Origin of the sequence: Candidatus Clavichlamydia salmonicola (genome assembly GCF_015356765.1) — a bacterium.
In the GTDB taxonomy this organism is placed as follows: domain Bacteria; phylum Chlamydiota; class Chlamydiia; order Chlamydiales; family Chlamydiaceae; genus Clavichlamydia; species Clavichlamydia salmonicola.
Genome location: NZ_WTCQ01000001.1, coordinates 1 through 115,343, shown reverse-complemented (window position 1 = coordinate 115,343; position 115,343 = coordinate 1). Strand labels below are relative to the sequence as shown.

Genomic DNA, 115,343 nt, shown 5'->3' with positions numbered 1-115,343 from the left:
CTGAGGAATTAGCAGATAATTTTGCAAATAATCATTAGCCAAAAAAAGAAATCTACGAATTTTTACCTCATAATCATAGGTTAATAAAGGATGTTACTCTAAAATTTCTGCATGCCATTCATAAATATTATTGTCCATCTTACATTAAAATAATTTTATTTTAATTTGTTTTTAGTTTTTATCGATTAAGTAATTGGCAAAAATTAAAAGAAATAATTTAAAAGAGTAAAAAATTATTAAAGGTCTTTCTTTATATTTTTTGGAAACATAATTGACTAAAAGTAGAGAAAGCATATAAGCTTTTTCTCTCTAGATTAGTTTGATTTCAAAATTGTTCATGAATAATTCCATTGTCGATTTCCCAAAAAAAAGATTAACTCCTATAGTTCCTGATCCTGAAGATCCTTTCATAAAAGGGTTGGAGTTGGTTCAGTCCATAGAAGATAAATTGCGCTATAGCGTCGATTTTATGAGAGATTGTTTGTTTGGAGAAAATGCTCCAGATTTAAAAAATTTTCGGACTGCATCAGGCAGTTTTCTTATTATTTTTAAAACAGTTGCGCATGGAGCAGTGCGTTCGCAGTTATGGCATGAATATATAGAGTTATCTAACGAAAATCGTCGATTAAAAGAAATTACAGAGCAAGAAGTTTCATTTGCAGTAGATCAATTAGAGTTAGCTATTGCTTCTTTAGAAACAGATGTAGAAGCTTTCTTTGCTGATCAAGAATTATTTATAAAAAGAGACCCTTCGATTACATTGAATGAATTGCCAAAAGCTTTTCAAGAATCTGAAGATGAATATCGTTGGTTACATGCTCGTTTAGTTTGGTTAAATGCTTTTGTTTCTCGAATTAGTGGGTTAAGAAAAGAGCTTATCGCTATTGGGGCTCGTATTCGCATTAAAAATAAGTTTTTTCAGAGACTGTCTACTTTAGGGGATAAATTATTTCCTTTAAGAAAAGAGTTGATTAAGCAAGTTAGTGAAAAATTTGAAGCAGATGTTAAAAGTTTTGAAGCTGCTTATTTTGCAGATGAAGTTTTTAATCGCGATAATGTTAAGAAATATGTCTTCTTTTTAAGAGAAGAAATTAAAAATCTCCAAAGTGTAGCAAAGCTTTTAGTGCTTAATACACATGCTTTTTCTTCTACTAGAAAATTATTAAGTGGTTGTTGGGATCAACTTAAGGGCTTAGAAAAAGAAATTAAAAGATACAGTGCAGAGAATAAAAAAGTTTCTTCTGAAAATGTAGTTTTAGTCAAAGAACGAGCTGCTCAACTTTCAGAAAAATACCTTAAAGGAGAAATTACTCCAGATCAAGGTTTTTCAGAAGTTGATGCTATTTTGCGATGGATGAGGCAGTTAGATTTAGTATACGCAGATGTAATATCTTTAAAAGATATGCTAAGGGAAACTATAGCTCCATTTGAGCAAGCTAAAGATGATGAAGAAAATTTACGTCGAGAAAAGCGCGAAAAAATCGAGCAAGCACATGGAGAATTAGTTCAATCTTTCAAAGAAAAAATATCTACTTTGATAACTGCTATGGATAATATGACTGTTGGGGCTGTTAGAGAAGAATGGGAATCGTTGAAGAAAGGTTTTGTTTCACTTCCATCTAATAAAACTGAAAGACAAGTTATTGAGCGCTCATTGAAAGAAATTAAAGATAAAATGATTGAAAAAGAAGAAAGCAATTTATTAGCTTTATCTGATGACGATCGGGCAACTTTAGATAATCTTATTCATGTAGTAGGTCAAAGAAGAGAACGCCGTAAAGAGCTTAAAGGATTAATAGAAGAATACCGAAAAATTATCAGTGGATCAGGTTTAGATTTTGAACAAGCAATCCTGTATAATTCCAAAATAGAAGCAGAAAAAGAACTTTTAGGTAAAATGGATGAAGGTATTAAAGAGTTAGATTTGAAGATTAGTGAGATTAGAAAAAAAACTAAATAAATTTATATGGTTAACTTCCTTGTATTCTAAAGATCAATCAGGTTTTCTTGCCTTTGATTTGGATGGAACTATATTAAAGTGTAATTCTTCATTTTCTTTTTATTTTTTTGGCTTAAAGCAAGGATTTTTTCCTTGCTTATCTATTTTTGTAGCCATATTTCAACTTATAAGAAAAAAAATATTTTGTTCATATAATAGATGGTCTCAAATTACTTTTAATAAATTGTTAAAAGGATATTCAAAAAATGAATTACAAGATCTTGCGTTTCATTTTGTAGAAAAAGAGCTTCATAAATTATATTATTCTCCAGTTAAGTTAGTGCTAGATAAAGCGCTAAAAGAAAAAATTCCAGTTGTAATTCTTTCTGCTGGACCTGATTTTTTAGTAGAGGCCATTGCTAAAAAAATAGGTGTAAAAATTTTTTTTGGCACAACGTGCAGAGAAGATTCTACAGGGAAGCTAATAGCTATATCCTGTTTTATGAATGGTCAACAAAAAGCATTAGTAGTACAGCAATTTATAAAAAATGGTCAAGAATGTTTACAAGCATTTGCAGATGATATAGATGACCTTCCTTTTTTACGCTTAGCAAAAAAAGCTGTGGTAGTACAACCCAAAAGATCTCTTAAAAAAGAGGCTATGAAATGGGGTTGGAGTTTGCTTTAATGATAAATAGTTTATACTGGTATTAAAGATGAAAGATATGTCAGAAGAGCCTTTAAGGCTGATTTTTAAGATCCTGGATGATAAAAAAGCTATAAATCCTTTAGTCCTCGATGTAAGAGATCTTGAAGCATTAACTGATTTTTTTATTTTCACAGAAGGTACTGTTTTTGTTCATGTAAAAGCATTGGCCGAAGCTGTTGTAGAAGGATTAAAAAAGCATGGATTGTCACCATTGTATGTAGAGGGATTACAATCAGCAGATTGGGTTGTTATTGATTATGGCTTTATTGTAGTACATCTTTTTATTGCATCAGTTAGAAATCAGTATAAACTTGAACAATTGTGGCAGGCTGGAAAAGTTTTAAATTTAGATTCATTAGTTGCTTAATATTGGTGCGGAATATGAAAAAGCGAAGAGTAGTTGTTACTGGTATGGGAGTAGTTTCCTGTTTTGGAAATGATGTAGATGTATTTTATCAACGTCTTTTACAGGGAGACAGTGGCGTGCGTACGATGACCCATATGTCTGTATCTGATTATTCCACACGTTTTTCTGCTTTTATTGAAGATTTTAATCCAGGTGATTATATTGATAAAAAACAAGCACGTCGTATAGACCCTGTTATGGCTTATGGTATGGTTGCTGCTAAAAAAGCTCTTGAGATGTCAGGATGGCAAGGTTTAGAAACTGGCCAAGATCCATTTCGCTATGGTGTCGTTGTTGGAGTTGGTTTAGGGGGCCTTTATGTTTTAGAAAAAGGTATTCAGCAAATGGCAGAAGAAGGTGGTTTCAAACGTGTGTCTCCATTTTTTATTCCTTATTCTATTTCTAATATTACAAGTGCCTTGATTGGTATTGATGTTGGATTTATGGGGCCAAATTATTCTATTTCTACAGCTTGCGCAACAGGCAATTATTCTATTTTAGCTGCTATGCGACATATTCAAATGGGTGAAGCTGATTTAATGCTTTGTGGTGGCTCTGAGGCTGCTATTAATCATGTTGGTCTTTCAGGATTTATAGCAAATAAAGCTCTTTCCCAAAGAAATGATGACCCTAAAAAAGCTTCTCGTCCTTGGGATATAGATAGAGATGGTTTTGTCATGGGAGAAGGAGCAGGTGTGTTATGTATAGAAGAGTTAGAACATGCAAAAGCACGAGGTGCTGTTATTTTGGGAGAATTATTAGGTGGTAGTATGAGTTGCGATGCTTATCATATCACAGCTCCACGACAAGATGGTCTTGCTGTCATACATTGCATGGAACAGGCTATTAAAGAAGCAGGTGTAGATAAACGTCGTGTTAATTATGTAAATGCGCATGCTACATCAACTTCTTTGGGTGATTTATCAGAAGCTATTGCTTTAAAAACTGTTTTTGTAGGACAAGAGGATACTCTTAAAGTCAATGGGACTAAATCTTTAATAGGTCATGGATTAGGTGCGGCAGGTGGTTTAGAGGCTATAGTGACCCTTAAGGCTATTGCAGAAGGAAAAATACATCCTACTCTCAATGTTGATAATCCAATACCTGAAATGGTTTTTGATTTTATAAAAGGAGAGCCCCAATTATTAAATATAGATTTAGCTTTATCAAATTCATTTGGATTTGGAGGGCATAATGCGTCTCTTCTTATGGGAGCATTTCATGAATAAGAATCTTGCTTTGGATTAAATAAAATAATGAACATAGAAGGCATTAAGGAGTACGCAGCAGGAATTATTCCTTTGCAAAAGAATGCTGATAATGAATGGAAGGTTTTTCTTATTAAGCATCGTTATGGAGGTCATGTTGGTTTTCCAAAAGGACATGTAGAAAAGGAAGAAACATTTCAAGAAACTGCCCAAAGAGAGTTAAAAGAAGAAACTGGGTTAGAAGTTTCTTCTTTCTTGCCTATAGAGTCATTTGAAGTTTCTTATTCATTTTTTTTTAAAGGTGACTATTATCAAAAAACAGTTTGGTATTTTACTGCCATTGTTCAAGGTGAAGTAGTCTTACAAGCAGAAGAAATTAAGGATGGTACATGGTATTCTTTAGCTGATGCAGCTAAAGAAATCCATTTTCAAAGTAATAAAGACATTTGTCAAACTGTTATTAATCAGCTAAAAATTCTGCAATAGCTATTGATTAAAGCATTTTTATTGAAGAAACTTCATTAATATAATCTTGTTGTGATAGCTGAATAATTTCTAAAGCCTCTAAGCGGCCATATCTTCCTATTAATTCTATCTTTCTTTTAGAGTTATTCTTTAGATTTGCTGGGGATTCTTTGTATGAAAGAAAATAGTGTTCAATGCGTAAAAGTATGGCTTCAGGTAATTCTTCTATTTCTTGATATTGAGAATATGCAGGATCTCCTTCTACTACTCCAATAAGTTTATCATCAGCTTCATCATTATCTATAAGCCGAAAGCCTCCAAGAATTTTGATTGAAACCAAAATATCACGTTGTTGAATAGTGTTATCAGAAAGAACACAAACGTCTATAGGGTCATGGTCTCCTGAAATTCCTTCTCGATTAATTTTTTTTCCACAAAAGGCTGCAACTTGTTTTCCTGAATATGTTTTAGGAAGCATGCCATAAAGACATGGAGATGCATTAGAGTATTTTTGAGGTCTATCTACTCTTAGAATGCCTGAAGGCTTATCTATTTCAAATTTAATATTATCTCCTGTCAATATTTCTATATAACAGTTCATTGTTTTTAAATTATTATCAGATAAATGTACCCCATGCCATGGGTGTAAGCGATTTTGAAGAGTCATAGACAATGTTTCTTTGAATAAATTTATAAGAACTAATTCTAATAAGAAAAATTGTTTTTAAAAAGAAAAAAAGAGATTTTGATGGAAGGATGGCAGATCAAAAAAACAATAAATGATCTTTATAATCATTCATTGTTTGTATACTATTTCAAATAATATTAATTATTATCTTCTACAGGTAAAGAAGAGTCAGTATTTTCTGAATTTTGTAAATTTTCTAATTTAAAGAGAGGAAAATTTTGCATTTTTGGAAAATTATTTCTTAATGCCTTGAAATTAGAACATTTGCAACCAGATTTTTTTAAGTTTTTAGCCAAATGTACACCACTGAATATAGATAAGACAAATCCAGCAATAATTGTTAAGCTATAAAAAGCTAACTCTGCTGTACATAATGTATTTATAGTGTTTCCACAAACAACAAGAAATGCTGCAATTAGTAATAAAATAGATAATACTAAAGAAGAGATACAAGCAATACGGAAAAGTTTTTGCGTTGATACTCCAAAGATACTTTCTTTATTTATAGAATTTTGTATGCAGGGAGGAATTTTCATAATAAAATGCTCATATAATTTTTTGATAAAGTTTATACATAAATATGATTAAAAATCAATAAAATTAATATTAAAAAATAACAATGTTAATAAAAACAGTTACATATTTTAATTAATGGTAAAAACATAAAATATGTTTTTGAAAGATATAATTTCTAAGAATTATTCAATATGGGGGAGATAATTACTTTATTATTTAATATTGTCATTGTTATTCAAATGCTTATATTAAGCTAATTTGACTAAAAATCTTGTTCTAGGAATAATAAATTTTTATAATCCTTAAAAGAGAGCTATTTCTGTGGTTTTTTCTGATCTTTTTGCGACGGAGTTAAGTGTTCCAGGCTATGAGAGAGTTGTTCGTTTTCAATGCACTTCAGCAGGTCTTGATGCAATTATTGCAGTGCATAATACTACTTTAGGGGTAGCGTTAGGAGGAACCCGAGCTTTTCCTTTTGAATCTTTTGATGATGCTTTAAAAGATGTTTTAAGATTGTCAAAAGGTATGACTTACAAGGCTGCTTTAGCAGGTACACATACTGGTGGTGGAAAAAGTGTGATTATTCTTAAACCAGGAACTCAAGTAATAGAAGAATCTTTATTACAGGCTTTTGCAGAAGCAGTGAATCAATTTGAAGGAAGATATATTTGTGCTGAAGATGTTGGCATTGGGTTAAGAGAAGTTAATATTATAAAAAAATATACTTCATATGTAGCTGGGCTTCCAGGAAAAAGTGGAGATCCATCTATATTTACTGCACGAGGGGTTTTTCAAAGTATTCGTGCAGCAGCAACAACTTTATGGGGAAGCCCATCTTTAAATGGTAAAAAAATTGCTATACAAGGTTTAGGGCATGTTGGAATGCATTTAGCTGCATTCTTATTTTGGGAAGGTGTTGATCTCATTGTAGCAGATTTAAGAAGGGAAGTAGTAGATTTTGCTCAGCATACATATGGAGCATCTGTTGTATCCCCAGAAGAGCTTTTTGAAAAAGAATGTGATATTCTTGCTCCTTGTGCACTAGGGAGTAGTATTAATATTAAAAATATTCCTAATTTATTATGTAAAGCTGTAGTAGGTGCGGCTAATAATCAATTAGAAAATGATCAATGTGCACAATTATTAAAAGATAAAAATATTTTATATATCCCTGATTATTTATCTAATGCAGGTGGATTAATTAATGTAGCTATAGAGCTTTTACCAAATGGTTATGATCCTGTTTTTTCTCAAAAAAGGGTAAATAATTTATTTGAATCTATTAAAGATCTTTTAAACGATTCATTAGAACATGATATCTTGCCATTAGAAGCAGCTAATAAAAAAGTTAGTAAAATATTAGGTATTGAATAAAAATATCTTCACTTAGCAATGAGTATGTGAATAAAAAAGCTTCTATCTTTTTGGAGGAAGGGGGCTTTTTTGTATTTATTAAATGATAGGTTTAATAAAAAATATTATATTGATGAATGGCCTAAAGAAAATGTTGTTGCATGTAAGAGGTTAATGTTTTGCAAAGACTTGCTTCTCCTGCAATAATTCCATGAGTTCCTTTTAGAGTGTATTTATTACTGAAAGAAATAGGACTTCCAAACATATCAGAAAATACTCCTCCAGCTTCTTTAATTAAAAGAAGACCAGCTACATGATCCCAAACTTGTTCTTCACTTTTATAAAATGGAAGACGAAATAATACATCAGCATTTCCAGTAGCTACATAACCATATTTTGTTTGACTATCCTTTCTCCAAGAATTGACAGGTTGATTTTTACTAGCATATAGCATAGATGTAAAGCTTAGAAAATGATTGTGATACGTAGAAGAAAAGCGAGCTTCAGTGTAAACCAAAGGTTTATTAGCTGATATTTTATTGATATGAAGTTGCTCTTTTTTATCAGGATAGTGTGTAAAAGCAAACGAACCTTCATTTTTTTTAGCTAATAGTACGACAGATTGTTCAATATTTTGATAAATATATTTTGGACAACCTAATATTCCTAAAATAGGTTCATCATTTTCTATAAGGCTTAAAGTAACAGCTGATTCTCGTCCTGCAGCAAATCCACTTGTTCCATCTATAGGATCTGAAATCCATACTCGGGATGCTTTTTTATGATAATGAGAGCTTAATAATTCAAAAAGATTATCAGAAGAAACTGAAGGATTTATTTTATTTGCGAAAAACAAAACTTTATCGATTAATTGAGGATGAGTTTTGAGTATTGCTCCACTTTCTTCGCCTAAAAATTCATCTTCCGGAAAAATAGATAAAATTTTTTCACAAAAAGCTGCTTGGATAGCAAAATCAAATACAGTAACCAGAGATCCATCATTTTTGATAAATGTGTCAGAAAGAGAGAAAAGAGATTGTTCTTGGCTAAGGAGTAAAGTTGCCATAGAAACGAGTCTACAGCTAATTTCTTCTTCGTATTTGAGGAAAGAATGCATGCAAGAATCATAGAGCAATGATAAAAACCTTGTCAATAAAATCACTTGGCCTAGTAAAATTAAAAGAAAATCAAAAAAAAACAATCAATGAAGTATAAGTTTCTTTATATTACGCTCTCTTTTTTGCTGAAGTTACGTTATTCTGTTCGTTTACATGGCGTTAGTGAAATTTTGACAAAAAAAAAAGAAAATCCAGAAGGGATTTTATTCTTTGCTAATCATGTATCTTTGCTAGATCCTATGCTTTTTGAGATAGCTTTATGGCCAATATGTGAGCCACGACCAGCAGCATCTGATTATTTATTTCGTATAAAATATATTAATTTTTTTTTAAAAAAAGTAAGAGCTATCTCTGTTCCACAATATTCTTCGAATCCATCTTTAAATAAATCTTTAAATATTAACGCTACTTTTGATGAGATTCATCAAGGACTTCAGCAAGGCGATAATATTATTTTTTGGCCAGCAGGGCGCTTAACTTCTACTGGAATTGAGAAATTAGGAACAGCATCAGGAGCTTCTATTTTATTAAAAAAAAATCCTAATAATCCTATTCTAATACTTTGTGTTGTAGGTTTATGGGGAAGTTCTTTTTCTAAGTACCAAACAGGAAAAACTCCTTCGTTGGGAAAGCAATTAATGAATAATTTTTTAAAAATGTTAAAAAGAGGCATATTTTTTATGCCTAGACGCAAGATAGAGATCTTCTGTAAAGATATAACTAAAGAAATAAGAGAAAAAAAAGACAAAAAAGAAATAAATACATTTTTAGAGGAAACATATAATGAATTCTTTTAAAATCAATACTCATTTTTAATTGTTTAGATTTTTTAAATATTTATTACGATCTATACATTCAAAATCTTTTAACAAGATGATTTTTATGAAACAAACACATATGAATGATTCATTCACAAATGAGAAAGAATCTTTAAGGCCGGATGCATTTTTTCCAGAAGGGCATTCATTAGTAGAAAGTTTTTTCTTGGCTTGTGATCGGATGAAGCATTTTTTACTTGGAGAGGATGAATCTTCAGGAAAAGTGTCATTTCGTAAAGCTAAGATAGGTGTTTTACTCTTAGCTGATTTTGTTCGTTCAATACCAGATACGCATATTGGTATTATGTTGCCTTCTTCTGTAGCTGCGCAATTATTATCTTTAGCGATTATGCTAGCGGGGAAGATTCCTGTTCAGGTTAATTGGACGATGGGTCATAGAGATATTAATTTTTTGACTCAATTAACAGATACACAAATTGTATTTTCTTCAGAAAGGTTTTTAAAACGAAGAGAAGGTTTTAAAAGAAGCTTATGTAATTTTCATATTATAGATATGGAAAGTATTAAGAAACGATTTTCTTGTTTTCAAAAAATGAAAGCATGGTGGAGAGCGTTTAAAACACCAACTAGTATTATGGAGCTTTTTGGTTGTAGCGACTTAAGAGAATCTTCGCAGGCTATTATTTTATTTACCAGTGGTAGTGAAAGTATGCCAAAATGTGTCCCACTAACCCATGGAAATATTTTAAGCAATTTAAGGGGATGTTTTTCTGTTTTAAATACGACTGCTAAAGATATTTTATTATCTGTATTACCTCCCTTTCATGCTTTTGGTTTTTCTTTAACAGGGATGTTTCCAATACTTACTGGTCTAAGAGTGTTTTTTTATCCCAATCCATTAGATATTAGAAGTCTTTGTGAGATTATTAAAGAAAATAAAGTAAGTTTAATGGCTCTTACTCCAACTTTTTTTAGAAATTTTTTGCAAGGTGGAGAACAAGCTTTATCTTTATCTTCTGTAGAAAAAGTATTTTTAGGAGGGGAGGCAGTAACAGCAGATATTTATGATAGATGTGCTGATATTTTGCCAAAACTTGCTGTATTACAAGGGTATGGAGCAACAGAATGTTCTCCAGTTATAACTGTAGTATCTCCTAATAAACAACAAATAGGGGCAGGTGTTCCTTTACCAGGTGTATCATTGCTTATTGTAAATCATGAAACATTGTTGCCATGTAAAGAAGATGAACAAGGTTTAATTTTAGTAAAAGGCCCAAGTGTTTTTAAAGGCTATATTTTTTCTTCAACGAATGTAGTGAATCCATTTATAGAAATAAATAAAGAAAAATGGTACTCAACAGGTGATTTAGGGCAAATAGATAGTAAAACAGGTTCTTTAATTTTAGCTGGGCGCATAAAACGCTTCACTAAAATTGGAGGAGAAATGATTAGTTTATGTTCTGTAGAAGCTATTCTTCATGAAGTAGCATTAGAAAGAAAATGGACTGTAGATAGTTGTAAGACTTATTTTGTGGTAAAAGATTTATCTATAGAAGGTAAAAAAACTCGTCTATGTTTATTTTCTACAATAGATATTTCATTAAAAGAAGTTAATCATGCGCTTAAAGAGCAAGGAGTAGGAGAACTAGTTCGGTTGAGTAAATTAGAAATTATTTCTGAAATCCCATTACTAGGAATTGGTAAAATCAATTATGGAGCTCTTGTTTTTTCTACAGAAGGTTAAAGAAAAAAAATCATTATTAAAAAAAAGTAATAATAGGTTCTACATCAATAATCATTTTAACTTTTGATGAGAGGGATGTTTTTTTATGTGCTATTTTTAAAATTTTATTTAACTCTGTAAGATTCTTTGTTCTAATTAATAATTGAAATCGAAAGGCATCTTTGATTTTATAATGACCAGAAGGAACTAGTGGATGAATAATCATTTTTGTGCAGCTTGCAGCTTCAATTAATGATTGTCTAAAGCGAAAGCCTTCTTGTTGGGTTTCTAGGATATTTTTTCCAATAAAAATAATTTTTAATAGGCGGGAAAAAGGAGGGTACCCAAAGCTTTTTCTTATAGCTACCTCCTCTTCGTAAAATTTTTCATAATTTTGCATAGCAGCAAGCTTGATAACAGGATGATCAGGTAAGTGAGTTTGAATAATAACTTCACCTTTGATAATTCCTCTGCCAGCTCTTCCAGAAACTTGTGTAATTAATTGAAAGACATGTTCACTAGATCTAAAATCAGGAATATGTAATCCAGCATCTCCATTTAAAATTCCTACAAGAGTAACAGATGGAAAATGAAGCCCTTTAGCAATCATCTGAGTGCCAATTAAAACATCAGCTTTACCAGTAGAAAATTTAGAAAATAATTCTTCATAACTGCCTTTGAGTCGTGTTGTATCAGTATCTATTCTTAAAGTGCGGATTGCTGGAAAAATAGCATGTAACAAAGCCTCTACTTTTTCTGTTCCAGTTCCCTGGTAAACTAAAGCGGTTGTTTTATGGCATTGTGGGCAAATTTCAGGGGGAGGATGTTGTTTATAATCACATAGATGACAGGCTAAAATCTTTTCTCCACGATGAAATGTCATTGTAACATCACAATGAGGGCATTTAAACACATAAAGACAGTCTGTACATGAGAGGTTCGTATGGTAACCTCTTCTATTAAGTAGTAATAAAGACTGTTCTCCTTTTTGAAGCCGTTTTTGAATGCCATCAAGAAGTTGTCTAGAGAATAAGGCATATTTATTACCAGATTGTTCTCTTTCTTTGGTCATATCAATGATAGTAAGATTTTCAATAGCATGCCCAGATGTTTTTGTAGCTAATGAGGATAATTGATATTTTTTTTCTAAAGCATTAGTGTAACTTTCAATACTCGGTGTAGCACTTCCTAAAATTACAGTAGCGTTACAGATTTTTCCTCTCATGACAGCTAAGTTTCTTGCATGGTAGCAAGGGGCTTCTTCATGTTGTTTATAAGCGGAGTCATGTTCTTCATCAACAATGATAAGGCCCAGATTTTGTGCTGGACAAAATAACGCAGATCGAGCCCCAATAATAATTTTTATCTTTCCTGATGAAGCGTCTTCCCATGTTTGACGTCGTTCTCCAGCGCTTAATCGATGATGTAGAAGTGCTATCTTATTATCAAATCGTGCTTTGAATTCTCTAACAATTTGAAAAGTTAAGGAAATTTCAGGAACAAGGATGATAGCACTTTTACCTAAAAGAAGAGCTTCTTGAACAGCTTGAAGATATATTTCTGTTTTACCACTACCAGTTACTCCAAAAAGTAAATGAGTCATAAAGGTGTTAGAATGAAGGGAGGCAATAATTTTTTTATGAGCCGCAGCTTGTTCATTAGTTAATTTTTTAGATGTAGTTTTAAAAAAGCGCGCATTTAAAAAAATAGGATGTTCATAATTTTGTTTTTCAAGAAAAATAAGATTTTTTTTAATCAATGTATTAATAGTACTTTTAGATGTGCCTTCTTTTTTTAAAAGATCTTTTAAAAAGATGCCATCATTAGAATCTATTAATATTGAGAGTACTTTTGCTTGTTTAGGAAATGTTTTAGAAAGTGCTTCTGCATGATGTAAAAGATTATCTTTGGTAAGACGTGGAAAGATTTGGGCACTTTTCTTAGAAGATACGTCTAATCGTAGGCCACTTGGTAGGACGTGTCGGAGAATTTGTCCTAAAGGACATGAATAATGATCGCTCATCCATAAAATTAATGAAATTAAATCTTGAGAAAGGCGTAAGCCATTTCCAAGGATACGCTTAATAGCAATAACATTATGGACTGGGGATTCGTTTTTAATAGCTATAACTAATCCAGCACGTTTTCGTCCATTTACAGTGACTTCAACACAGGCTCCTTTTTGTACTAAAGGTATCAGTTCTTCTGGAATTCCATAATCGAGAACCTTGTTAATAAAGGTATCGACTATGACTTCTGCAAAGCAGATGAATGAATCAGTTTTAGAATGTTCCATAACGAACGTTTTAATGAAGGGTTTTTAATATACATCTGAGCTCTTTCTATAGTCAGAAAATTTATTTCTTCATGAGAAAGTTGCTCATGAAGAGATGCTTCAGGAAAAGTAGCATGAAGTTCATTTAATGGGCAAAGAACGACTGTTTCTCGAGGTAATTTTTTCTTTGCACTTGCAAAGTCAGTATAGATAAGTACTTTAGTAGGAGAGATAAGGCGAGTAATTCCTCGAGATACATTTTCAAAAAATAATTGATCTAAAGGGGATGGTGAAAGTAATAAAATATGAAATTCAAAAAAAACATGAGAGCATGAAGGGGATAAAATTTTGGAAAAGATTGGATAATCTATAAAGGTAATATTTTCACACATCATGGGGTAAAGCTGCCAATGAGTAGAGGCATTGGAAGCAGGGTTTTTATTGAAGTGCGCTTGAGGTATAGGCAAAGGAGTAACTTTTTCGCTAGTGGGTTCTTGAGGAATAAGTTCATGAGAGGGAAGTGGATTCTCAGCTTTAGAAATTTCTTGATATTTTGTTTCATGAGGTCGTTTATCTAAAATAATAGGGCGTTTCATTACTTTTTTTGAAAGATTAGGTAAAGAGGGTTCTTGCCAAAAATACAGATCCTCAATCAGATAATTTTTTATTTCTTGAACAAGGGCTTTTATTGGAGAGGCTATAGAATCATTATTTTTCATAGAGAAATTTTTTTGTTAAAAGAACCAAAATAATTCTGAAGTTTAATTGATTTTGAAGAAAAAATGAAGATCAACTATAAGCAAGGAGAAGGTAGATGGGTGCAAAGATTTTTGTATTTATTCTTGATAAAAGGATAGGAGTCGATGGTGAAAAAGAAGATTATAAGCAGTATGCTCTGTTTGGGCTACATGTGCATATTAACATCTTTTCAGCAACAAGTGTATGCGCAAGAAGAATATGCTATAGAAAAAAGTAGTATTTTTGATGGAAAGGCAGAATTGGCATGGCATTCTTATGCAGATGCTATGAAGGAAGCAGCAGCTTCTCATGTTACCAAAAAATATGTAGTTTTATTTTTTACAGGATCAGACTGGTGTGTATGGTGTAAAAAACTTGAAAAAGAATTATTTGCAGATCCTTCATTTATAGATTATGCTGCTCAAAAATTGTTAATGGTAAAGGTAGATTTTCCAGCAAAAGCAGAGACTATTAGTCCTTCACAAGCTCTTATTAATCATGGGTTAAAAACATTATATGGTATCCGTGGCTACCCAACGATGATATTTTTAGATGGTGCTGGTAATATTGTTGCTCAAGAAGGTTATTTACCAGGTGGAAGTGCAGCATATTTAGCACATTTTCAACAGAAATTAGATTAGTAAAGGAAATTAATTTAACAATGGTAGTCTACTACTATTTGTGTTTGTATTGTTTGTTACTCGATAAATCGTTATTATACATTTCATCTTTGAGATTTTTGAGTGGATATTATGTCAGATTATAGTTTTCAAGAAGATTTTCAGCTTAGAGCAAAAAAAATTGAAGAAATTCAATCAATTGGTATTAATCCATATCCACATAAATTCGACTCACCTTTGTCTATTCAAGCTATTTGTGATCTCCATGACAAAGATACATCATTAGCTAATAGTCATGCTGCATTTAATGGAGAAGGGCCCTTTTTTAGTGTTGGAGGGCGCCTTGTTCTTTTTCGTTCTATGGGAAAAAATGCATTTGCTCGGTTAACAGATGCAACAGGACAGATTCAATTGATGTTTAATCGGGAGATCTCTATCGCAGAGGGCCTTACTCCTGAATCAAATATTACTTCTTTAAAATTTTTAGAGAAAAAGGTAGATCTAGGAGATGTTTTAGGAGTGTCAGGGGTCTTGTTTAGGACTGGGACTGGAGAACTTACTCTTTTGGTACAAAAATGGAGCATTTTATGTAAGGCACTTTTATCTTTACCAGATAAGCATACTGGAATTGTTGATAAAGGTGTTCGTTATCGTAAAAGATGGTTAGATCTTATTTCTAATTCAGATGTTCAAAAAACTTTTTTTCTTCGTAGTCGAATTTTTAAATTAATTCGAGATTTTTTAGATCAAAAGCAATTTATGGAAGTTGAGACACCTATTTTACAAAATTCATATGGTGGAGCTGAGGCAGAACCTTTTATTACTCATGTTAATGCTTTAGAACAAGATATGTTTATGAGAATTTCTTTAGAAATTTCTCTAAAAAAAATATTAGTAGGTGGAGCACTACGTATTTTTGAAATAGGTAAAGTTTTTCGTAATGAAGGCATAGATCGTACTCATAATCCTGAATTTACAATGATTGAAGCTTATGCAGCTTATTGGGACTATAATGATATGATGGTCTTAGTTGAAGAACTTATTGAATTTATAGCAATTAGTTTATTTGGCACAGCTCAACTACCATATGATCATTGTCCACAAGCTCCTAATGTCATTCTTGATTTTTCTGCTCCATGGAAGCGATTAAGTATGAAAGAAGCTTTGTTAGAGTATATGAACATTGATGTAGATACTAAAAGTAATGAAGAATTACGAAAAATGTTAAGAGAAAAAACTGATCTTGAAGTTGTCAATTTTGAAAATGCTTCTAGAGGAATGTTAATCTTTTTTCTTTTTGATGAATTAGTTGAAGCATTACTTATTCAGCCTCATCATATTATTGATCATCCAAAAGAAACTACGCCTTTATGCAAATTGCATCGTTCTTCAGCTCAATTACAAGAGGGGTTAGTAGAACGTTTTGAAAGCTTTGTTGTTGGGCAAGAGCTTTGTAATGCGTATACAGAATTAAATGATCCTATGGTACAAAGAAATTTCTTAGAAGAGCAGATTAAGCTTAAAGAAGAGGTTCCTAATAAGGAAGTGCATCCATTAGATGAAGAATTTTTAGAAGCTATTTGTCAGGGAATGCCTCCAGCAGGTGGAGTTGGCATAGGTCTTGATAGGCTTGTTGCACTTTTTGCAAATGTTGCTTCTATTAAAGATGTCCTTTATTTTCCTTTACTAAAAAAGCACTCAGAATAAGAGTGCTTTTATTTAAATATTTATCATTTTTAATTAAGTTTTTTTAAAAAAGAACCATTAGGAGTATCTTCTATAATAAAACCTTTTTCAAGTAATATTAATCGCATTTCGTCTGCTTTAGACCAATCTTTTTCTTTTCTTGCTGTATTTCTAGCATCTAAAATAGTCATTAGTTCATTAGAAATTTCATTTACATGATTGAATGTTAAAATATTTAAGACTAAATTGAAGGTTTTTAGTAGATCTAAAGTATTTTGAATATCAAAAGCAGATAAACTTTGAGAGTTAATTAATGGCCGGGTGAGTTGTACTATTCCAAATAATATAGCTAATGCTTCAGATACATTAAGATCATTGGCGAGAGAAAGAGTGAATGAATCTAAAGCATCAGATAAATTTTTAGACCAACCATTATAATTTTGGTCTGCAGTTTTTTCATTTAAAGAAGTTTCTAGTGCAAAAACAAATTCATTTAAACGTTTTAAAGAATTTCGAGATGCGATCATACCTTGTTCTGAAAAGTTTAACTGAGAACGATAATGACCTTGTAAAAGCATGTAGCGGACTTCCATGCCTGTAAAATCTTTTTGAAGAAGATCTCTTAAGGTATAAAAATTACCAGCACTTTTAGACATTTTTTTCTTATCTACTAATAAGTGTTCAGAATGTACCCAAAAGCGAGAAAAACATTGGCCAGAAAGAGCTTCTGATTGAGCAATTTCATTTTCATGATGAGGAAAAATATTATCTACGCCACCAGCATGTATATCAATAGTTGGTCCTAGTATACTCATAGCCATCACAGAGCATTCTATATGCCATCCAGGTCTGCCAGGGCCAAAGGAACTTTCCCAAAAAATATTGCCATCTCTAGAAGGATTATATGCCTTCCATAAAGCGAAATCAGCAACATCATCTTTATCATATTCATCATCGAGATTGCCATTGCTTTCATTAGTAGTAGTTTCTGTATTTATATGCGCTAAACAGCCATATGATGGGCTTTTATTAATAGAAAAATAGACAGATCCAGATGCTGTTTTATAAGCAAAACCTGTTCGTATAAGTTTTTCTATAGCTTCAATCATTTGGGGGATATATTTAGTAGCATATGGATATTCGTGTGCTGGCAATAATCCCAACGTTTTAATATCTTCCATAAAGGCATCTGTGTATGGCTGAGTAAATTCTTGAACAGAGCAACCTTTTTCTACTGCTGCTTTCATAATTTTATCTTCTATATCAGTGATGTTCATCACATGAAAAGTCTGGTATCCTAAGAATTCTAACACTCGTCTCAGGATATCTTCAAAAACATAAGTACGAAAATTACCAATATGGGCAAAATTATAAACAGTTGGTCCACAAGTATACATTAAAACTTTATTAGAAGCTTCGAAGATTTCTTTTTTGCGAGTTTTTGTATTATAAAGTTTAAAAGAAATCTTTAATGAAGTGCGATTATCTTTAAGCATAGTCGTCCTTGAATAAAATTAATGTTATAAATAAAGATATAATTAGATTTAATTTTTGTTTCAAAAAAAAATCAAGCTGATTTTTCAGGAAGAGTAGAATTTTTTTTTTGATGGGTATCTCGATGCGTGCTTTTAATAGCATATTGAATATCTGCTTTAGCTTTTTCTAAAGAAAGTTTTTCGCCTTTTGGTAAACGAGGAGCCACATTAATAAAACAAAAAGGAAAGATATCTTTATACATTGAACGAAAAGCTTCCCGAACAACTCGTTTAAAATAATTCCTTTTAGTTGCTTTGCCAAACTTTTTAGAGACAGTAATGCCTAATTTATTTTGTCTAATTTTACCTGTAAGAATTGACATATGTAAAACAGATCCAGTTCGGCGAATACCATATTTTGATACTTGTCTAAAACGGTGGCTACTTAGTAATCGAGCACTTTTAGGAAAACTAAAAGATTTACTACATGAAGTCACAATCAAAGCAGTTATAAATTAATTAAAGAATGACGCTGGTGTCTGCGACGACGATTAAGGAGTTTTCTCCCATTTTTTGTCTGCATACGTTTTCTGAATCCTACAGAAGAGCGACGTTTCCTTTTACTAGGCTGATAGGTGCGTTTCACAATCCTTAAACTCCACATTTGGAATAGAGCAATTTAACAGGGAAAATAAAAAAGAACAACAGCTTTTTATTATAAAATTACAAAAAGAGAATTTAAATGCATATTTTACGCACAGGATTCTTGAAAAAAAACAAAATAGAAGGTAGCCTGTTTGATCTGAGAGCGATTTAGTTGTTGTTCCATTTTTGTTTTTTTTATTTAAGGGGTAAATAGATCATGAAGGTCAGTGCTTCGGTGAGAGCCGATCCGTCTAAAGGCGATAAATTGGTGCGAAGACAAGGTCGTCTTTATGTTATTAACAAAAAAGATCCAAATAGAAAACAGCGTCAAAAAGGCCCTGCTCGCAAAAAATAATTTTTAACAAAGAGTTTGTTCATGGCTAAAAAATCGTCCATAATAAAACAGCAAAAAAGAGAACGTCTTGTAGCTCTTGGTGCACAACGTCGCTCAGAACTAAGAGAGAGGGCGAGAAACCTTCGTATTAGTGAAGAAGAACGGGAAGCAGCGAGAGTAGCTTTGAATAAGATGAAGAGAGATACATCTCCATCGAGATTAAAAAATCGTTGTCAGCTTACAGGAAGATCAAGAGGTTTTTTAAGAAAGTTTTGTCTTTCCAGAATTTGTTTTCGTCTAATGGCTAATATGGGAGAAATTCCAGGTGTTACTAAGGCTAGCTGGTAATTAAAAAAATATAACCTTTACTTTTTTGAATTCTCAAGAATTTTTTATAGTAAGGGTTTTTTTATTTTGAATTTAAAAAAATTCTCTGCGCATTAATTTTTATTGATTAGAGTTCTGATTTTTAGGCATTTGCAGCATAACTTCAGGTGTAAAAGAAAGTTTTTTCCATACTTTCATTCCTTTTTTCCATACAAAAATATCTTTTAAATTATCTTCTTTTTGAAGAGCTTCTATTAATTCTTGTAAAGATAATGGGCCAGATTGGCTTTGGGGAGATTTGCCATAAAACCAGAGGTCATTAACATTTGGAAATTTAGGAGGGGTACTGTCACTATATTTAGTAAGAATATCTGAACAACGTTGAGGTAAATCTTGTAATTGAATTTTATATTCGTCTTTAGTAGGTAACAATATGAGAAAAAAAATCCCAATAATTCCAAAAAACATTCCTAAGATAAACCATAAAAGAACATGTCGTCTTTTTTTCGTAGCAATATAAGCAGCAGTAATTCCAAAAGTAATTTGTAAACAAAAGCTAAAAAGTAATAAAAAGAATTGACTGAATGGAGAAAGATAGGTTTGCATTATTACCCAAAGTGAGATTAGAATTGTGTTTTTATAAAAAGCACATTATTTATGTATTTTGATTTTCTTTCTATAGAAAATGAATAATAGGAGGTTGCCATGAAAGACCAAGGTGTTAAAAATTTAGATGCAAAGGAATTAGAATTTCCAGAAACTGTATTTAGTCGCGACATTGAAACCCGCGTTATTCAGGTCATTATTTTGCATTGTTTATCCAAAATTGAAGGCGTAGGATTACAAGGGGGGAACTTAATAGATGCACTATTTGGAAGAGAAGTAGAGAGAGTTAAAGGCATTTATGTTGAGCAAGATACAAAAAATCATCTTGTAAAAGTAAAAGTTGAAGTAAACATTATTTATGGTGTTGCAATTCCTGAAAAAACTGAAGAAATTCAATCTAAAATTGTAGGTGAAATTTCAGGTTTAACAGGCCTACATGTAGCAGCTGTGCATGTAGTAATTAGGGGCTTAAGTTCTCCAAGAGATAGGGAAGCTCAAAGTTCTAAGAAAATGACAGATGAGTTCTTATCTTCAGAAGATTTTCCAGAAGAATTACTCATTAAAGATGAAAGTATAGAAAATTAGGAAAAAAGACGCTTACTATCACTAAGTGTTTCTAAGTCTTTTTGAGAAAGCCCTGGAATGTTAGCCCATTCTGTAGGGCTTTTTTTAAATACTTCTTGCCAGCTACCAAAATAAGTTAGTATTTTTTTAGTTTTACTAGGACCAATGCCTTTAATTTTGATTTCAGTTTTTAGGCTTTGTTTTCGCAAGCATTTTTTTTGAAAATATAAGGCAAAGCGATGGGTTTCATCCCTTATTTTTTGTAAAAAAAATAATTCTGCGGAAGCAGGAGGTAATATCAATGGGGATGGGGCTTTATTAAAAATTTTTTCTTGGGATAACCCTTTATCATGGCGATGATTTTCTTTACAAATAGCAATAATATCAATTTGAGTCAGACCTAATTGAGTTAAAGTTTTATTTGCTATGTTCCAGTGTTGGCGACCACCATCAATAATAAGCAGGTTTGGTAAAAGAGAATCATTATCAATCATTTTAAAGCGTCGTGTGAGGCATTCAGCAAGAGCTCCATAATCATCTCCATCTGTAGCAGTACGAATTTTAAAAGTTCTATAAAATTTATTGAGAGGCGTTCCTTGAGAAAAAACTGTAATTACTCCAATAAACGCAGCTCCAGATAAGTGGGAAGCATCAAAACATTCAATACGTTCTGGATAGTTTTTAAATTTTAGCCACTCAGTTAAATTTTGTATGACTTGTTCTTCTACAAGTTTTTTAGATGAAATTTCTTCTAATTTATTTTTTGCATTAAGAAGAGCAATTTCAATAAGGCGTCGTTTTTTTCCTTTCTGAGGATAAGATAATTTAATTTGTGCATCGAATAATTTTTCTAAATAAGGGCGAGTTTCTAGGGAGCAAGGCAATAATATTTCTTTAGGAATGTCTGAAATGATTTTGTAATGTTGAAGAATAAAAGAAGAAATGATTTCAGGATCTTCTTGTGTATTTTCTAAAAATGTAAATAATTCAACATTCACTAATTTGTGTTCACGAAAAACAAGTTTACTCACTACAACAATAAGATTTTTTCTATAAATTCCTAATGCGTCAGTATGACTTACTTGAATATTTTCAATATTTTGACTTTCAGCATTTTTTTTTAAAATATTAAGATTTGCATGAAGACGTTTAGCTTTTTCAAAGAGAAGTTGTTCAATCGCTTCTTTTAATAGTTCTTGTAACTGTTTAGTTAAGGCTATATTTTTATGTTCTAATAGTAATATTGCTTGATCTAAGAGCTCTTGATATTCATTAGATGAACATTTATTTACACAAGGTGCCAGACATTTTTGTAAATCATAGAGCAGGCATGGTTTTTTCCGTCGACTGAATTCTTGGTCAGAACATTGGCGAAGAGGAAAGAAAGAATACAGTAAATTTAATGTGTGGCGTAATGTTTCTGAATTTGTGTAAGGTCCAAATACAAGATGTCCTTTTTTTTTAATAAATTGTTTAGAGCGTATTTTTTGTACAAAAGGCCATGGATGGGTAGTATCAATGGCAAGTGTAAAAAAGGTTTTATCATCTTTTAAAAGCGCATTATATTTAGGTTGATGTTTTTTAATTAAGGTATTTTCTAAAAGAAGAGCTTCTGTTTCATTGTTTACAACAATAGTTTCTACATTAGAAACATGGCTAATTAAAAATGGAATAAAGGGACGAGTATCTTTTTCAGAAGAAAAATAACTAGTTATTCTTTTTTTTAAGTTTTTAGACTTACCAATATAAAGAATATTTCCTTTCTCATCCTTCATTAGGTAAATACCTGGTTGCATAGGAGCAGAAGAGATGAATTTAGGAAGTGATTTCATATTTTTAAAATAATGTTAATTGAGACAATGGGTTAATCTCTTTTTTCATTTTAGTTTTATGCGTAGATTCTTTTTCTTGCTCGAGTTTTTTAAGAATATCTTTTGCTCGGCTGATAACAGACAAAGGAAAACCCGCAAGTTGAGCAACTTGGATGCCATAACTTTTATTTGCTCCACCAGGAAGAATTTTATAAGGGAAAGAAATAAGATTATTTTGCTCATTAACAATGGCATGAAAATTTTTCAAAGATGAAAAATTTTCTGATAAAGCTGTTAATTCCCAGTAATGTGTAGCAAATAAGGTTTTTGCTTGTTGTCCCTCTATTAGTAAAAGATGTTCTATTACAGCCCATGCAATAGCTAGTCCATCATAGGTGCCTGTGCCTCTGCCAATTTCATCTAAAATAACTAAAGACCGATCAGTAGCATTATTTAAAATATTAGCTGTTTCACTCATTTCTACCATAAAAGTAGATTGTCCACGTGAAAGATCATCACCAGAACCAATACGTGTAAAAATTCTATCAACAAGCCCTATATGCGCTGATTTTGCGGGAATAAAGGAACCTATTTGCGCCATAATGACAAGCAAGGCTGCATGTCGAATAAATGTAGATTTTCCTGCCATATTAGGACCTGTAATCAACATAATTTGATCTTGGATTCCATCGAGGTTAATATCATTAGGAATGAAATTACATTTAGCTACAGTATTTTCTACAACAGGGTGGCGTCCATTAGAGATGTTTAAAATTTTACTGTTGTCAATAGTAGGGCGGCAGTAGTTATGTTTTTTAGCAATTTCTGCAAGACTGCATAAAAAATCAACATGCGCAATAGCAGAAGCTGCTGTTAAAATATGAGATTCAAAAATTTTAATATCTTCACAAAGTTGTTTAAATAATGTGATTTCTAATACTTGTATTTGGTCTTCTGCATGAAGAATTTTATTTTCAAAAATTTTTAATTCCTCAGATATAAATCGTTCAGAATTAGTTAATGTTTGCCTTCTAACAAAAGTATCAGGCATTAAAGAACTTTGGCCTTTGGTGACTTCAATGCTATATCCAAAAACTTTATTAAAGTTAATTTTTAATGACTTAATGCCTGTAGAAAGACGGACCTTATTTTGATAATTTAATAACCATTCTTCTCCTTTTGTAATAAGAGAATATAATTCATCTAATTCTTGGTTATATCCTTTTTTAAAAATATTACCTTCACTAATTCTTACTGGAGGTTCATCTGCTAAAGCTTTGTTTAGAAGTTCTATGGGTTGTTGAATTTGTGATAATGCTAATGCATAATGATTCATTAGAAAATTATGATTAAGTGATGTTAAAAAAGGTGCGCATAACATAACTCGTTCTAAAGAAATATTTAATCCTTTTAAATCTTTTGGAGAAGCATATCCTACAGAAATTTTCATCATTAAGCGTTCAATATCATGAATTTCTTTAAGTGATTTTTTTAATCCAAGATGCGCTTCATTGAGGTAGATAAGGGTTTCAATAGCATCTTGCCTTTTTGTAATCTCACTAATAGATAAAAGAGGTTTTTTTAGACTTTCTCGCATTAACCTTCCTCCCATAGGAGTAACAGTCTGATCTAATACAGATAATAAAGAAAAACGACTATCTTGTTCTTTTTGTGATTCAATTAATTCTAAATTTCTAAACGAGATATGATCTAAAATAAGATATTCTTTACTTGATTGTGGTCGAATAGTTTTAATGTGTTGAATCGAGATGGCAAGATCTTCTTGTATATAGACTAAGAGAGCGCCCGCGGCATTAATAGCAGAAACCATCCCTTTAATGCCAAATCCTTCTAAGTGTTTAACAGAAAAATGTTTAGATAGAAAATTATAAGCAGTTTTATGATCAAAGCGCCATTCATTTTGTCGTGAAATAACAGTGTTAAAAGAAGCTTGAATTTCTGTTAATAATTTATTGTATTTGATAGCCATTTTTTCAGAGATGACTAACTCACTGGGAAAGATTTGAAATAATTCATTAAGTAGGTCTTCTTCTGATTCTACTTCCATTACATGTAGGGAGCCAGTTGTCAAATCTAGCGATGCTAGTCCAAAAAAAGAACCTACTTTATTGAGAGCAATAATAAAATTATGTTTTTTGTCAGACAAAAGGGCAGAATTAAAAATAGTCCCTGGGGTAACAAATCGAGCAATAGATCGCGTCATTATCCCTTTAGGTTCTTCAGGACCAGCAGTTTGTTCAGCGATAGCAACTTTATAGCCTTTGCCTATTAAGCGATCAATATATTGTTCGCTGGCATGCCAAGGCATACCACTCATGGGAATACCATGTCTTTGTGTTAAGGTGAGATCTAATAAAGAGGTTAATAATTGGGCATCATCATGAAAGGCTTCATAAAAGTCCCCCAAACGAAATAATAAAATGGCATCAGGAGCTTGTTTTTTACAAGCCAGCCATTGCGCCATCATTGGAGTTGTTTTCGTGTCATTTTCCAGGTCAATGACCATAATTAAAGATCCTCATTTGCTTAAAATAAGAGTATTCGCATAGATAAAGATTACTGGTTGTACTAAATATGAAGGCGAGTTTCAAGAGAAAATTTAGATTATTCTCTAAATAAAAAAAGTTATTTTAATTTGATTAGCAAGATAATAGGTACATATTTACTTTTCATTGAGGCTTCTTAAATATTATTGTAAGCTTTTGTGAAAACAATATACATAAATTTGGATCAGAATGTACGTAAAAGAAAGCCTAGAGCTGCTTAAAGATAAAATTGACATCATAGAAGTTATTTCTGAGCACATTTCTCTGAAAAGGCAAGGATCTACTTACAAGGGACTTTGTCCATTTCATGCTGAACAAACGCCATCTTTTTTAGTAAAGAGAGGAGATAATCATTATCATTGTTTTGGTTGTGGAGCTCATGGAGATGCTATAGGTTTTTTGATGAGCTATATGAACTTTTCATTTACTCAAGCTATTGAGTTTTTGGCTAGTAAATTTGAGGTTGCTGTTGAGATTTCTGATCAAGAATCAAAGGATGATAGGCGGTTATTAAAAAGTACAAACAAAAAGATAGCAGATTTTTTTCACTATTCTTTATTTCATGTTAAAGAAGGAAAGCATGCTTTAAATTATTTATACTCTAGAGGATTTAGTCCAGATTCTATTCAGAGATTTTATTTAGGGTATGTCATAGATAATGAGCTATTTTTTTCTTGTATGCATAAGTTAAAAATTTCTAATCAATTGCTTTCAAAGTTAGGTTTGTTGAGTCAAAGTGGAAAAGTATGTTTATTATCAAATCGTTTAGTTTTTCCTATAAGAGATTTTTTGGGAGGGATTGTAGGGTTTTCTGCACGTAAAATTCATGAAACTACGTTTGGAGGAAAATATGTAAATACTTCAGAGAGTGCTTTATTTAAAAAATCTTCTACATTTTTTGGTTTTGATATGTGTCGACGACGTATGGCTAAAGAAAGAGTAGCTATTATTGTAGAAGGTCAACTTGATTGTATACGTTTGATTGAAGCAGGACTTAATTTAGTTGTGGCTCCATTAGGTACCGCTTGTGGAGAATTACACATTAAAGAATTAGAAAAAATTGGTATTTCTTCAGTTTATCTTTTAATGGATGCTGATGAAGCAGGTAAAAAAGCATCTTTAAAAATTGGAGATCTATGTCAAAGCGCAGGCATGGATGTACATATAGGTAATTTACCATTAGGACATGATCCAGATTCATTTTTATCAGAGAAGGGGATTGAAGGTATTCTTACTGTCTTAGACCAAGCTGAAGATTATTTGATGTTATTAGTCCAGCATTTGGCTAAAGAATATGATCTTACAGCTCCAGCAGGTAAAGCAGAAGCGATAAAAGTAGCTGTTATGCAAATTCAACAATGGCGTAGTCCAGTTATGGTGTATGAGACATTAAAAAAATTAGGATCATTAATGGATGTCCCACATACCATGTTAGGAATTAATGAAGTTTCATTACCAGAATATCAAAAAATAAAAAGGCATGCTTTTTTAAATGATAAAGGCAAAGAACTTCAAATAGATCCAAATCGTATCCTAGAAACAGATGTTATTAGGTGGTTAATTTTTTCAGGTAATAGTGAGAATAAAATTTTTTTTAGTACGATCATACATTATTTAAAGGAAGAGCATTTTTGGGTTTCTGAATGTAAGGAGTTATTCATACAATGTAAAACTATGTTACTGAATTCTCAAAATATTGATTTATTTTCTTTCGCAGGATTTGTTAATGATTTATCTGTACTAGATGAAATTATGAATAAAAAAATTAACTTAGACAAACCAGATAAAGGATTTATAGAAAGTTTACAAAAATTAATTGATCGTCAATGGATTAAGGATCGAGAGGATGTAAAAATGGCTATACAATCAGGTCGTCGTTCTGAAGAAGATACATGGAAATTAGTCAAACGATTTGATGAATTACGTAATTCAAGATGTCATGTTCAAATGATAGAGAATTAAATTATTTATTGAACTCATCTTGAAAATGCAAAATTTTTGTAAAATCTGCTATTTGTTCATGTTGTATGATAAACATTTTCAGTAAATTTAGACGTTCTTTTCTTATGGTATGATCATCATGAATAATACGTTCATTGTTTAAAAATGTTTCAAGAAGGTCATAAGCATTATGCATAAAAGGTAAATAGTGAGAGTCAATTCTTGAGGAGCTATTTTTTGTTAGTACATCATAGATTTGCTCTTCAATAGCAGATTTTTCATAAGAAACAGTTAAAGGAGCAGTTTCATTATCTATATTATTGTTCTCTGAATCTTTTTCAGCACTTTCTAACAATTTAGTTACTCTACGTGTAATTGTAAGTAATTGCTCAAATTTTTCTGGATGAGCATTTTGGTATTCTTGGATCAGTTTTAGTTTTTGGAAAACTAATAATGGATAAAAGGCAGTAGTTTTAGCGAGAACAGCCTCTATATGATGTTTATTAAAAGACATTTCTTGAAGCAGTCTTTGCAATCGTTGTAAAAGAAATAGCTGTAATTTTTTATGAAGTGCTTCACCAGTAACTTTTAATTTATTGGTAGAAAAAATCTGAGTAGTCAAAATATTGATAATTTTTTCAAAAATTTCTTGGAAATTTAGTGGTAAAGACACTTGAAAGCAACTTTGAAGAATTTCTGAAAATTGGCGTTTTAAGACATAGGGGTCACTAGAAGAAGATGGTTGTAGTCCTAAAGAAAAACAAGATATTACATTGTCTAAACGGTCTGCCATGCCAAGTAATAATCCTGTAGAAGAAAAAGTTTTGGCATCAAATTCCCCAGAATGTTCACGAATAGCATTTACAGTTATTTCAGAAAAACCATGAAATTTAGCCAAGTACGATCCCATAATGCTTTGTAATTCTGGAAATTCATTAACTACAGCAGAACCTAAATCAATTTTACATAAAGAAGCAGCTTCTGAAGGGTCTTCAACAACACAAAAATCTTTTGCTTGCAGGTAAAGAAAATGAGCGATAGAGGTTATTCTATTGACTTTATCCTGCATGGAGCCAAGTTCTGAACGAAAAATAATTTGAGAAAGTTTGCTAGAAAATATTTTGAGATCTACTTTAAGATCCTGTTCAAAGAGAAAATTACCATCAGATAAGCGAGGGGTTAATGCTTTTTGATGGCCTAAGATTATGGTTTCATTTGGTTGATTATTCGTAATAACTATGAATTTATTAATAATTTCTTTTTGAGCGTTTAATAAAGGAAAATATTTTTGATGAGAAACCATTTCTGCAATTAAAAGCTCTTTAGGCAAACCACAAAATGTTTGATCAAATGATCCAACACATGCAAAAGGCCATTCAACTAAAAATAGGACTTGAGCCATCACTTCGTCTTTTTGAGCTACAGTTGCAGATAATTCACTTTCTATTTTAAAAATGAGATTATTAATTATTTGTGTGCGTTCTTCAATATCAACCATGACATGGTGACTTCTTAATATGGACACATAATTATTAGCATGATCAATTATACATTGTTGTTTATTCAATAGACGATGACCTGTCGAGATCTTATCTGTATGTATAAATCCTACTTTGAATGGGACTACTTCATGGTCTAAAAGGGCTACAATATGTCTAATAGGGCGGCTAAATTCAATTAATGATTCATCCCATCTCATTCTTTTAATAGCAGGGAGTTGCATAATTAATTTAGGTAAATGTTTTGCTAGAATGTCATGAGTTAATTCAGCTTTTTGAAGTAAGATGGCATATAGATATTTTTTTGATTTAATTTCTTTAATTTTTAAAATATCATGATTTAATAGTTCACTATTTGTGATAAATGGAATATCAAAAGATGTCAAAAATCCTTTTCCAATAGGGGTAATATTGCCTTGTTCATCAAAGCATAAAGCAAGTAAGGGACCTTTCTTTTCTATAACTTTTGATGAGGAAGATGTTTGTAAAGCCTCAACTATACAAGCAAGTCTACGAGGAGTAGCATATGTCTTAATTGTTCCATGAGTAAGATTTTCTTCAGCTAATAATTTTGTGATGGCTTCTTTTAAGGCAAGTAAACCTTGAGGTATATATGTTGCAGGTAGTTCTTCAACACCTATTTCAAGAAGAAAAGAAGCTACCGAATTTAATGGGGTGATAAAAGGAGGAATACTACATTTTTTTACAGCATAATCTTTTGTTTCAACTGTAAGAAAAGCTGTTGGAAGATTTTTTGAAGGATGGCATTCCTTATAAGCTAGTGCGACACCCTTAGCTAATTGACGAATTTTACTAATATAATTCGTTCTTTCTGTTACAGAGATAATACCACGAGCATCTAACATATTGAATGCATGAGAACATTTAATGACAAAATCATAAGCAGGAATAGGAAGATTTAATGCAATTAAACGAGTAGCTTCTTCAGAAAAATCTTGAAAATGACCAAGCCACATTTTTGTAGAAGCATGATTAAAATTATAATGTCCCCATTGGTATTCAGATTCATGCACAATAGTTTCATATGAGGTGGTATCATTCCATTGAATATCATATACAGAATTTTGATTCTGAAGAATACTTACAATACGCTCTAGCCCATAAGTTATTTCGCCTGTAATAAGTTCTACAGGTAAGCCCCCAATATTTTGAAAATAAGTTAATTGAGTAACTTCCATACCATTTAACCATACTTCCCATCCTAGCCCAGAAGCACCAATGGTTGGATTTTCCCAATCATCATGTACAAAGCGAATATCATGCTGACTAAGATTTAAGCCTAATACTTCTAATGAATTGAGATAGAGCTCTAAGAAATTATAAGGAACTGGTTTTAGGATTACTTGTAGTTGATGATAATTTTGTAGTCTGCTGGGATGTGTTCCATAACGACCATCCTGTGGACGTCTTGAAGGTTCAACATATACTGCATTGTAAGGGGTCGGTCCTAGTGCACGTAGAAATGTAACAGGGTTTAATGTACCAGCGCCAGTTTCAACATCATGTCCTTGATGTAATATACAACCTTGCTTGGTCCAAAAAGTGAGTAATTTAAAAATGACTTGTTGAAAATTCATACATTATACAGGAGAGCTTATTTATTTAAGAAAAATAACATTATATTTAATTATTAAAAAAATCAATTCGAAAATTATTGCAAACAGCATTAGAGTGAAAAAAACAAATAAGATATTTTTCTATAAAGATCAAAATCAAAACAGTATATTTTAGGTGATTTTGTTATCAATATGAAAGCCTATTGATTAATGCTTGATTATTATTATAAAGCTCCCTTAGTGTTACCAAGATAGTAGCCAGGGAACAATAGTATTAGGAAAAAAGATGATAGGAAAAGCAAATTGTCTCACTTTTATTAGATTATTTGTTACCCCCATTTTTATGATTTTGTATCTTAATCATAATTTTTTTTCTATTAGCTCCATTGTTTTGCCCTATATTTTATTGATAATTTTTGGATTTTTAGAATTATCAGATGCTGTGGATGGATTTTTAGCACGTAAATATGCAGAAGTTACAGATCTAGGGAAAGTTTTAGATCCTATGGCAGATAGTGTTTATCATATTTCTGTATTTTTAACTTTTACACGTCCTCCTGTAGATTTACCTCTGATTCTTGTATTTATTTTCATTTACAGAGATTCTGTTATTAGTACTTTAAGGACTTTATGTGCGTTGAATGGCATTGCCTTAGGTGCAAGATCTAGTGGTAAAATAAAATCTGTATTACAGGCCATAAGCTCGTTAGCGGTATTATTAATGATGATACCATACTCATTAGGATATTGTGCTCAAGATTCCTTAAGATATACTGCAATCATTGGGATAGGTTTGGCAGCATTATATTCAGTTGCATCAGGTTTGGAGTATCTTATTGTGAATAGAAAATATCTGATCTTGATGATCAATACTACTTCTGCATCTAAGAATAAAAAGCATTAGGGTTAGGCTTTTTTTTCAGTATCTTTTTATATAATTGTTCATATTTATTAGTGGCAGATGGCCATCCCCATGTACTAGTTAGGCCATTTTTCATAATTTGGGCCCATAATGGGGCATTAGAATTATATATAGAAAAAATTTTATCAATTTCTTTACTAAATCTTTCTAAAGATTCAGATTCAAAGACAAATCCATTTTTAAGATGTTCAACACTATCTTTAAGGCCACCAGTTTTTTTGACAAAAGGAATAGAACCATAGTTCATAGCAATCATTTGAGCTAATCCACAAGGTTCTGTTGTGGAGGGCATCAAAAAAAGATCAGAAGCAGCATAAATATGATGAGCTAATTTTTCATTATAAGTCAGGATAATACGAATATTAGTAGATGGAGCAAAGTGTTTAGATAAAATTTGAAAACGTCGTAGAATTTCTTTGTCTGTGCATGAGCCTAGAACAATACATTGGCCTTGATTTTCAATTATTTTGATTAATGCCATTTTTATGAATTCTAAGCCTTTTTCTGTTGCTAAACGAGTAACTACTCCTGTTAATAATGTTTTGCCTAGTGACATATTTAGTTTAGACCTAAGTTGATCTTTGAGTTGTTTTTTTTGTGCTATAAAAGGAGGGGAACTTTTTATATCAACAGGACTATAGTTATGAGTTAAAAAAGGGTCAGAAGAAGGGTTCCATATGTTCTGATCAATGCCATTGAGAATACCTAAAAAATTTTTTTTTAAAATTAAAGTAGAAGAAATATTCTTTTTTGTACTCAAAGTTTCTTGAGCATAAGAAGGAGAAACAGTGCTTATATAGTCAGCATGTAGGATTCCTTCGTTCAGGCAATTGAGTGACTTATTATTTTTTTTAGAACTAATTTTTCTAACTTTTTGAGGAAATAATAGGCTTTGTAGTAAATGAGGGGATCCAATTCCTTGGTAGTTGAAATGGTGTACTGTAAGAAGTGTTTTGATTATAGGAAATTTCTTATTTTTTCTTTGAATATGTTTTATCATGCGAGGAATAAGAGCTGTTGGCCAATCATGTAAATGTATTAGATCATGTAGTTGTGGAGTCTTAGAAAGAAAATTTGCTGCAATCCAAGAAAAAAAAATAAACCTGTCCACATCATCAGTGTATCCATATATGTTAGATCTAGAGAAAAAAGAATCTTTTTTAGGAGCTAGGAGGGTTACTTTTACATGATTGAATTGAAAAAAGTAAGAAATAATCAGTTTCTTTTTAGTGGCATCTTGAATAAAAAAAGAATTTTTTTCTTCAATTTTTTTTTGAATAATAGAGGGTATTATCTCCTTATAAAAGGGTAAAATTAAGTGAATATTATGGCCATTTTTAGCTAATTGCTGAGATAGCCCGTGGACTACATCACCTAATCCACCAGCTTTTGCTATCAAGGCACATTCAGATGTAATAAATGTAATATTCATTTTTTAAAACTAATGTATTAGAGATTTATTCTGCAAATCTTGAAAAAAAAACAAACAAACTATACGATAAGCAGGGTCTTCCTGGGGTGTGGCCAAGCGGTAAGGCAATGGTTTTTGGTACCATGTATCGGAGGTTCGAATCCTTCCACCCCAATTCTTTAATTTTTTTAACTAAATTGATCTAAATTAGAAGTTATTTTTTACAAATTAGAAAAATTATATAAAGATCAGGTTGATTTATTAAAGAATAATTCAAATTTATTTAAATTTTATTTCTAAAAAAATGGCTTTTCAAATTTTTTGGTTTTGATAAATTATTTTTCATCTGAATTTAAATGAAAAAAAATAATATGGAAAATTGTAAGCAAAGAATCTTTGTTAGAAATTGCAGATAGCAGAATTGTTTTAGTGAAATTCATTTCTTCTCTCTTTAATTAAAATCTTCATTCTTTTATGCTCCATGCTTCTTTTATTTTAAGCAAAAAGTCTTCTGGAGATTTTAATGAAACTCTCGATTCGTGACAGATTATCAGGTAAGGGATCTTATCTAACAAAAATTCGACAACTAGGCGATATCCCAGGGGTTATTTATTCAAAAGGCGCTCCTGGTCAGTCTATCGTTGTTGATGGCGAAGTGTTTAATAAATTTTTGGAAGATCTTGAAACAGGTACTCTTTCCTCTACTATCTTTTCTTTAGAATTAGAAGGAAAAGAGCCAATTAAAGCGATTATTAAAGATATTCAATATAATGTAACTACTTATCAAGTAATACACTTAGATTTTTTAGAATTATCTCCTGGTGCTCTTGTTTCTCTGAAAATTCCAGTAAAATGTATCAATGTTCTTGAATGTGTTGGGGTGAAGTTAGGTGGTGTTTTACGACAAATTTTATTTGCAATTAATGTTCGTTGTAAAGTTGAAGATATTTGCCCACGATTTGAACTTGATGTAAAAAATTTAAATTTAGCTCAAGTTTTAAAAGTATCCAATTTAAATATTCCTAGTAATATTATTCCTTTACGATCTCAAAGCGATGTTGTTGTGAGTATGGTAAGGCGTTAATTATTTCTATGAAGCTTCGTCTTTTAATAGGATTAGGAAATCCTGGAGATTCTTATAAATTTCATCGACATAATATTGGTTTTTTGATTCTTGATGAGTTGGCAGAAAGATTTTCTTTATCATTTTTAAAAGATAGAAGCGCAAAAAGTTTATTGGCTAAAGGGGTTATTCAGGAACAATCTGTTCTATTGCTCAAGCCACAAACATATATGAATGACTCTGGTTTTGCGGTTAAGCATATAAAAGAGTTTTATAAAGTTTCTGTAAGTGATATTATGGTTGTCGCTGATGAGCTTTACATACCTTTTGGAGAATTAAGGTTCCGTGAACAAGGTGGAACAGCTGGACATAATGGCTTAAAAAGTATTAGAGATGTCTTGCACACCAATGAATATAGTCGTTTGAGTATGGGGTTAGGTTTGTTTGAAAAAGAAAATCAATTACCAAAAGATGAATTCGTTGTAACTGATTTTGGTCCAAAAGAAAAAATAGGTCTGGATGCTCTTAAAAAAAAGGCAACAGATGCATTGCTTTCTTGGCTCCTTTTTGGGCCTAAAGGAATAAAAGAATTTCTTATGGAAAAAAAAGAATAAAGTTTTTGTAGACCGTGAGACCTAAAGTGATTAAAATACTCGCATCTTTTGAAGAGAGGATATAATGAAAGAAAAGAAACAGCTTTACGAAGGCATGTATATACTAAGTGTCACGCTAAGCGAAGAAGCTCGTCGGAAGGCTTTAGACAAAATTGTTAATGGTATTATTGGATATGATGGAGAAATTCATAAAATTCATGACCAAGGTCGACGAAAATTAGCATATCAAATGCGTGGTTTTAGAGAAGGTTACTACTATTTACTGTATTTTACAGTTGCTACAAGTGCTATGCCATCTTTATGGAACGATTATCAGTTAAATGAAGACTTAGTTCGATTTTTAACTTTGAAAACAGATGAAGTTAAAGAAACATTAGAATATCAGCTTTTACCTGAATAATGAGAGAAAAAAATATATGAATAGAGTTAATAGGTCATCTGGAGACAGTCGAAAAAAACGATTCAATAAGAAATGTCCTTTTCGTGCAGCTGGTCACAAGACTGTTGATTATAAAAATACTGAAACTCTTAAACGTTTCATTACTGAAAAAGGCAAAATTTTACCTCGTCGGATTACAGGAGTTTCTCCTAGATTTCAGCGGTTACTAACCCAAGCTATTAAAAGGTCTCGTTATATTGGACTGTTGCCTTTTGTAGGCGATGATTAATATTGAGAGGAGAGTAGGAAAATGAAACAGCATTTATTGCTTTTAGAAGATATTGATGGACTTGGAAGAAGTGGTGATATAGTTACTGCTAAACCAGGTTTTATTAGAAATTATCTTTTACCTAGAAAGAAAGCTTTGATAGCAGGACCTGCTACTTTAAAAATGCAGGCACGTTTACAACAACAAAGAGCTGATAAAGCTACAGCAGATCGATTAGAGGCAGAATCTTTAGTCGCAGCTTTAAAAGATGTTATTTTTGAAATTCGCGTTAAAGTAGATTCAGAAGGACATATGTATGGATCAGTAGGTGCTGCAGAATTAGTACGAGTATGTGCTGAGAAAAACATTACCATAGATCGTAAGACAGTTGTTTTAAATAGTCCCATTAAACGTTTAGGCAAACATACTATTAATTTAAAATTGAAAGAAGGTATATTAGCTTCTTTTGCTTTAGAAGTATTATCTGATCTAGAACCAGAAGTAAAAGCTCAATCTGATACAGATGCAATGACAGAAGATTCTTTAGAGAATTCATAGAGTGTTTTAGTTTTCTTTTTCCCTAGTAAGATAAATTTATTAGGGAAAAAGAAGAATATTATATGATTGAACAATCAAAGTTTTTCTATGAACTACCTTATTCCTTTTAAAAAGCACAGTTTTCTTCCTCATAATAAATAAAAACAGCAGAAACAAAATATTTTATTACTATAACTACTCAGCTACCAGGTATTATTGTGACATGTATAAAGTTTTTCTAAAAATGAAAAATTTTATTCAGAAGTAATATCAGAATATAATGGTTGCTGAACACGCTTTTGAAGAACTTCTATTTGTAAAGCAAGTTCTTTTAAAGAAATATTAATGCCAGAATCTTCTTTATGAGAAGACATTGATACAAAAGAATGTTGTTGGTTATTGCTTAGATTGATTTGTGGTGATTGACTTTTCTGTGATGCGACACTAGCTGTTTTTTCAATAGTAGCATCTTTTTGATCACTATTTTTTCTAGTTTCAATTTTTAAATATTTGAATTCTTTGTTATGAGTCATAAATATTTCCCTCCTATAGAGAATACATACTTATAATAACAAAGATTTTTTTGCTATTTTTTAATAAAATTATTTTAAAAAAATACAAGCGCTTTTTCTAAAGTCTAGAAAACAAGATGGTTGTAAAAGTCATCTATTTTATCTTTTTAAAGAGATTGTATATCTTCTTTTAATTTATAAATCTCTTGGTATAGCTCAACAACACGTTGTTGTAGTATTTTTGCTTGTTCTTGTCTTAATTTATTTCTTTCAGTATTAGAAAGAGAGCCTCGAGGATGTTTTAAACGATCTAATAACATTTCTTCTTCACTACCACAAGCTAACCATATACCATCTTTTTCAAGAAAACGAGGTTCTCCAATAGCTGTGCGGATTTCCATAGGAGGAGGTAAAATATTAAAAGTCAAAAGAGCCACAGGATAAAAATGTATTTTTTTACAGCAATCATTACCTAATAATCGAAACATTTCAATACTAGTAGGATCAAATTCACTCACAGACATTTTTTTTGTTATGGGGTCAATTCTGTCTCGCCCACCTGCAGGAGCTACAAAAAGTAACTTAGAACCATCTTGTAAAAGATTACGAAGAGTTTTTATTGCTCTTTGATTATGAATAATTTTTTCTTCTTTTTTTTCAGGATTAGTATTGATGTAACGTCTTGAATGAATAAAAAGAAGATTAAATCCTAAAGAAAAAGGTTTAGATAAAGGGTCTGATACTACGCGATGTCCTGCAACACATATCATGTCATTAATAAGTGATGCATGCTTATCCTCTAATAATAATTGGATACACATTGGATCTAATTCAGATTGATGATTTACAAGTAAAATAACATTATCCCCAGCAGCAATTTGAGCAGTTATTTTATCTATGTTTTCTTGATATAACACTCCAGAGAGGCTTTTATTTAACAAAGGACGTGTAAAATCAATCCCAAATTGTTCATAATTAAAAGGGGTTGTGATTTTTTTTTGAAAACATGAAAATTGAAATGGATCACTAAGTTCTTTTTTTATTAAATCAAGATAAATAGTAAATTGTTGATCAATCCATTCAGTAGTAATTTTTTCAGATAAACAATTTTCTAAATAAGACGTATAGGCAGAGGACATTTCTTCAAAAATTTGTGAAGAAATCATGCCATTATCTTTTTCAAGTTGTAAGCGGGATAAGAAACTTTTCATAGACTCTATTAGTATTCTAGCATTTCATTGGTCATGCCAGAGAAAAATTGATAATCATTTAAATGCAGTTGATCTGATGAAATAAATTCAAGAGAAACTTTCATCTGTTTAGCGAGTTTAATTAATGCTTTTTCATCACCTTCTACATCCATGTAATGGCGTAAGATAGGGTGTAATGAGATATATAGAGAGTATTGTTCTGATTCATGGATTATTTTTTTTAAATTACGTTCCATCTCAATAACAATGCTTTCATGGGTTTTAATTAATCCATTTCCATGACAGTAAGGGCATGAAGTAAACATGGTTTGTAATAGAGATTCTCTGTTACGTTGTCTGGTCATCTCTATAAGGCCGAAATCACTCATGCTTAATATAGTGCATTTTGCAGAATCTGTTTTCATTTGTTCTTTAAAATTATCTAAAACACGTTTTTGATTTTTGCGAGTTTTCATATCAATAAAATCAATAATGACCAAACCACCAATGTTTCTTAAGCGAAGTTGACGGGCAATTTCTTCACTAGCTTCAAGATTAATTTGAACTAATGTTTCTTCTAAATCTGATTCTACATTAGTGCTTCTTCCTGAATTGACATCTATTGTATGCATTGCTTCTGTTTTATCAAAAAATAGATAGCCGCCACTAGAGAGCCATATCTTTCTTTTGATAGCTTTTTCAATTTCACGTTCTACATTGAATCTTTCAAAAATAGGTACTTTATCTCTGTAGTATTCTATTTTTAATGTTTGTTCCATTGTGAACTTGCGATACATTTTTTTGCATTTTTGAAACATTGCATAATTGTCTATTAAAAGACGGTCATAATTCTTATCAATGCAGGTAGTTAAAACTTTTTTAACAATGTCACTTTCTTCATAAAGTAAGCCAGTTCCAGCTGTATCATGGAATCGATCCATGATTTGAGTCCATGATTCAAGTAATTCATGGGCTTCATTAATTAACATTTCAGTAGAGGTATACATACTAGCTGTACGGCAAATCAGGCCCATGTCTTGAGGCATTTCAAAAGCACGAATTAAGCGCTTTAATTTTTCTCGAACTAATACATCTTCTATTTTTCGAGAAACGCCTCTGTGAGGAGAGTTGGGAAGAAGGACAAGATAACGTCCAGGAATAGCTATGTTAGAAGTGAGGCGGGCGCCTTTATTACCTATAGGTTCTTTGACTACTTGAACAAGGACTGTTTGATCCATTTTCAAGATTTCATCAATATTTTTTTGTTCTTGGCGTTTGGTATCAACTTCTTGAATGTCATAATCCAAGTCAAAGTCCATTTCAAACATTTGTTCAAATTTTTTTGTGTTTTCTATGATATCAGAAATATGGATGAATCCATTTTCTCCTTCATCAATATCAATGAAAGCAGATTGAATATTACGAAGAATATTAGTAACTCTTCCTCGGTAAATATTGCCTTTGAGTTGACGAGTTTTTTTTCGTTCAACAATTAAGTCAGCCAGCAGGCCATGTTCCAGATGTGCATATCGAATCTCTTTCGATTCCACGTTTAGAAGAACGTCATTATCCATAGGTTGCCTGTGCTCATTTTCAACGCAAGAAAAAGAGGCGAAGTGTCAGCCATTAGAACCAAAATTATCAAAGCATGCTTTGGTAAAGTATATTAGCTCTTTTGTTAAGAATTTTCTTTACTTATTTCATAGCTAAAATCAACAGTAAAATTGCTGTTTTTATCTTTAAAATAAGCGATATATCCTTCAAGCTTTCAAGACTTACTCGCTTTCATGAGGTGCGCATTCTAGTTGAAACCTAAGAACTTTTCTACAAAAATAGTAGACGAGTTCATTTTTCAAAAACATAGCAGAATTTTATTATTTTTTGTTCTTCTGTTATTTTTTAAGATTTTTAAAAATATAGTTTTTGAAGAGGATGTTGCTTGGTAAAAAATGCATAAATGATTAAAATCAATCTCTGAATTGGGTTTTTTTCTGGCCAGTATGCATTACTCTAGAGGTGTATAAAATTTTTTTGGTCAATTTTTTGAAGAAAACCTTAATCTTAATAAGGAGTTTTTATGGCAGTTCCTCGTAATCGCTTGAGTAATGCCCGAAAAAATATAAGAAGAAGTCATCATGCTAAGAAGCCTAAAGATCTGCTTGTATGCGATAATTGTGCTGGGCCAAGACGTTCTCATTGTGTTTGTTCTACTTGTGGGTTTTATAAAGGCAAGCTTGTAGTAAGTGCAAAAGCCTAAATTTTTATATGAATTTCTTTTTTTTATAAAAGTTTTTAAATAAGGTAATAGCTATCAAATATAAAAATATTTAATAGCTTGCCTTGATTAAAAAACATGCATCATAAATTCTATTTTCTAATCATTTCATAGTAGAATGTTTTTTTTCTTTTATTATTAATATTAGATGATGTGGTTAGGAATTAATCCTAAAACATCATTAGATTTATTAATTTGATAAAATCTTAAGAATCATGAATTTTTTGTTTATAACGATAAACAAAGTATGCATGACATCAAAAATCTGAATTATCTGTTTTTTTTCTTAAATCATGAAGGCTTTTTTTCCATTTGTTATAAATAGGAATAAGGTCATGATCAACTAAGCTTCTAATTTTTAGAAAAAATATAGAAGCTTCAGCAGAAGCTTGTTTTAAAAATCCAGTTTTACTTTTTCGTATACCAGTTTTAGAAGTAAGTCCTATCATTCTATATTGATTTTGAAGAATAGAAGAAGTAATTAAAAGAATTTTTTTTGGACAACCAGTTAATGAATGATAAAAAAATGTCGACATGAATTCTTGAATAAAATCAACAATGAAGCCAAACGATGTAGAAACATCGTTATCTTTTACTAAAGGATGATTTTTTAAAGAAAAGTCTAATAAGGGAAATATAAGAGCGGCGATTAAAATAGGCCTTTCAATATCCCTATATCCTTTATTAACAAGATTGTCTAAAGCATGGAGATATTGAAATGCTATTTTTTTTAATTCAGGATCCTTATTGAACATTTCAACTTGTTTTTTAAATAATAAAGGAAGCATTTGAGCTTCTTCACTAAGTCGAAAAAAATTTTCAGCATGTCCAAAAATGAGAATTTTAAACACTTCCTCCATTAAACGAGCAGAAGCACTTTTAAAAATTTCTTCTTTGCAGCTATGTAAGGCTTCTAGAGTGTCTTGTTCTACAGAAAAATTGAAGCGAGCTCGGAATTTTAGTAATCTAATCATCCGTACAGGGTCTTGTTTAAAGCGAAGCATTGGATTGCCTATAGATCGGAGTAAAGATTTTTTAAGATCTATAAATCCACCTGTATAATCAATAAGTATTTCTTCTTCTGCATCATAAAAAATACCATTGATAGTGAAGTCTCGTCGCATGACATCTTCTTCAGCAGTTCCCCAAATATTGTCGCGGACAATAAGGCTTTCGTCTTCAGGATCTCCAGATCGGAATGTAGATACTTCAATAATATGTTTTTTAAAACGAATATGAGCTAAACGAAAACGTTTTCCCACTAAAATACAATTACGAAATAAAGCTTTAATTTCTTCAGGTTTTGCAGATGTTGATACATCAAAGTCCTTAGGAGTTTTCTTCATAAGAAGGTCTCGGATACATCCTCCTACTAAATAGGCTAAGTAGCCTGCTTGTCTTAGAGTCTGTACAACAGAGAGTGCATGGGTATTTACTGATTCTTTGCGAATCCCATGTTTGTGTAAGGGGTATATTTGAGGAGTCACGAACGTTGGTCCTTCTTCTCGTAGCTAATAAATATGTAATATTTTAGAAAAACTTTTCTAAAAGTTATTTTATGCCTTAGCATAGCCTGTTTTCTTTCGCCAAAATATAAGTAGAAAATCATGGCGCTACTATCAGTAAAAAGTTTACAGTTTTTGTTTACATTCCTTGTTTTTTTTACAAGCAAGGTATTGGTCAATATTGTATCACAATAATATGGTTGTTTACCATCATGGTTATTTTCCATCTTGAAAGGTTTTAATTTAGTAGTTATTTTTTAAATAAGTTTGGAAAAATTTATGATTGATCCAAAAAAATATTTATTATTTTGTCTAGATTAAAAAATTAAAAAATAAAATTAAGTTAATAAGATAGAAATAGATAGTTTTGTAGACATAAGGGATGTCTTTTATAAGAAACATATTTAATGATGAGATGATAGTTTTTAGAAAGTAAAAAACCATTAAATTTACTCTAAAATTAGAAGCATTTTACATGAAATAAAAAATTTCTGAATAAGTCTTCTAATCCAATTTTTATTATTCTTGCTTGGACGATGAGGTGAAAAAATGATAAAAAAAAGTCCTTTATTTGGCACAGATGGGATTAGAGGAAAAGCTAATTATTTTCCTATGACAGTAGAAACAATTTTATGCTTAGGAAAGGCCTTGGCTATAGTTCTTAAAGAAAGTACAGAACACCCTCAAGTAGTTATTGGAAAAGATACTCGATTATCTGGATATATGTTTGAAAGTGCATTGGTGGCTGGATTGATTTCTATGGGAGTAGATACTTTGCTAGTAGGGCCTTTGCCTACTCCAGGCATTTCTTTTATCACTAGAGCTTATAGAGCTGATGCAGGGGTAGTTATTTCAGCATCTCATAACCCATTTTTTGATAATGGCATTAAAATTTTTTCTTCATCAGGAGTTAAAATGTCTTTAGTAATTGAACAAAGAATAGAAGAGATAATTCTTAATTCTACAGATATTAAATTTGTGAGTAGTGATCACTTAGGTAAAAGTAAACGAATAGATGATGCATCAGGTCGTTATGTAGAGTTTGTGAAATCATGTTTTCCTAAAAAAATGACACTTAAGGGCGTTAAAATTTTTCTGGACTGTGCTCATGGAGCTGCTTACAAAGTTGCCCCTCTAGTTTTTTGGGAATTAGGCGCTGAGGTGGTAGCTGTTGGAGTTACTCCTGATGGATTTAATATTAATAAAGATTATGGATCTTTAACACCAGATGTCATATCCCAGGGAACCATTCATAATCAAGCAGATGTAGGTATTGCTTTAGATGGTGATGCTGACCGATTAATTATGTCAGATGCAAAGGGTAACATCATTGATGGAGATATATTATTGGCTATTTATGCTGATTACTTACATTCCAAATCTTGCTTGAAAAATAATCAAATAGTAACAACAACAATGACTAATTCAGGCGTGATTGCTTATTTAGAAAAACAAGGAATAAATAGTGTTATTGCTGATGTAGGTGATCGGTATGTTGTAGAATCTATGCTAAAAAATGATATTTCTATTGGAGGAGAGCAAAGTGGGCATCTTATTTTTTCTAATTATAGTACAACTGGAGATGGAATTTTAGCCGCATTACATATTTTAGAAGTAATGATAGAAACAGGAAAATCTCTTTTTCAGTTGGCTTCTGTAATACCTAAAAGAAAACAAGCGATTGTTAATGTACCAGTTGATAACAAGCCTCCTTTAGAAGGGTTAATAAATTTTCAAAAAATATTACAAGATATAAATGCTCAATTAGGAAATTGTGGAAGAATATTAGTTCGATACTCAGGAACAGAAAATTGCTGTAGAATAATGGTGGAAGGGGCAAATGATGTTGAGGTACAACATCATGCGCACAGATTAGCTTCAGCAATAATTCATAATGTTGACAATTTTTAAAATAATGGATTAGTCATGTGTGGAATGTATGGATGTATAGGAGAAAACATAGAGCTAGATGCTGTTATTAATGGGTTAGAGAAATTACAGTATCGTGGATATGATTCTTCAGGGTTAGCAGGGTTAAATGATTCTGGTCAGTTGATTTATTTTAAAGCTGTGGGACCAGTGCCTCTTCTTCGAGATGAAATCGAACATCAAAAAAATGCATCTATGAATATTGTAATGGGGCACACTCGATGGGCCACACATGGTCATCCATCTCAAGAAAATACGCATCCTCATTTTGATTCTCTTTATCAATGTGCTGTTGTTCATAATGGGATTATTGAAAATTATGAAGAATTAAAAAAAAACTTAGAAAAACAAAAGGTATCTTTTCTTTCAGATACAGATACAGAAGTGATCCCTCAATTGATTGCCTATTTTTATAAAGGAGATTTATTAACAGCAGTTAGGAAGACAACTTCTTTATTGCAAGGTCGCTTTGCTTTTGTAGTTGTTCATAAAGATAGCCCAAAAAAATTAATATGTATTAATAGAGGTGCTCCAATTATTATTGGAAAAGGGGAGAAAAATATATTTTTTTCTTCTGATTCACAAGCTTTTCCTATAGATATTAAAGAGTTTGTCTATCTGCGAACAGGAGAGACAGCAGAAATTATAGGTCAAAAAATTCAAATTTATAATGATCTTTTTGATCCAATTTTGCCCGAAAAATGGAGAGAAGGTTTTAGAAAGCATTTTCAATTTCAAAACAAAGGGCTTTATGCACATCATATGTTACAAGAAATATGGGAACAGCCAAAGGCTATAACAGCTATTTTAAATACCTATATTAGTAATGATAACCAGTTATTGTTTAATTTCTTAGATCCTTATCTTTCTTTAATTAACCAAGCTGAAAAAATTGTATTAATAGGATGTGGATCTTCTTATCATGCTGCATTATTAATGGCATATCTTATAGAAGATCGTTTTTCAATCTCTGCTTCAGCAGAAATAGCTTCAGAATTTCGTTATAGGAATCCTGTTATTTCTCATAAAACATTAGCTATAGTAATTAGTCAATCAGGTGAAACAGCTGATACTCTTGCTGTACTAGAAATGCTTAAGGAAAAACAAATACTATTTATTATTAGTGTTTGTAATGAAGAAGAGTCTTCTTTAGTTAGAGAGACAGATGCAAGTGTTATCCTACATGTAGGAAAGGAAGTGGGAGTTGCTTCTACTAAAGCATTTACAGGACAATTAATGGCGATGTTATTGCTCTTTTTAAAAATCTTTTCATTTCAAAAGCCAATGACTAAAGAATTGTTAGAATCTATTAAAAAGTTACCTGAGCAGATTAAAAATATTTTAAAACAAGACACTATTATTGCTGAACTTGCTGAAAAATATAGTAGTATTACTGATTTTTTCTTTTTAGGGCGTGGTTATATGTTTCCAATTGCTTGCGAAGGTGCTTTAAAATTAAAAGAAATTGCTTATGTAAGTGCTCAAGGTTATCCCGCAGGAGAAATGAAGCATGGGCCATTAGCTTTAGTCGAATCGTCTACTTTAGCTGTAGCTTTTTGTAAAGGTGCTATTCTTAATGAAAAAATAAAAAATAATTTATTAGAGATTAAAGCTCGTAAAGGATTTATTTTAGCTATAGTTACAGATGGAGAAGAAAGGTTTTCTTCTATTGCTGATGATATTATATCTATCCCTGATGGACCAGAAGAATGTATACCAATTCTAATGGCAGTAGTTAGCCAATTGTTTGCATATTATATTGCTTTAAAAAAAGGCACAGATATTGATTGCCCAAGAAATTTAGCAAAATCAGTAACAGTTGAATAATATTTAATTGTTTTATTAGATAAATGATGAAACAGCTAGCTGCTTATGTAAAAAATGGTATTAATATGAAAATTTTTGCAGGAGCGTTATTGATTGCTGGTAATGCTATAGGACTAGGGATGTTAACAGTCCCTATTGTTACCGCAGAGGCTGGTTTTTTCCCTTCTCTTCTTACATATGTTATATGTTGGGCATTTTCTTTAATAACAGGGTGTTTATTAGTTGAAATTTGTACATGGTTTCAGGATGAGATTAATTTTTGTTCTATGGTTAGACGCCTTTTTGGAACATGGGGAGCTATATTTGTTACAGTTGTGTACTTGCTATTTTTGTATTCATTATCTGCCCTTTATTTGTCTGAAGGTGTTGTGTGTATTCAAACGCTTTTATCGATTAACAAAAATCTAATAATTAACCTTCCAAGTGCCTATTTTGCTATCTTAATAGCGCTAGTATTTGGTGGATTTATTTTTATTGGGACTCATGTCGTTGATAGAGTGAATCAGATTTTTTTAGGTATTTTGGTATGCTCTTTTGTTGTAATGATTTTTTTTATGGGCTCAAAATTTCAGTTGCCCTTTATCCAAATGCATCAATGGGCTCTTTCTCCCAAAAATTTTTCTATAATTTTATTTTCTTTTAGTTATCACAGCATTGTTCCTTCGTTATATTTTTATTGTGAAAAGGATAAAAGCTCTGTGATCTGGGCTTTAATTCTTGGAACAGGTATTGCTTTTTTAACTTACGTAGGCTGGGAATTAATGATGCTGGGTGCTTTTCCTTTAAGTATATTGGTAGAGGCCAGGCATAAAGGCGATACAGCATTATTAGCTCTAAATTATATCCAATGTAGTCCTGTTATTCATGCGATAGGAAATATTTTTTCTTTTGCTATTTTGGTGACTTCCTTGTCTGGTTTAGCCTTAAGTATTTTTGATTTTTTGGCAGATCTATTTCAATGGGCTAAAGTAGGATTTAAACGGTTTCTTTTAGTTTTGATTACCTTTTTGCCAGGATTATTTTTTGCTATTGCATATCCCCATCTTTCAGTAGAAGCGTTAAGTGTTGGAAGTGGATTTTGTGGTATTATGCTAGTTGGTTTATTACCTATTATTGTCTTTTGGAGAGGAAGATATAAATATCCTGATAAACAAAGAATTATACCAGGTGGAAACCTTTTAATATCATTTTTATTACTTTGTGTTTTTGTTGATATCTTTGTTTCCTTTCTGTAGATTTAGGTGTCTTTTAAAGAATTTTTAAAGGTTATTAATATGAGCTATAGTAGAGAAACTGTTAGAGATGTTAAAGCATTAAGTGTTTTTTCTTCTCGTGTGTATGGCTGGATGACCCTAGGGTTGTCAGTAACTGCATTTGTTGCATATACATTAGGTGCGTCAGGTTTATCCATGGCTTTACAGCCTTTTTGGTGGGTTTGCACATTAGGTACATTAGGTATTTCTTTTTGGATTAATCGACGTATTTCGACAATGTCATTAGGTGGAGTTGCTAGCTTATTTGTTCTTTATGCTGTTTTGGAAGGAGTCATTTTTGGATTGGTATTGCCTATGTTTGCGAAAGCTTATGGGGGTGGTATTATCTGGACAGCTTTTCTAACAGCAGCTGTGATCTTTGGAATGTCTGCTTTATATGGAACTTTTACTAAGAGTGATTTGACAGGCTTAGGTAAAATTTTAAGTATGGCTTTTGTTGGATTTATTGTGATTTCACTCTTGTTTTTTGTGATATCAATGTTTGTTCATTTGCCTTTCTTTTATTTAATGATTTCCTACATTGGGTTGGTCTTATTCACAGCTCTTACAGCTTATGATGCACACACTATTCGCAGAATGAGCCAAGAAGTTTCAGTAGAATCAGTTGTTTCATACAAGCTTTCATTAATGATGGCCCTTAGAATGTATTTAAATATGATTATGATCTTTTGGTATTTATTACAAATTTTTTCATCTTCTAATAACAATCGTAAGTAATTATTAAAAAAAAAGAATTTTTAAAGGGCGATTAGCCCTTTACAAAATGCTTGAGCATTAAATGGAATAAAGTCATTTAAGTTTTCTCCACATCCAAGAAAAAGGGGAGAAAGTTTTAATTTGTCTGCTATTTTAAATAAAATCCCACCTTTTGCTGTTCCATCTGTTTTAGTAAAAATGAATCCAGATAAAGGAATATGATTTTTAAAGCCTAATGTTTGTTCATAGGCGGCTTGCCCTAAGGTACTATCAAGTACAATCCAAGGTTCTATGGGCAATTGAGGTGCTGCTTTTTTACTTACACTGATAATTTTTTCTAATTCTCGGATAAGGCCAGTATTATTTGCTTGTCTTCCAGATGTATCTATAATGATAGTATCAGCTGATCTAGAAATACCAGCTTTTATAGTATCAAAAGCAATAGATGCAGGATCTCCTCCAGGCTGTCCTTTAATTAAATCAAAATGTAGACGATTTTGCCAAATTTTTAATTGTTCTTGAGCTCCTGCTCTGAATGTATCTGTATTACCCACAACAATTTTTTGACCATGTTTTTGTAAAAAATTTATGAGCTTGGCGGTAGAAGTTGTTTTACCACTTCCATTAGTGCCACATATCATAATGATTCGAGGAGTATGAATTGTTGTAAGAGAAAAAGGAGGGAAAGGTGATAAAATATTAAAAAGGAAGGTTTCAATAAGTTGAAAAAGATCTTCAGACGTGCTTATAGTATATGTTTGAATATGCGCAGTTAATTTTTCTGTTAATTCTCTGCCAAAGTCAGCTCCATAAAAAAGAGACTGTAGTTCATCTATGTTGTAAGAGAATTGTTTTTTGCCTATTAATGTAAGCAAAGCATTTTTGAATAGTTTTAACATAATATAAGGTCTTATTACTTATTAGAAAATTATAGCAGAACAGAAAAAATAATCGAGCTCATTTTTATTTTCATGATCAAGTTTTGGGTAATGTTTTGTAGGTTAAGGTATAGACATAGTTCAAGTATTCAGTAAAACTTTCGTTAAAATGAATATCGCGTATAAATCTTTGTATTGTTATATTTCTATTGTTATACTCATATTTTGATCGATTTAATTAAGCGGAAGGTAATATGCGCAAGATCCCTCATCTTAGCATCCTGTTTTTAATGACATTAATGTTTTCTTTAAGCATAGAAGCTAGAGTTAGTATGCCAAAGACTCATAGCGTAGAAGAAACTTCGTCTAAAGGCTTATTACATCAAATTGCTCAAGATTTTGCTAAAGTTTCTAAGAAAGCTACTCCAGCAGTTGTTTATATTGAAAGTTATCCAGCAAATAGTCTACAGGCAAAGGTTTCCACAGTTAACCCTTTACAGGGTAATCGTAAAGGGCCATATGAAAATCCTTTTGATTACTTTAATGATGAATTTTTTAATCGATTTTTTGGATTTCCATCTCCACAAGAGAGACAACCTTTGCCTAAAGAAGCAGTAAAAGGAACAGGATTTATTGTTTCAGCAGATGGTTATATTGTAACCAACAATCATGTTGTTGATGGAGCTGGAAAAGTACAAGTTACCTTAAATGGGGGTAAAAAATATGTAGCCTCTATTATTGGTGTAGATCCTAAAACTGATTTAGCAGTTATAAAAATTGATGAAGAACATCTTCCTTTTTTAGAATTCGGTGATTCTGAAGCAGTGGAAGTAGGTCATTGGGCTATTGCAGTAGGCAATCCTTTTGGATTACAAGCAACAGTTACTATTGGTGTCATCAGTGCTAAAGGCCGGAATCAATTGCATATTGCAGATTTTGAAGATTTTATTCAGACAGACGCTGCGATCAATCCAGGTAACTCAGGAGGTCCTTTATTAAATATTGATGGACAAGTAGTTGGTGTAAATACTGCTATTGTAAGTGGTTCAGGGGGATACATGGGAATAGGTTTTGCTATTCCAAGTTCTATGGCTTGTCATGTAATGAAACAACTTATTGAAGATGGTCAAGTTACTCGTGGATTTTTGGGGGTAACATTACAACCAATAGACTCTGATTTAGCATCATTTTATCAACTAAAAGATGTAAAAGGAGCTTTAGTTACAGATATCTTAAAAGATTCTCCAGCAGATAAAGGAGGACTAAGACAGGAGGATATCATTATTGAATGTAATGGTAAGGAAGTGGAAACTTTAAGCGCTTTCCGTAATGCAATTTCATTAATGAGTCCTCAATCAAAGATAGAACTTAAAGTTTTACGAGAGGGAAAAATCATAGAATTGCATATTACAATTATGGCAATTCCAGAAGATGGCACCTCATCTCCTTTGCGTAAATTAGGGCTAAAAGCTCAACCTCTTACTCCAGATCTTGCACAACAGCTTGGTTTTGGAAATAAAAAGGGGATATTAATTGTTCATGTAGAACCAGGTTCACAAGCCGCAGATAGTGGAATTAAAGCAGGGCATTTGATTTTAGCTGTTAATCGTAAAAAGGTATCCACAATGGAAGAATTTAATATAGCATTATCTAATGCTACTAAAGAAAAACGTTTATTATTAATGATTGGGCAACCAGGTGATGTTGTCTGTTTTGTTGCACTTAACATTGATTAAAGATGTATATTCTTTAATTTTTATATAAATGAAAAATCAGTATCAATAATAAATAAATTATAGGAAAATAAACCGCTAATATTTAGAGAAATTCTTAAACTGGTTGTTGTCAAATGGTAAAGAAATTCTTAAATTTTTTTTCTTTGTACTTAAAGTAAGAGGTCTTCAATGAAAGAAGGTGATATTTTCCATGGATTTTTGCTAGAAAAAGTAGAGGATCTTACTGAAATTCGAAGTACACTTGTGCAAGCACGTCATCTTATTGTAGGAAGTCAGGTAATGGCTTTGATTCATGATGATGATGAGAATGTTTTTAATTTGTGCTTTCCTACTCATCCTAATAGTTCCAATGGTGTTGCGCATGTTTTAGAGCATACAGTTTTATGTGGTTCTAAAAAATATCCTGTAAAAGATCCATTTTTTAGTATGTTACGCAGAAGTTTAAATACATTTATGAATGCATTTACAGGAGCAGATTTTACATGTTATCCAGCTGCATCACAAATTCCAGAAGATTTTTATAATCTTTTGAAAGTGTATATAGATTCTGTATTTCATCCCTTACTTCGTAAAGAATCATTTTTACAGGAAGGTTGGAGGCTAGAATTTGCTCCAGCAGCAGAAGGGAAGGAAGTACTATCTTTTAATGGTATTGTATTTAATGAAATGAAGGGTGCATTGATGACTGCAGAGGCTCGTTTATCTGAAGCCATAGGCGTAGCAATGTTCCCAGACATTACTTATGGAGTAAATTCAGGAGGAGATCCAGCAGAGATTATTGATCTTACGATTGAAGATTTAAAAAGATTTCATGAAATATATTATCACCCGTCTCAATGTTTGTTTTATTTTTATGGAAACTTTCCTCTACAAGAACATTTACGTTTTTTGAATGAAGAGGTGTTATCTGAAGTAACATCAGCTCCAGAAGTTAAAAAAATTCCATTACAAACAAGATTTTCCACACCTGTTTATCAACAACATTATTATCCATTGAATGATCCTGATTTAAAAGACAAAAGCTTAGTTGGGTTTTCTTGGTTGACTTGCCATATACACGATCAGGATACGCTCTTAGCTTTTAATGTTATTGAGCTTGTTTTAATGGGAACTGATGCATCGCCATTAAAAAGTGAATTGCTTCGTTCAGGTTTATGTAAGCAGGCAGATGCTTCTATTGATAATGAAATGCAAGAAGCACCATTTACTCTTCATTGTAAAGGATGTGATAAAGAGGCTGCGCCTCTTTTAGAAAAATTGATTCGCTCTGTATTAGAGAAATTATGCAAAGATGGTATTTCTCCTCAGCTTATTGAAGGAGCAGTGCATCAATTAGAATTATCCAGAAAGGAAATTGGAGGGTATTCTTATCCATATGGATTATCATTATTCTTTAGAGCAGGTTTATTGAAGCAGCATGGTGGTCATCCTTTAGATGGACTAAGTATACACAAACGATTTGGTTTACTACGTGAGCAACTGAAATCACCTTTTTATTTAACAGATATTATTAAGAAATACTTGTTAGATAACCCTCACTTTGTTTGTATCACAATGTCCCCGGATCCAGATCTTATAGAAAAAGAAAAGAAAGAAGAAGCAGATAGACTACAGTTAAGAACAGCTAATTTTTCTGATAAAGATTATGTGCAAGTACGAGCAGATATGATTGTATTACAAAAATATCAAGATGCTGATGATGAATATGAAGATATCTTACCTAAAATAGCTCTTTCTAAAATTAGTCGTAAAACAAAAGAATTTGAATTAAATGAACTAGAAGGAGAAAATTTTAAAATATTTCATCATGATTGTTTTACTAATGATATTATTTTTGTAGATTTAGTAGCGCCATTAGCTGATATGGATAGTTCTTCATTGTCATGGTTACGTTTATTTGTCTTTCTTGCGCCACAACTTGGTTGTGGAGGTCGTTCTTATAAAGAACATTTAGAATATCTTTTAGAACATACAGGTGGGATAGATTTTACTTTAGATCTTTCTCCACATGCTCAGGATTGTAATAAGATTAATCCTTCTATTAGTATTAGGGGAAAAGTTTTAGAACATAAGCGGGCGCATTTATTTTCAGTATTTTCAGATATGATTTCTTCGATTGATTTTTCTGATAAAGAAAGAATCAAAGAAATATTAATGCAACATGCAGAATCTCTTACGAATAGTTTAAGAAAAAGTCCAGCATCGTATGCAGTTAATTGGGCAGCTGCCCCATTATCTTTGCCAGGATCTATTCAGTATCAGATTTATGGTGTTCCTTATGTTAAAATGATTCAACGTCTTTCAGATTGTTTTGAAGAGCTATTTTTTGAGATCCAGACATCTTTACAAGATATCCATCAGCGTTGTTTGGGGATTAAAGGTACTGATATGTTGTTAAGTTGTGATACTAAGACATTAAAAAAGCTTCAACAGGAACAGTTTTACGGCATTGGTGCAGCTTTTAAAAAAACTATAAAGCCATGGACTCCTACATTAAATACACCATTATCTTTTGCTCCTAATCGAGCTATGGAAATATCTTCTGCAGTGGCTTTTAATGTAGCAGTTTTTCCACTAAATATTTCATATACAGATAGTGATGCTGCTGCTTTAGCTGTTGCTTCTCACCTCATGGACAATTTGGTTTTACATCCTGAAATTAGAGAAAAAGGTGGAGCATATGGATCAGGAGTAACTGGTAATTTTAATAATGGATCATTTTATTTTTCTAGTTATAGGGACCCAGCAATTATAACTTCTTTTGCAGCATTTGATCAGGCAGTAACGTTTATTACATCAGAAGAGTTTGATGATGAAGATCTTGATGAAGCAGTTCTTTCGGTATTACAAGATATTGATGGTCCTATAGCACCAGGAGCACGAGCATCTTTGGCTTACTTTAGATTAAAAGGTGGTCGTACTCCAGAACTACGTAAGCAATACAGAGATGCTTTATTTGAAATGACCTCACAAAAAGTCATAGATGTTGTTATAAAAGTTATTCAATCGCAAAAAGATAAAAAAGAATGTATTATTTTTGCAGGAGAGGCGTTATTAAAGGAAGCAGCTGGTATCTTTGTTCCTGAATTAGCTATAGAAAAAGCTTTTGACAAGTAAAAAAATTAAATTTTAACGCTGGCAATATCTTTTTCTAACAGGTCATCCTCATCTTGCAAAGAACGGGGATAACTAAGTATGGGGTCAAGATCTTCGATGATTTTATCATCAGCTGCAATTTCAAAATTCGCAAATTCACGGGCTGATACTAAAACTCGTTTTTCTAAATTTCCTACAGCTTCGTTATAAGCATCAACTGCATTATGTAAATTTTTTCCCATCTTTGACCAATATGAAGTCATAATGGACAAGCGACGATACAGATTTTTACCCCAATGACCAACCTGAACTATTTGTTTATTTAAATTTTCTTGTTTCCATGAGTGAGCAATTGTTTTTAATGTAGCTAAGAGTGTTACTGGGCTGGTGATAAAAACCCGTTCATTAGTTCCAAATTCTATAAGATCAGGATCGTGTCTTAAAGCATCACTAAAAAAGCTTTCTCCAGGAAGAAATAATAAGACAAATTCAGGAGTATTGTCAAATTGTGACCAATAAGATTTTTGACTTAAAAGTTTAATGTTATCGCGAATTCTTTTTGTGAATTCTCGCATTCCTTGCGCGTATAAAGCGCCATCTTGTTCATTAACAGCATTAAAATACACTTCTGTAAAAGGAGCTTTGGCATCAACAATAATTTGTTTATTACCTGGAAGACGGATGATTAGGTCAGGGCGTTGTTTATGTTCTTCAGAGGTTGGTTGCTCCATAAAGTCACAATTTTTTATCATTCCAGATAACTCTACAACTCTACGTAATTGCATCTCACCCCATTTACCTCGTGTCCCAGGATTTTGTAAAATGCGAACAAGTTTGCTTGTTTCTATTTGTAATAAGCCTTCTGTTTTAAATAAATTTTCAAGTTGTTGATTTAATGAACCATGATCTAATGCTCTTTTACGTTCTAACGCTTGAATTTCATCTTTAAATTTATGAAGAGTTTCAGTGACAGGTTTAACTAAGTTATCAATAGCAGCATATTTAACTTGAAAATGGTGTTCACTTTTTTCATAAAAAGTATTTAAAGCTTGGAAAGAAGCAGATTTAACTTCTTCTTTTAAGCTTAGTGTGGTTGCTTCTTTTTCTAATGCTAAGGATAGTCTAAGAGTTACTTCTTGAAGATTTTTTTCAAGATTTGTCTTATGAATATTATTTTTGATAAAAGATATAAGATATCCTATCGCTATTCCTCCCATAAACGTTGATATTATTGAAAGGATAGGCATGATCATCATAATAGGTGAACACAAATAATTAATTTAAACAATACGTTCAAGTTCGTCTTCTTCTGGTGTAGATAGATAATTTTTTTTCATTCGACGGGCTTTAACTCCTCCTAAAGGAGCTAATACAAGAAGATATAACCATGATGCAGCAGTAAATCCTTCTGGAAAAAAGTCTACAATTCCATAAAATAGTAAGGCAGCAACCAATCCAGTTGCTAAAACCATATAAAACACAGAAACTCGAACATGAAATGTATTCCAACGAGGAAAACGCCATCTAGAAACCATTAAAAAACCCATCAATGACAAAATCGCTGCCATGATAAAGGCTTTTCCAATACCAAGAGGAGCAAAGATTGGGCGTGTCAATATCAGTGATGTCGAGACTAATACAGCTGCAGCCGCAGGAATTGGTAGGCCAGTAAAAAATTTACCTTGTAGAGGATCTATTTTTTTAGGCATTTTTGATAAATTATATCGCACTAATCTTAAAACACCACATAGGGAATAAATCATTGCAGCTATAATAATAAAAAAAACAACTCCTTTATGAATACATTCGTTTTCTAAGCTTTTAATAACAAATATAGAAGGAGCAATACCAAAGGTTACTGAGTCAGATAAAGAATCAAATTGTCCACCAAAAGCACTTTCTGCATTAATCATTCGGGCAACAGCGCCATCAGCTACATCTGCTACAGAAGCAATTAATAATAATATTGAAAGTCCTTGAAGCATAGAAAGTAAATCTCTAGAAGAATCTTTAAGGATAATTTTGAAAATAACAAACAGTCCACAACAGAGACCAAGAGCTGTAATAGCATTAGGGATTAAAAATACACGTCTCATTAGGAAAAATCTCCATAAAAAGCTATAGCAAAACTATGATTAGTATAGAGAATAAGATAAAAAAGCAATAAGAAAGGTTCTTTACTATAGGGAGGATAGCCATTACTAATTTTTTGAAAAGCCTAATAGCATAAAATTTTTTTTACTTCTAAGAGCAAAGAAAAAAAAAGTGTTTTTCCATTGCAGATTAAGGATAGCATTACTATATATAGTAGTATAAAAGAATAGCCGATACAATATGTTGAGTGCTACTTTCATAGCTGATAATTCAAATCTACAGATCGTTAAAAATAAAAAAATAAGAGGTGTTATGATCAACGCTGAAGAGTACACTAATGGCCAAACATTGTTAAAAGAAGTCTTAATTAAAGATAAGTCAGAGACGAATTTTAATGAGCTTCATTATAAGGTGCTCAAAAGAAATGGAATGATGGTTCCATTTTGTAAAACGCGTATTTTAAAAGCTATAGAAAGTGCTTTTAGAGATGTAAGAAAAATTTCTGTCGATCAAACTCTTTCTTATGTACTTAAAGAAGCAGTTATAGACACTACTAACACAGTGATTGAAGAAGTTGTACGAAATATCTCTTTAGGAAAAGTACTTTCTGTTGAAAGTATACAAGATATTATAGAGGCTGTTCTTATGGCCACAGGATTTCATGATGTGGCTCGTGGTTATATTCTTTATAGAGATCATCATGCAGCAAAAAGAGAAGCAAGTTCTCAAGTGCTTAAAGTATTGCGTAGAGATGGTTCAGCAGTAAAATTTAATCCAATAAAAATTTCATACGCTTTACATAAAGCTTTTCAAGCTACATATAATGTTGGAAGTCAGGGTTCTGAAGGTCTTGTGGAGTGTGTTAATGGCATTACTAACAAGATTGTTGCGTATATATTTAATAATCAAGAAGCAAAGGTGTTAGATATTGAACAAGTCCAAGATGCTGTAGAAAGGCATTTAATGGTAGATGGATATTATGAAGTAGCAAAAAACTATATTCTATACAGATCTGCTCGAGCTCATGAAAGAGAATTAGTTGAGCTTAAGAAAAAAGTCCCTTTTTCAGAAATGCAAGAACAGGTCATAAAGAATGAAGTAGCTATTCCTTCTAATGTTGTTCGCTACAATGTTATACGATCTGATAATACTTCTTATTTTATTGATCAACAGACAGTCGCGCTTAAGATGCAATCATTATGTGCTCGATTCGATTCAAAAATTATTTCTGCAAATGAATTATCAGCATTATCTTTTTCTAATTTTTATAATGATATGAAGGAAGAAGAAGTTGATTTAGCAAATATTATGGCTGCAAGAGCAAAGATTGAAAAAGAACCAGAATATGCTTTTGTAGCAGCAGATCTTTTAGTGGATGTCTTGTTTCGGGAAGTTATAGGGGTAAGTATTACAGATGTAAATCTAAATGTAGCTCATAAAAAATATTTTTATTCTTATTTAGATTTTGGAATTTCTATTGGACGCTTAGATCCACGGTTAAAAGACTATGATATAGAAATGTTATCAAATGCATTAGTATTAGAAAGAGATCGTAAATTTGCTTATCTAGGTATACAAACTCTTTATGATAGATATTTTCTTCAGCATGAAGGGCGTCGTATTGAAACTCCTCAAATTTTTTGGATGCGTGTAGCCATGGGGGTAGCTTTAAATGAAGGGGAGCAAAAAACAGCCAAGGCAATTGAGTTCTACAATTTATTATCTACTTTCTTATTCACATCAGCAACACCAACCTTATTTAATGCAGGGACAATTCACCCACAGTTAAGTTCATGTTACTTATCTATAGTTATGGATGATTTACAGCATATTTTCAAATTTATTGCTGATGATGCTCTGTTATCTAAATGGGCTGGTGGTATTGGTAATGATTGGACAAATATTAGAGCTACAGGTTCTTTAATTAAGGGAACAAATGGAGTCAGTCAAGGAGTTATTCCTTTTATGAAGGTGGCTGGTGATACTGCTATAGCAGTTAATCAAGGTGGCAAAAGAAAAGGTGCTATGTGTGCTTATTTAGAATTATGGCATCTTGATATTGAAGATTTCTTAGAATTACGAAAAAACACTGGTGATGAAAGACGTAGAACTCATGATATGAATACTGCAAATTGGGTGCCAGATCTTTTTTTCAAAAGGTTGCTTAAGAATGAAGTATGGACGTTGTTTAGCCCAAGCGATGTACCAGATTTACATCATATTTATGGGAAGGAATTTGAAAAAGCTTATGAACAATATGAAAAAAAAATATTAGCAGGTGAGATTAAGCTTTTCAAAAAAATAGACTGTAATGTTTTATGGCGTAAAATGTTAGGCATGGTTTATGAAACAGGTCATCCATGGATTACATTTAAAGATCCTTCAAATATTCGTTCTACACAGGATCATGTAGGAGTTATTCATTCATCAAATTTATGTACTGAAATTTTACTTAATACTTCTGAAGAAGAAACAGCTGTTTGTAATTTAGGATCTATTAATCTTCCAGCACACATTAAAGACTTTAAAATAGACGAAGAACTATTAACTGCTACGATTAAAACAGCTGTACGAATGTTAGATAATGTTATTGATATAAATTTTTATCCAACAAAAGAAGCGAAAACAGCAAATATGCGACATCGTCCTATTGGGCTAGGGTTAATGGGTTTTCAGGATATGTTGTATCAATTGAATATCAGTTATGCTTCTGATGAAGCAGTAACATTATCTGATCGTACGATGGAATTGATTTCTTATTATGCCATTATTGCTTCTACAGAATTAGCTCAAGAAAGAGGGGTTTATTCATCTTATAAAGGTTCTAAATGGGATAGAGGGCTTTTGCCTATAGATACTCTAGATTTACTAGAACAAGAAAGAGGGCATGAGTATGTTGAGCTGAATAAAGACATTGTATTAGATTGGCAGCCTGTTAGAGATCGTGTTTTAAAACATGGCCTTCGTAATAGTAACTTAATGGCTATAGCACCTACAGCAACTATTTCTAATATTGTAGGGGTTACTCAATCTATTGAACCAACATATAAACAACTTTTTGTGAAATCAAATTTATCAGGGGAATTTACTATTCCTAATGTGTATTTGATTAATAAGTTAAGGGAACATGATCTTTGGGATGATGAAATGTTAGATGATTTAAAATATTTTGATGGTTCTTTAAGTGAGATTGATCGCATTCCTGATGATATTAAAAAACTCTTCCTTAATTCATTTGAAATTGATCCTGAATGGTTAATTAATTGTGCTGAAAGACGGCAAAAATGGATTGATATGGGGCAATCATTAAATTTATATTTAGCTGAGCCAGATGGAAAAAAATTATCTAATATGTATCTATTGGCTTGGAAAAAAGGTTTAAAAACAACGTATTATACTCGTTCTTTAGGAGCAACTTCAGTTGAAAAATCTACTATTGATATCAATAAAAGAGACTTGCAGCCTCGTTGGATGAAAAACAAATCTGCATCAGGTAATGTAGTTGTATCAAGAAAGAGTCCAGTTTGTAATCTTGAAGAAGGGTGTGAATCATGTCAGTAAGAAATGTTAATAAGAAGGCAGGATTATGAGTAAAACTATAACAAGTATAGAGAAAGAAGAGCTTGGCGGCTTGGCTAAACGAGTTAATGTCAATGACAAGAGGCTTGTTAATTGTAATGCTGTTGATGTTAATCAGCTAGTGCCTATTAAATACAAGTGGGCGTGGGAACATTATTTAAATGGTTGTGCCAACAATTGGCTTCCTAATGAAGTACAAATGGCCAAAGATATTGAATTATGGAAATCATCACGTTTATCAGATGATGAAAGACGGGTTATTTTAAGAAATTTAGGGTTCTTTAGTACTGCAGAAAGTTTAGTGGGTAATAACATTGTACTTACTATTTTTAAGCATATTACTAATCCAGAAGCACGACAGTACTTGTTAAGACAAGCATTTGAAGAAGCAGTGCATACGCATACATTTTTATATATTTGTGAGTCATTAGCATTAGATGAGAAAGCAGTCTTTAATGCTTATAATGAGTTACCTTCAATTCATCGTAAAGATGCTTTTCAAATGAAGTTAACAGAAGAGATTTTTCATCCAGATTTTTCTACAGAAACAGTAGAAGGATTACAAAAATTATTAAAAAATCTTATTGGTTATTATGTCATTATGGAAGGAATTTTCTTTTATAGTGGTTTTGTTATGATTTTGTCTTTTCATAGACAAAATAAAATGACAGGTATTGGAGAACAATATCAGTATATTTTAAGAGATGAAACAATTCATTTGAATTTTGGTATTGATTTGATCAATGGGATTAAAGAAGAAAATCCAAATATATGGACTTCAGCATTTGAAAATGAAATTTTAGAAATGATACAAGAGGCTGTAAAATTAGAAATTGAATATGCAGAAGATTGTCTCCCTACAGGTATTCTAGGATTAAAGTCTTCCATGTTCATTGATTATGTGCAGCATATTGCGGATAGAAGAATGGAAAGAATTGGCATGAAAATTTTATATGGTTCTAAAAATCCATTTCCATGGATGAGTGAAACTATGGATTTAGCTAAGGAAAAAAACTTTTTTGAAACACGTGTAACAGAGTATCAGACTTCTGCTAGCCTTTCATGGTAGCAGCTGATTTTTTTAGGAAATATGAGACCTTCAGGCCTTACTTGTCCCTTTATATGGAAAGATAGACAACCTTTATTTTCTGATCGGGTTTTGTTTGTACCTGAGTATTATGATCAGCACACAGCTTTTTTATTCCCAGATTGGGATGATCCTGTTTTATTTGGAAATTCTCATCCAGTAGAAATGGAGTTGTGTTCTGGTAATGGTGATTGGGTTATAGAAAAAGCTAAACAAAATTCATATGTTAATTGGGTAGCTGTAGAAATTCGTTTTGATCGGATTCGCAAAATTTGGTCAAAGATGAAAAATGCAAAACTCAATAATGTTATATTGGTATGTGGAGATGCTTTTACTTTTTTAACACATTATTTAAAAAGAAAAAGCATCAATAACTTATGGATTAATTTCCCAGATCCATGGCCAAAAAGACGACATGCTAAAAATCGTATTATGCGCCCAGAAGTTATTCAAATGATCAAAAATGCTTTAGTAAACGATGGAAACATTTCATTAGCGACTGATGATTATGATTGTTTAACGCAAACCATAGCTCTTTATTTTAGTGCAGGATTGAAGCCAATTTTCACAGATCCATATTTTTTGGAAGCAGCTGAAACTTATGGAAATTCATGGTTTGAAAAATTATGGAGAGAAAAAGGTAGAAAAATTTATTACACAATCTTTAAAAACTCTACCATGGATAAGATGGGATATAGCTGACTTGAACAGCTGACCTCCACGATGTCAACGTGGCGCTCTAACCAACTGAGCTAATACCCCTCAATAGATGAAAACAATCCTAAGAGAAAGACTCTTTTAGGTCATTAAAAATAATACATCATAAGTATCGATTTATAAAATTTTTTATTAGTATTTATTTTAGTATGGAATGATCAGTACTTCTTCATCCAGGTGAATAAAACTATGCTCAAAAACCTTTTCTTTAATAATTTGAATTAAAGTTAGGACTTCTTGTGAAGAAGCTGATTTTTTATTTACAATGAAATTTGCATGTTGGGGAGACACAAAGGCATTTCCATACGCAAAATTTTTTAATCCACATTGATCAATTAGTTTTCCTGCAGAAAGATTTGGAGGATTACGAAAAATGCATCCAGCAGTTTTTTCTTGGTACGGTTGAGACTGTAATCGTTGTTGCCGAAATGCAACTTCTTTTTTGGAAGCATAGCTATCAGATGTAAGTTCAAAAATAGCTTTAATGATGAAACCTTTTAAGTTTTGAAAACAAGAAGACCTATAAGAAAAGGAAAGAAGGGGATCATTTTTTTTGAATAGTATAGGAGAACTATTCCAGGGAAAAAAAAGAATGGAATGTAATGTGTTAGATATAGAATCACCATGAGCTCCAGCATTCATAACAATAGAACCCCCAACTGTTCCAGGTATTCCTGTGCCAAATTCTAAGCCAGTAAAATTTAATGAAGCGGTTAAACGGCTTAATTTAGCTAAAGAAACACCACTAGCTACAGTGAACTGGTTTTCTTTCTTTTCAATTGATCGAATTTTATTAAGAATTACAAGCCCATTAAATCCTTGATCATTGAAAAGACAGTTAGAACCATTTCCTAAAAAAAGAATTGGTATTGAAGAAGGGATATGGGAAGCGAAAAGCTCTTCAGCTTCAGATATAGTGTTTAAAATTTTAAAGTAACGAGCAGGACCCCCAATTCCAAAAGAAGAAAATTTGGCTAAAGACACATTAGTTTTACAAGAAGCCAAAAATTTATGTTGGGGACGATTCATCGAAATTAATGGGTTGAATAGTAGAATTTTCAGCTATTGTTTGATTATATGTTGTTAATACAGCTGCAATAAATAATGAAGCCTCTGATGCAATAAATTTTAAAGCTAATCGAGTTCCTTCAGACATAATAATTTTAAAAGGGGTAATTATCTCTTTATTCATCAATTGATGAATACATAAACGAAGTATATTTTTTTCTAAATAAGGAATTTGATGGAGTTCATAGTTTTTTACAGTATTAGAAATAATTATATCCAGTTGCTCACGATTATTCCAAATGAGTAAAGCTTCTTCAAAAGCGAGTAAAGCAATTTTTCTAGAAACCATGAGATCTTTAACAAGTAGAGGTATAAGGTGTTCTTTTTCAGTATCATTGACTTCAAAGCAAAAAAGCGTTTGTAATATAATTTCTCTGATTTTTTGAGAAGATAAGTTCATAAAATTATGCCAAAAAAATTAATATATACATTGAATGATTACGAATTTGGAAACTAAGTTAAATTTGATAAAAGGTGTTCATATTAACCAATGTTTCTAACAGAATAGAATTGGGAAATGAAAGGTAATATACAAGTAAAATGTTCAATGATGACGAGATTTAGGACGATATTTTTTGTAAAAAAAAAATAATAAGATAAGGATTAATTTTTCATAGTCTTATTTCAGAAAAAAATGGATTTAAAAAATATTAAATAAGCATTAAAAATGAACATTATCTTAAATAAATCATGTTTATTTTGAAAAAATAAACAGAGAAATGCAATCAGGTTTTCTTCCGAGACTATTTTATTGCTTTTCATTTTTCCAAGCATTAATATTTCTTATTTTTAGCGGTTATAAGGAAGGTCTTGTTGCCTATGTTTCTTTATACTGCTGCTGATAGTCTGAATTACTAAAAATAGTTTATTCTAGAATCGATAAAAAAGTATGCCAATAAGGAAACCGGGTGATTGTAAACTTAAAAATTAATAGACAGATCAGAGCTCTTCGTGTCCGCGTAATTGACGCTGAAGGCGTTCAATTAGGTGTTATGGGCTTGAAAGAAGCGTTAGATTTGGCTAGAGAATCTGAGCTAGATCTTGTAGAAGTAGCTCCTAGTGCAGATCCTCCTGTTTGCAAAATCATTGATTATGGAAAACATCGTTATGATTTTACAAAACGTGAAAAAACAACTAAAAAAGTTCAGCATCATGTTAAATTAAAGGAAATTAAGGTAAAGCTTAATATTGATGATCATGATTTTAATACTAAATTGAAAAAAGCACGTCAATTTCTAGAAAAAGGTAATAAAGTAAAAGTTACCTGTGTTTTTAGAGGAAGAGAGCTTGCTTATCCACAGTTTGGATATAATGTGATTGCTAAAATAAAAGAGGGTCTTGCAGATGTGGGACAACCTGAAGCAGAATCGAAATTTATGGGACGGAGCTTAATTTGTATCCTTTGCCCAGGAACTTCGGTAAAAATCAAAAAAAACATAGAATAAGGTAGATTTTAGTATGCCTAAGATGAAAACCAAAAAAGCCGCTGTGGCTCGGTTTAAGGTTACAGGGACTGGTAAACTTTTGAGAAACTGTCCAGGTAAACGACATAAACTGTCAAAGAAAACATCAGCAAGAAAGCTTCATTTGTCCAAGAGGCTTCTTGTTGATGAATCTCAAGTTAAAATGTATAAACAGCTCATGGGAGTGTAGATTAAAATGGTTAGAGTTACTTGTGCTCCGTCATCTCGTCGTCGTAGAAAGCGGATTTTAAAACAAGCTAAAGGTTTTTGGGGGGATAGAAAAAATCATATTCGCCAAACTCGTCCTGCTGTAATGAGAGCTATGGCTTTCAATTATATGCACCGTAAAGTTAAGAAAAGTGATTTTCGTAGTTTGTGGATTTCGCGTCTAAATGTAGCATCAAGATTACAAGGAATTTCATATAGTCGGTTAGTTTGTGGGTTGACTAAAAGTGGCTGTGCCTTAAATAGAAAAATGTTGTCAGAAATGGCTATCCATGACCCTAAAGGCTTTGGAGTTGTTGTAGAAAAAGCTAAACAGGCGCTTATAGCTGGATGAATATTGAAGAAACAATAAATTTGGCTCGTATAGAGATCAAAGAAAAGCTTGCTCAGGCAAAGTCATCTGAAGATTTAGAAGTCATTAAAATTTATTGTTTTGGAAAAAAAGGGCTATTAAAGAGCCTAATGGATAACTTGAAATCAGCGCAAACGGATCAAAAGCCATTATTAGGTAAGGTAATAAATGACTTTAAGGTTTTAATTTTAGATTCGTTTGCTTTATCTGAATCGTTGATTAGTTCTAAGGAGCTGCAGACACGTTTAAATAAAGATGCTATTGATGAAAGTTTGCCAGGATTGTCTTCTTTTTCAGGAAAGGCTCATTTGCTTAAATGTGTTCGTGAAGAAATTATTGAAATATTCAAATTTTTTGGTTTTATAGAGCAAGATGCTCCACATATAGAAAGTGATGAATTTAATTTTGATTATTTGAATTTTGAAGATGATCATCCTGCTAGAGAAATGCATGATACATTTTATATAGCAGAAAAAACGTTATTGAGAACTCATACTTCTAATGTTCAAGTAAGGGCAATGCAAAATTTTAGCCCTCCCATGAGTGTTGTATCTGCGGGGCCTTGTTTCCGTAATGAGGATATCTCTTCTCGCTCACATATTATGTTTCATCAAATAGAGGCATGTAGGATAGAAGAAAATGCAACACTGTCTGATTTATTAGCCTTGCTAAAGGCTTTTTTTTCTATTTTCTTTAATAAAGAAGTAGAAATACGGTCTAGGTTTAGTTATTTTCCTTTTGTAGAACCTGGATTAGAAATTGATGTTAGTTGTTTTGGTTGTGGAGCATCAGGTTGTCGTTTGTGTAAACAACAAGGATTTTTAGAAGTTGCTGGAGCAGGAATGATTCATCCAAATGTTCTTAAGCAAGGAAGAGTTGACTCAGAAAAGTATTCTGGGTATGCTCTAGGTATGGGTTTGGAGCGTCTTGTTATGCTTCGTCATGGTATCAGTGATATTAGGTTGTTTTTAGAAAATGATTTACGTTTTCTTAATCAATTTTAATCAGACAATTGGGTCTGATTTTCTACATTGTATGGAAGAGTGGCAGAGTGGTCTATTGCACCTGTCTTGAAAACAGGAGTCGGGTAACCTCGACCGGGGGTTCGAATCCCTCCTCTTCCATCTTTTTTATTTTAAAATTGAAATTTTAATTAAATTATAATAGTTTTGAGTAATCGATTACTTATATTTATAAATACTATTCTTCTAATTTATTATTACACATAATTAACTTAACTAGGAAAGTGCTTATGCAGCATTTTAGTTTTGGTTTACCTGAAGCTTTAGAAAATCTTAATATTTTAGGACAGTGTCCAGGATTATCAAAGATTAATATTTCTCATCAAGGCCTTACAGTTTCTATTGGTAATGATATAAAACCATTGTTTGAGGAAGAATTTGCTTTACATGACTCTAATAAAAGTAAAAGAGTGATGGATAGTGTGACATCTACTTTAAAAACAATTCAAGAATATTTCATTGATAATTATCAAAATATGGTTCATTCGACAGATCTTTGTAAAATAGGAATGAAGACAGTTGATAATATTATGATGGAAGTAGATACCACAATTTCTTCCTTAGAGCATGCTGATGTTTTATTTTGTAATTTAGGATCTCTACCAGAATACAAAAACTTAAAGCAAGTTTATCAAGAGATACAAGAGAACATTCTTGGAGAAAGTAATAATCATCAGATTTTCTCAGATGAAAAAGGGGTTATTTTTTCTGAGAAACAAAATATTAGTAAAAATACTTCTGTATGTAAAGACGCTGTATTACAAATTCTTAATAATGTTTCTGATATTAAGAAAGATAAACATTATGAATTGTTTTATATAAAAAATGATAAAGGTAGTCGATTTTATTCAGACAATGTACTACGTAGTATAGGAAAATTAGAAAAAGATATTCGGTACAGTGGTTCTAAAGATCCTTTAGTACAATCTAAATTATGGGAAGATAGAGATATTTGTTATGCAAGCATGTCCATACTAAAAGGGATGCAAGCCTTTCTACAAACATTTTATAAACAGCTTTCTAATGTAAGAAAATCCTCAGCGTCTCTTAGTATCCATAATTGTATCGTTGCTTTGATGTTAGCAGCTAAACCGGAGCATTTATTAGAAGTAGTATCCTCCAAAAATTGTTTTAAATATTTTTTAGATTTTTTATTTTATTTAAGAAATTCTTTAGAGCAAATAGATTTTATTAAAGATTTAACTTTTGATGATGAAAAAAATTTGCTCACAGAAAAAGAGTATTATGTTCTCACAGAAATTCTTAATCATTTTTGTTATTGCATTTATACTATAGACATTAAGGAAAGAGGCTTTACCCATGTACTTAAGGAATGGTCTCAGCTTGTTGTTCATCAACCATTATCTAGTTTCATAGAAAAAAGTTATGAAAAAGTTGGTGAGATTTTAAGTAAATTTCCTAATGGACCATTGTTTAAAAGTATGGATTTATTGATAGAAAACGAAAAGAGTGGGGCACTAGAGCATATGCGTTTTGACCCTATGGTTTTGGGTATATTTCCACAAAAAGAAGGAATTCTTCGCGCAGGAAAAAATATTTTAGTAGAAATAATAAGAGCTCCATGCCCAACAATACAAAGAACTATAGATCAAGTCTTTATTACAGAAGAGTTTTTAGGGTTTTTAAAAAGCTTAACACATAGAAAGGAGCGTTGTTTATTTGTTAACTTACAAGATCGGTTATCTTGGAAGGAAAAAACTCGTTGTCATGCTATAGAGTCACTTAGGGAACAACCAGAATACGCTAAAATGTTTTATCCAATATCTTTGCCTGAAGATGTTGACTTTGTTTGGTGTACAGATACTTATGGGCATTATCAAGGAATAGAGCCATTTATTATGGCTGTTCATGATGATGTATTAAGCAAAGATAGACATTATTTTATGCATTTTAAGGAAGATATCTGGAGTAAAAAGGAATTAAAAAATCTCCTATTCTTGATTGCAGAGGTCTTTTTTTCTAAAAAGAAAAATTTATCTCGATATGAAAAAGTGCTTTTTTTAAATATTTTCTATTACTTAGCAGTTTTGAGAATAATTCATCATTTAGATATTTCTAAAATCATTATTTCATCTAAAGATGCATTAGATGGGGCAGGTGCTTTTTTAGCAAGTTTTATGGCTTTCATTAAATTAAATAAGGGGCAGGATAACCTTTTATTGAAAGATGCAGATAGCATTTTTCAATTATTAACAGGTTCTGTGTTAACCACTCGAGATAGGTGTGTATTTGCACCATTAGCAGAGATGCTTATACGATTAGTGGAAATGCTAGAAAAAAAAGGTCCAAATTATTTAAATCAATTTTCTAGTTTTATTGGAAAATCTGAATGGAAATTTCAATAATTAATCTATAAAAAATAATTTTTATAAATTATTACTACTTTGTTATGATAAGAAGTTTATTTTTTCTGAAGGTGAATTTTGTTAGAAAAAACATTTCTTGATTTTTTTCACCAATTTTCTTCTAAAACGTCTTTTTTATTAGGATACTCAGGTGGGCCAGATTCTACAGCTCTTTTCTATCTCTTATTAAAGTATAAGCTATCTTTTGAAGTGGCTCATATTGATCATGGATGGCGTTTAGAAGATAAGCAAGAAGCCTTATTGCTAAAAAATTTATGCAAAGAAAAAAATATTCCATTTCATCTTCATGAAATTTCTCAAGATAGTTATGTAAAAGGTAATCAAGAAAACATAGCTAGAGAGATTCGTTTAAAATTTTTTAAAAAAATCATTGATCAACAAAAGTTAGGAGCCCTTTTATTAGGACATCATGCAGATGATTGCGCTGAAGTAATCTTACAAAGGGTGTTTGGTGGTGCAGAAATTTATAATTTTAAAAGTATTCAGCCTGCAGTAATAAGAGAAGATTGTTTATTTATTTTACGGCCTTTTTTGACTATAAGAAAAGCAGAGATTTTAAAATGGTTAGATCAAAATAAGATTTCATTTTTTCAAGATTTAGAAAATTTTGGAACAAAGTTGCTAAGAGGAAGAATGAGGACTACATTAATACCTTTTTTAGAAAAAGAATATGGTAAAAATATGACATCTTCATTAGCTAAGGTAGCTCAAAGTTCTAACGAATTACATGCGTTTCTAGAAGAGATGGTTGATACATATGACGATAAAGTAATGATTACAGATGAAGGGACGTTATTAACCATTGAACCTCAGTTGTTAATTCATTCTTTTTTGTTAAAATTTATTATTAAAAAATTTCTTAGACCATGGAACCTTGTACCTTCAGGAGGATTGCTAGACGCATTAGTAATGCATTTACAAAAAGGAAGTAAGGCTAAGAGGTTAAGAATTAGAAATCATATTTTAATTATTAATCATTATACGCTAAAATTATCTCTGACTTTAGAAAAGGCTCATTGAGCTAAAAATACAGATAAACTCTCTTTTTATAAGTTTTAAATGAGCTGAGCAGTACTTTTTAAGTTTTTTGTGCCTCTTTGCTAAAAAACGATTATTTTAAATAGCATGGTTCGACTACAATCAGGATTCTTGACGTAAAGTATTTTCATTTTTTTTATGAACAGTGATAAGAAATTTAATATGCCACCTAAACGTAATTTTCCTACTTTTTTCTTACTGCTTTTGTTTGGAGCAGTGTTATCTGTATTAGCAGTACAAAGTTTTGTTTTAGGACAAAAAAAAGCAGGGGTTTCTTTTAGCCATCAATTAGAACATCTCGTAAATCTTGAATTGGTTATTCCAGAAGAAACTTTTAAAGTAGCTCTTAATGATCATTTAGTTACTTTTGGAGGGCGTTTTAAAGATAAAGAGTCAGAAAATACACTAAATAAATTTAAATATTTAGAATTTTTAAATGCTTATCATCACTTACAAAGTGATGAATTAGAGTCTATTGAAGCTATTAGAATTGCTGAGAATTCTGTAAAGCAATCTGTTCTTTATTTTTTTGATGTTACAGGGATCCCAATAACTGCTGATGGCTTTAAAATAGTGCAAGGTCCTGCACTTGGAAATGCAGAAGAGTCTTTAAAGATTGTTAGCCGAGGTAATACTCGCTCTGGAATCTCTTTAACTGTGCTTGAAGCACAATGCAAGAATTTAAGAGCAAAGGGATCTTCTGCTTTAGCTCAAGATTGGGAAGCTTTATGTATTCATCTTAATCAACTGTTAGCTAAGTATAAATCACCTTCTTTAGGCATAGGATCTGAGTCTTTAAAACAACAATTAGTTAGAATGTCTCAATCTATTGATAAGGTAGATTTGGCAAAGGAAGAGTTAGAAGCTAATTGTTTAAATGTTTTAAAAGATTTGAAACAATTAACTGATAACTTGATGCGTTACCAGGGTGGCGTCTCTTTTAATGAGTTACGTGCAGTAAGGCAGTATAAAGAAGCGCATGAGCATTATGTAGAAGTGCTAAAGTCTCTTGAATATACTGAAGCAGGTTTAGAGAAAGCACGGCGACATGTAGCTAACTCTGTCTGGTTTTTTAATAATAAAGAATTATCTAGTAAAGCATTAGAAAGACAAGATCCTGAAATTTTTAGTCATTGGTTTGATTCTGCTCAAGATGAATGGGTAAGATTTAAGTTTAATAAATCCTTAACTTTTAAAGCTCCTGATCAGCCACGGAATTTAGTTTTAGAAAAAATATTTAAAAGCGAAGAGCCTTCTCCTAATTATTTAAGTTATTTATTTACAGTCTTTCCTGTTTTAGTCGTTCTTTTTTTGGTTTATTTTGTATTTGCTCGTCAAATTAAAGGAGTTGGTGGCTCAGCGATGAGCTTTGGAAAATCTCCAGCCAAGTTACTTCAAAAAGGACAACATAAAGTTACATTTAAAGATGTAGCAGGGGTTGAAGAGGCTAAAGAAGAATTAGTAGAAATTGTAGATTTTTTAAAGAATCCACAAAAATTTACTATTTTAGGTGGACGAATTCCAAAAGGTGTTTTGTTAATTGGACCTCCAGGGACTGGAAAAACTTTAGTTGCTAAAGCTGTCGCAGGAGAAGCTGAAAGGCCCTTTTTCTCAATTGCAGGTTCTGATTTTGTTGAAATGTTTGTTGGTGTTGGCGCCAGTAGAATTCGGGATATGTTTGAACAAGCTAAAAAAAGTGCCCCTTGTATTATCTTCATTGATGAAATAGATGCTGTTGGTCGGCATCGTGGTGCTGGTATGGGTGGTGGCCATGATGAACGAGAGCAGACTTTAAACCAGTTGTTAGTTGAAATGGATGGCTTTGATACAAATGAAGGCGTTATCTTAATGGCTGCAACGAATCGCCCAGATGTTCTTGATAAAGCTTTATTACGCCCAGGTCGTTTTGATAGAAGGGTAGTTATAGAGTTACCAGATATTAAAGGACGATTTGAGATTCTTACTGTTCATGCTAAAAAAATTAAATTAGATGAAGAAGTAGATTTGATGTCAGTAGCTAGAGGATCACCAGGTTCTTCAGGAGCAGACTTAGAAAATCTTCTTAATGAAGCGGCCCTTTTAGCAGCAAGAAGAGAAAGAAAAACAGTAACAATGAGTGAAGTTCGTATAGCTCGGGATAAGGTTCTTTATGGAAAAGAACGTAAAAGCTTAGAAATGGATGCGCAAGAAAAAAATAGTACAGCTTATCACGAATCAGGACATGCTGTTGTAGGCCTTACTGTTAAAAAGTCAGATCCTGTAGATAAAGTTACTATTATTCCCCGAGGGTTATCTTTAGGAGCTACACATTTTCTACCTCAAAAAAATCGCTTAAGTTATTGGCGAGAGGAGTTGCTAGATAAATTAGCTGTACTTATGGGTGGAAAAGCCGCAGAAGAAATATTTTTAAAAGATACTTCTAGTGGAGCACAACAGGATATTCTTCAAGCTACACGTATAGCGCGTAGTATGGTCTGTCAATGGGGGATGAGTGAATCTTTAGGTGTTGTGGCTTATGATGATAATTCAGAAAACTCTAATTCTTATGGAAGCCGTCATACTGAAACAACATATTCAGAGGAAACAGCTAAAGCTATTGATGTGGAAGTTAAAAGTATTCTGACCAATGCCTATTCAATGGCTAAGGATATAGTAACAGCTAAGTCTAAAGAAATAGAATTGATGACAGCAATGTTAATTGAATTTGAAACATTAGAAGCTCAAGATGTTATGGAGATTATGGATGGTTCATGGTCTATGCAGAAAAAGCGAGATCGTATGCTTGCCCAGGATCATAAAGTGGATCAAAATACCCCTCCACCATTTCCTACAGCAGATATTGATCCAGTTTAATCTTTATTTGTTAAAAGCTTTGTTAAAACCCAGACCATTTAATGGTGTGGGTTTTTCTTTTGCTTAAAATTCTGAAAAAGGTAATTGCCTAAGCTAGTATCTAAGAGTTTTATCTTAGAATTATGATTCAGGTGGTAGTATTTTTAAATTTTAAGCAAAAAAAAAGATGTGTAAAATATACACATCTTTTTAGGATCAAAACGATCAGAAATCATTAGAAAAGTTAATTTCTAAAAGTTGCTTTTCTACTCAATTTCAATTGACCTTTTTCATTAATGCTAAGAAGCTTAACAGCTATTGAATCACCTTCTTTTAGGTAGTTGCGGACATCTTCAACACGCTCTTCGGCAATTTCAGAGATATGACATAGACCTTCCTTACCAGGAAAGATTTCAACAAAAGCGCCAAACGCAACTATAGAAGTAACTCGACCTTGGTAAGTTCTACCTACTTCTGGTTCTGTTGTTAAACCTTCAATAATTTTGCGAGCACGAAGCATGGCATCTTTATCAGAAGATGCTAAACTTAATAAACCACTATCATTGATATCAATCTGTACTCCAGTTTCTTCTATAATTTGACGAATCTGTTTTCCACCTGGTCCAATAACTATAGCTATTTTATTAGGTTTGATTTGCATTGTTTCAATACGTGGTGCAAAAGTTGAAAGCTCTTCTTTTGATGCAGATAATGTCTTGTGCATCTCTTGAAGAATATGATGAATACCTTCTTGAGCTTGATTAATAGCAACTTTCATAATCTCTATGGTGATACCAGCTACTTTAATATCCATCTGGAATGCTGTGATACCTTTTTTAGATCCAGCTATTTTAAAGTCCATATCGCCTAATGCATCTTCTGTTCCAGAAATGTCAGAAAGTATCAAAGGCTTGTTCTCATTCAAAATTAATCCCATGGCAATACCTGCTATAGGAGCTTTGATTGGAACACCAGCATCCATTAATGCTAGACATCCACCACAGACTGATGCCATAGAAGAAGATCCATTGGATTCAGTAATATTTGATTCTAGACGGATGGTGTAAGGAAAGTCAGTAACATCAGGAAGTGTATGCTTTAGTGCTTGTTCAGCTAATTTTCCATGTCCAATTTCTCTGCGGCCAGGAGAACCAATTCTTCCAACTTCACCAACGCAGAAAGGAGGGAATGAATATTGTAGATAAAATTTTCTTAATCCTTCGCCATTCAAATCTTCAAAGCGTTGACCCATATTTTCTCCACCTAAAGTACAAACTGCTACAGTTTGTGTACTTCCACGAGTGAATAGACAACTGCCATGAGTTCGAGGGAGCATAGCAACCTCAATATCTATAGGACGTATCTGGGTACTAGTTCTTTCATCTAAGCGAAGACCAGTATGCAGAATTTGCTCTTTCATTTTAGTTTCACATAAATGTTTAAAAGCAATTTTTACAGCTACTAGGTTAGAAAAAATACTGTCATTTACTGCAGTTTCACTTATTGATTTAAGTAAATTTTCTTCTATTTTTTTCATTTGTAAAGCACGTGCTTCACGTTCGCTAGTAAGGAATGCAGATGAAATATCAGCGCTACATCTTGTACTAATTTCAGCAAATAATTCAGGAGAAAATGGAGCAGATACTTGAATTTTTTCTTTTCTTGAAAAAATTTCTTCATTCACCCAGCGCTCAATGCCTTGACAAATGATTTTAATTGCATTATGACCAGCTTCAATGGCTTTTAAGACTTCTTCTTCATTTAGAAAATCACAATTCCCTTCAATCATTAAGATAGCGTGATCTGTACCTGAAATTAATAACTCTAAAGCAGAGGATTTCATCTCTTCTGTAGTAGGGTTAATAATGAATTTTTTACCTACATAGCCAACTCTTACTCCAGCTATAGCTTTAGTAATGGGGGCCTCAGATAAGAGTAAAGCCGCAGAAGCAGCACATATAGCCAAAGGATCAGGAAGATTACTTCCATCAAAAGACCATACATATGCTAACAGTTGAGTTTCATTATAATACCCAGCAGGCATAAATGGACGCATAGAACGATCAATAAGCCTAGAAACTAAAATTTCTCGTTCTGTAGGACGGCCTTCTCTTTTAATGAAACCACCTAAAGTCTTTCCTGCAGAAGAAAATTTCTCTTGATAGTCAACACGCAAAGGTAAAAAATCAATTTTATCATCGATTTTTTTATCTATGCAAGCAGTAGAAAATACTATTGTATCTCCTAAGCGAGCAAGAACTGAACCACCAGCTTGTTTTGCAATTTTACCAGTTTCAAAGACTATAGTCTTTCCATCTTCAAGCGTAATGCTTGTTTTTTTATATGCCATAAAGTTTTCCCCCAATTCTTTGCTAAAGCTAAAGAATTAGACCTAAACTTTAGAAGAATACAGAAATGAATTTAATAAATTAATTGATGAGTGTGTGCGAAAAAATTTACTTACGTAAATTTAATCGTTTGATAAGAGTTTTATATCTTTCTGTATCAGTAGAATTTAAATACTCAAGAAGCTTGCGTCTTTGACCAACGAGTTTAAGAAGCGAAAGCCGAGAGTTATGATCTTTAGGAGATCTTTTTAAATGTTCTTTCAACTCAGTAATGTGCTCTGTCAAAATGGCAATCTGAACATCAGCAGATCCAGTGTCTTTTTCATGGAGTTGAAATTTTTTAGTTATTTCTTCTTTTGTGCCTTTATCGAGCGTCATTATAAGTTTGCTCCTTCTTTTTTTGAACGTCATTATATCCTGAAATAGCGTTAATGTACAACATTTGTAGAAGAGATAAAGAATTTTTCTGAAATATTATTATAGGAAAAATGAAAATGATAAGTATGAGATTAGGAATTAAAATATTTATTGAGCGCACAAGCTATAGTTATTTTTTTATTTTTTTATAAAAAAAGAAAAAACCACCAAAAATTTATAATCATGAATATGATGTTTATACTTTATGATTTTTAATAAATACAGAGGTTAGGATGGATTATTCAGACGATACTCTAAGAGATGAATACTTTATGCAAGCAGCTTTACAAGAAGCAAAAAAAGCCTTTGATAAAGATGAAGTCCCTGTTGGAGCTGTTTTAGTAAAAGAAAATCGAATAATAACTAAGGGACATAATCAAGTAGAATCTTTACAAGACTCTACAGCTCATGCAGAAATATTATGTATTAGTGCAGCTGGATCTTTACAAGATAATTGGCGTTTAACAGATACAACATTGTATATAACATTAGAGCCTTGTCCTATGTGTGCAGGGGCTATTTTAGGAGCAAGAATCACTAGAGTAGTCTGGGGAGCATCAGATAGTCGTTTAGGAGCAGGTGGGAGTTGGTTGAATTTTTTTGAAGAACAGCATCCTTTTCACAAAATTATTTTTCAAAAAGATATTTTAAAAGAAGAATGCTCTTTATTAATTAAAAATTTTTTTAAAAAAAGAAGAGCATAAAAAAATTAATCTTTATTAGGTTTTTTTATTTTTATAATAGGATCTGCTTCTTTTTTTTGATGTTGTCGATATGAATGATGAAATTCTGTAAAATAGGGGTTAGGGATATTCCATATCCAAGCAATAAAAAAAGTCCAAGCCATGCTTATAAAAGATGAAACAATGAAGAAAGATAGACCCCTGGATTTTAAAATTACCCAAAAACCACCCAGTCCAATTAAAAACAACCATTTGACATGAAGATTTTTAAAAAATAATAAATGAATTTTACGATCAGGATCTAAAAAAATAGTTAATAAAAAAGTTCCACATACGAAAGGAGCAGTACCATATAAAGGGATGCTGTTATCAAAAAAAATGCTGCATAACACAGTTCCTGCACCAACAAAAAAAGATAACCCAAACCAAAAGATAAAATATTTTCGAGATCCTAAGTAATTTACTAAAGAGTGAGCTGTATGGTACAGAGCCCAAAAACTTAAAGTAGTTTTTACTAAAAGTTCAAACGTAAAAGAAATTGTTAAAGAGGCAATAAAAGGAAAAGTAAAAAATTGCCAAAAAAAGCCACGAATAATGCATTCAGGAGATAAACTTCCAAAAAATTGTGGACCAGGAACTCGGAATGTATGAGCTAGGAAAAAAGAAACAATGGGACTAAAGACCCCTGTAAGAAAAACCGCCCATAAAAGGAAAAGTACAGGGTTAGGTAATTTTTCATGAAAGGATGGTTGTTGTGAAAAAGACTTCTTCATAATGTATCTTGTGCGCCATTAATAATTTTTGCAAGGGAAGACAACTTTAAAAAAGAAAATAGCTCCTTGCAAGAAAAAAATTTTCTTATTAAGAAATCTTCATAAATTTATGTCAATAATGCCTACTGTGGAGGAATAGTGCATAATGCATTATATGTTAAAGCAAGTATTGTGCTTAAAAAATATGTTGCAGCTTCAGATGATTGAAGAATTTCAGAAACATTAGTATTAATTTGGGTTTGTCTTACGTTGGCTCCATTTTGCACAAGAGAGATTTTTTGAGAAAGCCAAGCACGTTGTGCAGTAATTTGTTGATTAAGAGCTTGTGCATTCTGTACAAATGCTTGATTTTCATAAATTTTATCAGTAGAGGTGCTAGAAGAACCTTTATTTGATAATGCAGGTACTTCGACTAAAGAAGTTTGTAAAAGAGACAAGTTAAGAGCATTTTGATGGCTTGTATTGTCGTTTAGGATAGAAATAAGAGAGCCAGCTGTATTAATACTGGTATTTACTACATTCAATAAAGCGCTAAGGCATACTACAAGGGCAGAAGCTCGAGAAGGAGCACTGTAAACAGGGTTAAATGAAGGAGCTTCCCCAGAACTTAATGCTATAAGAGAATTATCAACTACATGAGGTACAAAGTTTTGAGGTCCAGATGTGCTCATAAAAATGATCCTTAACTTTATATGTTGCTAATTAAGCTAACAATTTGAGAAAAACTTTGAATTAAGGCTTGGCCTACTTGTAAAGACTGTTGTAAAATGTTGACATCAGTGTTTAAACTACCAGTATTTATTTGTGATGAGTTGGAAAGATTATTTAATTGATTTTGAAGGCCTTGGCGCGTAGAAGAAATTGATTGGTTAACAGCAGAAAGGTTTTGTAAGTATGCTGAAGGAATCGTAGTGCTAGGGGCGCCAGATGAGTTATATAGAGTATTGGCTGGAATAGTAGCATATTGATATGAGTTGAGTTGGTTATTAAGAAAATTTTGTGCTGCAGAGTTGGATTGAATATCTTTACCTACAATAGCCATATTATCTTGAATAGCTAAGATTGCTTGATAAATATGATACACAGTTGATAGCAAGGGGGTTGAAGAAGAAGCAAATTGATTAATAATAGAAGAAGAAAAAGATGTATCTTGGGCAACATTACTGCTGCTTGATGAAGTGAAACTAGAAGATGTAGACATGATAAAAACTCCTTTCTAAGCTGATGGTTGGTTCATTGTATTAACACTTTTACTAATAGCGCTAAGGCTAGTTAAAAATGCAGAATCTTGAGCAGCTAATTGTTGAAGAAGGTTGATGCTAGTAGAGGTATTAGCTAGAACAGTTTGACCTGTTTGACGAGTGGTAATAAGTAAGTTTTGAATATTAGCTCTTTGGGCAGAATAGTTTTGGTTTTGATTTTGGATTTGTGTAATTTGAGTTTGGGTTGCACCATCTGGTGTAACAGCAAAAGAAATTGAGGAAGTTTGAGTGTTAAGTGATTGTTGTAAGGTGGTGTTGCTAGATAATTCCTGAGAAAGGATATGAATAGTACTTTGGCGTAAATTAATAGCGCTTAATAAAAGAAAAAAAGAAGCATAAATTAAAGAGCTAAAGTCTGTTTTATTCGTCTTAGCTGTAGTAGAAGTGGCTGTAGGGGTAGCAGTTGTGGTTGCAGCTAGGAAAGAAGGGGAATGATTTTGTTTAAATGTAGATAACACTTTTATTCTATTTTTACTTATATATTTATAATATTTATACTAACAATTTTTATTTTTAATAAAACTATTTTTAATTTGTTAAGATTATAATTAAGATTTAAATAGTCTTAGGTGAAGAGCCTATGAAATATTTTTTTAATTGAATGTAGATATTTTTATTTAATATTCGTTATATTTTTAAAATTATTTATGCATATTGAATTAAAAAAAAATGATAAAAAATTTTTAGAAGTGAATTTCATATTTCTAAAAAATCTTAAAGTTGTTATGAAAAGGAACGTTTTTTGAATAATTTTTTGAAAATAAAGTTATTTTGAATCCATTCTATGCTTGGTAGCTATTTTTTCATAGAAGAGTTACTGGGCTGTTTATAAAAAAATGATGTATTCTATTGATATAGAGAAGTGAATGGAAAAGAGATGAACGAAGAAGCTCCTTGTTATATTTTAATTACTTGTGGAGGGCCCTCAGCTGAGGGTAAAATGCAAGTAGAAATGAAGTATGAAGGTGATCCATGTGTGATTAGTTATTTATTAGAATCAGCCATGAACATGATGGAAGAAAATAGTGATCAATTTTCTAATTGACACCTATGGAAAGAAGATGCAATTCTGACAATAGGATTTGTAGTAATTGATAATGATTATTTGGAAAAATGAATGAGACTATTATTTATTCATCTCAGCAAAGGCGTTTGTCGATCTTTGCGTCCATGGTCATTACTTCATTTTTTTTGCTTTCTTCCAGTTTGTTTGATTTTATTTTCTCTTGGAATTGGCTTTCTTCATTTTTCATATTTATCATTAGTACTGCCTTTTATATCCTGTATTAGTTTGTTGTTGTGTTTATTTTATAGAATGACAGGCTTAATCCTGAGTTATGCCCTTCTTTTTCTAGGCTTGTATCTATTTTTACCAATATCATCTTTGTATTGGAAAGACTTGTTGTGGTACGAGGGTTTAATTTTTTCATTATCCTTAAGTTTATATGGTTTTTTTGTTGCTCTTGAAGAGATGGATACAGATGTTAAAGCCAAAAATGTCTCTATTCAAGAGCAATTACAACAAGCAGATCTTGGAGTAGCTCAAAGTCGTTATGAAGCAGAAAAAGTTAAAGAGCAATACCTTGCGATGGAAGTTCGTCTTGAACAGACTTTAAAATTAAAAGAAGACTTAGAAAAAGAAACATATTTTTATCAAGAGCGACAGGTTTTTATTGAAAGAGAGTTACATGAACTTTCTGAACAAAAAGGCTCTTGGTTATTAGATTTTAATCAATTACATGAAGAATTTCAGCAATTACATGCTGAATTAGAGACAATTAAAAAAACAACCGTAGAAACATTGTTCCATTCATCGCAAGAATCCGCAGTAGATGTTAAAGAACCAACGATTGTTGTTCCTTTAATGGATCAACAAAATAATAAAGATCTTGATTACCATACTTTGCGAAAAGAGTTAGCAGATAAAAATGGAATGTACAAACAGTTAAGAGTGCAGTTTAATGAAAAAACAGAAGCACTTTCTATAGCCAGAAAAGCATTATTTGATAGAGAAGAAGAATTACTTACTTTAAAAAGAGTAGAAACAATCTTTTTATCAGAAAGAGAAGAAGAAACTGAGATGCTAGTAAATTGTATTAGTATATTAGGTAAAGAAGTTAACGAACTTCAATTTCAGATCAATTCTATGGAAGAGTTAGTATCTCATATCCTGTCTCAGTAATTAAGACAGTATGTTCCCATTGAGCGCTAGGTTTACCATCTATTGTGCGAGCTTCCCATTTATTAAAATTATCTATAACAGCATCAGCGGCACCAACATTAATCATGGGTTCTATGGTAAAGGTCATGCCTGGTACTAAGATCGTCTGATCTTGATTACTATAATGAAGGATAGTAGGGTTTTCATGAAATTTGCATCCAACTCCATGGCCAACAAATTGATGAACACTGGAAAAGCCATAAGCAGTTACAGTTTCTTCAATAGTGTTTCCAATTGAGGAAATAGGAATGCCAGGGCTAAGAATTTTAATAGAATTTTCTAAACTTTTTTGAGCTGCTTCACATACTAAGCGTTTTTCTTCAGATACCTCACCAATGATAACCATATTGCTACAGTCTCCAAAAAAACCATTCAAAATGGCTGAGGCATCTATGTTAAGGATATCTCCATTTTTTAAAGGAATATCATTAGGTATGCCATGACAGATCATATCGTTCAAAGACGTACAAATACTTTTTGGAAAAGGGGGAGATCCATAACCTAAAGGAGCAGGGATAGCTCCTGCATCTGCATGAAGTTGTTGAGATAATCGATCTAAGTCATTAGTAGTTACATTTTCTACTGCAGTAGCACAAAGTTCTTCTAAAATTCTTCTTGTTAATTGACAAGCAGCCCTAATTTTTTCAATCTGTTCAGGTGTTTTAAGAATAATACCATAACGTTGAAGGTAGCTTTTTTCTAAAGAATTTCTTGATTTTTCATCAGGTGGAAGTAGTGGAAAATGACATTTTTTCCATTTTTTATGACTACTACACCAACAAGGATCATTTCTTTTTATCATAGTTTTCAATCAAGTACATGGAGATAATAAAGATAGTATTAGAAATTTATTCTATTATGTTTTTTTAATAAAATACTTGTACTATACCATTAGTGAGAACAGAAACAGCAATAAAGAAAATCAATACTCCAAATAACCTTTCTACTGCTAGCATATGATTAGGTTTTAGTATCCGTTTAAAAATTTGAGCAGACATAAGTACTGCAATAGCAGCACATCCTGTAAAAAATATACCAACTAAAGTTTTATTTAATCCTACAGCTTGCACACAAGCAATAGTAGATGTCATTACTCCAGGACCAGTCAAGATAGGAAAGGCAAAAGGAAATAATACAGAATCTTTTACAACAACGCCTGCTTCTTTTTTCAATGAAGGAATAGGTGCTAACATCATTTTAGCACTTACAACTAATAATAAAGCTCCTCCTCCTACTTGAAATGCTGGAAGGGAGATAGATAAAAAAGAAAAGAAAGCAGTTCCAGATGTAGCAAAAAGAAACATGACAAAAACAGCAAGAATGCTTTCTCGGCAAATTATTCTTCGTTGGTCTTTGATTGAAAAATTTTTCAAAGCCACAATAAATAGGGGGACCGCTCCAATGGGATTCATGACTACAAAAAGTAGAAAAGAAATTTGAAGAATGGAAGGATTATTCATATATTTACAAAGAAGTAATAATTAATTTTAGACCAATAATAAATTTTTCAGCACCAAGGAGTAAAGCTACCAAACTAAAAATATTCTCCATGGTTCCAAAGCCTTTATTTTTTAGCAAATTAAAACCATAAGTAAAAAAGATAAGACTTAAAAAAGAAGAAACTACAGCAGTAAGAAATACAGCAAAAACAACTGAACCATAATCCATAGGAGAATAAGCAAGAGTGATCATGGATGCAAACCAGCTTGGTCCTGCTAAAAATGGAATAGAAAGAGCTGTGATTTTAAAAAATTTAGAATCAAAAGCTGTTTTACTATCCTTCTTAAATAAAATTTTAGTGAATCCTAGAAAAAATATAGTTACCCCACCACCAAGATATGTAACCGCTTCAGAAAAATTAAGAAGATTAGCTAATGTTTTTCCTAAAACTAAAAAAAGCAACATGACTGGAATATTGATCAAAGACTCTCTTAAAACTAACGAAGCTCGTTGCCTAGGGTTAAGCGTGCCAACCATAGAACCAATCGTACTTAAGTTAGAATACATATCTGCTGTCATAAGCAAGATAGACGCTAAAGATAAAATAGAAAGAAAAGATGTCATATATCACCAAAAATGGATGCAACGTTATTTATAATGAAATAAAGGAACTGTTTTCTTATTTTTTTCATACATTCATTTAAAAATCAAGATTTTTTAGTTAGCTCATGCTTTTCATTATTACACTTATCTAATTTAATAAATGTTTCTGAAAAGTGTAGAGCGCTTTGAATTGTGGGAAAGATATGATCTTCACCTATTAATTCATGTAAATGATAGCGTTGTAAATCTCTTAGGGGAGAGCCTTTAATGCCAGCCAGCAGTAGAATGGTTCCTTGTTTATCACATGTTTGATAAAATTCTTCTAAGGCATGCATACCTGATGCATCGATGGTAGGTACACTTTTCATTTTAAGAATAAATACTTTTGGAATTTCTCTGATTTCATTAATTACATTTTTTAATCGATCCACAACGCCAAAAAAGAAAGGCCCATTAATTTCATAAATTTCTACGCTTTCTGGGATATCTTGTTTGTTGAGTAATTCACTATCAGATTTCTGATTAACTTTTTCATCATCTAAGATAAAGCTTGTATTTGAAACAACATCTGTTAAGTCACTCATTTGTTTCATAAATAAAAATGCAGCTAAGATCATTCCAACTTGTACTGCAGCAGTGATATTTGTAAGTAAGGTTAAGATAAAAACAGATGTTAATACCATAACATCTCGTATAGGGGCGGTAAAAAGGTGAAGAAAATGTCTAATATCGCTCATGCCCCAGGCAACAATAATAAGAACAGCTGCCAAAGAAGCTAAAGGAATACGAGTGCTAAGAGATCCAAACAATACAACAATAATGATAAGACTAAAAGAGTGTACAATACCTGAGATGGGTGAATTGCCCCCAGCTTTTATATTAGCTGCAGTACGAGAAACAGAGCCTGTAACTGGAAGTCCCATAAATAAAGAAGAGCATATGTTGGCTGTCCCTTGAGCCACAAGTTCACAGTTTGATTGATGTCGCCAGCCAGTCATGCCATCAGCTACTACTGCGCATAGAAGAGACTCCATCCCAGCTAAAAGAGCAAGCGTAAGGGCATCAGGCAATAAAATGATAATTTTTTGGAATGATAAAGCAGGAAAATGAAAAGAAGGTAAGCTGGATGATAAAACTCCATAACGACTACCAATGGTAGGAATTTTAATATCAAAAATGGCTACTAAAGCACTTGTAATGAATAGAGCAACCATTACTCCTGGAATTTTTGCTTTAATTCTTCTTAAAAATAGAATAATAAAAATTGTTAATAAGCCAATAATGCAAGAGCTTAAATTCCAGGTCCATAAATATTCCCAGTAAGCAGACCATCTACCCAAAAAATCAACAGGGACATGATCGCCCATTCGCAGACCAAAGAAATCTTTTATTTGTGAAGAGAAAATGATAACAGCAATACCTGTAGTAAGACCTGCAACGACTGGATAAGGAATATACTTGATGTATGTGCCAAGTCCCATAAGGCCAAAAAGAATTAAAAAAAAGCCAGCTAAAAAGGTAAGACAGATCAATCCTTCAGGGCCATGGCGAGATAAAATAGCATAAAGAGCAGCAATAAACGTACTGGTAGGACCTGTAATCATGATCCGACTACCACCTAGTAATGAAGCAACTAGGCCTCCAATAATTGAAGCATACAGACCTTGTTGAGGTGATACTCCAACACCTATAGAAACAGCTATAGAAAAAGGATAAGCAATTATTCCAACAGTAAGACCTGCCATAAAATCTTTTCGTAAAGAAGAAAAAGAATAATTTTTTTGTAAGCAGGGTATTATTTTGGGGATAAAATTTTGAAAAGACCAAAAAGTTTGTTTCATTTACAAATATTTCTTCCGTAAGGAAGTCCTTATGTGTATAGGTCAAAAAAAAAATTAAAGAAAATCAAGATTAAAAAATGGGGTAACATTTTTTACTTTACAGTCTTCTTCCTGATGATATCAATCCATTATATAAGAAGGGATAGAATTCTTTTATTTAGTCCTTAATAATCTTTAATTGTATCTTCAGTATATGCAGGGATATTTTTTAGAAAGGTACAGATATGCTTTCCTTCATTCTTATAGGCTTATTTTTCTTGGGTTATGGTGCTATTGCCTTTGAAAGTGTTTTAAAAATAAATAAATCAGGGATTGCTTTGCTTTTAGCGACAGTTTCTTGGTTACTTTTAGCATTATTTAAAGTTGATGTATTTTCAGGACAATTTGGGACAGATTTAGTTGATGTCGCACAGATCATATTTTTTCTTTTTGCTGTCATGAGCATCGTAGAATTAATAGATGCACATGAAGGATTTTATGTTATAGCCAAGTGTTTTCATAATAAGTCAAATGTTGTTTTGTTATGGACGATTATGATTATTTCATTCTTCATGTCAGCAGTCTTGGATAACTTAACAACCTTAATCATTATTGCTTCAATTTTGAGAAAAATGCTTCCTAATAAACAGGAGCGATGGTTTTTAACTTCTATGGTTGTAATAGCTGTTAATTCAGGTGGTGCATGGACTCCATTAGGGGATGTTACTACTACAATGTTATGGATTAATAATAAAATTTCTACATTAGGGATTATAAAAAGCATGTTTGTGCCAAGTCTTTTTTGTACATTGATTTCAGGATTCATCGCATCTTTTTTTGTAAAAGGGAAACAAGTAAATCTCACCAAGCAGGTAGGCAATTTTAGAGTACAGCCAGGTGGGTTGCTTATTTTAATGTTAGGAATGGGTTCTTTATTGATGGTGCCTGTTTGGAAATCAGTACTAGGAGTACCGCCTTTTATGGGGACATTATTGGGATTAGGTTTAGTTTGGAGTGTAACAGATTGGCTTCATTCTCCTCATGGAAGTAAAAGGCAGCATTTAATGATGCCTCATGCTTTAACTCGTATAGAAATTTCTTCTATTGCATTCTTTATAGGAATTTTACTTTCTATTAATGCATTAAGTAGTGCGGGTATTTTAACTAATTGTGCTAATTTTTTTAATAGGACATTGCCTGGTCCTAGTTATGTAGCAGTTGTTATTGGCTTATTATCCAGTGTATTAGATAATATTCCTTTGGTAGCAGCTGTAATGGGTATGTACGATATTCCAAAAGATGGCGTTTTTTGGAATTTGATAGCTTATTGTGCAGGTTCAGGCGGAAGTATTCTTATAATTGGCTCTGCTGCTGGCATAGCTTTGATGTCTATTGAGAAGATAGATTTTCTTTGGTATGCAAAAAAAATTTCTTGGATAGCTTTGACAGGTTATCTTGGAGGTTTTTTCGTTTATACATGTATAGAAAAACTTTTTGGATAAGTTCTTTTTTTAAGGTTAATTATAGGTTAAAAAAATGCATTGGGCGCAATAATATTTTTTATATCTTAGCATTTTTATCTTCCACATCTTCATAACAATAAGGAGTTAGTTTCTTGTGAACAAAATAATTTTAAAGCGATGGTTTTTTGTATTTTTGTGTATTCAATTGATCACAATGCCATTATTTGGAAGAGATAAATCTTATACAGATAAACAAAAAGATATCAAAATAAATGCTATTACAGAAATTCAATCAATAGCACATATGATAAACGCTAAATATGCTCCTTTACTTTGGAAAGAACATTTATATGGATGGTCTTTTGATGATAAGGTTCAAGAAGTTATTGAAAAAGTTAATCAAATGGAAATTTTTTCTATAAAAGATTTTCAAAGATTAATAAAGGATCTTTTTTCTTGTTTAGAAGATTATCATGCAGGGATTATTTTTTATTCTACTGAAAGCTCAAGCTTACCTTTTAATATGATAAGAGTAAGGGATAAATTTTTTATTTGTTCTATAGAATCTGATGAAGAAAGTATTCTTCAGATTGGCGATGAAGTACTTTCAATGAATGGAGTCCATCCAGAAATTTTGGTAAGAGAAGGACTACAAGGAAAAACAAAGCCTTATTCATTAACTGATTTGGGTGAAGCTACAGCCAAATTAACTCATCAAAGGAGTGACTTGGCAGATTATCCCATTTCTAGAGGCGCAATGCTTTTGTCTATTAAGCCATTAGATGGATCTGAGGTATTTGATTATGCTGTAAAATGGGACTATGTACCTGAAAAAATTGAAGATTTACTTAATATCACTCATAAAGAACCACTATTATCTTTACCAGCAAGGCAAGCAGAAAAATATAATCGACATGCTAAAAAGAATAATAGTGAAGTAAAAGAACTTAGACAATTTTTAAATGTACATTCGCTGCCATATTTTTGGGAAAAGAGAAGAGGTGTTCATGCCTCAGAAAACCCATTTGAAATTGGGCTACACGAAAGCTTTTTACCGCCATTAGGTAAAATTACATGGAAATCTCAGGATAACTCTCCTTTTCAAGCATATATTTGTAAGGTAAGTGATCATAATGGCAATGAAAGGTCTGTAGGGTTTATTCGCATAGGCCTTTTTATGTGGGAAGATGATGAAATTTCTAGTCAAGCTGGATTTGATTTAAGTATTTTTATGGAATCCCATTGGGATCATTTTGCAGAAATTATCCGAGTTTTTCAGAAAAAAACAGATCTGCTCGTTATTGATCAGTTACATAATCCTGGTGGAAGTTTGTTCTATATGTATGGACTGGCTTCAATGTTAACAAATTATCCATTAGAGGCTCCTAAGCATCGAATGAAAATTTCTCAGCAAGAAGTAGAACAATCTTTAAAATGGTTAAGGCTTACAGAGAATGTTACTACAGATGAAGATGCTATTGAAATTTTAGGTGATACTTTAGAAGGATATGTAGTTGATCTTGAATGTATTGAAAATATTAGGAAATTTGCAAAGCAAGTAATTAATGCTTGGAAATATGGAGAACATGGTTTTACAGAACCTATTGCTATTTTTGGATTTGATAAAATAAATCCACACCCAGATGTGCAGTATACTAAGCCTATTTTATTTTTAATTGATGAACATTGTTATTCTTGTGCAGATTTCTTACCAGCTATCTTACAAGATAGTAATAGAGCAACAATTTTTGGTCAAAAAACAGCAGGTGCAGGGGGGTTTGTTTTTGGAGTAAATTATCCCAATCTCAGTGGGATCAAATCTTTTAGATTAACAGGTTCATTGGCTGAAAGAAAAGATGGAAGTTTCATAGAAAATAATGGTGTAATACCTGATGTTACTTGTGATTTTACAGAAAATGATATTAAGAATCTTTCTTTTAAAAATTATAAAAAAGCACTAATTAAAGAGATTAGGTTATTGCTCTCTAAATCAAAAAAAAATGCTTAGAGCTATTCAATAATTTCTGAATCAGGTGCCTTTATTAAGGTGCCTGGTTTATTGCAAGCGATGACCTAATGGTAATTTCTTTAAGAAGCATCTCTTATATTATTTTTGCTTTTTCATTAAGATATTTTTTTATTTAAATAAGCATTAATAAAAAAATATCTTGTCTTAAAGTCTTATTATTTAAAAAAAAATACCTTAAAGGCCATTAAGTATTTTCTAATTAATTCATCGTATAGTATTAGAGCTGCTGATCTTCAACATATTTCATAAAATTTGTATTCAGAATTATTTCTCCATAATTAAAAGTTTAAAAGCTGAGATATGGCACCTAGAATAATTGAATTTTGAAATAAGTGTTAAAGTGGTTATAGCAATTTATAATGAATTGAAAGGATTCATGGTGTGGGTATGGGTGTATTATTATATATTTTTCAGTTAAAAGAATTTTTTCGTTTAATGATTTTTATTTATCCTAAATCTCTATCTATATTAATGATAGATTTAATACTTTTGGTGCGTTCTTATTTTTTTAATCCCTATAAGCATTTACAGAAGAGTCAATACGCAAAGCAAACAGGCAATTTTTATGGAGAAACATCTTTATCAGCAGCACTTACAATTTTTAAAAAATGTGGATTACTTTCTACAGATGTATTTTATGATTTAGGATGTGGTCAAGGGCGTCTTTGTCTTTTTATTCATGCCCATGTTCAGTGTCGAAGAGTAGTAGGGGTGGATCAAGAAGGAGAATTTATTGCATTTGCAGAAACTATGAAAAGCTTTTTTTTTCCTAATGGAGAAATTTTTTTTGAATGTGATAAAATAGAAGAGATAGATTTATCACAAGCTACCTTTATTTATTTTTATTGTTCTTCTTTTTCAGATGCATTAATTAAAAAAATTGCTAATAATCCTACCATTAATAAGCAAACAAAAATTGTTACTACAAGTGCTCCTTTAAAGGACTTTGGCTTATCTGATAGTTATACATTAACAAAAACTCTGCCTATAAGGTTTCCTTGGGGAAAAACAGAAGTCTTTGTTAATGTAAGGCGATAGTCATCGCCTGATCATTTATTGATAGGATTGACGAGATGTATCATGGTACATTTGGAGAGATTGATAGATAAAATTTTCTAATCCTCTCCAATTTTCTTTTATCTCTTCAATGTTACGTGTGCGTTCATCAGCTTCAATTTTATATAATTCCTGCATATGTTGATCAAATGCTCGATGACTTTCTGCAAATGCGGTTTGAATTTGTCCTGTAGCTTTACTCATTTCAGACATAGATAAAGTTACTTTACTAACTTGGTCAAAAAATGCAGCAGAGTCTACATCTTTCATGCGAGAAAAGAGCCTGCCTATTTGCCCAACAATCCAATCGCCTTTAATTTGTCCAATAATAGGAGATACACCTGAGAAAATAGCCATTACACCAGCTGAAACACCAGCCATGAGTAAGCTTTTACCTTGGCCTTTAAAGCTTTTAACAACAGCTTGCATATGTTCAACTTGTAATAACCTTTCTTGAATACGGCATAATCGCTCTTGGTGACGATTTTTTAGTGAGATCTTTAAAACCTCTAAAAATAATAAAAGAACATCAAAATGAGAGGTGCGAAGTTTAATTATTTGAGAAAGGATAGAAGCTTCTAATCCAAATAAAAGAAGATTTTCAATATTATCTAAAAGGGAAGGAGTGTATTGGTAAATAAGATTTGGAGGAATACTTTCATCAAGGTTAACAGCAGCATTACTTGTATTTTTTTCAGAATTATAATTTTCTGAAAACATTGTATTTGAAGTTTTTGTAGTAGCTGTAGTTGTTACAGAGATATCCAGATCTTCAGTATCATCTTTTTGATCTTGTGATTCAGAGTCGTTTTGTTTTTGTTGTTGATCTTCACGATCTTCTTTTAACTTATCTTTTGGCAAAAGGTGAGCTAATGTATCCTGTTCATTTTCTGAAGTAGGTAATGGTATTCCCCAAGAATGAGCAAAAGCAGAAGGATTAGTAGAAGAAGTTTCTTGTTGTGAAGATGGTGTTGACATAGGACGCTTAGTAAATGCAGTATTTTGGTCCTTAAGAGCTGTTTGTTGTTGTAGTTTGTCCTGCAAACTTTTAGAGATGACAGCAGAAGCTATAAGAGGAACAGAAAGAGTAAAAAAAGATACTTTTGCTCCCATTTGAGGGGTTTTATGTAATCCATATGTGTTTAACATGCGAACAGCACATCCAAGAACTTGAGGAGACTGAATAGCTTGTTTTAATATGTTAAGCGATGCTGTTACAATTTGTCTAAAAGGAGATACAATTTTTGAAAAAGTATTAGTATTATTTTGTAAAGTTGTGGAACTACTTGATTGGTTAGTTTCTGTAAGATGGTCATTAGTGGATGTATTATTATTTGTTGTAGTGCCATTTGTATTATAAGGAGACCATTCTTTAGCAAGAGGAGAGTTTGTTGTTTCTAATGATGCAAATAATGGCATGGAATGACTAAATGCTTGTTGTTGAGCCAATGAGATATGAGCAACCATAGCTCCGAGAATGGGTGCCACAGCAGGTTCTTCGACAGTGACTGTTATTGAATTTAATAAAATTTCTGAGGAAGTAGTTCCCTCAGTAGTATCTGTTCCATTTCCTATAACTTCAGATGGATTCACTGCTGTAGGATTAAAAGGGCAAGAAGAAGCCATAAATACCTCAAAATATAAAAGGAAGCTAGATTTTAACTGCTAATTTATTATTATAAAAGAGTATTAAAATATTTTAATTATTTTCTATTGATTGACATATCAGCTAAAAATAATTCTTGATTTAACTCCATTACATAAGAGATTTTCTCAAAGAGCTTCTCTAATTGTTCTAGGTCCCATTCACCTCGTTCCATTAATGAACTACGATTATGATTTAATATCTCAAGTCTGACATCTGATGAACGAATAGAAGAAATTTCACCATGAAATTGGTAAGAAACAATCCCTTCTCCAATAGCTGTTACACCAAATCCAGTTACTAAAAGACCAATGAGAGATCTAAATACTGATTGTGCAGAGCGAAGAACACTGGAGTAACCACCCCAAATAACTCCAATAATAGAAAAAATTAAGCTTAAAATATTAATACCCATGCGAATCCAGGCCACAGTGGTTCTTTTCTTTTCTACATCATCGCCAGGTAATATTTCAGCTATTTTATTCCATCCCCCTGTCCATTCCATAATAGCATTAGTAAGAGAGAATACACCAGCAGCAAAGATCATAGCGCCTACAACAGAGCCAACACCTGTGCACATTAAAATAGCACCAGCTACAGTAGCAACAAAAGAAGATAACCATGCAAAAAATTTGCTTAAAGCACTCCATCTTTTTACAGATTGTTCTTTATCAACAGCTTTTTGAAGATGAACTAAACGATTTTCAAAAGCAAGATCCAGCTCTTTTTGTGTAATATTCATATCTTGTTTATATGAAGAATAAGCCATGAAATCAGATAAGATACCTTGCTTGGTTAGCAGATAATAAAGAGAGTATATTCCAAATTGAGGAGGAGGAATTAAGGGTTTAATAAGAGTTAAAGAATGAAGATGAGAGTCTTTTTTTTCATGAATAGGTGGTTGATTAACAGGATTAAAAGCATGTGTTTGAAAAGGTTTTTGTATTTTAGAAGATTTTGAAGAATATTTTTTTTCAAAAGTTTTCTTTTTACGATTATCTTCAGAAGATTCATCTTCTTGCTGATCTTTAGATTGTTTTTCTTTATCTTCTTTTTTAATAAGAGATGAGTTTGTAGAGGTATCTAATAAAGAATGAGTATTATTTTGAGCAATAGAACGCTTATCTTTATTAATAGCTTTAAGTAAAGGAGTATATTTTTGAAAAGGGGTATAAGACTTTTCTTCTGAAAAGGAAGTGGATGTAAGATTAGCTTTTGGTATTCGTTCTGTTGATAAGGTATTAGATTTTGCTAAATAACCTAACAAAGATTGATCAAAATATTTTTGATCGTCTTGAGTAGATAATTTACTGGATATATTAGCATGCGAAAGACCATCTTGGACTGGATGAGCTAATACTTTAGTATTGGTAAGTCCAAACAATGAAGAAAGAGATTTCATTCTATAAGGTTGACACAAGGAGGCAGAAGCCCCAAATAAAAGTACCTTTTCTTTAGCATTGGTAAGGTAAAAGCTATAATTTTTAAAAAATTTTGTTTTTAAAGAAGCGTTTTCTTTTTCATGTGATGCTTGAAATATTTTAAATAAAGAGCAAACTGATTGTTCATTTTTTACATATCCGTGAGTTTTTGAATATGAGCATGTAAAAGATAAAGGTTTGGCTGCAAAAACAGAAAATTCTTCTTCATGCTGATTTTGTATAGAATCATGAGACGAAGCCATTTCAGCAGATAGGTCAAATACAGAAGATAAAGTCATAAGTGGTGATGATACAACAATTAAGGTCTTAATTTATATTAAAACAGTTTCATTTTGTAGAGCAGCAAGAATATCTTTGTGTAAATCTACATAAAGGTCATTGTCAACAGCTTTTTCTAATGCGCATTCGAGTGCTGTAATAGCATCAGAAATTTTTCCTAAAAGACGATAACATAAATAGGCATAGTAATGGGGATAAGGATCCTCTGAATTTAAAACTGCCATAACAGCATAGGCTTGGAGAGCTTTTTCATATTCCTCATGCATTTTTAATGCACTTCCAAACGCATTCCAGTATTTAGAAATAAAAGGATTAAAAAAAAGTAACCAACGAAAAACAGTAATGGCTTGAGGGTATGAATGTGATATATAGTATTCATATCCTTCTTTATAAATTTGTTCTAATTCATCAGAAGATACATTAAATACTTTCTGAAAAATAGCATCTTGAAAGGATGGGTTAGGAATAAATCCTTCCATGTAAGTTTCTAAATTATCAGGAAAAGGATACTCTTCATCACGCTCACTTATAATACGATTTAATAAAGATTTTAATAATAGCATCAATTAAGGTCTCACATTATGAACAAAGGTATCAACCACTTCTTTTAATAATTTAAGGACATTAGAACGTGCTTGATGACATTGAGAGGATTCTTGAAGGTATCGTTGCATGTCTGTTCTTTCTAATTGAGTAACTTTTTCAAAGCCATCTTTTTTCATTTGAAGATTTTCTTTCAGTAATGATTTTTCATTATCAGTCCATGAGTATTTTCCTTCAGGAATGGGGACGCCTATTTCACGGACTTTATCAATTAGAAGGCACATTTCAGGATTTTGAGTCCAATTAACAGCACCTTTTTCACTATTTAATTTAGCTGATAAAAGAGAGAGGGTATCAATATTATCAGTACGAGTTTTAATTTTTAGGTAAAGCGTATGAGCTTCAGCTTCAGCTTGTCCTAAAATACGAGCCATAAGTGCCATAAATCGAGCAAAAATATTTCCAATAGAGGCTAGCTCAGGGAATGATGTAGTTTTTTCAGTAGAAGATAAAACTGGTATTTCATTACTAACAACTTCTTCATTTGTAGAAGAGGTATCAAAAGTATCAAAAGGATCAGCAGGTTCCATAGAAGGCATACTCCATGGAAATTTACTTTTTTTCTGATTAGTTGCTTTAAACATGTCAAAAGGAGAAGATTTTTTTTCTACTAAAGTCAATGAAGGCACTTTTTTAAATGTAGGGTTATTATTACATGTAAAAGAAGTATCAGATGTGCTTTTTTGCAGAAAATGTGGTTGCAAGAAAGAACCCACAATGGATTGATTTTTTTGTGTTCCATTAATTTTTTTCTTTTTCTCGTCATCAGCATCTTGATCATTTTGATCATCATTTTGTTTTTGCTGATCCTGTTTTTGATTTTGATCTTCTTGTTTTTGTTTGTTAGAAGAGTGTGCAACAGGCGTTTCAGTAGAAGAATCTTTGACTGTTCGTAGGTGAGCATCATAGTATTTAGGAGAAGGATGTTTTACAAAAGTCTCAGAAGATTGTAGAGAAGTAAAAGGTTTAGATGAGCCAAAATTATGAGGTGTTTTAGCCATCAATTCAGATTTTGTATTATCTGAATTGATATTTATAGAAGAGGTAAGATTTTGTTTTTCTCTATGTGTGGATGATTGGGCTTGTACTTGAAAAATTGATTCAAGAGGTTCTTTTGCAAAAGAACATGAAGCAAAATCATTAATAGGAGAATTACCATGTTTTGTAGGTAAAGATGTTAATGATTTTGAGTCAGATAACCCTTTATCTAAAGAGTTATCTTTTACTGAGGAAGGTTGGGCAAGATCACTCAGTAAATTAACAATTAATTCTTCAGTTGCAATGACTTCGGGAGAAAGGAACGTCATGCTAGGAAGAAAAGATACTGTTTGACTTAACGCAGCTTCAGGAGAAGGGATGGACTCTAGGCTTGCTTCAATAAAGGCTAAGCAAGGAGTTTCTTCAATAATAGCACTAGCGCTTACAGAAAGATCTCCAAAAGCTGTTTTAATCAGCCCAGATAATTCTTTTGATGTAAGAGATATAGAATTTTTTATTGAATTAGACTCTTGAGAGGAAAGGCCTGTAAAACGCTCTTCAGCCATTGAAACTCCTTATTTCTGACGCTCAATTTAGGGAGAGGAGCTTATAAAGAAAAGATCTTTTTTTCAACAACATAGTGAATTATAAATGTTTTTATTGTTTTGGTGTGTAAAGAAGAAGCTTTCATTTATTTTGAATTTTTTTTAATATTTATGAGATCGTGTTTACAAATATAAGCTTATAGAGTTAGTATTCTGAGACACTTTTGCCCGAATGGCGAAATTGGTAGACGCGCCAGACTTAGGATCTGGTACTGCAAAGTGTGTAGGTTCGAGTCCTATTTCGGGCATTTTTTACTCATAATCAGTTCTTGGTGAAAGTATTAAATTTATTTTTTGTCTGTGTTTCTTGGATGATATAACTTAAAGTGCGATTGAAGTTGTGATTGAGAGACATGTGTATAGATATCTGTTGTTGCAATATCTGAATGTCCTAACATTTCTTGAATAATGCGTAAATCAGCTCCATTATTTAGTAAATGTGTAGCAAATGCATGTCTTAAAGAGTGAGGAGATATTTTTTTTTGAATACCTGCTTCTTGAGCATAATATTTAATACGACGCCATACAGCAGATCTATCTAATGGCAGACCTTTGATAGATAAAAAAAGATAAAGATTTTTTTTGCTATCAAACCCATCTCTAAAAAATAAAAGATATTGATCAGTAGCTTTTATTGCAGCTTGGCCAACAGGGATGTGGCGAGTTTTATTTCTTTTCCCAGTGACTCTAATTAATTTGTCTCCAAAATCATGTAATTTTAGATTACAGAGTTCAGATACTCGTATCCCTGTGGCATAAAGTAATTCTAAAATTGCTTTATCTCGACTTTCTAAAAAATTTTCTTGATGAGGACTAGCAAGTAAGCGTTCTGTTTCTTCTAACGATAAGATTTCAGGAATATTTTGCCAGATTTTAGGAGAGCGAAGGTCAGTTAAAGGGTCTTGTAAAAAAATTCCCTCTTCAACCAAAAAATTAAAAAAAATTTTTATTGAAACCAAAGCTCTACTAATAGAGCTGCCAGCATATTCTTTTTTTTTTAATAGACCGAGATGAGCAATGACGCTTTCTTTAGATACTTTTTCAGGCTTTATTATGGCTTGTGCTTTGAGAAAATATGTAACATCAGATGCATAACTTTTGATACTTTTTTTGCAAAGGCCTTTATCAATATTAAGATATATTAAAAAGTTTTTTAGTAGTTTTTTCATGATAATTGTTGTAATTATGTAAAGATGCTTATTGCATAATGTATTGCTTAAAAGAAAGTATACCAAAAGCATGAAGGTAACACTACTGTCTGCTTTGGAAAAGGTTCTCAGGAAGAAAATATAATGTTATAAAAGCATATGTTTATTTGTAAGTGAGGAAGTCAATGTCTAACAAAAAATTTACAGAATTTGAAAGTTTTAAAAAATTACAACACTTAGCTCTTGCTCCATATGATCTTACGCAAAATACAGCATTGAATGGAGAACGTTTAAGAAATTATTGCAGTTATTCACAGTGTTTTACTTTGGTTTATGGAATGGAGCGAATTAATGATGATGTGCTTATAGAGTTAGAGAATTTGGCTAAAGAAGCTGACCTTTTCAATAAAATGCAAGCAATGCAAAGAGGAGAAATTATCAATTTCATAAAAGGCGTAGAATCAGAAGAAAGAGCAGTTTTACATACAGCTTTAAGAGCATTTGTTGCATTGCCTATATCATCTCAAGAGAAAGTAGCCCAAGATGCAGCAAGAGCAGCAGCAAGAGAATTTAATAAATTAAATTTATTTTTAGATAAAAATGGGCATAAATTTTCTTCTTTAATTCAAGTAGGGATAGGTGGATCAGAGTTAGGACCAAAGGCTATGGTGACTGCTCTTCAAAAATATGCCATTAAAGATAAAAAGGCTTATTTTGTATCTAATGTAGATCCTGATGAAATTGGTATTTTATTACCTTTGCTTGATTTAAGTAAGACATTAGTAGTGATTGTTTCAAAGTCAGGATCAACTTTAGAAACTCAGACAAATGAAAAATTACTTAAAAATATTTTCGAAAAAGAAGGGTATTGCATAAGAGATCATTTTATTGCTGTAACAGAAGAGAATAGTTTAATGGATAATAAAGAAGAGTATGCTGAAGTCTTCTATATTTGGGATTATATTGGTGGTCGTTATTCAGTATCTTCAATGGTAGGTGGTGTTGTTTTATCATTTTTATATGGAATGGATGTGTTTAGGAGTTTCTTAGAGGGGGCTCATTATATGGATCAAGTAGCATTGCGGGATTCATTTAAAGATAATCTTCCTATGATGGCTGCTTTGCTTGGGATCTGGAATCGGAATTTTTTAGATTATCCAGGATTAGCTATTCTTCCTTATTCTAGAGCATTGTCTGAATTGCCGGCGCATATACAACAGTGTGATATGGAGTCTAATGGTAAGCAAATAGATAAAGAAGGTAACATGGTTAACTTTAAGACAGGTCCTTCAGTATGGGGAGAGCCAGGAGTAAATGGTCAACATTCTTTTTATCAATCTCTGTATCAAGGAACAGATATAATACCTGTAGAATTTATAGGGTTCAGGGAAAATCAGACGTCTTTTGATGGGGTTGTTGATGGAACAACTTCTCAGCAAAAATTGATAGCAAATCTTTTAGCGCAGTCCATAGCATTAGCGCAAGGACGTTCATCTACTAATGCAAACAAACTATTTAAAGGTAATCGTCCAAGTCGTTTGTTAATAGGAAAATCTCTTACACCTTTTTCTTTAGGAGCTTTAATTTCATTTTATGAACATAAAATTGCCTTTCAAGGATTTTGTTGGAATATTAATTCATTTGACCAGGAAGGGGTACAGTTAGGGAAGGTGTTAGCTCATCAAATTTTAGGTATTTTATCTGGTCATGCAGAACCTGCGTCATTTCCAGAAGCAACTGTGTTATCTGAAGTTATTACAGGTAAAACTTTATCTGTATAAATATTCTATTAGCTAGGGAAAGAATAGAGAAATTGTTTAGGAATATAAGAGAGATTATTTGTTAAAATTGCTGAAGCAATAATTTTTCCAGCCATTCCATGATAAAAAAATTCAGACCCACTTGATCCTAAACAGAACCAAAGCTTAGAAGGTGTTTTACCCATAAGTGGAAATCCATAAGGAGTCATAAGACGAGTTCCTTCATAGCTGGAGCTATTCATAGTTGCTGACTTTAAGGAGGGGAGAATTGGATTAATCTGTTCCCAAATAGCATTTTCAGTACTCACTTGATTGATTGCCAGATCAAGTTGGTTGATTCCACAAGAAGATCCAAAGAAATATGTAGCTTTTTGATCTAAACAAGTAAAAAGATATTCCTTTCCTAGAATGGTTATTGGATTTGAAGGTAGGGTAGCATTTAAGGTTAACTCCATACATTTTGTTTTTTCTTTTTTTAAAGGAAGATTTTGTATTTCAGGAAATAAAAAAGCTTCAGGACCATCAGTAATGATAATATGGTCATAGTATTCTTGAAAATCTACTAGAGAAGAGAAAAAATTATCAGTGTAGGTTTGTAAATTAAAAACAGTACACGCTTGTAGAAGACTTTGAAGATAATTTTGAGAATGAATGGTAACACAATTTTTAATCAATAAGCCACCACTATTGCTAGGTATTGATACATAAGGGTATTTTTTTTCACATTCGACTTGAGGCAGCCATTCAAGTTCTCCTGGAAAAGAAGTAGCAGTTTTTTGAAAAAGACTTATTTGAGTGTTAGTTTCTGCTAAGCGTAAAATTTCATGAGCAAGGATTGAAGATGGATATTTAGGATTTTGTGCTGCCATAATTAAACGATGAACAGCATCTGATGCAGCACTAGCTAAAGAAGATTTTTCACAATTTTCACCAAGAAAAGGGGATAAAATTTCTATCATAGGGCGAGAGGAGGAATTATCAATAGATTGAGAATCAAAAAGATCTAAAGTCGCTGTTCCTTGAGAAAGATTTATAATATTCCATGCTACTGACAATCCCATATAGCTAGATCCTATAACTGCTATACGCATTGGGCTCCTAGTCAGGTCATTAAAATATGATCATTACTATAAGAATTTTTGTTTTAAATGAGAAGGAGAGTGCTCAAGAAAATTATATAAATGTATAAGAATAGGATTTTTGATTCTTAACTAAAGAATTTCTATTTTCAAATCAAGATTCTGGTAAAATGAGTAAATATAAAAAAGGAGATACGTATCGAAGAGGATACTAAGGGTTTTTTACCCGACGAACGAAATACAACAATTTGTAATCGAGCAATTTTAGTGGGTGTATACGCAAAAAAAGCACAACTTGAAGTATGTAAAGATCATTTGAAAGAATTAGAACAACTTGCTTTATCATCTAATATTGGAACAGTTGCTGTTTTTGCTTGCCATCAAATTAAGCAAAGCAGTGCTCATTTTTTACAAAAAGGTAAAATAGAAGAGATTGGGCTGATGCTTATCGAAAAAGAAGCAGATTGTGTTATTTTAGATGATGAAATTTCACCTGCGCAGCAGCGTAATTTGGAAAAACTTTTTAAAATGCCTGTGATTGATAGAACGGAGATCATTTTAGAAATTTTTGCTGCACGTGCTCGGACGAAGGAAGCAAGGCTTCAAGTGTCATTAGCTAAATCTAAATATATGTTTCCACGATTAAAGCGATTATGGGGACATTTTTCTAGGCAAAGATCAACAGGTGGCTTTCTTAAAGGGGAAGGAGAAAAGCAGCTTGAGCTAGATCGTCGTATGCTAAAAGATCGTATAGCTAAATTAGGGAAGCAAATTAAGGAAATTAAAAAAGAAAGAGATGTTCAAAAAAAGAGAATGAGACGAGGAGAAATGCCTGTCTTTGTTATTGTAGGGTATACTAATGCTGGAAAATCAACTTTGCTTAATGCGTTAACTAAAGCAGATGTTTTTGCAGAGGATAAACTTTTTGCAACTTTAGATCCCACAACTCGATGTTTTTCTTTGCCTAATCATCAGAAAATTTTATTAACAGATACAGTAGGGTTTGTTCGTAAATTACCACATACATTAGTTGCTGCATTTAAGAGTACTTTAGAAGCTGCCTTGGATCATGATTGCCTTATTCACGTTATAGATGTTTCTCATCCAAGCGCAGAAGAACAAGCAGCCACTACTTATCTTTTGTTAGAACAGATAGGAATTAAAATTACAGATATCATTACAGTATTAAATAAAATTGACAAATGTACTGATATGGAGATGGTGGAAAGATTAAAAATTTCTCAGCCACGAGCAATAACAGTTTCTGCATTAGAACGTCAAAATTTTGATGTATTTTTACAAGAAGTCGAAAAAGAAGTGGAAAAAAGTAGAAAAATAGTAAAACTTTCTTTTTCTTTTGATGAATATCATAACGTGGCAAAATTGCTAGACGCAGGCTGCGTTTTAAGCAAAGAATTTTTAGATGATAGAGTAGAAGTAGAGGCGCTTTTAACAGATGCATTAAAAGATTTTTATACATCTTATGAAGTGTAATTTATTTACTGTATAGCGTTTATTTATAATGAGTTTCTTTTTTTTTATTATATGAATACATTCATTGCCATGTTTTTTTGAGGATTATGAGTACAGACATTCAGTGTAAGCAGGAAAAGCCTAAGGGATTATTTCGTTTGGTATACTTAGGGTGCCGAGTCAATCAGTATGAAATACAAGCTTATCGTGATCAGATTAAGTTAATGGGATACAAGGAAGTTGAGAATGATGATGTTCCTGCTGATGTATGTGTTATTAATACATGCACAGTAACATCATCAGCTGCTTCATCTAGTAGAAATCAAATTAGGCGTTTAATTCGAAATAATCCTAATGCAAAAATTTTTGTTACAGGATGTTTTTCAGAAGAAACTCCAGATTTAATGACACAATTTCCAGGAATTACTGCAGTTATCCCTAATAGTCGGAAAGAGTTTTTATTAGAAGAGTTGTTGAATGAAGGAGAAGAGCTTCCTGAATTTTCTATTAAACGATTTGATGATCATTCAAGAGCTTTTATTAAAATTCAAGATGGATGTAATTCTTTCTGTACATATTGCATTATTCCTTATGTCCGAGGAAGATCTCGCTCCAAAAAAATTCCTGCAATTTTAAAAGAAATTAATGAGGTTGTTAATTCTGGTTATAGAGAAGTGGTTATTGCTGGAATTAATTTAGGTGATTTCAAAGATGCTCAACATTCATTAGGAGATTTACTCAGAGCTGTTAATGATGTAGAAGGTCTAGAGCGAATAAGACTGTCTTCTATAGACCCAGATGATTTTGATGATGATTTAACAGAAGCTGTAATAAATACGCCTAAAGTTTGTCCATCATTACACTTAGTGCTACAGAGTGGTTCAAATGTCACTTTAAAGCGAATGAATCGCAAATATACTAGGCAAATTTTTTTAGATAGGGTTCATCGTTTTAAAGAACAGATTCCAGGCTTCACTTTTTCAACAGATGTTATAGTAGGATTTCCAGGAGAAACAGAAAGAGATTTTCAAGAAACCCTTGATGTTATCGAAGAAGTAGGGTTTGTTAAAGTCCATATTTTCCCCTATAGTCCTCGGAAAGGAACACGGGCAGCTCAATATGATGGTATGATTCCTAAGGATGTAATGGATCTAAGGAAATCTTATTTAGCACGATATAGTGAAGAAAGAGCCTTTCGCCAGAGACAACAGTATATAGGAAAAGAAATCTCTGTGTTAACAGAACAGGGTAAAGGAGACTATATTAGTGGTCATAGTCCAGAATTTATTAAAATAATGATTCCACGTACCAATGAGGTACGAGTAAATCGGATGGTGAAAGTGCTTATTACAGAAAATTCTTTGGAAGGTTTGATTGGGAGGCCTGTATGATTTCCTTATTTGTAAAGCAAGCACCTTTTTCGCACAATCCAGGTACTCTTTGTTTAGTTCCAGGTGCAGATATTGTGGTTAGAGCTTTTCCAAGTTATTTTGTAGTAGAAACATTAGAGGGAGAGCTTGTTACAGAACAAGATTGTCATGTCTCAGGATTAGTAAAAAATTTTACTATTATGCAAGATCTTAAGAAAGGGTGTGTTACTGTTTTTAGTGATCAATATCGTTTTCATGTATTGCCTAATAAAACGATCTTGAAAGCAAAAAATCCATCATTACCAAAACCTAAAAACCAAGAAATACTATTCCTTGGCTCATCGAAGACTCAAGATTGGGATTTGATTTTACGGAGGCAAAATTTACAAGAAATTTTTCCTTTATGGTTTCGGTTAGGAACTTTTTTTCAAGAAGATGTTGTAGGGCCTGTAGAAGGAGCGACATTTTCTTTATTAAAAGAGTGTCAGCAACTTGTTGCTAATCATTCTTCGTCTCAGATTACGCCAGCATTTACAAAATTATTTTTAGCTGCTTTTTCTGATATGTTAATACCTTATACAAATGAAAAAAATGGATGGGGTATTTTACCAAAAAATTTAGATTTGACTAAGATAGCGGTACCTTTATTAAAACAAAGTTCTCTCTTAATCAGGTCTCTATTTTTAACACATGATGCAGACACTATTTCTATTTTACCAACATTGTCCCCAGATTTTGATTCTGGGAGAATGATGAATATAGAGATTCCTTTGATGGGGAGTATTGATATAGAGTGGACTAAAAAATTAATTCGTAGGATAACATTTCGATCTGTTGTTTCTAAAAAGATACAATTTATTTTTTCTCCTGAAATTGCACGTTATCGTTTTTCAATTAAAAAAACTTCTGCTCAAAAAATAATGAATAAAGAAAATTCGATAGAAGTTTCTCCTAATGAAATTTATTATTTTGATCGGTTTGAAAAATAATAAATATTAAAAAATTCCTTTTTTAGATTTATTTTAGCAAGAGCTTGTTTTAAAGTATTTTTTTTATGTATGGTGGAGAAAACCGAAGTTTTACTCACTAATTTATACATATTGTTTCATTGGTCATAGCCAGGCGAACATGTAGCTATAATAGTAAAAATTTGATATAGAAAAGATATTTGAATTAATTTTATTGTTTAAAATATTAAAAAATAACTAACAGGAGGTATCACATGTTAAGCAAAACTCTGAGAGGGCTTTCGTTGCTTTTGGTTATCGTCGGTGCTTTGAACTGGGGACTATGGGGACTTTTTCAAGTTGACTTAGTAGCAGTCGTGTTCAAAGGTTCGGCTTCTCTTTATAGCCGTATTACATATGTGACAATAGGAGCAGCTGGAGTCTTTGCTCTTTGTGGATTGAAAAAATGTTGCTCTAGTAAATCATCGCAAAATTCTTGTTGTGGAAGTAACCACAATAACGACTAGTAGAATAGCTAATTATGGGCAGCGAGTTTTTATTTATCTAAAACTTGCTGTCGTAATTATTAATTTTGTTATGTGCTAGGTATTTTTTTGAATCTTGTTAAAACTAAATAATATCCAGTAGTAATGCTTGTATGTCCAATCAGGACAAAAGCTTTATTTACAGGGGCTAGAAATGCTGTTAAAGAAAAAATAATAAAAAGAATGCCACTTAAAATAGCAAAAAATCCAAGAATAATTTTTTGTTTTGGACTTAAGGATTTATGTTTTTTTACTAAAAAAGTAGAGCATTTTTGGCTAATATTTTGACATTGTTCAAAAGACAAAACTTCTTGATTTAAAATTTCTTCTTGGTTTTTAGGGTTAGAAGAATGCTGTTTTTTTTTAGGGTATAGTTGAAATAATTTTGCTCCTAAAATAGAAAGAGCAAGAGGTAATGAGGCCATAATGGTCTTACTGCCAAATGTTTGTATAATAATTTTTTGATGATGTTTTAAAGATTCTAGACAGCTTAAAAAAGTAAGAGCAGTTCCTAAAATTAAAAAAATGCCACCTCCGATGAGCTTAGCTTTTTGTTTTTTTAGCATTTCCTTAAAATTAAACTTAGATTTATGCATCTTTTTAAGACGCGTGTTAGACAATCGTTGTGTTTGTTGCTGATTAATAAATATTGTTATGCTGGTTCTAATAGTTTTAATAATACCAATGGTTAGAAAAGCGGGTCCAAAAATTAAACAAAGCCATTCTATGGTTGATGTGAAGAGTATGTCAGCCAAAACAATAAGAAATAGCCCAGTCAATATACAAAATAATCCTGTAGCGATATCACTTATTACTGTGTTAGGGTTTGATTTATCACTGGAATTTTGATTGTTATTAAAAAAAGGTAATGTTTGGCGACCCAAGATTAAGAAAGAATTAAGCCCAAGGATAACTGGAATTTGCCCAGCATGGCTAAGAAAAGTTTGTGCTACAAAAAATTTATCAATATCGCTGAGATATTTAATGGTAATACCTAAACCTATAAGGCCAATGCTATTAATTAATTTTTCTGCTGTTCTTAAATAACGAAGATGTTTTTTTACTCTTTTTAGAGAAGGACAATTTTTATTGTGAGATAGTACTTTTTCTACTTCTTGATCATCTAAATATTTTGTTAAAATTTCACAACAATTTTTAATAAAGATAAAGCTTCCACTAGTTATTCCAGCTAAAGATAAACTCATTAAAATAGTTTGAAAAAAAGAAGGTGAATGCAAATACTTTAGAGAAATAACAGCACTAGTAATTCCAAAAATTAAAATAAAAATGTTTACGCAAAGGTGTGATGGATAAATGTGGTTACATTTTGATTTTAAAAAGGAAAAAAAACTTTTTTTTGATTGTTGTGTACAAGGTTTAATAGGACATATACCTCGCTTTGCATCTTCTGCTTTCGAAGAAGAATTCATAAATTATTTTAATAAAATATATTTTTATATTTTAAAATTAAAATTAATAAAAAAACATATAATCTTTTCAAAGTATTTAATGATCTAAATCAGAAATATTTTCCAAAATGATAGTAGTAGATTCTTTCATAAAGAGAGGATCTGATTTATCTTTAGGTGGAACTGTTATGTGAGGAGTTTTTTTTTCTGAATTGTTATTGGCAGTAAGAACAGCTGAATCTAAAAGAGATGGGTCCTTTTTAGCAGATAATTTTTTTTGTTCTTTAATTTTTTTATTATATGACTGGACAGCTAATGCAATGCCAGAAGCAATCATAATAGGCCATCCTAAATCAAAGATAATAGCACCAGCTATAGATACCAATGGGCTAGATGCAATGGTAGCGCTACAAACAAGAAGAGTCATGCCAATGATAGTTAAAGCAACTGTGGCTATTATGATAATTTTATACCAAGAAGTAGCATTAGATTCAGGGGCGTTACTAACATCAAAAGATTTAAATCTGGCAAAATTCGTAGATACTTGATAGGAAGACATAAACTAGGTTTCCAAAAGGTTTTTTTTGTTGAGTTTACGATTAAGAAAATTAATCAATTCAACGAGTGTTAATATAGTGCCAATAATTAAAGCACTTTGCCCTATGAGGATAAAAGCATTAGCAACGCCTCCTAACCCTGGAATTATAGCCATAAGAATAAAGACAATACTTACAAGTACAGTGATGGATCCTACAATCAGAGAGATGCGATTCTGTAAATTAGCTAGTTTTTCTTCTTGGATAAGAGAATCTTTTGTTGTAGTTTTTTCTATTTCTTTATCTGCATTCAAAGAATTTATATTTTCAGAAATTTCTGCATCTTTTTGAGAAGAAGGTTTTTCTTTTATTTGCTGGATCACGACAGGAATATTGTATTTATTAAGCAAAGAATCTTTCATTTTATGAAAGATTCCTCCTGAACTTAGAGCTAATGCCATTGGAATGGGAGCGCAAAGTGCTTTAATGCCAAAGATGCCCATAATTATTGATTGATAAGCTGTTAATCCACCTAAATAAGAAAAAAAGATTAATAAAATGCCTGCTAAAAGGAAAAAAGCAGAAGCGATGATTGTGCTTCGATGATATTTTAAAAAAGCCTGAAGTTCTGATTCTTTTATTTCAGACTCTTTTTTTTGAGAAGATTTATTAAATTTTTGAAGAAATTGATTAAAAGAACTTTCCTTTATCTTATCTTTACTATTTGCGCAAAATTCTTGAATAAAGGGCCATTTTAAGATTTCTTTAATAAGTTGTGCTACTCCAATAGATAAGAAAGATGTTCCAAATAAACCAGCTAATGCTGGAGACACTCCAGCTATGCCAACACCACCAAGTACAATAAGGGTAATACCTAGAAGAAGACAAACAGTTCCTATCACCATATTAGCGATAGCGATTTGTTGTTTAAATTTTTCTTCATCTTCAGGAGATTCTAATTCAGTGCTGTGTACTCCTTGTGTTTGATGTGCATGGATTAATCGACATACAGACATTAAGGTGCTATTACTTCCCATGCCAGTAGTAATTTTTCCAGATTGCAGAAAAGCTTTTCCAATTTGCCCATTAACAGATGTTCCAAGACTAGTTAATCCTAACCCTAAGGATAATACACTAACGCTTAAGCCAACTTCTTTTAGGTGTCTCTTAATTTTTTCACTATGTTTTTCTTCAGGTGTTTTTTCTATTAAAATAGGATTTTTTTCTAGGCGTCTTTGTAGTTTCTTTTCTTGGTATAATTGTATGATTTTTACAAATTTAGCTATGATGACAGCTGAGCTAACAGTAATAGCTGTGAAAGCAATGCTTAATGCTGCCATTTGAGCGATAGAACTAGCTGCGATACAAGTTAAAGCAACAGTAGTGATTATAAGAGCTAAGGATAAAAGAACAACGCCTGCTGTAGCCCCAATAACAAATGGACGTGCAGCTTCACTCTTGATAAAACTAGGAGTTTTAACAAATTTTCCATCTTGTACCAACCCATTTTGAAAAAGAGATTTATTAATTGGGGAAGGGCGCATTTTTTTAATTAACTTTTTATTTATATTTTATAATATTTTTTTTTAAAAAAAATATTATAAAATATAAATAAAAGTTTTGTTTACAAAAATTAAATTTATTAATAATAACAGATGGAAAAATAAAAAAAAGATGTTAAAGGAGGACTTTTTTTTGATTGGAAAGATTTCTTATTCACTATAAAGTAACTAATTCTTTCCCAAAGAACTTTATATTTAGGTTTATTTATGAAAAATATAACTCAAGATGTTTTAAATCAGTTGATGAGTTTATCTCGTCTTAAATTAAATGATACAGAACAGAATTCATTAATAGGAGACTTAGAGAACATTATAAAATATTGTGGAGTGCTTGAAGGGGTAGAATGTGAGGAATCAGATTTTCAAGATAATCATGAAGCAGATGAAACGATGAGCTTAGAGTCTTTAAGAAGTGATGAAACAACAATAAGTTTGTCTCAAAAAGATTTTTTGATCAATGTCCCTGATCATGTTGCTGGTTTAGTAAAGGTTCCTCCTGTAATTAAGAATTAATGAGAAATAAGATGTATCAGTTATCAGCAACAGAACTTCACGCGGCTTTTTTAGATGGATCATTATCTGCGGAAAAAATCACTCAATGTTTTTTAGACCGTATTCAAGCTTATGATAAAAAAGTGAATGCTTTCATTAGTGTTTTTGATGAAAAAGCCTTGGCGCATGCTCGGTCTTTGGATGAAAGACGATTAAAAGGAGAGAGAAAATTTGGAAAGTTAGCAGGAGTTCCTATAGGCATTAAAGATAACATTCATATTAAAGGTGAAAAGACGACCTGCGCGTCTAAGATGTTAGAAAATTATGAAGCGTTGTTTAATTCAACTGTGATCAACTTATTAGAAAATGAAGATGCTACTTTCTTAGGAAAGCTGAACATGGATGAATTTGCTATGGGTTCATCAACAGAGCATTCTTATTTTGGTTTTACGGCAAATCCATGGGATCTAGACTGCGTTCCAGGAGGATCTTCAGGAGGATCAGCTGCTGCTGTAGCAGCGCGATTATGTCCTGTTGCGTTAGGTTCTGATACAGGTGGGTCTGTCCGTCAACCAGCTGCATTTTGTGGTGTTGTGGGACTAAAACCTTCTTATGGAAGAATCTCAAGGAATGGGTTAGTGGCTTTTGCGTCTTCTTTGGATCAAATTGGACCATTAGCTACTACTATGCAAGATACTTCATTGCTTTTGAATATTCTAGGTCGTCATGATAAACAAGATGCTACTTCAGTAAATCTTCCTCCAGTGCCTATAAATTGTTCTGATAAAAATATAAAGGGGAAAACATTAGGGATTCCTCGAGATTTTCTTGGTGGATTAAGTCTTGATGTGGCTAAAAATTTTGAAGAATCTTTAGAAGTATGGAAAGATCAGGGTGGATTAATTGTAGATATTCACCTGGAAGTTTTACGTTATGCTTGTTCAGTTTATTATATTTTAAGTATGGCAGAAGCCAGTAGTAACTTATCTCGTTATGATGGAATTCGTTATGGGCATCGTTCTTTGGCAGCTGAAAATTTAGAAGAAGTATATGCATTAAGTAGGACAGAAGGTTTTGGTAAAGAAGTACGTCGACGGATTATGATGGGTTCGTTTGTGCTATCATCATCTAAGAAAGAGGCCTACTATGTTAAGGCGTTGGCGGTCAAAAATCGCATTATTCGTGAGTTAAATAATGCTTTTAAAATCTGCGATTTTTTAGCTACTCCTGTTACGCCAAGTGTAGCATTTAAAAGAGGAGCAATAATGGACCCTCTAAATATGTATTTACAGGATATATATACAATATTTGTTAACATTGCTGGGATAACTGCTATCAGTTTACCTTCTGGGTTTAATAATGATGGTATGCCATATGGCTTCCAGTTAGTAGGCCAGCGATATGCAGAAGCAAATTTGTGTAACGCAGCTTACATATATGAAAAAAACACAGGCTATGGGGGTAAAATGCCTCCTTTATTTAATCAAAGATAATATGGGAAGAACAAATGACACAAACAGGCGATATCTATGGGGACTGGGAACCTGTTATTGGGCTTGAAGTCCATATCGAGTTAAATACTCAGTCAAAATTGTTTTCTACAGCTCTCAATCATTTTGGAGATGTTCCTAATACTAATATTTCTATTGTTTGCACAGGTCAGCCAGGAGCTTTGCCTGTGCTTAACCAAGAAGCAGTGCGTAAAGCAGTTGCTTTTGGTTGTGCTGTTGGTGGTGATGTATCAACTGTTAGTTATTTTGATAGAAAAGCTTATTTTTATCCTGATAGCCCAAGAAATTTTCAAATTACTCAGTTTCATCAGCCTATAGTTAAAGGTGGGTCAATAACAGCGCTTGTACATGGTGAAGAAAAGATCTTTACTTTACATCAAACTCATATAGAAGATGATGCAGGTATGTTAAAGCATTCGTTAGACTTTGCAGGTGTTGATTATAATCGAGCAGGTGTGCCTTTAATAGAAGTTGTTTCAGATCCCTGCATATTCTCTCCTGCTGAAGCTATTGCATACGCAACATCTATTCGTTTATTAGTAGATTACTTAGGTATATCTGATTGTAACATGGAAGAAGGCTCTTTACGTTTTGATGCGAATATCTCTGTGCGTAAGAAAGGAGAGCAAGAATTACGCAATAAAATTGAAATAAAAAACATGAACTCATTTACATTTATGGGGATGGCTTTAGAGGCTGAGATTAAAAGACAGATCAGAGAATATCGTTCTAATCCTGAAAAAGCGATTAATGAGGTTATCATCCCAGCAACTTACAGATGGGATGCTGAAAAGAAAACAACAGTACTTATGCGCTCCAAAGAAAGTGCTGAAGATTATAGATATTTTAGAGAGCCAGACTTACCAACTTTGATTTTATCTCACCAAGAGATAGAGGAAGTAAGACAATCTTTACCAGAGTTTCCTTATGCTAAATATCAAAGATATATGAAAGAGTTTGGTTTACCTGATGCTGTGGCTCTTATTTTAACTGAAGATAAGCATTTAGCAGCTTTTTTTGAAAAAGCAGTTAATTTTACTCAAAGTTATAAGGTTCTTGCTAATTGGATCACTGTAGAATTCATTGGTCGTTTCAAAAATAAAGAAGGGACATTGCTTTCATCAGGTGTTGTGCCTCAGCATATTGCTGAAATGGTTGAAATGATTGAATCAGGAAAAATTACAGGAAAAATGGCGAAAGGTCTTGTTGACTTAATGATTGAATCTCCAGGTGTAAGTCCACAGGAATTAGTTCGTGGTAATGAAGCTTTTGAGCCTCTTATGGATCAAGGCATTCTACAAGATATTATTGTTCAAGTGGTTGCCTCTAATCCAACTTCTGTTTCTGACTATAAGGAAGGTAAGAAAAAAGCTTTGGCTTTTCTTGTTGGTCAAGTTATGAAAGCTACACAAGGTAAAGCAGCTCCAGGCTTAGTTAATGAATTGCTTCTAGCAGCTTTAATTGACTAAATTTTAATAACAACTCTAATTTTTTAATTAGAGTTGTCTACATTATTTTTTTTTCTTTGATTTTGAATATTTCTATTTTCTTGTAAATCACTATTGTTTTTCTCTTGAGGAATGTTTGTTGCAGATGAATGGACAGAAAATGGATGTGTTTCAAGAAACTGGGTCTCAGGCTTATTAATTAAAGGCATAGAAACGAACTTTATAACCATAAAAGTAGATGCAAGTAACCCAATACCTAAAAATAATAAAGGGCTTCCTAACATTGCAATGCTACCACCAGTGGCTAAGTTGGCTCCAATTATAAGTGCAATAGCAGCAGAAACAACAAGAATAGGAGCAATGATCCCAGCTATTCTTCTAAGAGTAGATGAGTACTTAGAGTTATGAGATAATTCACCAGCTAACAAGCCTCCAGCTCCCCCAACTATCCCTATCATGGGAATGATGCCCAAAGCGGCCATTCCAGATCCATGAGTTGTTACGATCAACACAACCATGGCAATAATTCCAACAGCTATAATAGTGCTGTATAAGATCATACGATATTTTGGATGATCATTAAGTAGTTGCGTAATTTTGCCAAAATTATCTTTAAATATTCCTGTTACTTTAGAAAATTTATTTGGAAGAGGTGCTTTTTCTCCTGTAGGAGATGCTTCTAGCTGTTTTTCAGGAATAGGTACAGAAGAGGTATCAGGGTTAATTGGAAAAGAATTTTCTGGAGGTAAAGAAACAGACATAAAAAAAAGAAATAATAGTTTTTAATAATTTTATCAATAAAAACAATTATTAATTAATGTAATTTTATTTTTTAATAATTTTGTAATGAAAGCTTTAAAAAAAGCAATATTAAAGCTTGTCCTTTAGGATAAAAGAGAGAATGTCTATGTATGAATATGATTTTTTAAATAAATCTAAAGAAGAAAAAAGATGATGCTTTAGCCATTATTGAAGGGTTATAAGGGATATGAGTTAATGTAGGTAGGTTCAATCCAACTAAATGCAAACGCCTTACATATCTCATAGTTATAAGATAGGATTAAAGAAATTACTCTTTATCCTTTGATTTTTTTTTTGCTCTAGGCTTATGACTTAATCGAATTAATTGTTTTTATGAATTCTATATTGATAAGGCTATAGGTGGTTTATCAGAAAGCACCTGAGCTTGCTAACACACTACTGTTCTGCATCAAAGGCAATTAGGAGAACTTTACTTCTATTGGTTGTTGAGCTAAACGAGTGTGTTATGGAGTTGCAGTATTAGTCAAAAAAGTTGCTCAGCCTATTATAAGAAATGAATTCATAATAGAAGAAAAGGCTTAGTAATACAGATAAGGACAATTTTGAGTTTTATCAATGTATTAAGATCTCCTAGTGGTATGTTCTCTTGTATCAGATCTTGATTCTGCTGGTATAGAAAAAAGTGGTCCATAAATACAAGGAAAGATGATCCAACAAGATCAAGATTCTAGTAATGAACCTATAGAAGTATTGTCAAAAGATCCTAAGCCACATCCTACAGTCAATAAAAGGAAATGACTATTTTGTTATTGCTATTTTTAATAGTAAAAAAATGTGCTGATAAATGTGTAGAGATGGGTCTTATGGTTATATCACTTTCTTTAGAAGGTAAAAAAAGTTCGTTGAGTATGGATAGTTTTGTTTTCTTAATTCCAAGATATATTCCTTCAACTCAAGCAAAAGAGGAAGAGGTAGTTTTTAATTGTGTATGAAAAACGTATAAATAAAAAAAGTGATGCTTAAGCAATGATTGAAGGGTTATAAAGGATCTGAGCTAATATAAGTAGGTTTAATCCTACTAAACGCATATAATTTAATTTAATAAAAGTATAAATATGAGCCCTTATATATCTCATAGATATAAAATAGAATTATAGTAATTATTTTTTAGTCTTTGATTTTTTTTTCTATTTCAGGCTTATAATTAAAGACTTATAATTTAATCGAGTAAATTGTTTATATGAATTCTATAATGTATGATTGGGGTAGAACACTCCCTAAAACTCCTGGAGAGGCTTGTCGCAACTTTAAAGCTAATGCGTGCACTCTTTGGAAAATATCCAGACTAGTAAGTTCATCATTGTTAGGTATAGCAGGACTTGCTTTAGGGGCATCTTGCTACAATATTGATAATACTTCAACAAATAGTGGATCAGGATGCGCTACTACTTCATCTACAGGGCAAGTAGATGATAATTGTACTTCTAAGGGATGTTTAAGTGCAGGAGTGCTTTATGGAGTAGCTGGAGCCGCAGTAGTAGCAGTTGTATTAGCTCCAAAATGTTTTAAGACTATGATAAGAGGTGGACGGAGTGTCGAAGAAAAGGAACTGAAGGAGGTGGTTTTAGATGACTTGCCAAGAATGTTAGGAGGAGTAACTAGTTGTATAAATGGTTTTATTTATATACCTATGTGTGTCTTGATTATTAGTAAAGCAAAGAAATATGATAAGGTCTGTAAAGCTGTTAATGGTCTGGTAATGGCATGTACAGTTTTCTATTTTTTTGATGTTGGATTATGTATATGGGATATGGTTTGTTTAGAAATTTCTAAACATAAATCTTGGAAAAAAGTGAAAGCACGTTCTCTTTTATCAGAGATTGAATCTGATGCTCAAGTAAAGGGTTGTTTGTCTTGTTATGGAAAAAATAAAAATCAGCGTAGTTCTCATGAAGTTATAGAAATGTTGCCGCCTTTAGAAAAGGCTGGTCCAGAAGTAAAAGGAGATGCGATTCAACAAGATCCAAATCCTAGTGATGAACATAAGGTAGTAATATCAGTAGATCACAAGCCAACTTCTAAAGGAAATGGGGATCAAGGATTGTTGTGTTGTTGTGTTAAAGGTAAAAAGTCTCCTGTTAGTGAAGGTTTAGATATGGTTTCTATGGTTGCTCAATCTTCGTTAGAAGGGGATGAAGTATCATTGAGTAGCAGTGGCAGTTCAGTATGCTTAGACCCAATTTATGGGCCTTTAAATGAAAAGCAAGATCCAGTGGTAGCTTTTAATCGTAAAGGAACACCTTATTCTAGCAATAAACCTGTGGTAGTTGGATCAGCAGATCCAAAGCCAATTCCTAAAGGAAATGGGTGAAAGGGATTATTCTGTTGTGTTAAAGGTGATAATCCCCCAATTGTTGAAGTTATAGAGATGTTGCCACATTTAGAAGAGGCTGGTCCAGAAGTACTAGGAGATACGATTCAACAAGATCCAGATCCTAGTACTCAACCCATAGAAGTGGAAGAAGTAAGGATACAACAGTATCCAGATCCTAATCTAGCTCCTAAAGGCGATGAAGTAATAAAATCAGGTGTTGTTGTTGTGTTATTGTTTGTAAAAAAGTCTGATCTAGAAGATGAGGAGGGAGTTCATTAAGTAGTGATAGTTTTGTCTGCTTAAGTCCAGGGTATTGTTTTTTAAATCATGCTCAAGAGTCATTGGTCATTTTGAATCTTTTAGGTAAATCTAATGGGTAAAGAAACTTTTTCATAATAAAAATATTTTCATAACTTTTTTTTTATAATGTTTTAGTATTAGAATTAGTAATCTGTTAATTAAATAAATATTTGGTGTTTATGGGTTTAGGTATTAGTATTTTTGGAAGAAAGCTTCCTTCTAATCATAGAGAGGCCTGTGTAAATATCAGAAATAATCTGAGTAATGTCTGGAAGGTTGTCCGGGTAGTATCCGCAGTTTTTTTGGGAATAGCAGGAGGAGCGTTAGTGGCTGGATATTGTGAATGTAAAGATCAGAAAGCTGTTTCATCTACTCCTGTTCCTCCTAATGTTAATGTAGTCGATGTGTGTAAATATGCTGGGCTTGCCTGTGCATTAGCAAGTGGTATTGATTTTGGTGTTTCTGCAGTGAAAACACTACTAGTACCTAGTATTAGTAAACAATATAAATACCCTCAGCAGCATCATGCATTTTTGATGGGTATAATTTGGGAATATCTTCCAAAAGTATTTGCCATGAGTTTTACTGTTGTTTCTGGGGCATTAATGTTTCGAAATGGGTGTATTAAGTCATCTGATCTTGATCGTCTGTTGCTGAGCTACTTGGTTGTTATTTTTTACTTGATTGATGCTGTTCTGGGAATGTTAGATCTGTGTTCTTTTGATCAAATCAAAGAAATGCATAAACGTATAAAACATCAAAAAATGTTGTCACCTTTAGAAGAAGCTGATCCAGAAATGCAAGGAGAAGTACTTCAACAAGATCCAGATCCTAGTAATGAAGCTAGAGAAGTACTATCAACAGATCCTCATGCAGCCCCTAAAGGCGATGGTAGAAATGGACTACTGTGTTGCTGTATTAAGGGTAAGAAGCCTACTACAGAGGCTGTAGAGCTTGATGTTATGTTGCCGCCTTTAGAAGAGGCTGATCCAGAAGTGAAAGAAGAAGAGATTGAACAAGAGCCAGATCCTAGTGATGCGCCTACAGAAGTGTTAAAAGAATATCCTGAACCGGTTTCTAAAGTAGAAGGGAGTAATGGGCAGAGGTGTTGTTGTTGTATTGTTTCCTGTACAAGAGCCTGATTCAGAAGATGGAAAAGAGGGGGCATGGAGTAGTGATAGTTCTGTGTATTTAAGCTCAGGGTATTGTTTTTTAAATCATTTAGGTAAACCTAATAGATAAAGAAATAATTTCTACTCAACAAATAGGTTATTTGAATATTATGGCTTTAAAATCAATACCTTATCGATTAAAGCGATGAGTTCTATAATGAACTATTGGAGTGGAGAACTCACTAAATATCCTGCAAAAGCTTTTTAAATCTTTAAAGCTAATGTATGAAATCTTTGAAAGATGTTCTGACTAGTAAGTTTATCAGTTTTAAGTGTAGCAGGGTTTGTTATAGGGGCATTTTGTTGCCATATTGATAATGCTCAAATTGGTATATATGTGTCAAAGTAAGCCCATGTGTCACTAAAGAAAAAATTTTTATATAATAAGGAGTTTTTTAGAGATCTTTTAATGTTATATTCTTAAAATTAATAATTTATAAATTAAAATAATATGTTGGTTTTATGGATTCAATTATAATTTTTTTTGGAAAGCATGTTCCAAGCAACCCTCAAGATGCTTTTTCAAATTTTAAACGAAATTTAGGAAATTTATATCAAAGGGTTCGTTTAGTTGTATCTTGTGTTTTAGGTGTTTATGGACTGGATATGGCGTCTGGGTGTTATAGTAAAAGTTGTGGGGATAAAGTTGCTACGTTTAGTTCAGGGGTGTCAACCAAATGTACTCTTGATCCGTTGAGAACTGCATGCTTGGTTGCAGGGGTCTTTTATGGAGTAGGAAGTGCTGTTTATCTTGGTTTAGTGCTTGCGAACAATATTACGATTCTCTTAAAGAAAAAAAGATACTGTTATCCTTATACGAGTACCAGGCAGGAGTTATTATGTAATGTTCCAATAATAGTAGCAGGATCATTAGGCGCGGCTTATGGTTTGATTTACATGCCTGCCTGTATGTTGATTGGGGTCGAGAATACTGGTCAGAGTACAGCAAGATGGTGTAAGGTGGCCCATGCTTTAGGGGCGACTTCAGGGGTTATGTATTTTGTTGATGTTGGAGTGATTTGTTTTGATATGTTGTTCCAAAACTTAGTGATAGATGATGATTCAGTGGATGATCAGGAAAGAGAAGCTGTTATGTTGCCAGCTTTACAAGAGGCGTGTGCAGACATGCAAGTAGATATTATGCCATAGATCATAGAAATGAATTTATAGAAGTATTATCAGGTTTTTAGGTATGGCTGGATTGGCTATGGCCTCCAGGTGTTATGGTGAAAGTTATGGGGGATAAAGTTTTTACTTCAACAATAATCACGTCTATTTCAGGGGTGCGAATGAAATGTGCTCTTGATGTCCTTAGAACTGCATGCTTAGTTCTTGGAGTCTTTTTTATCTGGGTATAGTGCTTGGGAATAAAGTTATCATGCCTGTCAAGAAGCAAGGGCGCTGTTATCCTTACGCGACTGTAAGGCAAGGTTATTATGTAATATGCCAATAGTAATAGCAGGATCAGTAGGTATGAGTATGGGTGGATATATGCCTATGTATATTGCTTGGACACGAGAATGATGGTGCTCTTGAAGCAAGATGGTGTAAGGTGGCACATGCTTTAGGAATGATTTCAGGGGCTTTGTATCTTCTTGATGTTGGGGAAATGTATTTTACAAACTTAGGGATAGATGATAATTCAGGGAATAAAGAGGGATTATCAGTTATTGTGTTGTCATCTTTAAAAAATGCTGATTTCGCCAATTCAAGAAGATGTTAATCAACAAGATGAATCCAAATTTAATCGTTAAGGAAAACCTTAAGGATAAATAATTTTATATATATATTTTTTTTAAAGATTTTTTAATGTTGTATTCTTAAGATTAATGGCTTGTCAACAACAACAGTGGAAATTGGTTTTATGAGTTCAATTATAAATTTTTTAGGAAAACAAGTTCCTTCCAGCCCCCAACAAGCTTGTTCAAATTTTAGACGAAATTTAGGTAATTTATACAATGGGGCCCGTTTAGTTGCGTCATTTGTTTTAGGTGTAAGTGGATTGGTTATAGCGTCTGGGTGTTATAGTGAAAGTTGTGGGGATAGAGTTCTTTCTACATTAACGACGCCTAGTAGTATAAGTGAGAGACCCCAATGTGCTCTTGATGCATCAAGAACTGCATGCTTGTTTGCAGGGGTCTTGTATGGAGCAGGGAGTCTTGTTTATCTAGGTGTAGTGCTTGGAAATCAAGTTATCGTGCCCTTCAATAAACGAAAACGTTGTTATCCTTATACGACTGTACGTCAAGAGTTATTATGTAATGTTCCAGTAGTAGTAGCAGGATCATTAGGGATGGTTTATGGTTTGATGTGTATGCCTATGTGTATGTTGATGGGGCGCGAGAATCATGGTCCTGTTGAAACAATATGGTGTAAGGTAGGGCATTCTTTAGGTGTGATGTCAGGAGGTTTATATCTTGCCGATGTTGGGGTAATGTATTTTGATATGTGTTTCACAAACTTAGGGGTAGTGGGTAATATGGGGAATAAGGAGGTGTTATCAGTTATTATGTTGTCATCTTCAGAGAATGCTGTTCAAGAAGTAGAAGAAGATATCACTCAACAAGAATTAGTTTATAGCAGCGAGCCTATAAAAGAAGTATTAGAGGGCTCCGAGAAATATTGTAAAGGTAAAAATGGTCGAAAAGGGTTTTTTTGCTGTGTTAAGCGTAAGAATTATCCTGAGAATGATTTAGAGAATGCTGTTATGTGCCCACCTTTAGGAAAGGCTGGTCCAGAAGTAGTAGAAGATGTGATTCAATAAGATCCAGCTTCTAGTAATAAGCTTATAGAAGTGCTATAAAAATATCCTAAGCCAGTTCATAAAATAGGGGAGAGGTTAATGGACATAGGTGTTGTTGTTTCGTTATTTCTTATGCAGGAAATTGATTCAGAAGATGGCATAGAAAGTACATTGAGTAGTGATAGTTACGTATATTTAACTTCAGGTTATGGTCATTTAAAGCAAGCTCAATAGCATATTGTGAGTCATTATTGAAAATTTTTAAGATAAATCAAAAAAAAAGCAGTAAATTTATTTTCATAACTTTTATTTTTAATATTTTAAACTTAGAATCCATAGCTTAATCGTTAAATTGATGTATTGTCTTTATGGGTCCAGTTATAAATTTTTGGGGTAAGCAAATGCCTAGAACACCTCAAGCTGCTTTTTCAAATTTTAAACGAAATTTGGGAACTTTATATCAAGGAGCTCGTTTAGTTACATCTTGTTTTTTAGGTATGTATGGATTGTTTGTAGCAGCTAGGTGTTATGATGAAAGTTGTGAAAGTAGAATTTCTTCTTTAGACATGGTTACTCCTACTTTAAATTCAACAAGCATATGCTTTCTTGATAACTCTAGAATTCAATGTTTGGCTACTGGGTTTTTTTATGGAGTAGCGGGTAGTGTTTATTTGAGTGTAATGCTTGCAGAAGATGTTATTGTTCCACGGCATTTAAAAAGGTCCTATTATCATTCTATGGCTGTAAGTCGTGAGTTATTTTATAGTGTTCCAATAATAATGGCAGGATCACTAAGTATTGTTTATGGGTTGATATATTTGCCTGTGTGTATGTTAGTTGGTGAGAATTATCGTGATAAAAATAAAACAATGCCTTGTGCAGTAGCGCATATCGTAGGAATGGTTTCTGGGGGTATGTATCTTGTTGATGCAGGTATGATTTTTTGTGATATGTTGTTCGAAAACTTAAATATAGATGATGCAGCGCATCAAGATGAAACAAGAGTTGTTATGTTGCCTCCTTTAGAAGAGGCTGGTCCAGAAGTAGTAGGAGATGTTATTCAACAAGATCCAGATTATTCTTTGGATCATATAGAAGTATTTTTAGAAGGCCCACAAGATTTATCAGATGATGAGCAAGGTTCGATTCGAGATCCTTATTTGGATGGTATAGAAGTATTGTCAGAGGGCCCACAAGATTTATCAGATGATGAAGAAGGTTCGATTCAAGATCCTTATTTGGATGGTATAGAAGTATTGTCAGAGGGCCCACAAGATTTATCAGATGATGAGGAAGGTTCGATTCGAGATCCTTATTTGGATGGTATAGAAGTATTGTCAGAGGGCCCACAAGATTTATCAGATGATGAAGAAGGTTCGATTCAAGATCCTTATTTGGATGGTATAGAAGTATTTTCAGAGGGCCCACAAGATTTATCAGATGATGAAGAAGGTTCGATTCAAGATCCTTATTTGGATGGTATAGAAGTATTTTCAGAGG

The 115,343-nt window shown here is 32.2% G+C and carries 105 protein-coding genes and 4 tRNA genes (1 of these 109 running past the window's edge); 65 read left to right on the top strand and 44 right to left on the bottom strand.

Going from position 1 to position 115,343, the window contains the following annotated elements; genetic code table 11:
• The 6 genes from miaA to CLAVI_RS00515 form a co-directional block, all read left to right on the top strand.
• Positions 1 to 38: the final stretch of a tRNA (adenosine(37)-N6)-dimethylallyltransferase MiaA gene (gene miaA / locus CLAVI_RS00540; RefSeq protein ID WP_194843638.1), read on the top strand. The gene continues 931 nt to the left of window position 1, outside the view; only the last 38 of its 969 coding nucleotides appear in the window; its start codon lies off the left edge, out of view; its stop codon occupies positions 36 to 38.
• Between the two features lie 299 nt (positions 39 to 337).
• Positions 338 to 1,960 carry a hypothetical protein gene (locus CLAVI_RS00535; protein WP_194843637.1) on the top strand — a complete coding sequence of 541 codons (1,623 nt, stop codon included), beginning with the start codon at positions 338 to 340 and terminating at the stop codon, positions 1,958 to 1,960.
• Positions 1,961 to 1,979: 19 nt separating this feature from the next.
• Positions 1,980 to 2,627: an HAD family hydrolase gene (locus tag CLAVI_RS00530; protein WP_194843636.1), complete on the top strand. Its 648-nt coding sequence runs from the start codon at positions 1,980 to 1,982 to the stop codon at positions 2,625 to 2,627.
• Positions 2,628 to 2,655: 28 nt separating this feature from the next.
• Positions 2,656 to 3,015 (top strand): ribosome silencing factor, encoded by a 360-nt coding sequence (gene rsfS, locus CLAVI_RS00525; protein WP_194843635.1) that lies wholly within the window; start codon positions 2,656 to 2,658, stop codon positions 3,013 to 3,015.
• 14 nt (positions 3,016 to 3,029) lie between these two features.
• On the top strand, positions 3,030 to 4,283 hold the full coding sequence (gene fabF, locus CLAVI_RS00520; protein ID WP_194843634.1) for a beta-ketoacyl-ACP synthase II: 1,254 nt from the start codon (positions 3,030 to 3,032) through the stop codon (positions 4,281 to 4,283).
• A 27-nt stretch (positions 4,284 to 4,310) separates the two neighbouring features.
• On the top strand, positions 4,311 to 4,748 hold the full coding sequence (locus CLAVI_RS00515; protein WP_194843633.1) for a bis(5'-nucleosyl)-tetraphosphatase: 438 nt from the start codon (positions 4,311 to 4,313) through the stop codon (positions 4,746 to 4,748).
• Between the two features lie 7 nt (positions 4,749 to 4,755).
• Here the strand turns inward: CLAVI_RS00515 and CLAVI_RS00510 are convergent, their stop codons facing one another.
• Positions 4,756 to 5,394, bottom strand: coding sequence for an inorganic pyrophosphatase (locus CLAVI_RS00510; protein WP_194843632.1), 639 nt, complete (start codon positions 5,392 to 5,394; stop codon positions 4,756 to 4,758).
• A 158-nt stretch (positions 5,395 to 5,552) separates the two neighbouring features.
• Positions 5,553 to 5,951, bottom strand: a complete 399-nt coding sequence (locus tag CLAVI_RS00505; protein WP_194843631.1) for a hypothetical protein — start codon at positions 5,949 to 5,951, stop codon at positions 5,553 to 5,555.
• Positions 5,952 to 6,252: 301 nt separating this feature from the next.
• On the opposite strand from CLAVI_RS00505, the gene CLAVI_RS00500 reads away from it, so the two are divergent.
• Entirely contained in the window at positions 6,253 to 7,305 is a 1,053-nt protein-coding gene (locus CLAVI_RS00500) for a Glu/Leu/Phe/Val family dehydrogenase (protein WP_194843630.1), read from the top strand.
• Between the two features lie 121 nt (positions 7,306 to 7,426).
• On the opposite strand, the gene CLAVI_RS00495 is transcribed toward CLAVI_RS00500, so the two are convergent.
• On the bottom strand, positions 7,427 to 8,401 hold the full coding sequence (locus tag CLAVI_RS00495; RefSeq protein ID WP_194843629.1) for an inositol monophosphatase family protein: 975 nt from the start codon (positions 8,399 to 8,401) through the stop codon (positions 7,427 to 7,429).
• Positions 8,402 to 8,488: 87 nt separating this feature from the next.
• Here CLAVI_RS00495 and CLAVI_RS00490 point away from each other — a divergent pair, with 87 nt between their 5' ends.
• On the top strand, positions 8,489 to 9,199 hold the full coding sequence (locus tag CLAVI_RS00490) for a lysophospholipid acyltransferase family protein (RefSeq protein ID WP_194843628.1): 711 nt from the start codon (positions 8,489 to 8,491) through the stop codon (positions 9,197 to 9,199).
• A gap of 85 nt (positions 9,200 to 9,284) precedes the next feature.
• Positions 9,285 to 10,925 carry an AMP-binding protein gene (locus CLAVI_RS00485; protein ID WP_194843627.1) on the top strand — a complete coding sequence of 547 codons (1,641 nt, stop codon included), beginning with the start codon at positions 9,285 to 9,287 and terminating at the stop codon, positions 10,923 to 10,925.
• Between the two features lie 16 nt (positions 10,926 to 10,941).
• Here CLAVI_RS00485 and priA read toward each other — a convergent pair whose 3' ends face one another.
• Both priA and CLAVI_RS00475 read right to left on the bottom strand, forming a co-directional pair.
• Positions 10,942 to 13,200 carry a replication restart helicase PriA gene (gene priA, locus CLAVI_RS00480; RefSeq protein WP_194843626.1) on the bottom strand — a complete coding sequence of 753 codons (2,259 nt, stop codon included), beginning with the start codon at positions 13,198 to 13,200 and terminating at the stop codon, positions 10,942 to 10,944.
• A complete protein-coding gene (locus CLAVI_RS00475) occupies positions 13,152 to 13,898 on the bottom strand; it encodes a hypothetical protein (protein WP_194843625.1) in 747 nt (248 codons plus the stop codon). The genes priA and CLAVI_RS00475 overlap by 49 nt, the downstream gene beginning before the upstream one ends.
• Before the next feature lie 189 nt (positions 13,899 to 14,087).
• On the opposite strand from CLAVI_RS00475, the gene CLAVI_RS00470 reads away from it, so the two are divergent.
• Positions 14,088 to 14,558 (top strand): thioredoxin family protein, encoded by a 471-nt coding sequence (locus CLAVI_RS00470; RefSeq protein WP_194843624.1) that lies wholly within the window; start codon positions 14,088 to 14,090, stop codon positions 14,556 to 14,558.
• Positions 14,559 to 14,669: 111 nt separating this feature from the next.
• Positions 14,670 to 16,244 carry a lysine--tRNA ligase gene (gene lysS / locus CLAVI_RS00465; protein ID WP_194843623.1) on the top strand — a complete coding sequence of 525 codons (1,575 nt, stop codon included), beginning with the start codon at positions 14,670 to 14,672 and terminating at the stop codon, positions 16,242 to 16,244.
• A 29-nt stretch (positions 16,245 to 16,273) separates the two neighbouring features.
• Here the strand turns inward: lysS and cysS are convergent, their stop codons facing one another.
• The 3 genes from cysS to rpmH all read right to left on the bottom strand — a co-directional run bounded on the left by cysS (position 16,274) and on the right by rpmH (position 18,344).
• Positions 16,274 to 17,719 carry a cysteine--tRNA ligase gene (cysS, locus tag CLAVI_RS00460; protein WP_194843622.1) on the bottom strand — a complete coding sequence of 482 codons (1,446 nt, stop codon included), beginning with the start codon at positions 17,717 to 17,719 and terminating at the stop codon, positions 16,274 to 16,276.
• A gap of 71 nt (positions 17,720 to 17,790) precedes the next feature.
• The gene (gene rnpA / locus CLAVI_RS00455; RefSeq protein WP_194843621.1) at positions 17,791 to 18,195 is read right to left on the bottom strand and encodes a ribonuclease P protein component; all 405 of its coding nucleotides are present in this window, start codon (positions 18,193 to 18,195) and stop codon (positions 17,791 to 17,793) included.
• Between the two features lie 11 nt (positions 18,196 to 18,206).
• A complete protein-coding gene (rpmH, locus tag CLAVI_RS00450; protein ID WP_194843620.1) occupies positions 18,207 to 18,344 on the bottom strand; it encodes a 50S ribosomal protein L34 in 138 nt (45 codons plus the stop codon).
• 216 nt (positions 18,345 to 18,560) lie between these two features.
• Between rpmH and rpmJ the strand changes: the two genes are divergently transcribed.
• Positions 18,561 to 18,698, top strand: coding sequence for a 50S ribosomal protein L36 (gene rpmJ / locus CLAVI_RS00445; protein WP_194843619.1), 138 nt, complete (start codon positions 18,561 to 18,563; stop codon positions 18,696 to 18,698).
• 21 nt (positions 18,699 to 18,719) lie between these two features.
• Positions 18,720 to 19,025: a 30S ribosomal protein S14 gene (rpsN, locus tag CLAVI_RS00440; RefSeq protein ID WP_194843618.1), complete on the top strand. Its 306-nt coding sequence runs from the start codon at positions 18,720 to 18,722 to the stop codon at positions 19,023 to 19,025.
• Positions 19,026 to 19,124: 99 nt separating this feature from the next.
• Here rpsN and CLAVI_RS00435 read toward each other — a convergent pair whose 3' ends face one another.
• Entirely contained in the window at positions 19,125 to 19,610 is a 486-nt protein-coding gene (locus tag CLAVI_RS00435) for a DUF4339 domain-containing protein (protein WP_194843617.1), read from the bottom strand.
• Between the two features lie 99 nt (positions 19,611 to 19,709).
• Between CLAVI_RS00435 and CLAVI_RS00430 the strand changes: the two genes are divergently transcribed.
• The gene (locus CLAVI_RS00430; RefSeq protein WP_194843616.1) at positions 19,710 to 20,195 is read left to right on the top strand and encodes an Asp23/Gls24 family envelope stress response protein; all 486 of its coding nucleotides are present in this window, start codon (positions 19,710 to 19,712) and stop codon (positions 20,193 to 20,195) included.
• Here the strand turns inward: CLAVI_RS00430 and uvrC are convergent.
• A complete protein-coding gene (gene uvrC / locus CLAVI_RS00425; protein ID WP_194843615.1) occupies positions 20,192 to 22,006 on the bottom strand; it encodes an excinuclease ABC subunit UvrC in 1,815 nt (604 codons plus the stop codon). The genes CLAVI_RS00430 and uvrC overlap by 4 nt on opposite strands.
• Before the next feature lie 4 nt (positions 22,007 to 22,010).
• Positions 22,011 to 24,512: a DNA mismatch repair protein MutS gene (gene mutS, locus CLAVI_RS00420; RefSeq protein WP_194843614.1), complete on the bottom strand. Its 2,502-nt coding sequence runs from the start codon at positions 24,510 to 24,512 to the stop codon at positions 22,011 to 22,013.
• A gap of 229 nt (positions 24,513 to 24,741) precedes the next feature.
• On the opposite strand from mutS, the gene dnaG reads away from it, so the two are divergent.
• A complete protein-coding gene (gene dnaG, locus CLAVI_RS00415) occupies positions 24,742 to 26,514 on the top strand; it encodes a DNA primase (protein WP_194843613.1) in 1,773 nt (590 codons plus the stop codon).
• A gap of 1 nt (position 26,515) precedes the next feature.
• Here dnaG and glyS read toward each other — a convergent pair whose 3' ends face one another.
• Positions 26,516 to 29,590, bottom strand: a complete 3,075-nt coding sequence (gene glyS, locus CLAVI_RS00410; RefSeq protein WP_194843612.1) for a glycine--tRNA ligase subunit beta — start codon at positions 29,588 to 29,590, stop codon at positions 26,516 to 26,518.
• 265 nt (positions 29,591 to 29,855) lie between these two features.
• On the opposite strand from glyS, the gene pgsA reads away from it, so the two are divergent.
• Positions 29,856 to 30,473 (top strand): CDP-diacylglycerol--glycerol-3-phosphate 3-phosphatidyltransferase, encoded by a 618-nt coding sequence (gene pgsA / locus CLAVI_RS00405; RefSeq protein WP_228547623.1) that lies wholly within the window; start codon positions 29,856 to 29,858, stop codon positions 30,471 to 30,473.
• Here the strand turns inward: pgsA and CLAVI_RS00400 are convergent.
• The gene (locus CLAVI_RS00400) at positions 30,454 to 31,923 is read right to left on the bottom strand and encodes a glycogen/starch synthase (RefSeq protein WP_194843611.1); all 1,470 of its coding nucleotides are present in this window, start codon (positions 31,921 to 31,923) and stop codon (positions 30,454 to 30,456) included. The genes pgsA and CLAVI_RS00400 overlap by 20 nt on opposite strands.
• Positions 31,924 to 32,005: 82 nt before the next feature.
• Between CLAVI_RS00400 and CLAVI_RS00395 the strand changes: the two genes are divergently transcribed.
• The 6 genes from CLAVI_RS00395 (at position 32,006) to rplI (ending at position 34,784) form a co-directional block, all read left to right on the top strand.
• Positions 32,006 to 32,077, top strand: a tRNA-Gln gene (locus tag CLAVI_RS00395).
• Between the two features lie 348 nt (positions 32,078 to 32,425).
• Entirely contained in the window at positions 32,426 to 32,986 is a 561-nt protein-coding gene (locus tag CLAVI_RS00390) for a 50S ribosomal protein L25 (protein WP_194843610.1), read from the top strand.
• 8 nt (positions 32,987 to 32,994) lie between these two features.
• On the top strand, positions 32,995 to 33,579 hold the full coding sequence (gene pth, locus CLAVI_RS00385; RefSeq protein ID WP_194843609.1) for an aminoacyl-tRNA hydrolase: 585 nt from the start codon (positions 32,995 to 32,997) through the stop codon (positions 33,577 to 33,579).
• A 64-nt stretch (positions 33,580 to 33,643) separates the two neighbouring features.
• Positions 33,644 to 33,979, top strand: coding sequence for a 30S ribosomal protein S6 (gene rpsF / locus CLAVI_RS00380; protein ID WP_194843608.1), 336 nt, complete (start codon positions 33,644 to 33,646; stop codon positions 33,977 to 33,979).
• A gap of 16 nt (positions 33,980 to 33,995) precedes the next feature.
• Positions 33,996 to 34,247 (top strand): 30S ribosomal protein S18, encoded by a 252-nt coding sequence (gene rpsR, locus CLAVI_RS00375; protein WP_194843607.1) that lies wholly within the window; start codon positions 33,996 to 33,998, stop codon positions 34,245 to 34,247.
• Between the two features lie 21 nt (positions 34,248 to 34,268).
• Positions 34,269 to 34,784: a 50S ribosomal protein L9 gene (gene rplI, locus CLAVI_RS00370; RefSeq protein ID WP_194843606.1), complete on the top strand. Its 516-nt coding sequence runs from the start codon at positions 34,269 to 34,271 to the stop codon at positions 34,782 to 34,784.
• Positions 34,785 to 35,017: 233 nt separating this feature from the next.
• On the opposite strand, the gene CLAVI_RS00365 is transcribed toward rplI, so the two are convergent.
• From CLAVI_RS00365 to CLAVI_RS00355, 3 genes are all read right to left on the bottom strand, one after another.
• The gene (locus CLAVI_RS00365; protein ID WP_194843605.1) at positions 35,018 to 35,296 is read right to left on the bottom strand and encodes a hypothetical protein; all 279 of its coding nucleotides are present in this window, start codon (positions 35,294 to 35,296) and stop codon (positions 35,018 to 35,020) included.
• Positions 35,297 to 35,442: 146 nt separating this feature from the next.
• Entirely contained in the window at positions 35,443 to 36,486 is a 1,044-nt protein-coding gene (locus CLAVI_RS00360; RefSeq protein ID WP_194843604.1) for a 1-acyl-sn-glycerol-3-phosphate acyltransferase, read from the bottom strand.
• An 8-nt stretch (positions 36,487 to 36,494) separates the two neighbouring features.
• On the bottom strand, positions 36,495 to 38,039 hold the full coding sequence (locus tag CLAVI_RS00355) for an Rne/Rng family ribonuclease (RefSeq protein WP_194843603.1): 1,545 nt from the start codon (positions 38,037 to 38,039) through the stop codon (positions 36,495 to 36,497).
• Positions 38,040 to 38,542: 503 nt separating this feature from the next.
• On the opposite strand from CLAVI_RS00355, the gene rpmF reads away from it, so the two are divergent.
• Entirely contained in the window at positions 38,543 to 38,722 is a 180-nt protein-coding gene (gene rpmF, locus CLAVI_RS00350; protein WP_194843602.1) for a 50S ribosomal protein L32, read from the top strand.
• 275 nt (positions 38,723 to 38,997) lie between these two features.
• Here the strand turns inward: rpmF and pcnB are convergent, their stop codons facing one another.
• Entirely contained in the window at positions 38,998 to 40,227 is a 1,230-nt protein-coding gene (pcnB, locus tag CLAVI_RS00345; protein ID WP_194843601.1) for a polynucleotide adenylyltransferase PcnB, read from the bottom strand.
• 567 nt (positions 40,228 to 40,794) lie between these two features.
• On the opposite strand from pcnB, the gene glmM reads away from it, so the two are divergent.
• Genes glmM through CLAVI_RS00325 form a run of 4 tightly spaced genes read left to right on the top strand, consistent with a single transcriptional unit; the run spans position 40,795 to position 45,992 of the window.
• Positions 40,795 to 42,156, top strand: coding sequence for a phosphoglucosamine mutase (glmM, locus tag CLAVI_RS00340; RefSeq protein ID WP_194843600.1), 1,362 nt, complete (start codon positions 40,795 to 40,797; stop codon positions 42,154 to 42,156).
• A gap of 15 nt (positions 42,157 to 42,171) precedes the next feature.
• Positions 42,172 to 44,001 (top strand): glutamine--fructose-6-phosphate transaminase (isomerizing), encoded by a 1,830-nt coding sequence (glmS, locus tag CLAVI_RS00335; RefSeq protein WP_194843599.1) that lies wholly within the window; start codon positions 42,172 to 42,174, stop codon positions 43,999 to 44,001.
• Between the two features lie 26 nt (positions 44,002 to 44,027).
• Complete coding sequence (locus CLAVI_RS00330; RefSeq protein ID WP_194843598.1) at positions 44,028 to 45,236, top strand: amino acid permease; 1,209 nt, start codon at positions 44,028 to 44,030, stop codon at positions 45,234 to 45,236.
• A 39-nt stretch (positions 45,237 to 45,275) separates the two neighbouring features.
• The gene (locus CLAVI_RS00325; protein ID WP_194843597.1) at positions 45,276 to 45,992 is read left to right on the top strand and encodes a Bax inhibitor-1/YccA family protein; all 717 of its coding nucleotides are present in this window, start codon (positions 45,276 to 45,278) and stop codon (positions 45,990 to 45,992) included.
• 20 nt (positions 45,993 to 46,012) lie between these two features.
• Here CLAVI_RS00325 and CLAVI_RS00320 read toward each other — a convergent pair whose 3' ends face one another.
• On the bottom strand, positions 46,013 to 46,870 hold the full coding sequence (locus CLAVI_RS00320) for a P-loop NTPase family protein (protein WP_194843596.1): 858 nt from the start codon (positions 46,868 to 46,870) through the stop codon (positions 46,013 to 46,015).
• A gap of 233 nt (positions 46,871 to 47,103) precedes the next feature.
• On the opposite strand from CLAVI_RS00320, the gene CLAVI_RS00315 reads away from it, so the two are divergent.
• Positions 47,104 to 48,585 (top strand): DegQ family serine endoprotease, encoded by a 1,482-nt coding sequence (locus tag CLAVI_RS00315; protein WP_194843595.1) that lies wholly within the window; start codon positions 47,104 to 47,106, stop codon positions 48,583 to 48,585.
• 168 nt (positions 48,586 to 48,753) lie between these two features.
• Entirely contained in the window at positions 48,754 to 51,702 is a 2,949-nt protein-coding gene (locus CLAVI_RS00310; RefSeq protein WP_194843594.1) for an insulinase family protein, read from the top strand.
• A 5-nt stretch (positions 51,703 to 51,707) separates the two neighbouring features.
• Here CLAVI_RS00310 and CLAVI_RS00305 read toward each other — a convergent pair whose 3' ends face one another.
• Together CLAVI_RS00305 and CLAVI_RS00300 are read right to left on the bottom strand one after the other, a co-directional pair.
• Positions 51,708 to 52,928, bottom strand: coding sequence for a DNA recombination protein RmuC (locus CLAVI_RS00305; protein ID WP_194843593.1), 1,221 nt, complete (start codon positions 52,926 to 52,928; stop codon positions 51,708 to 51,710).
• Between the two features lie 33 nt (positions 52,929 to 52,961).
• Positions 52,962 to 53,777, bottom strand: a complete 816-nt coding sequence (locus CLAVI_RS00300) for a CDP-alcohol phosphatidyltransferase family protein (protein ID WP_194843592.1) — start codon at positions 53,775 to 53,777, stop codon at positions 52,962 to 52,964.
• 238 nt (positions 53,778 to 54,015) lie between these two features.
• Between CLAVI_RS00300 and CLAVI_RS00295 the strand changes: the two genes are divergently transcribed.
• Genes CLAVI_RS00295 through CLAVI_RS00285 form a run of 3 tightly spaced genes read left to right on the top strand, consistent with a single transcriptional unit; the run spans position 54,016 to position 59,143 of the window.
• Positions 54,016 to 57,336 carry a ribonucleoside-diphosphate reductase subunit alpha gene (locus CLAVI_RS00295; protein ID WP_228547622.1) on the top strand — a complete coding sequence of 1,107 codons (3,321 nt, stop codon included), beginning with the start codon at positions 54,016 to 54,018 and terminating at the stop codon, positions 57,334 to 57,336.
• Between the two features lie 25 nt (positions 57,337 to 57,361).
• Entirely contained in the window at positions 57,362 to 58,423 is a 1,062-nt protein-coding gene (locus CLAVI_RS00290; protein ID WP_407644615.1) for a ribonucleotide-diphosphate reductase subunit beta, read from the top strand.
• Between the two features lie 21 nt (positions 58,424 to 58,444).
• Positions 58,445 to 59,143 (top strand): tRNA (guanine(46)-N(7))-methyltransferase TrmB, encoded by a 699-nt coding sequence (locus CLAVI_RS00285; RefSeq protein WP_194843591.1) that lies wholly within the window; start codon positions 58,445 to 58,447, stop codon positions 59,141 to 59,143.
• Here CLAVI_RS00285 and CLAVI_RS00280 read toward each other — a convergent pair.
• The 3 genes from CLAVI_RS00280 to CLAVI_RS00270 all read right to left on the bottom strand — a co-directional run bounded on the left by CLAVI_RS00280 (position 59,130) and on the right by CLAVI_RS00270 (position 60,626).
• Positions 59,130 to 59,203, bottom strand: a tRNA-Val gene (locus CLAVI_RS00280). The genes CLAVI_RS00285 and CLAVI_RS00280 overlap by 14 nt on opposite strands.
• Before the next feature lie 99 nt (positions 59,204 to 59,302).
• Complete coding sequence (gene murB, locus CLAVI_RS00275) at positions 59,303 to 60,187, bottom strand: UDP-N-acetylmuramate dehydrogenase (RefSeq protein ID WP_194843590.1); 885 nt, start codon at positions 60,185 to 60,187, stop codon at positions 59,303 to 59,305.
• Positions 60,168 to 60,626 carry a transcription antitermination factor NusB gene (locus tag CLAVI_RS00270; protein ID WP_194843589.1) on the bottom strand — a complete coding sequence of 153 codons (459 nt, stop codon included), beginning with the start codon at positions 60,624 to 60,626 and terminating at the stop codon, positions 60,168 to 60,170. The genes murB and CLAVI_RS00270 overlap by 20 nt, the downstream gene beginning before the upstream one ends.
• Positions 60,627 to 61,134: 508 nt before the next feature.
• Here CLAVI_RS00270 and infC point away from each other — a divergent pair.
• The 8 genes from infC to ftsH all read left to right on the top strand — a co-directional run bounded on the left by infC (position 61,135) and on the right by ftsH (position 69,566).
• The gene (gene infC, locus CLAVI_RS00265; RefSeq protein WP_194843588.1) at positions 61,135 to 61,671 is read left to right on the top strand and encodes a translation initiation factor IF-3; all 537 of its coding nucleotides are present in this window, start codon (positions 61,135 to 61,137) and stop codon (positions 61,669 to 61,671) included.
• 13 nt (positions 61,672 to 61,684) lie between these two features.
• Complete coding sequence (gene rpmI / locus CLAVI_RS00260) at positions 61,685 to 61,879, top strand: 50S ribosomal protein L35 (RefSeq protein WP_194843587.1); 195 nt, start codon at positions 61,685 to 61,687, stop codon at positions 61,877 to 61,879.
• Positions 61,880 to 61,885: 6 nt separating this feature from the next.
• Entirely contained in the window at positions 61,886 to 62,248 is a 363-nt protein-coding gene (rplT, locus tag CLAVI_RS00255; RefSeq protein WP_194843586.1) for a 50S ribosomal protein L20, read from the top strand.
• Positions 62,245 to 63,270 carry a phenylalanine--tRNA ligase subunit alpha gene (gene pheS / locus CLAVI_RS00250; RefSeq protein ID WP_194843585.1) on the top strand — a complete coding sequence of 342 codons (1,026 nt, stop codon included), beginning with the start codon at positions 62,245 to 62,247 and terminating at the stop codon, positions 63,268 to 63,270. The genes rplT and pheS overlap by 4 nt, the downstream gene beginning before the upstream one ends.
• Positions 63,271 to 63,303: 33 nt before the next feature.
• Positions 63,304 to 63,390 (top strand) — tRNA-Ser (locus CLAVI_RS00245).
• A 128-nt stretch (positions 63,391 to 63,518) separates the two neighbouring features.
• Positions 63,519 to 65,654 (top strand): hypothetical protein, encoded by a 2,136-nt coding sequence (locus CLAVI_RS00240; protein ID WP_194843584.1) that lies wholly within the window; start codon positions 63,519 to 63,521, stop codon positions 65,652 to 65,654.
• Between the two features lie 78 nt (positions 65,655 to 65,732).
• Complete coding sequence (gene tilS / locus CLAVI_RS00235) at positions 65,733 to 66,695, top strand: tRNA lysidine(34) synthetase TilS (protein WP_194843583.1); 963 nt, start codon at positions 65,733 to 65,735, stop codon at positions 66,693 to 66,695.
• A gap of 156 nt (positions 66,696 to 66,851) precedes the next feature.
• Positions 66,852 to 69,566, top strand: a complete 2,715-nt coding sequence (gene ftsH / locus CLAVI_RS00230) for an ATP-dependent zinc metalloprotease FtsH (RefSeq protein ID WP_194843582.1) — start codon at positions 66,852 to 66,854, stop codon at positions 69,564 to 69,566.
• Positions 69,567 to 69,789: 223 nt separating this feature from the next.
• Here the strand turns inward: ftsH and pnp are convergent, their stop codons facing one another.
• Complete coding sequence (gene pnp, locus CLAVI_RS00225; RefSeq protein ID WP_194843581.1) at positions 69,790 to 71,895, bottom strand: polyribonucleotide nucleotidyltransferase; 2,106 nt, start codon at positions 71,893 to 71,895, stop codon at positions 69,790 to 69,792.
• A 106-nt stretch (positions 71,896 to 72,001) separates the two neighbouring features.
• Positions 72,002 to 72,271, bottom strand: coding sequence for a 30S ribosomal protein S15 (gene rpsO / locus CLAVI_RS00220; protein WP_194843580.1), 270 nt, complete (start codon positions 72,269 to 72,271; stop codon positions 72,002 to 72,004).
• 272 nt (positions 72,272 to 72,543) lie between these two features.
• On the opposite strand from rpsO, the gene tadA reads away from it, so the two are divergent.
• A complete protein-coding gene (gene tadA, locus CLAVI_RS00215) occupies positions 72,544 to 73,014 on the top strand; it encodes a tRNA adenosine(34) deaminase TadA (RefSeq protein WP_228547620.1) in 471 nt (156 codons plus the stop codon).
• 5 nt (positions 73,015 to 73,019) lie between these two features.
• Here tadA and CLAVI_RS00210 read toward each other — a convergent pair whose 3' ends face one another.
• The 4 genes from CLAVI_RS00210 to CLAVI_RS00195 form a co-directional block, all read right to left on the bottom strand.
• The gene (locus CLAVI_RS00210; RefSeq protein ID WP_194843579.1) at positions 73,020 to 73,766 is read right to left on the bottom strand and encodes a hypothetical protein; all 747 of its coding nucleotides are present in this window, start codon (positions 73,764 to 73,766) and stop codon (positions 73,020 to 73,022) included.
• Positions 73,767 to 73,888: 122 nt separating this feature from the next.
• The gene (locus CLAVI_RS00205) at positions 73,889 to 74,437 is read right to left on the bottom strand and encodes a CT847 family type III secretion system effector (RefSeq protein WP_194843578.1); all 549 of its coding nucleotides are present in this window, start codon (positions 74,435 to 74,437) and stop codon (positions 73,889 to 73,891) included.
• Positions 74,438 to 74,454: 17 nt separating this feature from the next.
• Positions 74,455 to 74,967, bottom strand: a complete 513-nt coding sequence (locus CLAVI_RS00200; protein WP_194843577.1) for a DUF720 domain-containing protein — start codon at positions 74,965 to 74,967, stop codon at positions 74,455 to 74,457.
• 15 nt (positions 74,968 to 74,982) lie between these two features.
• On the bottom strand, positions 74,983 to 75,486 hold the full coding sequence (locus tag CLAVI_RS00195; protein ID WP_194843576.1) for a DUF720 domain-containing protein: 504 nt from the start codon (positions 75,484 to 75,486) through the stop codon (positions 74,983 to 74,985).
• A gap of 404 nt (positions 75,487 to 75,890) precedes the next feature.
• Between CLAVI_RS00195 and CLAVI_RS00190 the strand changes: the two genes are divergently transcribed.
• Both CLAVI_RS00190 and CLAVI_RS00185 read left to right on the top strand, forming a co-directional pair.
• On the top strand, positions 75,891 to 76,073 hold the full coding sequence (locus tag CLAVI_RS00190; RefSeq protein ID WP_194843939.1) for a hypothetical protein: 183 nt from the start codon (positions 75,891 to 75,893) through the stop codon (positions 76,071 to 76,073).
• A 72-nt stretch (positions 76,074 to 76,145) separates the two neighbouring features.
• Positions 76,146 to 77,210, top strand: a complete 1,065-nt coding sequence (locus tag CLAVI_RS00185) for a coiled-coil domain-containing protein (protein ID WP_194843575.1) — start codon at positions 76,146 to 76,148, stop codon at positions 77,208 to 77,210.
• Here CLAVI_RS00185 and CLAVI_RS00180 read toward each other — a convergent pair.
• The 4 genes from CLAVI_RS00180 to CLAVI_RS00165 all read right to left on the bottom strand — a co-directional run bounded on the left by CLAVI_RS00180 (position 77,173) and on the right by CLAVI_RS00165 (position 81,133).
• Positions 77,173 to 78,048: a methionyl aminopeptidase gene (locus CLAVI_RS00180; RefSeq protein ID WP_194843924.1), complete on the bottom strand. Its 876-nt coding sequence runs from the start codon at positions 78,046 to 78,048 to the stop codon at positions 77,173 to 77,175. The genes CLAVI_RS00185 and CLAVI_RS00180 overlap by 38 nt on opposite strands.
• Before the next feature lie 67 nt (positions 78,049 to 78,115).
• Positions 78,116 to 78,709: a MarC family protein gene (locus CLAVI_RS00175; protein ID WP_194843574.1), complete on the bottom strand. Its 594-nt coding sequence runs from the start codon at positions 78,707 to 78,709 to the stop codon at positions 78,116 to 78,118.
• A 4-nt stretch (positions 78,710 to 78,713) separates the two neighbouring features.
• The gene (locus CLAVI_RS00170) at positions 78,714 to 79,313 is read right to left on the bottom strand and encodes a MarC family protein (protein ID WP_194843573.1); all 600 of its coding nucleotides are present in this window, start codon (positions 79,311 to 79,313) and stop codon (positions 78,714 to 78,716) included.
• A gap of 83 nt (positions 79,314 to 79,396) precedes the next feature.
• Positions 79,397 to 81,133 carry a SulP family inorganic anion transporter gene (locus CLAVI_RS00165; RefSeq protein WP_194843572.1) on the bottom strand — a complete coding sequence of 579 codons (1,737 nt, stop codon included), beginning with the start codon at positions 81,131 to 81,133 and terminating at the stop codon, positions 79,397 to 79,399.
• A 224-nt stretch (positions 81,134 to 81,357) separates the two neighbouring features.
• Between CLAVI_RS00165 and CLAVI_RS00160 the strand changes: the two genes are divergently transcribed.
• The 3 genes from CLAVI_RS00160 to CLAVI_RS00150 all read left to right on the top strand — a co-directional run bounded on the left by CLAVI_RS00160 (position 81,358) and on the right by CLAVI_RS00150 (position 85,642).
• Complete coding sequence (locus CLAVI_RS00160) at positions 81,358 to 82,614, top strand: SLC13 family permease (protein WP_194843571.1); 1,257 nt, start codon at positions 81,358 to 81,360, stop codon at positions 82,612 to 82,614.
• A gap of 115 nt (positions 82,615 to 82,729) precedes the next feature.
• Positions 82,730 to 84,583, top strand: a complete 1,854-nt coding sequence (locus CLAVI_RS00155; protein WP_194843570.1) for a protease-like activity factor CPAF — start codon at positions 82,730 to 82,732, stop codon at positions 84,581 to 84,583.
• A gap of 408 nt (positions 84,584 to 84,991) precedes the next feature.
• Positions 84,992 to 85,642: a methyltransferase domain-containing protein gene (locus tag CLAVI_RS00150; protein WP_194843569.1), complete on the top strand. Its 651-nt coding sequence runs from the start codon at positions 84,992 to 84,994 to the stop codon at positions 85,640 to 85,642.
• A gap of 15 nt (positions 85,643 to 85,657) precedes the next feature.
• Here CLAVI_RS00150 and CLAVI_RS00145 read toward each other — a convergent pair whose 3' ends face one another.
• The 4 genes from CLAVI_RS00145 to CLAVI_RS00130 all read right to left on the bottom strand — a co-directional run bounded on the left by CLAVI_RS00145 (position 85,658) and on the right by CLAVI_RS00130 (position 91,173).
• A complete protein-coding gene (locus CLAVI_RS00145; RefSeq protein ID WP_194843568.1) occupies positions 85,658 to 87,286 on the bottom strand; it encodes a hypothetical protein in 1,629 nt (542 codons plus the stop codon).
• A gap of 77 nt (positions 87,287 to 87,363) precedes the next feature.
• On the bottom strand, positions 87,364 to 89,025 hold the full coding sequence (locus CLAVI_RS00140) for a hypothetical protein (protein WP_194843567.1): 1,662 nt from the start codon (positions 89,023 to 89,025) through the stop codon (positions 87,364 to 87,366).
• A gap of 33 nt (positions 89,026 to 89,058) precedes the next feature.
• On the bottom strand, positions 89,059 to 89,589 hold the full coding sequence (locus tag CLAVI_RS00135; protein ID WP_228547619.1) for a SycD/LcrH family type III secretion system chaperone: 531 nt from the start codon (positions 89,587 to 89,589) through the stop codon (positions 89,059 to 89,061).
• 3 nt (positions 89,590 to 89,592) lie between these two features.
• Positions 89,593 to 91,173, bottom strand: a complete 1,581-nt coding sequence (locus tag CLAVI_RS00130) for a hypothetical protein (RefSeq protein ID WP_194843565.1) — start codon at positions 91,171 to 91,173, stop codon at positions 89,593 to 89,595.
• A 205-nt stretch (positions 91,174 to 91,378) separates the two neighbouring features.
• On the opposite strand from CLAVI_RS00130, the gene CLAVI_RS00125 reads away from it, so the two are divergent.
• A tRNA-Leu gene (locus CLAVI_RS00125) sits at positions 91,379 to 91,460 on the top strand.
• Positions 91,461 to 91,499: 39 nt separating this feature from the next.
• Here CLAVI_RS00125 and xerA read toward each other — a convergent pair.
• Positions 91,500 to 92,381 (bottom strand): site-specific tyrosine recombinase/integron integrase, encoded by an 882-nt coding sequence (gene xerA / locus CLAVI_RS00120; protein ID WP_194843564.1) that lies wholly within the window; start codon positions 92,379 to 92,381, stop codon positions 91,500 to 91,502.
• A 164-nt stretch (positions 92,382 to 92,545) separates the two neighbouring features.
• Here xerA and CLAVI_RS00115 point away from each other — a divergent pair, with 164 nt between their 5' ends.
• The gene (locus tag CLAVI_RS00115; RefSeq protein ID WP_194843563.1) at positions 92,546 to 94,141 is read left to right on the top strand and encodes a glucose-6-phosphate isomerase; all 1,596 of its coding nucleotides are present in this window, start codon (positions 92,546 to 92,548) and stop codon (positions 94,139 to 94,141) included.
• Between the two features lie 8 nt (positions 94,142 to 94,149).
• Here the strand turns inward: CLAVI_RS00115 and CLAVI_RS00110 are convergent, their stop codons facing one another.
• Positions 94,150 to 95,211 (bottom strand): FAD-dependent oxidoreductase, encoded by a 1,062-nt coding sequence (locus CLAVI_RS00110; protein WP_194843562.1) that lies wholly within the window; start codon positions 95,209 to 95,211, stop codon positions 94,150 to 94,152.
• 255 nt (positions 95,212 to 95,466) lie between these two features.
• Between CLAVI_RS00110 and hflX the strand changes: the two genes are divergently transcribed.
• The 4 genes from hflX to CLAVI_RS00090 all read left to right on the top strand — a co-directional run bounded on the left by hflX (position 95,467) and on the right by CLAVI_RS00090 (position 99,516).
• Positions 95,467 to 96,693, top strand: a complete 1,227-nt coding sequence (gene hflX / locus CLAVI_RS00105; protein WP_228547618.1) for a GTPase HflX — start codon at positions 95,467 to 95,469, stop codon at positions 96,691 to 96,693.
• Between the two features lie 86 nt (positions 96,694 to 96,779).
• Positions 96,780 to 98,063: a tRNA (N(6)-L-threonylcarbamoyladenosine(37)-C(2))-methylthiotransferase MtaB gene (mtaB, locus tag CLAVI_RS00100; protein ID WP_194843561.1), complete on the top strand. Its 1,284-nt coding sequence runs from the start codon at positions 96,780 to 96,782 to the stop codon at positions 98,061 to 98,063.
• Positions 98,060 to 99,031 carry a hypothetical protein gene (locus CLAVI_RS00095; protein WP_194843560.1) on the top strand — a complete coding sequence of 324 codons (972 nt, stop codon included), beginning with the start codon at positions 98,060 to 98,062 and terminating at the stop codon, positions 99,029 to 99,031. The genes mtaB and CLAVI_RS00095 overlap by 4 nt, the downstream gene beginning before the upstream one ends.
• A 233-nt stretch (positions 99,032 to 99,264) precedes the next feature.
• Positions 99,265 to 99,516: a DUF378 domain-containing protein gene (locus CLAVI_RS00090; RefSeq protein ID WP_228547617.1), complete on the top strand. Its 252-nt coding sequence runs from the start codon at positions 99,265 to 99,267 to the stop codon at positions 99,514 to 99,516.
• Between the two features lie 68 nt (positions 99,517 to 99,584).
• Here the strand turns inward: CLAVI_RS00090 and CLAVI_RS00085 are convergent, their stop codons facing one another.
• The 3 genes from CLAVI_RS00085 to CLAVI_RS00075 all read right to left on the bottom strand — a co-directional run bounded on the left by CLAVI_RS00085 (position 99,585) and on the right by CLAVI_RS00075 (position 103,023).
• Positions 99,585 to 100,964 (bottom strand): hypothetical protein, encoded by a 1,380-nt coding sequence (locus tag CLAVI_RS00085; RefSeq protein ID WP_194843559.1) that lies wholly within the window; start codon positions 100,962 to 100,964, stop codon positions 99,585 to 99,587.
• A 76-nt stretch (positions 100,965 to 101,040) separates the two neighbouring features.
• A complete protein-coding gene (locus CLAVI_RS00080) occupies positions 101,041 to 101,502 on the bottom strand; it encodes a hypothetical protein (RefSeq protein WP_194843558.1) in 462 nt (153 codons plus the stop codon).
• A gap of 3 nt (positions 101,503 to 101,505) precedes the next feature.
• Positions 101,506 to 103,023 carry a hypothetical protein gene (locus CLAVI_RS00075; RefSeq protein WP_194843557.1) on the bottom strand — a complete coding sequence of 506 codons (1,518 nt, stop codon included), beginning with the start codon at positions 103,021 to 103,023 and terminating at the stop codon, positions 101,506 to 101,508.
• Between the two features lie 225 nt (positions 103,024 to 103,248).
• Between CLAVI_RS00075 and gatC the strand changes: the two genes are divergently transcribed.
• Genes gatC through gatB form a run of 3 tightly spaced genes read left to right on the top strand, consistent with a single transcriptional unit; the run spans position 103,249 to position 106,513 of the window.
• Positions 103,249 to 103,554, top strand: a complete 306-nt coding sequence (gene gatC, locus CLAVI_RS00070) for an Asp-tRNA(Asn)/Glu-tRNA(Gln) amidotransferase subunit GatC (RefSeq protein WP_194843556.1) — start codon at positions 103,249 to 103,251, stop codon at positions 103,552 to 103,554.
• Between the two features lie 11 nt (positions 103,555 to 103,565).
• A complete protein-coding gene (gatA, locus tag CLAVI_RS00065) occupies positions 103,566 to 105,026 on the top strand; it encodes an Asp-tRNA(Asn)/Glu-tRNA(Gln) amidotransferase subunit GatA (protein ID WP_194843555.1) in 1,461 nt (486 codons plus the stop codon).
• Positions 105,027 to 105,040: 14 nt separating this feature from the next.
• Positions 105,041 to 106,513, top strand: a complete 1,473-nt coding sequence (gene gatB, locus CLAVI_RS00060) for an Asp-tRNA(Asn)/Glu-tRNA(Gln) amidotransferase subunit GatB (protein ID WP_194843554.1) — start codon at positions 105,041 to 105,043, stop codon at positions 106,511 to 106,513.
• A gap of 23 nt (positions 106,514 to 106,536) precedes the next feature.
• Here gatB and CLAVI_RS00055 read toward each other — a convergent pair whose 3' ends face one another.
• Positions 106,537 to 107,253, bottom strand: a complete 717-nt coding sequence (locus CLAVI_RS00055; RefSeq protein WP_194843553.1) for an IncV family inclusion membrane protein — start codon at positions 107,251 to 107,253, stop codon at positions 106,537 to 106,539.
• A 795-nt stretch (positions 107,254 to 108,048) separates the two neighbouring features.
• Here CLAVI_RS00055 and CLAVI_RS00050 point away from each other — a divergent pair.
• The 6 genes from CLAVI_RS00050 to CLAVI_RS00025 all read left to right on the top strand — a co-directional run bounded on the left by CLAVI_RS00050 (position 108,049) and on the right by CLAVI_RS00025 (position 112,249).
• Entirely contained in the window at positions 108,049 to 108,246 is a 198-nt protein-coding gene (locus tag CLAVI_RS00050) for a hypothetical protein (RefSeq protein WP_194843552.1), read from the top strand.
• Between the two features lie 248 nt (positions 108,247 to 108,494).
• Positions 108,495 to 109,625 (top strand): hypothetical protein, encoded by a 1,131-nt coding sequence (locus tag CLAVI_RS00045; protein ID WP_194843551.1) that lies wholly within the window; start codon positions 108,495 to 108,497, stop codon positions 109,623 to 109,625.
• A 57-nt stretch (positions 109,626 to 109,682) separates the two neighbouring features.
• Positions 109,683 to 109,907 carry a hypothetical protein gene (locus CLAVI_RS00040; RefSeq protein ID WP_194843550.1) on the top strand — a complete coding sequence of 75 codons (225 nt, stop codon included), beginning with the start codon at positions 109,683 to 109,685 and terminating at the stop codon, positions 109,905 to 109,907.
• 200 nt (positions 109,908 to 110,107) lie between these two features.
• Positions 110,108 to 111,070 (top strand): hypothetical protein, encoded by a 963-nt coding sequence (locus CLAVI_RS00035; protein ID WP_194843549.1) that lies wholly within the window; start codon positions 110,108 to 110,110, stop codon positions 111,068 to 111,070.
• Positions 111,024 to 111,170, top strand: coding sequence for a hypothetical protein (locus CLAVI_RS00030; protein ID WP_194843548.1), 147 nt, complete (start codon positions 111,024 to 111,026; stop codon positions 111,168 to 111,170). Before CLAVI_RS00035 ends, CLAVI_RS00030 begins: the two co-directional genes overlap by 47 nt.
• A 392-nt stretch (positions 111,171 to 111,562) precedes the next feature.
• Complete coding sequence (locus CLAVI_RS00025; protein ID WP_194843547.1) at positions 111,563 to 112,249, top strand: hypothetical protein; 687 nt, start codon at positions 111,563 to 111,565, stop codon at positions 112,247 to 112,249.
• Positions 112,250 to 112,286: 37 nt separating this feature from the next.
• Here the strand turns inward: CLAVI_RS00025 and CLAVI_RS00020 are convergent, their stop codons facing one another.
• Positions 112,287 to 112,529, bottom strand: a complete 243-nt coding sequence (locus tag CLAVI_RS00020; RefSeq protein ID WP_194843546.1) for a hypothetical protein — start codon at positions 112,527 to 112,529, stop codon at positions 112,287 to 112,289.
• A 54-nt stretch (positions 112,530 to 112,583) separates the two neighbouring features.
• On the opposite strand from CLAVI_RS00020, the gene CLAVI_RS00015 reads away from it, so the two are divergent.
• The 4 genes from CLAVI_RS00015 to CLAVI_RS00005 form a co-directional block, all read left to right on the top strand.
• Positions 112,584 to 112,823 (top strand): hypothetical protein, encoded by a 240-nt coding sequence (locus CLAVI_RS00015; RefSeq protein WP_194843545.1) that lies wholly within the window; start codon positions 112,584 to 112,586, stop codon positions 112,821 to 112,823.
• 141 nt (positions 112,824 to 112,964) lie between these two features.
• Entirely contained in the window at positions 112,965 to 113,864 is a 900-nt protein-coding gene (locus CLAVI_RS00010) for a hypothetical protein (protein ID WP_194843544.1), read from the top strand.
• Between the two features lie 78 nt (positions 113,865 to 113,942).
• Positions 113,943 to 114,077 carry a hypothetical protein gene (locus CLAVI_RS05595; RefSeq protein WP_267239482.1) on the top strand — a complete coding sequence of 45 codons (135 nt, stop codon included), beginning with the start codon at positions 113,943 to 113,945 and terminating at the stop codon, positions 114,075 to 114,077.
• 167 nt (positions 114,078 to 114,244) lie between these two features.
• Positions 114,245 to 115,343, top strand: a 1,099-nt coding sequence (locus CLAVI_RS00005; RefSeq protein WP_228547616.1) for an MPP10 family protein, incomplete at its 3' end; no start/stop codon positions are given.

What these genes read in the sequence shown, in the direction of transcription:
- CLAVI_RS00535 (WP_194843637.1), top strand. Translation starts at nt 338, where the DNA reads ATGAATAATTCCATTGTCGATTTCCCAAAAAAAAGATTAACTCCTATA.
- rsfS (WP_194843635.1), top strand. Translation starts at nt 2,656, where the DNA reads ATGAAAGATATGTCAGAAGAGCCTTTAAGGCTGATTTTTAAGATCCTG.
- fabF (WP_194843634.1), top strand. Translation starts at nt 3,030, where the DNA reads ATGAAAAAGCGAAGAGTAGTTGTTACTGGTATGGGAGTAGTTTCCTGT.
- CLAVI_RS00515 (WP_194843633.1), top strand. Translation starts at nt 4,311, where the DNA reads ATGAACATAGAAGGCATTAAGGAGTACGCAGCAGGAATTATTCCTTTG.
- CLAVI_RS00510 (WP_194843632.1), bottom strand. Translation starts at nt 5,394, where the DNA reads ATGACTCTTCAAAATCGCTTACACCCATGGCATGGGGTACATTTATCT.
- CLAVI_RS00505 (WP_194843631.1), bottom strand. Translation starts at nt 5,951, where the DNA reads ATGAAAATTCCTCCCTGCATACAAAATTCTATAAATAAAGAAAGTATC.
- CLAVI_RS00495 (WP_194843629.1), bottom strand. Translation starts at nt 8,401, where the DNA reads ATGCATTCTTTCCTCAAATACGAAGAAGAAATTAGCTGTAGACTCGTT.
- CLAVI_RS00490 (WP_194843628.1), top strand. Translation starts at nt 8,489, where the DNA reads ATGAAGTATAAGTTTCTTTATATTACGCTCTCTTTTTTGCTGAAGTTA.
- CLAVI_RS00485 (WP_194843627.1), top strand. Translation starts at nt 9,285, where the DNA reads ATGAAACAAACACATATGAATGATTCATTCACAAATGAGAAAGAATCT.
- priA (WP_194843626.1), bottom strand. Translation starts at nt 13,200, where the DNA reads ATGGAACATTCTAAAACTGATTCATTCATCTGCTTTGCAGAAGTCATA.
- CLAVI_RS00475 (WP_194843625.1), bottom strand. Translation starts at nt 13,898, where the DNA reads ATGAAAAATAATGATTCTATAGCCTCTCCAATAAAAGCCCTTGTTCAA.
- CLAVI_RS00470 (WP_194843624.1), top strand. Translation starts at nt 14,088, where the DNA reads ATGTGCATATTAACATCTTTTCAGCAACAAGTGTATGCGCAAGAAGAA.
- lysS (WP_194843623.1), top strand. Translation starts at nt 14,670, where the DNA reads ATGTCAGATTATAGTTTTCAAGAAGATTTTCAGCTTAGAGCAAAAAAA.
- cysS (WP_194843622.1), bottom strand. Translation starts at nt 17,719, where the DNA reads ATGCTTAAAGATAATCGCACTTCATTAAAGATTTCTTTTAAACTTTAT.
- rpmJ (WP_194843619.1), top strand. Translation starts at nt 18,561, where the DNA reads ATGAAGGTCAGTGCTTCGGTGAGAGCCGATCCGTCTAAAGGCGATAAA.
- rpsN (WP_194843618.1), top strand. Translation starts at nt 18,720, where the DNA reads ATGGCTAAAAAATCGTCCATAATAAAACAGCAAAAAAGAGAACGTCTT.
- CLAVI_RS00435 (WP_194843617.1), bottom strand. Translation starts at nt 19,610, where the DNA reads ATGCAAACCTATCTTTCTCCATTCAGTCAATTCTTTTTATTACTTTTT.
- CLAVI_RS00430 (WP_194843616.1), top strand. Translation starts at nt 19,710, where the DNA reads ATGAAAGACCAAGGTGTTAAAAATTTAGATGCAAAGGAATTAGAATTT.
- uvrC (WP_194843615.1), bottom strand. Translation starts at nt 22,006, where the DNA reads ATGAAATCACTTCCTAAATTCATCTCTTCTGCTCCTATGCAACCAGGT.
- mutS (WP_194843614.1), bottom strand. Translation starts at nt 24,512, where the DNA reads ATGGTCATTGACCTGGAAAATGACACGAAAACAACTCCAATGATGGCG.
- dnaG (WP_194843613.1), top strand. Translation starts at nt 24,742, where the DNA reads ATGTACGTAAAAGAAAGCCTAGAGCTGCTTAAAGATAAAATTGACATC.
- glyS (WP_194843612.1), bottom strand. Translation starts at nt 29,590, where the DNA reads ATGAATTTTCAACAAGTCATTTTTAAATTACTCACTTTTTGGACCAAG.
- pgsA (WP_228547623.1), top strand. Translation starts at nt 29,856, where the DNA reads ATGATAGGAAAAGCAAATTGTCTCACTTTTATTAGATTATTTGTTACC.
- CLAVI_RS00400 (WP_194843611.1), bottom strand. Translation starts at nt 31,923, where the DNA reads ATGAATATTACATTTATTACATCTGAATGTGCCTTGATAGCAAAAGCT.
- CLAVI_RS00390 (WP_194843610.1), top strand. Translation starts at nt 32,426, where the DNA reads ATGAAACTCTCGATTCGTGACAGATTATCAGGTAAGGGATCTTATCTA.
- pth (WP_194843609.1), top strand. Translation starts at nt 32,995, where the DNA reads ATGAAGCTTCGTCTTTTAATAGGATTAGGAAATCCTGGAGATTCTTAT.
- rpsF (WP_194843608.1), top strand. Translation starts at nt 33,644, where the DNA reads ATGAAAGAAAAGAAACAGCTTTACGAAGGCATGTATATACTAAGTGTC.
- rpsR (WP_194843607.1), top strand. Translation starts at nt 33,996, where the DNA reads ATGAATAGAGTTAATAGGTCATCTGGAGACAGTCGAAAAAAACGATTC.
- rplI (WP_194843606.1), top strand. Translation starts at nt 34,269, where the DNA reads ATGAAACAGCATTTATTGCTTTTAGAAGATATTGATGGACTTGGAAGA.
- CLAVI_RS00365 (WP_194843605.1), bottom strand. Translation starts at nt 35,296, where the DNA reads ATGACTCATAACAAAGAATTCAAATATTTAAAAATTGAAACTAGAAAA.
- CLAVI_RS00360 (WP_194843604.1), bottom strand. Translation starts at nt 36,486, where the DNA reads ATGAAAAGTTTCTTATCCCGCTTACAACTTGAAAAAGATAATGGCATG.
- CLAVI_RS00355 (WP_194843603.1), bottom strand. Translation starts at nt 38,039, where the DNA reads ATGGATAATGACGTTCTTCTAAACGTGGAATCGAAAGAGATTCGATAT.
- rpmF (WP_194843602.1), top strand. Translation starts at nt 38,543, where the DNA reads ATGGCAGTTCCTCGTAATCGCTTGAGTAATGCCCGAAAAAATATAAGA.
- glmM (WP_194843600.1), top strand. Translation starts at nt 40,795, where the DNA reads ATGATAAAAAAAAGTCCTTTATTTGGCACAGATGGGATTAGAGGAAAA.
- glmS (WP_194843599.1), top strand. Translation starts at nt 42,172, where the DNA reads ATGTGTGGAATGTATGGATGTATAGGAGAAAACATAGAGCTAGATGCT.
- CLAVI_RS00330 (WP_194843598.1), top strand. Translation starts at nt 44,028, where the DNA reads ATGAAACAGCTAGCTGCTTATGTAAAAAATGGTATTAATATGAAAATT.
- CLAVI_RS00325 (WP_194843597.1), top strand. Translation starts at nt 45,276, where the DNA reads ATGAGCTATAGTAGAGAAACTGTTAGAGATGTTAAAGCATTAAGTGTT.
- CLAVI_RS00320 (WP_194843596.1), bottom strand. Translation starts at nt 46,870, where the DNA reads ATGTTAAAACTATTCAAAAATGCTTTGCTTACATTAATAGGCAAAAAA.
- CLAVI_RS00315 (WP_194843595.1), top strand. Translation starts at nt 47,104, where the DNA reads ATGCGCAAGATCCCTCATCTTAGCATCCTGTTTTTAATGACATTAATG.
- CLAVI_RS00310 (WP_194843594.1), top strand. Translation starts at nt 48,754, where the DNA reads ATGAAAGAAGGTGATATTTTCCATGGATTTTTGCTAGAAAAAGTAGAG.
- CLAVI_RS00305 (WP_194843593.1), bottom strand. Translation starts at nt 52,928, where the DNA reads ATGCCTATCCTTTCAATAATATCAACGTTTATGGGAGGAATAGCGATA.
- CLAVI_RS00300 (WP_194843592.1), bottom strand. Translation starts at nt 53,777, where the DNA reads ATGAGACGTGTATTTTTAATCCCTAATGCTATTACAGCTCTTGGTCTC.
- CLAVI_RS00295 (WP_228547622.1), top strand. Translation starts at nt 54,016, where the DNA reads ATGTTGAGTGCTACTTTCATAGCTGATAATTCAAATCTACAGATCGTT.
- CLAVI_RS00290 (WP_407644615.1), top strand. Translation starts at nt 57,362, where the DNA reads ATGAGTAAAACTATAACAAGTATAGAGAAAGAAGAGCTTGGCGGCTTG.
- CLAVI_RS00285 (WP_194843591.1), top strand. Translation starts at nt 58,445, where the DNA reads ATGAGACCTTCAGGCCTTACTTGTCCCTTTATATGGAAAGATAGACAA.
- murB (WP_194843590.1), bottom strand. Translation starts at nt 60,187, where the DNA reads ATGAATCGTCCCCAACATAAATTTTTGGCTTCTTGTAAAACTAATGTG.
- CLAVI_RS00270 (WP_194843589.1), bottom strand. Translation starts at nt 60,626, where the DNA reads ATGAACTTATCTTCTCAAAAAATCAGAGAAATTATATTACAAACGCTT.
- rpmI (WP_194843587.1), top strand. Translation starts at nt 61,685, where the DNA reads ATGCCTAAGATGAAAACCAAAAAAGCCGCTGTGGCTCGGTTTAAGGTT.
- rplT (WP_194843586.1), top strand. Translation starts at nt 61,886, where the DNA reads ATGGTTAGAGTTACTTGTGCTCCGTCATCTCGTCGTCGTAGAAAGCGG.
- pheS (WP_194843585.1), top strand. Translation starts at nt 62,245, where the DNA reads ATGAATATTGAAGAAACAATAAATTTGGCTCGTATAGAGATCAAAGAA.
- CLAVI_RS00240 (WP_194843584.1), top strand. Translation starts at nt 63,519, where the DNA reads ATGCAGCATTTTAGTTTTGGTTTACCTGAAGCTTTAGAAAATCTTAAT.
- ftsH (WP_194843582.1), top strand. Translation starts at nt 66,852, where the DNA reads ATGAACAGTGATAAGAAATTTAATATGCCACCTAAACGTAATTTTCCT.
- pnp (WP_194843581.1), bottom strand. Translation starts at nt 71,895, where the DNA reads ATGGCATATAAAAAAACAAGCATTACGCTTGAAGATGGAAAGACTATA.
- rpsO (WP_194843580.1), bottom strand. Translation starts at nt 72,271, where the DNA reads ATGACGCTCGATAAAGGCACAAAAGAAGAAATAACTAAAAAATTTCAA.
- tadA (WP_228547620.1), top strand. Translation starts at nt 72,544, where the DNA reads ATGGATTATTCAGACGATACTCTAAGAGATGAATACTTTATGCAAGCA.
- CLAVI_RS00210 (WP_194843579.1), bottom strand. Translation starts at nt 73,766, where the DNA reads ATGAAGAAGTCTTTTTCACAACAACCATCCTTTCATGAAAAATTACCT.
- CLAVI_RS00205 (WP_194843578.1), bottom strand. Translation starts at nt 74,437, where the DNA reads ATGAGCACATCTGGACCTCAAAACTTTGTACCTCATGTAGTTGATAAT.
- CLAVI_RS00200 (WP_194843577.1), bottom strand. Translation starts at nt 74,967, where the DNA reads ATGTCTACATCTTCTAGTTTCACTTCATCAAGCAGCAGTAATGTTGCC.
- CLAVI_RS00185 (WP_194843575.1), top strand. Translation starts at nt 76,146, where the DNA reads ATGAGACTATTATTTATTCATCTCAGCAAAGGCGTTTGTCGATCTTTG.
- CLAVI_RS00175 (WP_194843574.1), bottom strand. Translation starts at nt 78,709, where the DNA reads ATGAATAATCCTTCCATTCTTCAAATTTCTTTTCTACTTTTTGTAGTC.
- CLAVI_RS00170 (WP_194843573.1), bottom strand. Translation starts at nt 79,313, where the DNA reads ATGACATCTTTTCTTTCTATTTTATCTTTAGCGTCTATCTTGCTTATG.
- CLAVI_RS00165 (WP_194843572.1), bottom strand. Translation starts at nt 81,133, where the DNA reads ATGAAACAAACTTTTTGGTCTTTTCAAAATTTTATCCCCAAAATAATA.
- CLAVI_RS00160 (WP_194843571.1), top strand. Translation starts at nt 81,358, where the DNA reads ATGCTTTCCTTCATTCTTATAGGCTTATTTTTCTTGGGTTATGGTGCT.
- CLAVI_RS00150 (WP_194843569.1), top strand. Translation starts at nt 84,992, where the DNA reads ATGGGTGTATTATTATATATTTTTCAGTTAAAAGAATTTTTTCGTTTA.
- CLAVI_RS00145 (WP_194843568.1), bottom strand. Translation starts at nt 87,286, where the DNA reads ATGGCTTCTTCTTGCCCTTTTAATCCTACAGCAGTGAATCCATCTGAA.
- CLAVI_RS00140 (WP_194843567.1), bottom strand. Translation starts at nt 89,025, where the DNA reads ATGACTTTATCTTCTGTATTTGACCTATCTGCTGAAATGGCTTCGTCT.
- CLAVI_RS00135 (WP_228547619.1), bottom strand. Translation starts at nt 89,589, where the DNA reads ATGCTATTATTAAAATCTTTATTAAATCGTATTATAAGTGAGCGTGAT.
- CLAVI_RS00130 (WP_194843565.1), bottom strand. Translation starts at nt 91,173, where the DNA reads ATGGCTGAAGAGCGTTTTACAGGCCTTTCCTCTCAAGAGTCTAATTCA.
- xerA (WP_194843564.1), bottom strand. Translation starts at nt 92,381, where the DNA reads ATGAAAAAACTACTAAAAAACTTTTTAATATATCTTAATATTGATAAA.
- CLAVI_RS00115 (WP_194843563.1), top strand. Translation starts at nt 92,546, where the DNA reads ATGTCTAACAAAAAATTTACAGAATTTGAAAGTTTTAAAAAATTACAA.
- CLAVI_RS00110 (WP_194843562.1), bottom strand. Translation starts at nt 95,211, where the DNA reads ATGCGTATAGCAGTTATAGGATCTAGCTATATGGGATTGTCAGTAGCA.
- mtaB (WP_194843561.1), top strand. Translation starts at nt 96,780, where the DNA reads ATGAGTACAGACATTCAGTGTAAGCAGGAAAAGCCTAAGGGATTATTT.
- CLAVI_RS00095 (WP_194843560.1), top strand. Translation starts at nt 98,060, where the DNA reads ATGATTTCCTTATTTGTAAAGCAAGCACCTTTTTCGCACAATCCAGGT.
- CLAVI_RS00090 (WP_228547617.1), top strand. Translation starts at nt 99,265, where the DNA reads ATGTTAAGCAAAACTCTGAGAGGGCTTTCGTTGCTTTTGGTTATCGTC.
- CLAVI_RS00085 (WP_194843559.1), bottom strand. Translation starts at nt 100,964, where the DNA reads ATGAATTCTTCTTCGAAAGCAGAAGATGCAAAGCGAGGTATATGTCCT.
- CLAVI_RS00080 (WP_194843558.1), bottom strand. Translation starts at nt 101,502, where the DNA reads ATGTCTTCCTATCAAGTATCTACGAATTTTGCCAGATTTAAATCTTTT.
- CLAVI_RS00075 (WP_194843557.1), bottom strand. Translation starts at nt 103,023, where the DNA reads ATGCGCCCTTCCCCAATTAATAAATCTCTTTTTCAAAATGGGTTGGTA.
- gatC (WP_194843556.1), top strand. Translation starts at nt 103,249, where the DNA reads ATGAAAAATATAACTCAAGATGTTTTAAATCAGTTGATGAGTTTATCT.
- gatA (WP_194843555.1), top strand. Translation starts at nt 103,566, where the DNA reads ATGTATCAGTTATCAGCAACAGAACTTCACGCGGCTTTTTTAGATGGA.
- gatB (WP_194843554.1), top strand. Translation starts at nt 105,041, where the DNA reads ATGACACAAACAGGCGATATCTATGGGGACTGGGAACCTGTTATTGGG.
- CLAVI_RS00055 (WP_194843553.1), bottom strand. Translation starts at nt 107,253, where the DNA reads ATGTCTGTTTCTTTACCTCCAGAAAATTCTTTTCCAATTAACCCTGAT.
- CLAVI_RS00050 (WP_194843552.1), top strand. Translation starts at nt 108,049, where the DNA reads ATGACTATTTTGTTATTGCTATTTTTAATAGTAAAAAAATGTGCTGAT.
- CLAVI_RS00045 (WP_194843551.1), top strand. Translation starts at nt 108,495, where the DNA reads ATGAATTCTATAATGTATGATTGGGGTAGAACACTCCCTAAAACTCCT.
- CLAVI_RS00040 (WP_194843550.1), top strand. Translation starts at nt 109,683, where the DNA reads ATGTTGCCACATTTAGAAGAGGCTGGTCCAGAAGTACTAGGAGATACG.
- CLAVI_RS00035 (WP_194843549.1), top strand. Translation starts at nt 110,108, where the DNA reads ATGGGTTTAGGTATTAGTATTTTTGGAAGAAAGCTTCCTTCTAATCAT.
- CLAVI_RS00030 (WP_194843548.1), top strand. Translation starts at nt 111,024, where the DNA reads ATGGGCAGAGGTGTTGTTGTTGTATTGTTTCCTGTACAAGAGCCTGAT.
- CLAVI_RS00025 (WP_194843547.1), top strand. Translation starts at nt 111,563, where the DNA reads ATGGATTCAATTATAATTTTTTTTGGAAAGCATGTTCCAAGCAACCCT.
- CLAVI_RS00010 (WP_194843544.1), top strand. Translation starts at nt 112,965, where the DNA reads ATGAGTTCAATTATAAATTTTTTAGGAAAACAAGTTCCTTCCAGCCCC.
- CLAVI_RS05595 (WP_267239482.1), top strand. Translation starts at nt 113,943, where the DNA reads ATGGACATAGGTGTTGTTGTTTCGTTATTTCTTATGCAGGAAATTGAT.